The sequence below is a fragment of the Chachezhania antarctica genome, from assembly GCF_003646465.1.
Taxonomy (GTDB): Bacteria; Pseudomonadota; Alphaproteobacteria; order Rhodobacterales; family Rhodobacteraceae; genus Chachezhania; species Chachezhania antarctica.
In genome coordinates this window covers 111,209-192,225 of record NZ_QZEX01000008.1, presented here as the reverse complement: position 1 = coordinate 192,225, position 81,017 = coordinate 111,209, and the positions used below count along the sequence as shown (strand labels likewise).

Annotated in this window: 79 protein-coding genes (1 of these 79 cut by a window edge); 26 read left to right on the top strand and 53 right to left on the bottom strand. The window is 64.1% G+C overall.

The window, feature by feature from the left end:
- Positions 1-483 precede the first annotated feature (483 nt).
- The 5 genes from D4754_RS16890 to D4754_RS16870 all read right to left on the bottom strand — a co-directional run bounded on the left by D4754_RS16890 (position 484) and on the right by D4754_RS16870 (position 5,738).
- Positions 484-1,884, bottom strand: a complete 1,401-nt coding sequence (locus D4754_RS16890; protein WP_121065927.1) for a TRAP transporter large permease — start codon at positions 1,882-1,884, stop codon at positions 484-486.
- A gap of 4 nt (positions 1,885-1,888) precedes the next feature.
- A complete protein-coding gene (locus D4754_RS16885; RefSeq protein WP_121065924.1) occupies positions 1,889-2,518 on the bottom strand; it encodes a TRAP transporter small permease subunit in 630 nt (209 codons plus the stop codon).
- A gap of 92 nt (positions 2,519-2,610) precedes the next feature.
- On the bottom strand, positions 2,611-3,627 hold the full coding sequence (locus D4754_RS16880) for a C4-dicarboxylate TRAP transporter substrate-binding protein (protein ID WP_121065921.1): 1,017 nt from the start codon (positions 3,625-3,627) through the stop codon (positions 2,611-2,613).
- A gap of 183 nt (positions 3,628-3,810) precedes the next feature.
- Positions 3,811-4,533, bottom strand: coding sequence for a glutathione S-transferase family protein (locus D4754_RS16875; RefSeq protein ID WP_121065918.1), 723 nt, complete (start codon positions 4,531-4,533; stop codon positions 3,811-3,813).
- On the bottom strand, positions 4,530-5,738 hold the full coding sequence (locus D4754_RS16870; RefSeq protein WP_121065915.1) for a CaiB/BaiF CoA transferase family protein: 1,209 nt from the start codon (positions 5,736-5,738) through the stop codon (positions 4,530-4,532). The genes D4754_RS16875 and D4754_RS16870 overlap by 4 nt, the downstream gene beginning before the upstream one ends.
- A gap of 178 nt (positions 5,739-5,916) precedes the next feature.
- On the opposite strand from D4754_RS16870, the gene D4754_RS16865 reads away from it, so the two are divergent.
- Positions 5,917-6,480: a tetratricopeptide repeat protein gene (locus D4754_RS16865; RefSeq protein ID WP_121065912.1), complete on the top strand. Its 564-nt coding sequence runs from the start codon at positions 5,917-5,919 to the stop codon at positions 6,478-6,480.
- An 86-nt stretch (positions 6,481-6,566) separates the two neighbouring features.
- On the opposite strand, the gene D4754_RS16860 is transcribed toward D4754_RS16865, so the two are convergent.
- The 7 genes from D4754_RS16860 to D4754_RS16830 all read right to left on the bottom strand — a co-directional run bounded on the left by D4754_RS16860 (position 6,567) and on the right by D4754_RS16830 (position 14,421).
- Positions 6,567-7,265 (bottom strand): hypothetical protein, encoded by a 699-nt coding sequence (locus D4754_RS16860; protein WP_121065909.1) that lies wholly within the window; start codon positions 7,263-7,265, stop codon positions 6,567-6,569.
- Positions 7,262-8,095, bottom strand: coding sequence for an ABC transporter permease (locus D4754_RS16855; RefSeq protein ID WP_121065906.1), 834 nt, complete (start codon positions 8,093-8,095; stop codon positions 7,262-7,264). The genes D4754_RS16860 and D4754_RS16855 overlap by 4 nt, the downstream gene beginning before the upstream one ends.
- Positions 8,092-9,513: an ABC transporter permease gene (locus D4754_RS16850; RefSeq protein WP_121065903.1), complete on the bottom strand. Its 1,422-nt coding sequence runs from the start codon at positions 9,511-9,513 to the stop codon at positions 8,092-8,094. The genes D4754_RS16855 and D4754_RS16850 overlap by 4 nt, the downstream gene beginning before the upstream one ends.
- Entirely contained in the window at positions 9,510-10,622 is a 1,113-nt protein-coding gene (locus tag D4754_RS16845; RefSeq protein ID WP_121065962.1) for an ABC transporter ATP-binding protein, read from the bottom strand. Before D4754_RS16845 ends, D4754_RS16850 begins: the two co-directional genes overlap by 4 nt.
- Before the next feature lie 70 nt (positions 10,623-10,692).
- A complete protein-coding gene (locus D4754_RS16840; RefSeq protein WP_121065900.1) occupies positions 10,693-11,814 on the bottom strand; it encodes an extracellular solute-binding protein in 1,122 nt (373 codons plus the stop codon).
- Between the two features lie 302 nt (positions 11,815-12,116).
- Positions 12,117-13,214, bottom strand: a complete 1,098-nt coding sequence (gene ychF / locus D4754_RS16835; RefSeq protein ID WP_121065897.1) for a redox-regulated ATPase YchF — start codon at positions 13,212-13,214, stop codon at positions 12,117-12,119.
- Positions 13,215-13,410: 196 nt separating this feature from the next.
- On the bottom strand, positions 13,411-14,421 hold the full coding sequence (locus tag D4754_RS16830) for a methyltransferase (RefSeq protein ID WP_121065894.1): 1,011 nt from the start codon (positions 14,419-14,421) through the stop codon (positions 13,411-13,413).
- Positions 14,422-14,648: 227 nt separating this feature from the next.
- Between D4754_RS16830 and trpA the strand changes: the two genes are divergently transcribed.
- Positions 14,649-15,440 (top strand): tryptophan synthase subunit alpha, encoded by a 792-nt coding sequence (trpA, locus tag D4754_RS16825; RefSeq protein WP_121065891.1) that lies wholly within the window; start codon positions 14,649-14,651, stop codon positions 15,438-15,440.
- An 8-nt stretch (positions 15,441-15,448) separates the two neighbouring features.
- Here trpA and D4754_RS16820 read toward each other — a convergent pair whose 3' ends face one another.
- From D4754_RS16820 to ccrA, 4 genes are all read right to left on the bottom strand, one after another.
- Positions 15,449-16,987, bottom strand: coding sequence for an ATP-dependent DNA helicase (locus D4754_RS16820; protein WP_121065888.1), 1,539 nt, complete (start codon positions 16,985-16,987; stop codon positions 15,449-15,451).
- 45 nt (positions 16,988-17,032) lie between these two features.
- A complete protein-coding gene (locus tag D4754_RS16815; protein ID WP_121065885.1) occupies positions 17,033-17,671 on the bottom strand; it encodes an acyl-homoserine-lactone synthase in 639 nt (212 codons plus the stop codon).
- Between the two features lie 48 nt (positions 17,672-17,719).
- Positions 17,720-18,496 carry a helix-turn-helix transcriptional regulator gene (locus tag D4754_RS16810; RefSeq protein WP_121065882.1) on the bottom strand — a complete coding sequence of 259 codons (777 nt, stop codon included), beginning with the start codon at positions 18,494-18,496 and terminating at the stop codon, positions 17,720-17,722.
- A 375-nt stretch (positions 18,497-18,871) separates the two neighbouring features.
- Positions 18,872-20,158 carry a crotonyl-CoA carboxylase/reductase gene (gene ccrA, locus D4754_RS16800; protein ID WP_121065875.1) on the bottom strand — a complete coding sequence of 429 codons (1,287 nt, stop codon included), beginning with the start codon at positions 20,156-20,158 and terminating at the stop codon, positions 18,872-18,874.
- 455 nt (positions 20,159-20,613) lie between these two features.
- Here ccrA and D4754_RS16795 point away from each other — a divergent pair, with 455 nt between their 5' ends.
- The 3 genes from D4754_RS16795 (at position 20,614) to deoD (ending at position 23,762) form a co-directional block, all read left to right on the top strand.
- Positions 20,614-22,608, top strand: coding sequence for a protein meaA (locus D4754_RS16795; protein ID WP_276208633.1), 1,995 nt, complete (start codon positions 20,614-20,616; stop codon positions 22,606-22,608).
- A 107-nt stretch (positions 22,609-22,715) separates the two neighbouring features.
- Positions 22,716-23,036, top strand: coding sequence for an H-NS histone family protein (locus tag D4754_RS16790; RefSeq protein ID WP_121065870.1), 321 nt, complete (start codon positions 22,716-22,718; stop codon positions 23,034-23,036).
- Positions 23,037-23,057: 21 nt separating this feature from the next.
- Positions 23,058-23,762, top strand: a complete 705-nt coding sequence (deoD, locus tag D4754_RS16785; RefSeq protein WP_121065867.1) for a purine-nucleoside phosphorylase — start codon at positions 23,058-23,060, stop codon at positions 23,760-23,762.
- A 1-nt stretch (position 23,763) separates the two neighbouring features.
- Here deoD and D4754_RS16780 read toward each other — a convergent pair whose 3' ends face one another.
- The 12 genes from D4754_RS16780 to D4754_RS16725 all read right to left on the bottom strand — a co-directional run bounded on the left by D4754_RS16780 (position 23,764) and on the right by D4754_RS16725 (position 32,735).
- On the bottom strand, positions 23,764-24,609 hold the full coding sequence (locus D4754_RS16780) for an urea carboxylase-associated family protein (protein ID WP_121065864.1): 846 nt from the start codon (positions 24,607-24,609) through the stop codon (positions 23,764-23,766).
- Positions 24,610-24,801: 192 nt separating this feature from the next.
- Entirely contained in the window at positions 24,802-25,596 is a 795-nt protein-coding gene (locus tag D4754_RS16775; protein ID WP_121065861.1) for a succinate dehydrogenase iron-sulfur subunit, read from the bottom strand.
- Positions 25,597-25,743: 147 nt separating this feature from the next.
- Positions 25,744-26,022, bottom strand: a complete 279-nt coding sequence (locus D4754_RS16770) for a hypothetical protein (protein WP_121065857.1) — start codon at positions 26,020-26,022, stop codon at positions 25,744-25,746.
- Positions 26,022-27,827 (bottom strand): succinate dehydrogenase flavoprotein subunit, encoded by a 1,806-nt coding sequence (gene sdhA, locus D4754_RS16765; protein WP_121065854.1) that lies wholly within the window; start codon positions 27,825-27,827, stop codon positions 26,022-26,024. Before sdhA ends, D4754_RS16770 begins: the two co-directional genes overlap by 1 nt.
- A 19-nt stretch (positions 27,828-27,846) precedes the next feature.
- Positions 27,847-28,218, bottom strand: coding sequence for a succinate dehydrogenase, hydrophobic membrane anchor protein (gene sdhD, locus D4754_RS16760; RefSeq protein WP_121065851.1), 372 nt, complete (start codon positions 28,216-28,218; stop codon positions 27,847-27,849).
- Positions 28,219-28,229: 11 nt separating this feature from the next.
- Complete coding sequence (gene sdhC, locus D4754_RS16755; protein ID WP_121065848.1) at positions 28,230-28,613, bottom strand: succinate dehydrogenase, cytochrome b556 subunit; 384 nt, start codon at positions 28,611-28,613, stop codon at positions 28,230-28,232.
- Positions 28,614-28,826: 213 nt separating this feature from the next.
- Positions 28,827-29,036: a hypothetical protein gene (locus D4754_RS16750; protein WP_121065845.1), complete on the bottom strand. Its 210-nt coding sequence runs from the start codon at positions 29,034-29,036 to the stop codon at positions 28,827-28,829.
- A gap of 226 nt (positions 29,037-29,262) precedes the next feature.
- Positions 29,263-29,928, bottom strand: a complete 666-nt coding sequence (locus D4754_RS16745) for a DUF1194 domain-containing protein (RefSeq protein WP_121065842.1) — start codon at positions 29,926-29,928, stop codon at positions 29,263-29,265.
- Positions 29,929-30,067: 139 nt separating this feature from the next.
- Positions 30,068-31,099, bottom strand: coding sequence for a MaoC family dehydratase (locus tag D4754_RS16740; protein WP_121065833.1), 1,032 nt, complete (start codon positions 31,097-31,099; stop codon positions 30,068-30,070).
- Positions 31,100-31,306, bottom strand: a complete 207-nt coding sequence (locus D4754_RS16735) for a DUF1737 domain-containing protein (RefSeq protein WP_121065831.1) — start codon at positions 31,304-31,306, stop codon at positions 31,100-31,102.
- 9 nt (positions 31,307-31,315) lie between these two features.
- Positions 31,316-31,870: an NnrU family protein gene (locus D4754_RS16730; protein ID WP_121065829.1), complete on the bottom strand. Its 555-nt coding sequence runs from the start codon at positions 31,868-31,870 to the stop codon at positions 31,316-31,318.
- 7 nt (positions 31,871-31,877) lie between these two features.
- On the bottom strand, positions 31,878-32,735 hold the full coding sequence (locus D4754_RS16725; RefSeq protein WP_121065827.1) for an HpcH/HpaI aldolase/citrate lyase family protein: 858 nt from the start codon (positions 32,733-32,735) through the stop codon (positions 31,878-31,880).
- Between the two features lie 335 nt (positions 32,736-33,070).
- Here D4754_RS16725 and D4754_RS16720 point away from each other — a divergent pair, with 335 nt between their 5' ends.
- Complete coding sequence (locus D4754_RS16720; protein ID WP_121065825.1) at positions 33,071-33,397, top strand: hypothetical protein; 327 nt, start codon at positions 33,071-33,073, stop codon at positions 33,395-33,397.
- An 84-nt stretch (positions 33,398-33,481) separates the two neighbouring features.
- On the opposite strand, the gene D4754_RS16715 is transcribed toward D4754_RS16720, so the two are convergent.
- Positions 33,482-34,270 (bottom strand): sulfite exporter TauE/SafE family protein, encoded by a 789-nt coding sequence (locus D4754_RS16715; protein WP_121065823.1) that lies wholly within the window; start codon positions 34,268-34,270, stop codon positions 33,482-33,484.
- A gap of 132 nt (positions 34,271-34,402) precedes the next feature.
- On the opposite strand from D4754_RS16715, the gene mdh reads away from it, so the two are divergent.
- Positions 34,403-35,365, top strand: a complete 963-nt coding sequence (mdh, locus tag D4754_RS16710; RefSeq protein WP_121065822.1) for a malate dehydrogenase — start codon at positions 34,403-34,405, stop codon at positions 35,363-35,365.
- 56 nt (positions 35,366-35,421) lie between these two features.
- Here the strand turns inward: mdh and D4754_RS16705 are convergent, their stop codons facing one another.
- Entirely contained in the window at positions 35,422-36,540 is a 1,119-nt protein-coding gene (locus D4754_RS16705; protein WP_163025949.1) for a glycosyltransferase family 61 protein, read from the bottom strand.
- Positions 36,527-37,234, bottom strand: coding sequence for a class I SAM-dependent methyltransferase (locus tag D4754_RS16700; protein ID WP_240453921.1), 708 nt, complete (start codon positions 37,232-37,234; stop codon positions 36,527-36,529). The genes D4754_RS16705 and D4754_RS16700 overlap by 14 nt, the downstream gene beginning before the upstream one ends.
- Before the next feature lie 307 nt (positions 37,235-37,541).
- On the opposite strand from D4754_RS16700, the gene sucC reads away from it, so the two are divergent.
- The 9 genes from sucC (at position 37,542) to lpdA (ending at position 49,666) form a co-directional block, all read left to right on the top strand.
- The gene (sucC, locus tag D4754_RS16695; RefSeq protein ID WP_121065815.1) at positions 37,542-38,735 is read left to right on the top strand and encodes an ADP-forming succinate--CoA ligase subunit beta; all 1,194 of its coding nucleotides are present in this window, start codon (positions 37,542-37,544) and stop codon (positions 38,733-38,735) included.
- Positions 38,736-38,790: 55 nt separating this feature from the next.
- Complete coding sequence (locus D4754_RS16690; protein WP_121065813.1) at positions 38,791-39,624, top strand: hypothetical protein; 834 nt, start codon at positions 38,791-38,793, stop codon at positions 39,622-39,624.
- Between the two features lie 12 nt (positions 39,625-39,636).
- The gene (locus D4754_RS16685) at positions 39,637-39,996 is read left to right on the top strand and encodes a hypothetical protein (protein WP_163025948.1); all 360 of its coding nucleotides are present in this window, start codon (positions 39,637-39,639) and stop codon (positions 39,994-39,996) included.
- A 106-nt stretch (positions 39,997-40,102) separates the two neighbouring features.
- Positions 40,103-40,984 (top strand): succinate--CoA ligase subunit alpha, encoded by an 882-nt coding sequence (gene sucD, locus D4754_RS16680; protein WP_121065808.1) that lies wholly within the window; start codon positions 40,103-40,105, stop codon positions 40,982-40,984.
- A gap of 356 nt (positions 40,985-41,340) precedes the next feature.
- A complete protein-coding gene (locus D4754_RS16675) occupies positions 41,341-44,307 on the top strand; it encodes a 2-oxoglutarate dehydrogenase E1 component (protein WP_121065805.1) in 2,967 nt (988 codons plus the stop codon).
- A gap of 3 nt (positions 44,308-44,310) precedes the next feature.
- A complete protein-coding gene (odhB, locus tag D4754_RS16670; RefSeq protein ID WP_121065802.1) occupies positions 44,311-45,867 on the top strand; it encodes a 2-oxoglutarate dehydrogenase complex dihydrolipoyllysine-residue succinyltransferase in 1,557 nt (518 codons plus the stop codon).
- 10 nt (positions 45,868-45,877) lie between these two features.
- Complete coding sequence (locus tag D4754_RS16665) at positions 45,878-46,459, top strand: HXXEE domain-containing protein (protein WP_240453920.1); 582 nt, start codon at positions 45,878-45,880, stop codon at positions 46,457-46,459.
- A gap of 120 nt (positions 46,460-46,579) precedes the next feature.
- Positions 46,580-48,115 carry a phospholipase D family protein gene (locus D4754_RS16660; RefSeq protein ID WP_121065796.1) on the top strand — a complete coding sequence of 512 codons (1,536 nt, stop codon included), beginning with the start codon at positions 46,580-46,582 and terminating at the stop codon, positions 48,113-48,115.
- Between the two features lie 162 nt (positions 48,116-48,277).
- Positions 48,278-49,666, top strand: a complete 1,389-nt coding sequence (gene lpdA, locus D4754_RS16655; RefSeq protein ID WP_121065793.1) for a dihydrolipoyl dehydrogenase — start codon at positions 48,278-48,280, stop codon at positions 49,664-49,666.
- A 69-nt stretch (positions 49,667-49,735) separates the two neighbouring features.
- Here lpdA and D4754_RS16650 read toward each other — a convergent pair whose 3' ends face one another.
- From D4754_RS16650 to D4754_RS16635, 4 genes are read right to left on the bottom strand one after another with little or no spacing between them, the layout of a single operon-like run.
- Positions 49,736-50,341, bottom strand: a complete 606-nt coding sequence (locus D4754_RS16650) for a pyridoxamine 5'-phosphate oxidase family protein (protein ID WP_121065790.1) — start codon at positions 50,339-50,341, stop codon at positions 49,736-49,738.
- Positions 50,328-51,047, bottom strand: coding sequence for a lysophospholipid acyltransferase family protein (locus D4754_RS16645; protein WP_240453919.1), 720 nt, complete (start codon positions 51,045-51,047; stop codon positions 50,328-50,330). The genes D4754_RS16650 and D4754_RS16645 overlap by 14 nt, the downstream gene beginning before the upstream one ends.
- Entirely contained in the window at positions 51,044-51,943 is a 900-nt protein-coding gene (locus D4754_RS16640) for a cell division protein FtsX (RefSeq protein WP_121065787.1), read from the bottom strand. The genes D4754_RS16645 and D4754_RS16640 overlap by 4 nt, the downstream gene beginning before the upstream one ends.
- On the bottom strand, positions 51,940-52,620 hold the full coding sequence (locus tag D4754_RS16635) for a cell division ATP-binding protein FtsE (RefSeq protein ID WP_121065956.1): 681 nt from the start codon (positions 52,618-52,620) through the stop codon (positions 51,940-51,942). The genes D4754_RS16640 and D4754_RS16635 overlap by 4 nt, the downstream gene beginning before the upstream one ends.
- A gap of 176 nt (positions 52,621-52,796) precedes the next feature.
- Between D4754_RS16635 and D4754_RS16630 the strand changes: the two genes are divergently transcribed.
- Positions 52,797-53,510, top strand: coding sequence for a zinc-ribbon domain-containing protein (locus D4754_RS16630; RefSeq protein WP_121065782.1), 714 nt, complete (start codon positions 52,797-52,799; stop codon positions 53,508-53,510).
- A gap of 8 nt (positions 53,511-53,518) precedes the next feature.
- Here D4754_RS16630 and D4754_RS16625 read toward each other — a convergent pair whose 3' ends face one another.
- The 8 genes from D4754_RS16625 to D4754_RS16590 form a co-directional block, all read right to left on the bottom strand.
- Positions 53,519-53,869, bottom strand: coding sequence for an H-type lectin domain-containing protein (locus D4754_RS16625; protein WP_121065779.1), 351 nt, complete (start codon positions 53,867-53,869; stop codon positions 53,519-53,521).
- A 122-nt stretch (positions 53,870-53,991) separates the two neighbouring features.
- Complete coding sequence (locus D4754_RS16620) at positions 53,992-54,408, bottom strand: F0F1 ATP synthase subunit epsilon (RefSeq protein WP_121065776.1); 417 nt, start codon at positions 54,406-54,408, stop codon at positions 53,992-53,994.
- 12 nt (positions 54,409-54,420) lie between these two features.
- Positions 54,421-55,845, bottom strand: a complete 1,425-nt coding sequence (gene atpD / locus D4754_RS16615) for a F0F1 ATP synthase subunit beta (RefSeq protein ID WP_121065773.1) — start codon at positions 55,843-55,845, stop codon at positions 54,421-54,423.
- A 54-nt stretch (positions 55,846-55,899) separates the two neighbouring features.
- Positions 55,900-56,871, bottom strand: a complete 972-nt coding sequence (locus tag D4754_RS16610; RefSeq protein ID WP_163025947.1) for a phytanoyl-CoA dioxygenase family protein — start codon at positions 56,869-56,871, stop codon at positions 55,900-55,902.
- A gap of 32 nt (positions 56,872-56,903) precedes the next feature.
- Complete coding sequence (locus D4754_RS16605; RefSeq protein ID WP_121065767.1) at positions 56,904-57,782, bottom strand: F0F1 ATP synthase subunit gamma; 879 nt, start codon at positions 57,780-57,782, stop codon at positions 56,904-56,906.
- 13 nt (positions 57,783-57,795) lie between these two features.
- A complete protein-coding gene (gene atpA / locus D4754_RS16600) occupies positions 57,796-59,334 on the bottom strand; it encodes a F0F1 ATP synthase subunit alpha (RefSeq protein WP_121065764.1) in 1,539 nt (512 codons plus the stop codon).
- Positions 59,335-59,895, bottom strand: a complete 561-nt coding sequence (locus D4754_RS16595; protein WP_121065761.1) for a F0F1 ATP synthase subunit delta — start codon at positions 59,893-59,895, stop codon at positions 59,335-59,337. It lies immediately after the preceding gene.
- Positions 59,896-60,214: 319 nt separating this feature from the next.
- Complete coding sequence (locus D4754_RS16590; protein WP_121065758.1) at positions 60,215-60,994, bottom strand: methyltransferase domain-containing protein; 780 nt, start codon at positions 60,992-60,994, stop codon at positions 60,215-60,217.
- A 71-nt stretch (positions 60,995-61,065) separates the two neighbouring features.
- Between D4754_RS16590 and gloB the strand changes: the two genes are divergently transcribed.
- Both gloB and clpA read left to right on the top strand, forming a co-directional pair.
- Positions 61,066-61,836, top strand: a complete 771-nt coding sequence (gloB, locus tag D4754_RS16585) for a hydroxyacylglutathione hydrolase (protein ID WP_121065755.1) — start codon at positions 61,066-61,068, stop codon at positions 61,834-61,836.
- Between the two features lie 515 nt (positions 61,837-62,351).
- Entirely contained in the window at positions 62,352-64,679 is a 2,328-nt protein-coding gene (gene clpA / locus D4754_RS16580) for an ATP-dependent Clp protease ATP-binding subunit ClpA (RefSeq protein WP_121065752.1), read from the top strand.
- Positions 64,680-64,757: 78 nt separating this feature from the next.
- On the opposite strand, the gene D4754_RS16575 is transcribed toward clpA, so the two are convergent.
- The 3 genes from D4754_RS16575 to D4754_RS16565 are packed head-to-tail and all read right to left on the bottom strand — an operon-like array spanning position 64,758 to position 68,492.
- Positions 64,758-66,704 (bottom strand): peptidoglycan -binding protein, encoded by a 1,947-nt coding sequence (locus D4754_RS16575; RefSeq protein ID WP_121065749.1) that lies wholly within the window; start codon positions 66,702-66,704, stop codon positions 64,758-64,760.
- Between the two features lie 3 nt (positions 66,705-66,707).
- Complete coding sequence (locus tag D4754_RS16570) at positions 66,708-67,880, bottom strand: biopolymer transporter ExbB (protein WP_121065746.1); 1,173 nt, start codon at positions 67,878-67,880, stop codon at positions 66,708-66,710.
- A 48-nt stretch (positions 67,881-67,928) separates the two neighbouring features.
- Entirely contained in the window at positions 67,929-68,492 is a 564-nt protein-coding gene (locus D4754_RS16565) for a gamma-glutamylcyclotransferase (protein WP_121065743.1), read from the bottom strand.
- 66 nt (positions 68,493-68,558) lie between these two features.
- Here D4754_RS16565 and D4754_RS16560 point away from each other — a divergent pair, with 66 nt between their 5' ends.
- Positions 68,559-69,548 (top strand): DUF2125 domain-containing protein, encoded by a 990-nt coding sequence (locus tag D4754_RS16560; protein ID WP_121065740.1) that lies wholly within the window; start codon positions 68,559-68,561, stop codon positions 69,546-69,548.
- Here the strand turns inward: D4754_RS16560 and D4754_RS16555 are convergent.
- The 6 genes from D4754_RS16555 to D4754_RS16530 all read right to left on the bottom strand — a co-directional run bounded on the left by D4754_RS16555 (position 69,545) and on the right by D4754_RS16530 (position 75,593).
- Positions 69,545-70,363, bottom strand: a complete 819-nt coding sequence (locus D4754_RS16555) for an extensin-like domain-containing protein (RefSeq protein ID WP_121065737.1) — start codon at positions 70,361-70,363, stop codon at positions 69,545-69,547. The genes D4754_RS16560 and D4754_RS16555 overlap by 4 nt on opposite strands.
- On the bottom strand, positions 70,360-71,298 hold the full coding sequence (locus tag D4754_RS16550) for a prephenate/arogenate dehydrogenase family protein (protein ID WP_121065734.1): 939 nt from the start codon (positions 71,296-71,298) through the stop codon (positions 70,360-70,362). The genes D4754_RS16555 and D4754_RS16550 overlap by 4 nt, the downstream gene beginning before the upstream one ends.
- Positions 71,295-72,380 (bottom strand): histidinol-phosphate transaminase, encoded by a 1,086-nt coding sequence (gene hisC, locus D4754_RS16545; RefSeq protein ID WP_121065731.1) that lies wholly within the window; start codon positions 72,378-72,380, stop codon positions 71,295-71,297. The genes D4754_RS16550 and hisC overlap by 4 nt, the downstream gene beginning before the upstream one ends.
- A 137-nt stretch (positions 72,381-72,517) precedes the next feature.
- Positions 72,518-73,138, bottom strand: coding sequence for a 30S ribosomal protein S4 (gene rpsD / locus D4754_RS16540; RefSeq protein WP_121065729.1), 621 nt, complete (start codon positions 73,136-73,138; stop codon positions 72,518-72,520).
- A gap of 228 nt (positions 73,139-73,366) precedes the next feature.
- Entirely contained in the window at positions 73,367-74,440 is a 1,074-nt protein-coding gene (locus tag D4754_RS16535; protein WP_121065726.1) for a Hint domain-containing protein, read from the bottom strand.
- A 385-nt stretch (positions 74,441-74,825) separates the two neighbouring features.
- Complete coding sequence (locus D4754_RS16530) at positions 74,826-75,593, bottom strand: Fic family protein (RefSeq protein ID WP_121065723.1); 768 nt, start codon at positions 75,591-75,593, stop codon at positions 74,826-74,828.
- On the opposite strand from D4754_RS16530, the gene D4754_RS24060 reads away from it, so the two are divergent.
- The 3 genes from D4754_RS24060 (at position 75,580) to D4754_RS16520 (ending at position 77,474) form a co-directional block, all read left to right on the top strand.
- Positions 75,580-75,912, top strand: coding sequence for a hypothetical protein (locus tag D4754_RS24060; protein ID WP_205589652.1), 333 nt, complete (start codon positions 75,580-75,582; stop codon positions 75,910-75,912). The two genes, D4754_RS16530 and D4754_RS24060, sit on opposite strands and share 14 nt — an antisense overlap.
- A 3-nt stretch (positions 75,913-75,915) precedes the next feature.
- Positions 75,916-76,266 carry an ArsR/SmtB family transcription factor gene (locus tag D4754_RS16525; protein ID WP_121065720.1) on the top strand — a complete coding sequence of 117 codons (351 nt, stop codon included), beginning with the start codon at positions 75,916-75,918 and terminating at the stop codon, positions 76,264-76,266.
- Positions 76,267-76,379: 113 nt separating this feature from the next.
- Positions 76,380-77,474 (top strand): linear amide C-N hydrolase, encoded by a 1,095-nt coding sequence (locus tag D4754_RS16520; protein WP_121065717.1) that lies wholly within the window; start codon positions 76,380-76,382, stop codon positions 77,472-77,474.
- Here the strand turns inward: D4754_RS16520 and D4754_RS16515 are convergent, their stop codons facing one another.
- Positions 77,475-78,140, bottom strand: a complete 666-nt coding sequence (locus D4754_RS16515) for a DUF1028 domain-containing protein (protein WP_121065714.1) — start codon at positions 78,138-78,140, stop codon at positions 77,475-77,477.
- Between the two features lie 151 nt (positions 78,141-78,291).
- On the opposite strand from D4754_RS16515, the gene D4754_RS16510 reads away from it, so the two are divergent.
- The 3 genes from D4754_RS16510 to D4754_RS16500 all read left to right on the top strand — a co-directional run.
- A complete protein-coding gene (locus D4754_RS16510; protein ID WP_121065711.1) occupies positions 78,292-79,869 on the top strand; it encodes an ABC transporter substrate-binding protein in 1,578 nt (525 codons plus the stop codon).
- A 105-nt stretch (positions 79,870-79,974) separates the two neighbouring features.
- Positions 79,975-80,922 carry an ABC transporter permease gene (locus tag D4754_RS16505; RefSeq protein ID WP_121065708.1) on the top strand — a complete coding sequence of 316 codons (948 nt, stop codon included), beginning with the start codon at positions 79,975-79,977 and terminating at the stop codon, positions 80,920-80,922.
- On the top strand, positions 80,919-81,017 hold the start of the coding sequence (locus D4754_RS16500; RefSeq protein WP_121065705.1) for a dipeptide/oligopeptide/nickel ABC transporter permease/ATP-binding protein. The gene runs 1,767 nt beyond the window's last position; only the first 99 of its 1,866 coding nucleotides appear in the window; the start codon lies at positions 80,919-80,921; its stop codon lies beyond the right edge, outside the window. The genes D4754_RS16505 and D4754_RS16500 overlap by 4 nt, the downstream gene beginning before the upstream one ends.

The window sequence follows — 81,017 nt, the reverse complement described above, 5'->3', positions numbered from 1 at the left end:
CAGGACCGCAGCGACACATCCAAGCCAACATAATGTTCCATTCGAAGTCTCCCTTGCTCACAGATTTCCTGTGATCCTATCGGGAGCTCGACCTCAGTGCAGGGTCAGCCCAATTACGCATGCTAAGAGCCCTTCCAAGACATTTGTGGTCCACGCAGCATACTATGGGAAGACGGCGACGTGCCATGGCCTCTTTGATCTGATGAGAATATCACATGGCTTATGACCCCGAAGACAATCCTGACGAGAGGTTTCACTTTGAGATATGGAGTGGCCCAACCGAAGCTTTGAAGGCTACAAACCCCAGCGTCTCGTATTGCGAAAATCACAACGCCGACTTTGACTATGGATTGGCCGCATTGGACTTCAAGCTTTCGGCTCTGGCGCTGATGGCGCGACAGCGCGAGGACCCTCATTTGTCGAATTGGACAGCCCCAGTGCGAGGGCATCCTTTCTTGTAAGCAAGGGGATCTATGCCCCTGCTCACCCAGCCAGCGACGGCAGGTACAGAACGATCGCCGGGAAGGCCACGAGCAGCGCGATGGTGATGCCGTCGGCGATGAAGAACGGGGTCACGCCGCGGAAGACGTCCTGCACGCTCAGGTCGGGCTGGACGCCCGCCACGACGAAACAGTTCAGCCCGATGGGCGGCGTGATCAGGCAGAACTCGGCCATCTTTACCACCAGGATCCCGAACCAGATCGCGCACATCGTGCCCGACATGCCGAAGGCGCTGTCGGCGGCCGCGACGGCCTCGCCCCCGTTCAGCGCCATCACCGCCGGGTAGACGACGGGCAGGGTCAGGACCAGCATCCCGATGGCGTCCATGAACATGCCCAGCACGGCATAGGCCAAAAGGATACAGATCAGGATCAGCATCGGCGGCATGGTGAGCGAGGTGATCCAGTCGGAAAACGCGCCCGGCAGATCGGCGAAGCCCAGGAAGCGCACGTAGATCAGCACGCCCCAGATGATCGTGAAGATCATCGCCGTCAGCTTCGCCGTTTCGATCAGCGCCGATTTCATCTCGCCCCAGCGCATGCCGCGGGCAAGGGCCATCAGGAAGACGACGAAAGCACCCAGCGCGCCGCCTTCCGTTGGTGTGCCCCAGGCATCGCCGAAGGGGTTGTAGACGAAGAACACGATGATCACGACGACCGCCACGATGGGCAGCGCGGGCGGCAGCGCCACCAGCCGTTCGCGCCATGTAAAGCCCTTCACTGCCGGGCCCACGTTCTTGAAGACCATGGCGATACCAATGATCAGCGCCGCATAGACCACCGCCGAAAACGCGCCGGGGATGAAGCCCGCCAGCAGCAGCTTGCCCACGTCCTGTTCCACGATGATCGCGTAAATCACGAGGATGGCCGAGGGCGGGATCAGCGACGCGAGTGTCCCCCCCGCCGCGACCACACCGGCCGCGAAACGTTTGTTGTAGCCAATGGCGATCATCTCCGGGATCGCGATCCGGGCGAACACAGCCGCCGTCGCGACCGAGGCGCCGGACACCGCCGCAAAGCCTGCCGTGGCAAAGACGGTCGACACCGCCAGCCCGCCCGGCACCCACGCGATCCAGCGCTTGGCGGCCTCGAACAGGGCACGCGTCAGCCCGGCGTAATAGGCAAGGTAGCCGATCAGGATGAAGGTGGGGATCAGGCTCAGCGCCTGGCTCGAGACCTTGGAATGGGGCACCTGCCCCGCGGTCTTCACGGCCACGGTCACGGCCCAGCCAATGTCTTCGGGGTCGAAGCCCTTCTTCGACCAGAAGATCATGAACAGCCCGATCAGCCCGGCCAGACCGGCGGCAAAGGCCACCCGCATCCCCAGAACGACCAGCACGAGCATGCCTGCGGTGACCCACAGGCCGATGGTAATGGAATCCATGGCCTTACTCCCGCCCGTCGAGTTGTCGTGCCTCGGCCGCGGCCTGTTCGGCCACGTCCTGTATCATCGGCACCGCCACGGGGTTATCGAGCCCCAGCACCAGCGCCCGTCCGTATCCCCAAAGCTGCAGCACCAGCCGCACGCTCAGCACGCTGAACGCCACCGGCGCCAACAGTTTCGCAGGCCAGAGCGGGATGCCGATGTCGATGGAGCTGTCCCGGCTCCACATCGGTGCGGCCCAGTCGAAGCTGCGCTGGAAATGGGAATAGGTTCCCCAGACCAGCATCACCATCAGCACAAGGATCAGGAACACACCCAGGAACTCCACGGCCCAGAGCGCCCGCCCCCGGAACCGCGAGACGACGATATCCATCCGGATATGACCGCCCTCGCGCTGCACAAGCGAGATGCCCATGAAGGCGATCAGCGGCATCGCCTGTTCGATCCAGTCGACATAACCCGGCAGCGGCGCATTGAAGAGGTTCCGTCCACCGACCGAAATCGCCGCCATCGCGATCAGCGCGAACACCCCGATCCCGCTGAGAAGCGCAAGGAAGCTTTCCAGTTTCAGCAGGGTCCGGTCGAGTCTGCTTAACAGACTGTCGTCTTCAAGAACGGCAGCGGATCCGGCCATGGGAACCTCTCTGGGGTTGTGTTGAAGCGGCGTAGAGACAGGGCCGCACAAAGGCGGCCCTGTCCGAAATCATCGATTGGCGTCGGACGGGATCAGTTGCCCGCCCGCTGCTCCTGAAGGGTCGTCACGACAATGTCGTAGAGCTCCTGCGCCGGCAGGCCCTGTGCGCTCATGTCCGCGATCCACTGCTCGCGGATCGGGTCGGCGGCCTTGGCCCGGAACGCATCGAGCTGCTCGTCCGAGATCTCGACCTTCGTCACGCCTTTTTCTTCCAGCACGTCTTCCCAGCGCTTCAGCAGCTGGTTGTAGTTGTCCACGTAGTGCGCGATCGCCTCGTCAACCGAGCTGTCGAGCGCTTCCTTGTGTTCCGGGCTCAGCGCCTCGTAGGCGTCGACGTTCACCACCACGGGGCAGTTCACGGTGCCGGGGTTCAGGTTCGCGGTCCACCAGTCGGCGCGGTTGATGGTGCCAAAGCTCAGATGCGCGTGCGGGGCAAATGCAACTGTGTCGACGACGCCGGATTCCATCGCGTTGTAGGCCTCGGTTGCCGGAACCGATGTCGGCACGCCGCCCACGGTCTTGAACGCTTCGCCCAGTCCGCCGGTCGCGCGAACGCGCATGCCGTCGAATTCGGCCAGCTCGTCACGCGGATCACCGGTGCCGACGATATTGTACTGCGGCATGGGCGAGGTCATCAGCAGCTTGGCATTCCAGCGGCCCAGATCGTCGGCCACGGCCGGATGGTCATAGACGGCATGGCTGACGGCAACTTCCTCTTCCAGCGTGTTCACGCCCAGGAACGGCAGTTCCAGCACGGTGATCGAAGGGTTCTTGTCGGCATGGTAGCCCGCGCAGAACTGCGCCATCTCGAACGCGCCGATCTCGATCCCGTCGAGGTTTTCACGCGGTTTCGACAGGCCGCCATAGGACACGTTGATCGTGAACTCGCCATCTGTCTTTTCCGAGACCAGCTCGGCCAGCTTCTCGACATGTTCGGTGAAGGCCCGGCGCTTGCCCCAGACCGAGGCATTCCACTCGGTCGCCGATGCTTCGGCAACAAAGGCAACGGACAATGCCGCGACTGCGGCTCCGGTCAAAAACTTCTGCATTATGTTCTCCCTGTTCGCGGTTTGTAAGTTCTACCGCCTTTCCCGAAACTAACCTGACGCCACGTCTCTTGCCAAGACCTGCCGCCACGGGATGCCCGGTGCAGTGTACACATCGACGGGTCGTGAAGGCATGCATTCATGCACGTACGGCGGGCCAATCGTGCCTGAACGCACGGCCGAAGATCAACCCTTGCCCGGTCTCAGCGACGCCGAGGTCTGGCTGAACAGCACCTTGTTGTTGTCGACCCGGTGCTGCCCGCGGTTCTGGTTCGCCTTGTGCAGGTCGATGGCCCGCTGCACCGCCGGCCGCGCCTTGATCCGAGCGCGCCAGTCGGCCACGCGGGGGAATTCGTCCAGCGACGCGCCCAGCGGCTTGGCGATGAAGACCCACGGAAAGGCCAGCATGTCGGCAATGGAATAGGCGCCGCCGACCAGCCAATCGCCCTGCTCCAACCGGTTTTCGAGTACACCGAGGTTGCGGTCATATTCGCCCAGGTAACGTTTGAACCCGTAATCCTTGTCGTCCTCGGGCGCGTAGTTCTGGAAATGGCTCAGCTGCCCGCCCATCGGCCCCTGGTTGCCGACCTGCCAGAAGAGCCATTCCATCAGCTCCTTCCGCCCGCGCCTGTCGTCGGCCTTTGGCGCGAACTGCCCGGTCCTGTCGGCGAGGTACAGCATGATGGCCCCGCTCTCGAACACCGGCACCGGACCGTCCCAGCCATCGCCGGGATCATGGTCGACGATGGCGGGCATCTTCGCGTTTGGGCTGATGGCAAGGAACTCGGGCTTGAACTGGTCGCCATCCGACAGCCGGATCAGGTGCGTGGTGTACTCCAGCCCGCATTCCTCTAGCATGATCGCCACCTTCCAGCCATTGGGCGTGGGCGCGTAATGGAAATCGATCATTCTTCCCCCTCCTGCGGGCCGGTGGCGATGCCCTCGGCGATCAGCATCTTGATGTCGTCTGTCGTATAGCCCAGCTGCGCCAGCACCGCTTCGGTATCCGCGCCCAGCTGATGGGCCGGATCGGGTCGGTCCAGCGGCAGGGTCGAGAACCGCGCCGGGGACCGCGCCTGCCGGATGCGGCCGGCCTGCGGGTGGTCGGCCTCGAAAACGGCCTCGTTCGCGATGACCTGCGGATGGCGATACAGCTCGGCCCGTGTCAGGACCGGGGCGCAGGGCACGTCATGCGCCGTCAGCCGCTCCATCCAGTTGGCGGTGGTGTCGGCCAGCAGCGCCTCCTGCGTGATCTCCAGCCGCGCGGGTTTGTTGATCTCGCGCAGGGGGACGGTCAGGAACCTCGGGTCGGTCAGCCAGTCGGGGCGGTTCACCGCGGCGGCCAGCCCTTTCCACGTCACGTCCGTATGGGCCGACACGGCCATCCAGCCGTCGGCGGTTTCGTAGATCAGTTCGATGAAACTCTGCGCCTCGGTGCCGGTCGTCTCCGGATCCTCGTCGCCCACGAAGGTGTGGCCCGACATGTCCGAGCTCCACAGGAAATGCGCGACCGTATCCAGCATGGACAGCGTCAGCGCCGTGCCCTGCCCCGTGCGTTCGCGCGCGAACAGCGCGGCGGTTATTGCCTGCGATGCCTGTATCGCGGTCACCTTGTCAGGCAGGATCGTGCGCACCAGCCGGGGCCGCCCGCCCGCGCCCTGCACGCTGGCCAGCCCCGACAGCGCCTGGATCAGCGGATCGTAGACGGGCCGGCCCGCCCAATCGCCTTCGAACCCGAAGCCGGCGATCGAGGCATAGACGATGTCCGGCTTGACGGCTCGCACCGCGGCCTCGCCCAGCCCCAGCCTGTCGGCGGCCCCGGGACGGAAGTTCTGGATGAAGACATCGGCCGTTTCGCACAGCTTCAGCACGGCCTGAACACCGCGCGGGTCCTTCAGGTTCAGCGTGACGGATCGCTTGCCGCGGTTGTTGTTCAGGAACGACGCCGAAAAGCCCCCGCGCCGGCCCGCCACCTGACGGCTGTGATCGCCACCCTGCGGATGTTCGATCTTGATGACCTCGGCCCCCTGGTCGGCAAGAATCATCGTGGCCAGGGGCCCCGAGATCATCGTCGTCAGGTCGACAATGCGAATGCCCGAAAGCGGTCCTGCCATCTGCGCTCCTCCCGTGACCCCGGGCAGCATGGGGCCAAGCGGGCCGGGACGCAACGCACGACACCGCGTGACACGGACGCGGACGACGCTTCGGGGCTGAACACTGTATCGCTTTGCGGTATCAGCAAAGCATTGGCGTCCCGGTCCCGGGCGCCGCGACCGCAAGGGGAACCCGGCGATGCCCGGTCCAGACAAGCTGACCGCCGCGCTGATGGCGCGGGACTGGGGGCAGGCTGAAAAGCTGCTGCGCCGGGCTGCGTCGTCGAAGAAGGCGGACGGGGCGGTCTTGTATAACCTGGGCAAGGTACTGCTGGAACAGGACCGCCCCGGTGCCGCGCTGGTGCAGCTGCGCAAAGCGGTCGCGCGCAGGCCGGGCCATGCCGACAGCTGGTACGAACTGGGCCGGACAGCCTTGATGGAGAACGATTTCCCCCTTGCGCTGCATGCCTTCACCAGGGCCTGCGCGCTGGCGCCAGAGGACATGGACGCGCGGCGGTCACTGGGCCGGGTCGCGCTCCGGTCGGGCAATTACGAGGCGGCGAAGACCGCGTGGTCCCCGCTGGCCGGCGATGCAGAGGCCGACGAAGCGCTCTACCGTATCGCGGCCGAAACCGGCGATGAGCGGGCCGAGGATCTGCGGCAGGCGTTGCTGGCGCGCCCCGCGGGCCGCGAGGCGGCGTTGAAAACAATGATGCGGGTATCGAAGGGCCGGGTGCCCTTGCGGGTGCCAGGCCGGTCGTGAACCAGCCGGTCGTTCAATTGAATGAACATCGGCCGGCAAATCACTCTCAGCTTTGCGCCTTCAATGCCGCGCACGAACGCGCTTCGTCAGGACCGATGGCGATGCTCTTTCCGGTAGACGCCCCGGCGGGTTTGCAAGGCCTCCTGCACATCCCGATTTGCGGCAACCTGCGCCTCGGTCATCGGCAGGATAGTCAGGCCCTGCGCCTCCCGCGGAACCGCGACGACCTGGGCCACGGGCGTTCCGGCGGGCAGAACGCCCTGCCAGTCGGGATCGGGCCACAGCGCGGGGAAATGCACATAGCCGTCCCGGAAGCCGTCGCAATCGACCAGCCCCGCCAGCGTGCGGAACGGCAGATCGGGACGGTTCAGCGGATGGGTGAAGAGCAGCGAATAACCCTCTGGGACTTCGAAGGTCCAGAAGTTCAGGAACTTCACCACCATCCCGTCGGTCAACCCGAATGGCGCGCCTTTGGCCTGTTCGGGCACATGCATCCCGATGGGCGCCCGGGAGATGAGCGTTTCGGGCAGGACCGGGGGATCCCAGTCCCACGAGATCTCTCCATTCTCGACCGTCAGGTCCGTCGCAAGCGGGACAAGAACGCCCGCGCCCATTGCATCCAGGATCGGCGGGCAGTGCTTCAGCGTCCGCACAGCCTCCCCATCGAGCAGGTCGGCCGGGGCCTCCGACGGCATCTCCCGCAGCCAGTCGGGCAATGTCTTCGCGGCCGGAACGGGTGGCGGCAGGATCGGCAGCAGAGCGGGATGGCAGCGCGCGGTGATCATGCCTTGGCGCGCTCGCGCTTCAGCAGGAAGGTATGCGCCAGCGCGGCCAGAACCGTGATCGCGATGATGGCCGTGCCGACGGCGTTGATCACCGGCGGATGGCCGTTCGGGTTGCGCGCCATGGCCCCGATTTCCGTGGCAAAGGTGCACGAACCGCCCTTGGCGAACATCGTGGTGTTGTAGTTCTCCATCGATGCCATCAGGGCGATAACACCCGCCGAAATCAAGGCCGGCGCAAGGTAAGGCAATGTCAGGCGGCGGAAAACCCGGAAGGGCGTCGCGCCCAGATCCAGCGCCGCCTCCTCAAGCTCGATGGGCTGGCGTTGCAGGCGGGCCATTAGGATCAGCATCGGGTAGCCGGCGATGAAGGTCACCTGCGCCATGATGATGGTGAAGAGGCCTGCGTTGATCCCCACGCGCCCCCAGAAGACCAGCGCGCCCAAGCCCAGCACGATCCCCGGCGCCAGCATCGGCGACAAGAGCACCCACCACAGCACACCGTTCGCCCGGCTTCGCCAGCGGGTCAGCAGCACGGCGCCGGCCAGCCCCAGGATCAGCGACAGCGGCACGACCATGGACGCCACCACAAGCGAGTTGCCGAAGCACGACACGAACCGACCCCGGTCGAGCGAGCGCAGCACCGGATCGGCCGCCAACTGCGCGTCGGACATCCAGAAGAACGCGTACCACTTGCCCGTCAGCCCGTGAAATTCGGTGACGGATGGCGGGGAGGTATTGTTGAACGACGACAGGATCATCAACAGCAGCGGCGCGAACATGAAGATCAGGAACGCGGTCGTGTACAGGTTCAAAAGCCGATCGGATCTCATTGAACCCTCGCGAAATCTTTCAGGCGCGTTCGCATGATCATCATGAACAGAGCCACGATGGCGAAGCAGAGCATCGTGTAGAAGAACGAATAGGCCGCGCCGACGTTCGAGTTCTCGGATTCGAAGAACTTGTTGTAGATCGTCTGGCTGAACCAGTCGGCCTGAAGCCCGCGAGAGATGATCCGAGGCACGGAAAAGGCGCCGGCCGCCAGCATGAAGGTCGCGATGCAACCCACTGCGATTCCGGGCTTGGAATGCGGGATGACGATGCGGCGGTGAACGCGGGTCATCGAAGCGCCAAGGTCCCGCGCAGCCTCGATCTGGTTACGGTCCAGCGTCGACATGACGTTGAAGATCGGGAACACCATGAACAGCACGTAGGTGTAGACGATCACGAGGAAAACGGTGCCAGGCATCCGCTTGAACCGGATCGGTTCGGAGATGATCCCGATCTGGGTCAGCAGCCCGTTGATCAGCCCGTTCGTGTCGATGATCGTGGTCCAGGCATAGACGCGCATCAGCTCGACGATGGCGTAGGGAATCACCAGCCCCAGGAACAGCCAGACCGCGCGGTCCGGCGGCGTGGCCAGCGCCACCTTGTAGGCCACCGGGTAACACAGGACCAGCGCCAGCGCCGTGGCCATGACGGCGAAAGCCAGCGTGCGGAACAGCGTGACAAGGCCCAGCCGTTCGTACATCTGCCCGTCGCGTTCGAACCGGAGCCCGATCAGGCTGTAGAGGATCTTGGACGGCCGGGCGTTCTCGATCGCCTTCTGTTCGGCCGACATCGGGATCGCGCGCGCGGCGAATAGCTGCTCGAAATTGGTGCCGGAATAGGGAAAGGCCTTCGCCTCCTCGGCCTGCATCCGTTCATAAAGATCCTGCCCGATCGCCGCGATTTCGCCTGCGGTGGCGATCTGGTCCGGGATCGGGTCGGTGTCGTCGACCGACAGGTCCGGAATGTCGAACAGCGTATCGAGCCACGCCTCTTCCCCCGGACCGCGCACCATCTGGCGGTGGGTCGTGGCCCGGTCGCATTGCAGGATATAGGGCCGCGTCGCCTCGCCCGTACCCGCGCCGCCGTTGATCGACGGAATGCCCATGCCGGACGCGCTTGGAACCGCCATGGTCGAGGCCGAGGGCACCGCCATCCCGGACACGGACGGCACCGGCAGACCACCGGAAGATTGCTGGGCGGGTTCGGCGTTTTCGTACGTTTTCAACACGCTGATGCAGGTATTCGCGTCTCGCGACAGCTGCAGCGCGATGGAACTGTCAAGCTGCCGCGCCGGCGCCGTCAACGCGCGTTCCAGCATCGTCAGCTGCGGCAGGATAATCAGCACCAGCCCCCAGGCCACGACGGCCACGAAGAAGGCGATGGTCAGCCCGCGGCCGAATCCCTGCGCGAGCCCCTTCATTGTCCCGCCATTTCGCGGCCGGTGCGGGCCATCGCGCTTTCCGGCAGGACGACAGCATCGGTGGCATCAAAGCCCAGATCGACCGTATCGTTCAAAGGCACCACGTGGCTGCCCATGGCAGCGCCCGTATTCGTCTGGTGCATCGTCAGGCTGTGGCCTGCGACATCGAAGAAAAGGTTCACGAACGCCCCTTCCAGATCCCGCCGCACCAGCGTGCCGGTCAGCCGGTTCTGGCCCGCGCCCATGCGCAGCACCTCGGGCCGGAAGAACAGCATCGCCGGATCGCCGGGTTGCAACCCCGTCGGGTTGCGCCCCTGCATCGGGCCGATGTCCGTCTCCACCGCCGCCATACCGTCTGACACCTGCACGACCTTGCCCTGCAACATGTTGGTTTCGCCGACGAAAGACGCCGCGAAAGCGGTCCGTGGCCGGGAATAGATCTGGTCGCCAGAGCCCACCTGTTCGACCACGCCGTTGTTCATCACGGCGATTCGGTCAGACATGGTCAGTGCCTCGCCCTGGTCGTGGGTGATGTAGATGAAGGTCACGCCCGTCTTCTGCTGGATCGCCCTCAGTTCCGCCCGCATGTGCTGGCGCAGCTTCAGATCCAGCGCCGAGAGCGGCTCATCGAGCAGCAGCACCGCAGGCTCCACCGCCAGCGCCCGCGCGATGGCGACCCGCTGGCGTTGACCGCCCGACAGTTCCCCCGGCTTCTTGTCCCCCTGGTCGGGCAGGGCCACGAGGTCGAGCAGTTCCTGCGCCCTCTCGCGCCGGGCGCGGCGGCCCAGGCCGCGCGCCTCCAGCCCGAAGGCCACGTTCTCCCACACCGACATCAGCGGAAACAGGGCAAGGTTCTGGAAAATCAGCGCCGTGGGACGCGCATTGGGGCCGATTCCACGCTGGTCCTCGCCTCCGATCAGGACCCGACCGTCCGTGGGTTCGACAAAGCCCGAAACCGCGCGCAGGATCGTCGTCTTGCCGCATCCGGATGGGCCGAGAATGGAAAAGAACTCGCCGGCCTCGATCCTCAGATCGGTCGGCTGGACCGCCGTAAACCCGTTCGGATAGGTGATCGACACCCCGTCCAGCACCACGTCCTTGCCGCGCATCTTCTGCCCCTTGCACACCGCAAGGGAGCGGCCCCGCAAAGGGCCGCCCCCGGTTTCGACCAAGGCCCGATCAGGCGTTGGTGATGGTTTCGACGTATTCGTTGACGACCGGCGCGTAGAACGGCGTGTCGGCCTGCCACCACCACATGTTGCCCAGAACCTCGGGCGTGTAGACCTCGAGGAACTGCGCCTTGAACTCTTCCGATGCATACTCGGCAGCGCCGGTCACGGCCGAGTTGTAGCCGGTGTTGTTCGAGAACATGCCCCCCACTTCCGGCTGCAGCATGAAGTTCATGAACGCCACGGCCTGTTCGGTGTTCTCGGCGCCCTTCAGGATGCCGAAGCTGTCCAGCCAGGTGATGATGCCTTCCTTGGGCGCGCGGTAGACGTAATCGGCGTTTTCGCGGTTCAGCAGCAGGCCGGTCGTGTCCCAGGTCTGGCCGATGACACAGCCGGCTTCCTTGAAGGCGGCGGTCGCTTCGGTGGCGTTGTTCCAGAACGCGCCGAAGTTTTCCTTGTGCGCGATCATGAACTTGGCGACGGCATCGAACACGCGGCGCGCATCCTCTTCCGACTTGTAGACGTCCAGCATCCGGTTCGACGGCACTTCGCCCGTCGCATCCAGGTAGAGGCCCGCACCGATCAGCGCCGATTTCTGGCGGAACGCCGCCTTGCCCTTGGCTTCGGGGACCCAAAGATCGCCATAGCTCAGATCCGCGTCCGAAATGTCCATCGCGGCCCGGTTCAGCGTGATACCTTCGGTGCCCCAGTCGAAGGGCAGCACGACCTGCTCGCCCCCCTGCACGCCGCCCAGCGACGCGCTGTCGCGCAGGAAGGACGGGAAGATCGCGCCCGTGTTCACATCCGACGGGATCGGCGCGAAGAAGCTTTCGCCATTGTCGTCCATGTAGTTCGGCACGTTGGTGATCGACGGGAAGACGACGTCGAAGCCCTTGCCGCCATTGGCGCGGACGGTCGATTCCGCTTCGTCGTTCGATCCGAAGGTCGTCAGGTCCAGCGTGATGCCGGTGTCGGCTTCGAACTTCTCGGCGATGTTCGGCTGAATGTAATCCTGCCAGGCGAAGACCTTGACGCTGCCCGAGGAGGCAAGCGCGTCCGAGGCGCGCAGAAGTGCAGGAGCGGCGACGGCTGCGGCGGTGGCCTGCAGCGCTGTACGGCGTGTAATGGTCATCGGAGATATCCCAGGATTGTGAATGCGTATCCGGACGAACCGGCTACGGGCGCGCCTATCCCGGGAAGGAAACAGTTATGCGACAGTCGGGGGGAAACAGATGCCAATGCGTCCTTTTTTCGCTGCGGGCAAAGGCTGGGGGCGCTGCCCCCCGACCCCCGAGGCATTTGAAGACCAAAGAAGATGCGCAGGATGCCGATGGCCGGGCCGCAAAGCGCGGGCCCATTTCTTCTTTTCCCAAATACTCCCGCCGGAGGCAGACCGCCCCTCGACCGATCCCCGCGGCCCGGCTTCAGGGCGCCTCAGGTGTTGAACAGGAAGTGCATCACGTCGCCATCCTTGACGACATAGCTCTTGCCCTCGGCCCGCATCTTGCCGGCCTCCTTGGCGGCCTGTTCGCCGCCCAGCGACACGAAATCGTCATAGGCGATCGTCTCGGCCCGGATGAAGCCCTTCTCGAAATCGCCGTGGATCACGCCAGCCGCCTGCGGGGCCTGCGTGCCTTCCCGGATCGTCCAGGCCCGCGCTTCCTTGGGGCCGACAGTGAAATAGGTCTCGAGATGCAAAAGTTCGTAACCCGCGCGGATCAGCCGGTCGAGCCCGGGTTCTTCCAGCCCCATCTCGCCCAGGAATTCGGTCGCCTCGTCCGGTTCCAGCTGGCTGATCTCTTCCTCGATCTGCGCGCTGATGATCACGTGTGAATTGCCCTCGGCTGCGGCCATCGCGGCCACGGCGGCGGAATGGGCATTGCCCTCGGCCGCCTCTTCCTCGGAAACGTTGCAGACGTACAGAACCGGCTTGGTGGTCAGCAGCTGCAATCCCTTCCAGGCCTTCAGATCGTCTTCGGCCACCTCGACCATGCGCGCGGGCTTGCCTTCGTCCAGCATCGCCGCCGCTTCCTTCAGCAGACGCTCCTGCTGGACAGCCTCCTTGTCGCCGCCGCGGACCTTGCGCAGGAGGCCCTGCATGCGCTTCTCGATCGATTCCATGTCGGCGAGCATCAGCTCGGTCTCGATGGTCTCGGCATCGGCCACCGGATCGACACGACCTTCCACGTGGGTCACGTCGCCATCTTCGAAACAGCGCAGCACGTGGGCAATGGCATCCGTTTCGCGGATATTGGCCAGGAACTGGTTGCCCAGGCCCTCGCCTTTCGACGCGCCCTTCACCAGCCCCGCGATATCGACGAATGTCATGCGCGTGGGAATGATCTGCTTCGACCCGGCGATCCCGGCCAGTTTCTCCAGCCGCGCATCCGGCACGGCAACCTCACCGACATTCGGCTCGATCGTGCAGAACGGGAAGTTGGCAGCCTGCGCCGCCGCCGTGCGCGTCAGTGCGTTGAACAAGGTCGACTTGCCGACATTCGGCAAGCCCACGATCCCCATCCGAAACCCCATTGCCCGATCTCCTTGGCGCAGCTCATGTTGCGCCGTCTCTAGGCACGATGCCCCGCCAGTGCAAGGGACCCAAGCCGGGACCATCAATGGAAACGGAGCGCGGGCGCGGTGGCGAGGGCGGATCCCGCAAGGGGGCCGCCCGGGGGGAGGGTGGGTGGGCCGCCGCGCCCGCGCTCCGGGCACGGCGGCAGGATCGTCAGGGCTTGGTGCCCTGCGCCAGTTTCGTCATCCCCGGGATCAGCGGAGAGACGTCGACATTCGTGAACCCGGCCTTCTCCATCGCATTGGCAACCCAGTCATCCGACAGGGACCGCGCTTCCGGCGTGAAGGCGGTGTGCTGCAGCTGCCACAACGCCGTGTTCTTGGGCCCGGTCCGGTCTGCATCGACGATGAAATCGTGCAGCAGCAGACGGCCACCCGGCACGAGGTTGTCGAAGGCCCGCTTGATCAGGTCGTCATGGGTGTGATCCGGCACACCCGAGAACAGGTAGGACATCACGACGATATCGTGCCCTTCGGGCCATTCCGTCTCCAGCGCGTTGCCTTCGACGTAGGAAATCCGGTCGGACAGACCCGCCTCTTCGACGAATTCCTTGCCGATGGCCGCGACGTTCGGGAACTCAACCACCGTCGCCTTAAGCTGCGGATGCGCCTTGCACAACGTGATGTCGAAGGCCGCCGTACCGCCGCCCACGTCCAGAAGCGTCTTCGCCTCCGACAGGTCCACCCGCTTCAGCAGGCTGCGCGCCGGGCCGACAGAGCCTGCATGCTGGCTTTCGGAATACAGCCGCGCTTCGGTCGGATCGGAAAACCACTGCGCGTAGGAGGCCGTTTCTTCCGTCGAAAGCGTGCCCGCCAGCGCACCGTCGATCTGGTCCATCAGCGGATACATCTGCTTGCCCACCTGCAGCCGCAGGTAGTCGCCGAAATCGTATTTCGCACCTTTCACAAGGAAAGCGTCCGCGGCGGGCGAGTTCTCGATCCCGTTTTCCGTCCGCTGGACGACGCCCATGCCGGTCAGCGCCGTCACCAGCGTGCGCACGCGCTCCTCCGGCAGGCCGGTTTCCTTAGCCAGGCTCGCCTCGGTCGCAGGCCCCTTTGCCAGGCCGGTGAACAGCCCGACTTCGAGCGCGGCAAACAGGGCTTTCGAGCCCATGTAGGCAAATGCGATATCAGAAATTTCTTCCGCTTCGGTCAGTACGGCCATTCTCCACTTTCCGCAGTTCCCCAGTATCCCGGGCCACTGTCATCCGTTGCAATTGCGGCAGACCCTATGGTCCCCTCCCGGGACCTGCAACCGGAGCGCCGGAATGCGACGCTGAAATGTCGCAAACCGCCAATCAAACAGGCAACTGGCATTACCGATGCAGCAACCATTGATCTTGGCGTCGCTTTTCTGCAGGAGAGATCACAAAGAAAGCGACAGGACACATCATGACCCGGATCGACGCCAAGTTCAGTGCGCTCAAAACAGCCAACCGCAAGGCCTTCGTGGCCTACATGATGGCCGGCGATCCGGATCTGGAAACCTCTTTCGAGCTGATGAAGGGCCTGCCCGCCGCCGGTGTGGACGTGATCGAGCTGGGCGTTCCCTTCACCGATCCCATGGCCGACGGCCCCACGATCCAGGCAGCCGGCCAGCGCGCGCTGGCGTCCGGCACCACGCTTCAGGACGTGCTCGACATGGTCCGCCGCTTCCGGGCGGATGACGACACGACCCCCATCGTGCTGATGGGCTATTACAACCCGATCTACAGCCGCGGCGTCGACACCTTCCTGGCCGACGCGAACGAGGCCGGCGTCGACGGCCTGATCGTCGTCGACCTGCCGCCCGAGGAAGATGACGAACTGTGCGTTCCCGCGCAGAAGACCGGGCTGAACTTCATCCGCCTCGCCACGCCCACGACCGATAACAAGCGCCTGCCCAAGGTGCTCGAGAACACGTCGGGCTTTGTCTATTACGTCTCGATCACCGGCATCACAGGTGCTGCCGAGGCACAGGCCGATCATGTCGGGCCGGAAGTGGCGCGCATCAAATCGCAGACCGATCTGCCGGTCGTCGTGGGCTTCGGCATCCGCACCCCCGAGGCATCGCAGGCCATGGCCGGAGTCTCGGACGGTGCGGTCGTGGGATCGGCCATCGTGTCAAAGCTCGCCTCCGGCGCACCCGTGGCCGAGGTGCTGGACTTCGTCGCGTCGCTTGCCGATGGCGCGCATCGCGGCTGAGCTTCGGTTCAGCCGTCCTCAGACTGGACTTCCAGCGTCAGTTCTGCCGGCGCGATGCTGCGCAGATCGTCGATCTGCAACCCGTGGGACGGTTTCGACAGCCGGTTGCGCACGACCCAGATCAGGCGTTCCTGCGCCCGCGTGATCGCCACATAGGCCAGCCGTTTCCATAGCGGCTGCCCGGCTTCCACCCGCCCCATCCGCGCAGCCACGAACAGATCCGGCGCGAAAACCTGCACCGTATCCCATTGCGAGCCTTGGGCCTTGTGGATCGTGACCGCCGCGCCGTGCAGGAACGTGGCCCCCATGTTGGCCGCGAAGGGGATGAAGGGTTCTTCCTCGTCCGGCTTCTCGATCTTGACGATGGAGGCGGCGGAGACCTGAGGTTCTTCCGCGCCCATCACATGCAACCGTGAAAAGCCCGGGCGTCGTCCGGGGCCCAGGTAGATCACCTGCGCCCCCTTGATCAGCCCGCGCGCTTCCAGATCCAGCCGTTTCTTGCGGTGCTTCGCCGGCAGCTCGATCCCGTCGCAGATCAGGGGTTCGCCCTCCAGAAGCTCGTCTATCGGCGCGCCGTGGACGGTACGGAAGGCCTGGATCAGACGGATGCGCGTCGCGTTGCGCCAGACAAGCACCGGGCTCCGCGCCATCAGGTCGACCTCGACGCGCTGGCCCCAGACGATGCGTTCGTCCTTCTTCGACGCGTCCTCGACCATTCGTTCGAAATCCGCGAATTCCAGCTGCGGATCGGCCAGCGCATGGGCCAGATCGAGGATCGGGTTGTCCGCATCCTGCCGGTGCACGCGGCTCAGCTCCAGCTTGCGGGGGCCGTCCAGCCCGTCGAAGATCATCTGGCCCGACTGCCCGACTGGCGCCAGCTGCGCCGGGTCGCCGAACAGGACGAGGTTGGGGAAGATCTCCTGCAGATCCTCGAACTGCTTTTCGTCGAGCATCGAGGCTTCGTCGATAAAGCCGATATCCAAAGGATCTTCGCGCCGTTTCCATCCGGTGATGAAATCCGATCCGCGCAGGCCGGCCGTCATCAGAGCGCCGGGGATCGACGGGTTGCGGGCATAGAACGCGGCGGCGCGGTCCAGGGCCTCGTCGGTCAGGCCCTCGATCTCGGGCTTGTCGCCCTCGCCCGCCAGCCACTGGGCCACGCGTTCGTATTCCGGGTCATAGACCGGCGTGTAGAGGATCCGGTGAATCGTGGTCGCCGGCACGCCCCGAAAGCGCAGTACGCTGGCCGCTTTGTTCGTCGGCGCAAGGATCGCCAGCGTGCGCTTGTCCTTCTTGGTGCGGCTTTCCCAATCGCCGGAAACGATGTCCACACCGGCGGCGCGCAGGGCCTTGTAAAGCTCGGCCAGAAGCAATGTCTTGCCCGACCCGGCCTTGCCGATCACGGCCATCACGCCGGTGCCCTTGCCCTGTGGCGGGGCCAGCAGGCCATCGTCCATGTTGACCCCTGCCTTGCGCAGAAGGTCGGACACCTGATCGTAGGCATCGGCCTGATCGGCCGAGAACTGGACGGAAAGCTGGACACTCATGGCGCGACCATATCGCCGCGCCGCAGAAGGGACCAGCGGAACCCGTCAGGCAGACAGCGCCATTTCCCGCACCGGTGCACCACCGAAGCTGCATTCGAACCACCCGCGCGAGGTTTCGGGCGCGATCCCGGCGCGCGCGGCGACACGGGCGCGCGCCTCCTCCGAGAAATCCCAGAGCCCGACCGATATCCGGTCGCGCCCTTCGCCTTCCGAGCCCAGAACCTCGGGCGAGGACCCGATGGCGCGGTAGATGCGGACCATGCGCGCGTCGAAGACGCCCACGAAATGGCGAATGCCGAAGCCCGACATGATTTCCCCGCCGCCCAGCATCAGCGCGGCCGCGACATGCGATTTTGCATCGCGGGACAGGCAAAACCGTGTGCACTCCCAGATCAGCGGGCTGGTGACCGGTGCGCCGCCCGTCAGGTGGCCGAACACGTCGTTCACCATCACCGGCCCCGTCGTCGGCAGGAACCGCATCGACCCGCCATGGCTGCCATCCGCGTTCTCCCAGATCACGTAAAGCGGATCGTGGGTGTCGTAGCTGTCCCGCTCCTCGCCATTCTCATCGACCTGGACGTCCCAGCCCAGCCGATTGCGGAACTGGTCCGCCCGGTCTTTGAACATGGAATGCGCAAGGCGCGGATGGCGGTGAAGATCGTGTCCGTAGATATAGCGCAGCATGGATCGCTCCCCTTGGCCTGGCTGGCGAAAGGGATAGCGCCGCGATGGTTAACGCTGAGGAAGTCGTGCGGTCTGTGTGTTAACGGCTTTGCGTTCAGGCCCGTCATTCGACGCCACGAGGATCAGCCCCCGGCTCATCGCACGGGCCACCGCGTGGGTCGTGTTCAGCGCGCCCAGTTTGAACCGCGCGCTTTCGATGTAAACACGCAACGTGTGTTCCGAGATCGAAAGCGCATCCGCCACCTGCGCGCGATTATGGCCGACAGCCAGCAAAGTCATCGCCTCGATTTCCCGTGGAGAAAGGGCGCGCGATGCCTCGCCCTTCCTGTCGGGTTCGAATTCCAGCGCCTTGCGATTGAAAAAATGCCCAATGAGGATCAGGTCGCTGTTATGCGTCGCGGTGAACGCGGCCCAGGTATCGTCATTGCAGGTATGATTTACCGTGAAGAGCGCGAATTGCCCGTTGGGTCCGCGGATCGGGATCGAAAACCCCTGGTTTCCCACTCCGAACGTCAGTGCATCGGCAAGGAAATCCCGGGCGACCTTGCTGGACCAGTCGAGCGATTTCCAGTCCACGGGATGAAAGCTGTTGAAACAGCCCGCGACCACGGGATCGACGCGAAGATAGCCCTTTTCCAGATAATGATGCACCCAGGCGCGATCATATGTGCCGCAGCCATATTGTTCGCCCGTGCTGTCCACCCAGTGGTAGATCATGTGATCGACGCCAAAGGCGTCCCGAAGACGTTCTATGACGTCCTGAAGCCCCTCAAGCGCCTGTGTGTCGTCCAAGTCCGACAGTATGAGATCCAGCTCCCCGCGCATCACACCATACCCGCGCGCCCGCCTCCTTCCGTTGGGACGCAAGTTCCGCGGCCGCGACGAGGGTTGTTTCGTCGAGGCTTGCGGCAAGCGACCCCATTTCATTCGCTTTTGCGAAATCCTTGAGATCGGCCAATACGTCCAAGATCCATTCGTTCTTCATGGTCACAGTCGCTCCGCAAAAGTTAACGTTCGATTAACAACAAGCCTAGCACGGGGAAAAAGCATTAGGAATTCACTGATTTTCCCTCCCCAGAAATAGCGAGGGCCTGGTTTACAACTGGTTGATTTGCCGAGGGCGGCAAAAACAGCACCGCCCACGACCCTGAGAACGAATCGCGAGCGGTTAAATTGTTCACCAATTTCCCTAAAGGAGAATTAAGAGCGCGCGTCCAAAACTTCTTCCAATGTCCGAAGCCCGGTAACGGGCGACTGGATCAGCACAGACATGTTGCCGGGCTTGTGCTGGTTGCGCATCATCTTCATGTGGGCTTGCGGCAGATCTTCCCATGTGAAGACCTCGGACATGCACGGATCGAGCCTGCGTTCCAGCATCAGCTTGTTTGCCGCCGCCGCCTGTTTCAGGTGCGCGAAGTGGGAGCCCTGCACGCGCTTCTGGTGCATCCACAGGTAGCGCACGTCGAAGGTGCAGTTGAAGCCCGATGTACCCGCGCAGATCACGACCATGCCGCCCTTCTTCACGATGAAGGTCGACACGGGGAACGTCGCCTCGCCCGGATGTTCGAACACGATGTCGACATTGTTGCCCTTGCCGGTGATGTCCCAGATCGCCTTGCCGAACTTGCGGACTTCCTTGAACCATTCGCCGTATTCGGGCGAACCCACCTTCGGCAACTGGCCCCAGCAGTCGAAATCCTTCCGGTTGATCACGCCCTTGGCGCCCAGGCCCATCACGAACTCGCGCTTGTCCTCTTCCGAGATCACCCCGATGGCGTTCGCCCCGGCCGTGTTGATCAGCTGGATCGCATAGGACCCCAGACCGCCCGAGGCGCCCCAGACCAGAACGTTCATGCCGGGACGCAGCTCATGCGGCGGGTGGCCGAACAGCATCCGGTAGGCGGTGGCGAGCGTCAGCGTATAGCAGGCGCTTTCTTCCCAGGTCAGGTGCTTGGGCCGCGGCATCAGCTGCTGCGCCTGCACGCGGGTGAACTGTGCGAAGGATCCATCGGGGGTCTCGTAGCCCCAGATCCGCTGGCTGGACGAATACATCGGGTCGCCGCCATTGCATTCGATATCGTCGCCGTCGTCCTGGTTGCAGTGGATCACGACCTCGTCGCCCACTTTCCAGTTCTTCACCTTGTCGCCCACGGCCCACACGATGCCGGACGCATCGGAGCCGGCGACATGATAGTCGGCCTTGTGCCCGTCAAAGGGGCTGATCGGTTCGCCAAGGGCGGCCCAGACGCCGTTGTAGTTCACACCGGCCGCCATCACGAGCACCAGCACGTCGTGGCTGTCGAGCGGCGGGGTTTCCACCACCTCTTTCTGCATCGCGGTGTCGGGCTCGCCATGACGTTCGCGGCGGATCGCCCACGCGTACATCTGTTTCGGCACGAAGCCCAGGGGCGGCATTTCGCCGATTTCATAAAGGTCTTTTTCCGGGGCGTCGTAGGGTGCAATGCCCGTATCGGTGTCCAGAGCCATGGAAGTCTCCTGCAGCTGCATTGCCGCGTCGCAGAATCGCGCGGATCGGACCTTCGAATACCGACCGCCGCGCAACATTGCAATGCAGCTTGTCACGTTTTTGTAATTTTATGTCCCGAAGCATTCAGCCCAAGAACGCTGGCCCGGTGCAGGATAACGCTGCAACGGTGGGGCTTGCGATCTGTCACGGCAACTGGCTCGCATCGCGGGACAGGCGTTTGGCCCTTTATTTGGGGCAGTGTGCCCAACTTTGACCAATCTGGCGAGAGAAATGACGCAGCGCAGCATGACGTGGCGCCCCCGTCATGACCTGACGAAAATGCACGCACGGTCGACACTTGCCGCCTCCCGCTACGACACAAGGCGGAATTCTGGAGATCGGGGCGGTTTTGCGGCGCTGCAGCGAATTGACTTTTCCGAGAAATTTCGATTTCTAGGCACAACACGCAAGATAATTGCGCGCTCGATTCAGAAGGTGTCCCATGACCGAGAAGCAGAAAGATCGTCCCTGGCTGATCCGGACCTATGCCGGCCACTCCACCGCGAAAGCGTCGAATGCGCTGTATCGCGGCAACCTTGCCAAGGGCCAGACCGGGCTTTCGGTGGCCTTCGACCTGCCGACCCAGACCGGCTATGACAGCGATCACGAATTGTCGAAAGGCGAAGTTGGCAAGGTCGGCGTGCCGATCTCCCATATCGGCGACATGCGGGTGCTGTTCGACGATATTCCGCTGGAGAAGATGAACACCTCGATGACGATCAACGCGACGGCGCCGTGGCTTCTGGCGCTATACATCGCGGTGGCGGAAGAACAGGGCGCCGATGTCTCGAAATTGCAGGGCACCGTTCAGAACGATCTGATCAAGGAATACCTGTCGCGGGGGACATATATCTTCCCCCCTGCCCCCTCGATGCGCTTCATCGCCGACGTGGCCGAGTACTGCTATACCAATGTGCCGAAATGGAACCCGATGAACGTGTGTTCCTACCACCTGCAGGAAGCCGGCGCGACGCCGGAGCAGGAACTGTCCTTCGCGCTGGCCACGGCACAGGCGGTTCTGGATGCGTTGCAGCCCCGCGTGGATCCCGAAGATTTCCCAGCGCTCGTCGGGCGGATTTCCTTCTTCGTGAATGCCGGCATCCGTTTCGTGACCGAAATGTGCAAGATGCGCGCCTTCGTCGACCTGTGGGACGAGATCTGCGAAAAGCGCTATGGCGTGACCGATCCAAAATTCCGCCGGTTCCGGTATGGCGTTCAGGTGAACTCGCTGGGATTGACCGAGCAGCAACCCGAAAACAACGTTTACCGCATCCTGATCGAAATGCTGGCGGTGACCCTTTCGAAAAAGGCCCGCGCCCGCGCCGTGCAATTGCCCGCGTGGAACGAAGCCCTGGGGCTGCCCCGGCCGTGGGACCAGCAATGGTCGATGCGGATGCAGCAGATCCTGGCCTACGAGACCGATCTGCTGGAATACGATGACCTGTTCGAAGGCAACCCGGCCGTCGATGCCAAGGTCGAGGCACTGAAGGAAGGCGCCCGGGCCGAGCTGGCGAACATCGAAAGCATGGGCGGCGCCATCTCCGCGATCGAATACATGAAATCGCGGCTGGTCGATTCCAATGCCGACCGCCTGGGCCGGATCGAGGATGGCGAGACGGTGGTCGTTGGCGTGAACAAGTTTACCTCGTCCGAGCCATCGCCCCTGATGGGCGAAGACGGTGGCATCATGACCGTCGATCATGCGGTCGAGGCCGGCCAGATCGCCAGCCTGAACGCGTGGCGCGAGAGCCGTGACCCAGACGCCGTGGAGGCGGCGCTGACCGCCCTGCGCAAGGCAGCGCAGGAAGGTACGAACATCATGCCAGCGTCGATCGAGGCCGCAAAGGCCGGTGTCACCACCGGCGAATGGGCAGAAGAGATGCGCAAGCTTTATGGCACCTACCGCGCACCCACGGGCGTGTCGTCGGCCGTGTCGAACAAGACCGAAGGGCTGGACGATCTGCGGGCCGAGGTCGACGCCGTCAGCGACAAGCTGGGAAAACGCCTTAAATTCCTTGTCGGAAAGCCCGGGCTGGATGGCCATTCCAATGGCGCTGAACAAATTGCATTTCGTGCACGTGATTGCGGAATGGACATCAACTATGCCGGAATTCGCCTCACGCCCGAAGAAATCGTTAATTCCGCAAAGGAAGACGGCGCGCATGTCATCGGGTTGAGTATTCTGTCCGGAAGTCACATTCCTTTGGTTGAAGATGTCCTTTCCTTGATGAAAGACGCCGGTCTTGGGCATATCCCGGTTGTCGTTGGCGGCATTATTCCCGCCGAGGATGAATCAAGACTTCTGGAAATGGGGGCGGCAAAGATCTACACGCCCAAAGATTTCTCATTGAATGTCATCATGCGCGACGTTATCTCCCTCGCCGATCCCGGAGCGTTTGCAGCCGAATAGGCGAATTTTCTCCAATGATTCAGAAATCATGCTGAAGCGCGTCCGGGTTATGGTTATGTTGCAAAGTGATGTGAAATCGCATCACTTGCACTGGATAGGAGAACAAAATGGAGATCGACTTGCAGTCGCTTTCGCGCAAGGAGCTGTCCAAGCTGAAGGCGGACGTCGAAAAGGCGCTCGTGTCGGCTGAAGACAGGGAACGGCGCGAGGCTCTGAAAGCTGCACAACAGGCAGCAGCCGAGTACGGTTTCTCGCTCGACGATCTGTCCGATTCCCCAAAGGCATCGGGCAGCAAACGCGGCAAGGCACTACCGAAGTACCGCAACCCGTCCAACCCCGAGCAGACCTGGTCTGGCCTTGGACGCAAACCTCACTGGGTGCATGACGCGCTCGCCAGCGGTGCCGATATCACCGATCTGGAAATCTGAACTGGCGGGCGGGGCACCCAAATGTCTATACATATTGGTGCGGAAGTCGGCGATATTGCCGAAACCGTTTTGTTACCGGGTGACCCCTATCGCGCTAAATGGGCGGCCGAGACCTTTCTTGGCAATGTCCGCATGGTCAATGAAACCCGCGGAATGCTGGGATTCACTGGCACATGGAACGGCCATGACGTGACAATCCAGGGCAGCGGTATGGGAATGCCCTCGCTCTCGATCTACGTCAACGAACTGATCCGCGACTATGATGCGAAAACGCTGATCCGGATCGGATCGTGCGGATCGATGCAGGAGCATGTCGGGATTCGCGATATCGTTCTGGCCATGACGGCCAGTACCGTCGCCTCTCCATCTCACAGCATCTTCAAGGATGTCACTTTCGCCCCGTGCGCGGACTGGCCGCTATTGAAGGCCGCCGCGAAAGCCGCGGAAAGCAAGAATCGTCCGATCCATATCGGCGGTATCTATTCCTCGGACACGTTTTACGACGAACGCCCGGATCTGAATGAACAGATGGTCCGGCACGGCATTCTTGCCGTGGAGATGGAAACGGCCGAACTTTACACGCTGGCCCTGCGCCACAAGCGCCGGGCGATGTCCGTGCTCACCGTCTCCGACCACCTTCTGACGCACGAGGCGCTCCCCGCCGATCAGCGTGAACGCAGTTTCGGCGAAATGGTCGAAATCGCGCTGGAAGCCGCGTTCGCGTGATTTAGGCCCCGTGGCTTCGGTCATAGCTGCTGGGCTTTGGCGGTTGCCAGCCCTCCAGCGCGCCCTCGGCCGGTGTGAAGATATCGACCTGCAAGGGGTAGCAGGCGGCCGTGTCCGACGAATGCTCCTGGCTGCAATCGCCCCCGGGACAGGTGCTGAGCGCGCCCAGAAGGGGGATTTCCGCAAAGAACTCCATGTAGTCACCGGGCCGCACCGGGCTGGCCTTCATGAAGTACTGCCCGGTGTCCTTGGTGAAGCCGGTGCACATGAACACGTTCAGCACGTCGTGCACGTGGGGTTCGGCCTGGACCACCGGCACATCCAGATGGGCCGCCAGCGCGCGGGTCAGGTTGGAATGGCAGCAATGGTGGTAAGTCGTCCCTGACAGAAGCTGCCCCGTATAGGGATCGCAGCGCGTTCCGATCACGTCATGCACCCGCCCGCCGAAGGGATCGGTCCCGTACCAGTCGAGCGTGTCGGCCACCACCGTCGCCATCGGACGCAGGTAGGGGAAGCTCGACCACATGCGCTCACCGGTGGTCAGATGCGTGCCATGAAGCGCGCGGGTCTTGCCTGAATAGAACCGTTCCATCAGGTCGTCGGCACTCCACAGGTTCAGGTCGCCGACCTGCGGGCCTTCGACGCTGGTGATGCGGAAGAAGCTGCCCGCCGGGACAGTGAACGTTCTGGCATCGCGGGGAGGAACGGTGACCGTGCCCATCTGCGCTGCCGTCTTCCGAGCGCGCTGCAGCAGCGGCAGGTCGGGCCGCGGCAGTGTGTGGTTCGGATAGACGACGACAGCTGGAATGGCGCGCCGGGCGTCGGCATCGGAGGGAGCATCGGTCATGGGGATCTCCGCGGGAAAGCATGCAGAGCCTAGCCCCGGGGCGCCCTGCTCACAAGGTACGGAGGTCAGACGATGGCGATGGCGTCCGCCAGCACCGAACAGCCTGTTACCACCCCGTTGACAGCAGGACGGAACAAAAAGGCCCCGCGCTGCGATCAGCCGGGGCCTTTGGATCGTGTCGTGGTGTCGCGGTCAGACGGTGCGTTCCAGCATCATCTGCTTGATCTCGGAAATCGCCTTGGCCGGGTTAAGACCTTTCGGGCAAGTCTTGGCGCAGTTCATGATCGTGTGGCAGCGATACAGCTTGAACGGATCTTCCAGATCGTCCAGCCGTTCGCCCGTTGCCTCGTCCCGGCTGTCGATGATCCATCGATAGGCGTGCAGAAGTGCTGCGGGGCCAAGGTACCGATCGCCGTTCCACCAGTAGCTGGGGCACGCGGTCGAGCACGAGGCGCACATCACGCATTCATACAGGCCGTCGAGCTTCTTGCGATCTTCGATAGATTGGCGCCATTCCTTGGCGGGGCGGTTCGTCTTGGTTTCCAGCCACGGCATGATCGAGGCATGCTGGGCATAGAAATGGGTCAGGTCCGGGATAAGGTCCTTGACCACCGGCATGTGCGGCAGCGGGTAGATGGCGACGTCGCCCTTGACCTCGTCAATGCCGTGGATACAGGCCAGCGTGTTGATCCCGCCGCCTTTCTTGCTGCCGATGTTCATGGCGCAGGATCCGCAGATCCCTTCGCGGCAGGACCGGCGGAAGGTCAGCGTGGGGTCGATCTCGTTCTTGATCTTGATCAGCGCGTCCAGAAGCATCGGGCCGCAGGTGTCCAGATCGACGAAATAGGTATCCACCGACGGGTTCTTCCCGCTGTCGGGATCGTAGCGGTAGATGTGAAACGTCTTGAGGTTGGTCGCCCCTTCGGGCTTCGGCCATGTCTTGCCCGTGGTGATACGGGAATTCTTCGGCAGAGTCAGTTGGACCATGGATCAGGGCTCCCTACTCGGTGGCGCCGGGTACGCCGGAACGGCGCGCCCGGAAAGCTGGTCTACCGCATCGCGGTAAATTTGCCGGCCCGTGGGCCGACAAACCTGTCTGTGGATTTTGCCGGACGTCCCCGGCAAGGCAATCGCTTACTGCGCCATCTTCTCGTTGTAGCAGTGCAGCAGATTGTCTTTCTGTGCCGTGGTGATCATGTCCTCGGGACCCAGGTCGAAATCGTCGAATGTGATCGGCTCGACCGCGCCGGGCATGATGGTCGGGCTGATGCCTTCGACATTGGTCGTATCCAGGCAGAACGACATGGCTTCGGTCGGAGAAACCGTGCCGGCCGTCGTGTCGCAGGCCGAGATGACGACAGCTGCCGACAGCGCAGTGACGGCAATCGCGGATTTCTTGAACTTCGCAATCATTAGTAAACCCTCGCTTTTGGTGCAATTTTGGCGACATCGATGCCGCCATCCTCCTGAGCGGTCAGCGGATCGACATGAACGGGTCGATAGTCGAGCGTGACCTGATTCCCATCAATACGCGCCAAAGAGTGCTTTCGCCAATTCACATCGTCACGGTCAGGATAATCTTCGTGAGCATGTGCCCCGCGGCTTTCCTTCCGGGCTTCGGCGCCGTGGATGGTGGCCAGCGCGTTGGGCATGAGGTTCTCAAGCTCCAGCGTTTCCATCAGGTCCGAGTTCCAGATCAGAGACCGGTCGGTGACCTTGATGTCATCCAGCTTGGCCGCCACGGCATCCATCTTCTTGACGCCTTCACCCAGCGTCTTGTCGGTGCGGAACACGGCCGCATCCGCCTGCATCGCGCGCTGCATTTCCAGCCGCAGGTCCGCCGTGGGGAGCGAACCGTCGGCGTAGCGGACCTTGTCGAACCGATCCAGCGCCGCGTCGATCGAGGCCTTGTTGGGCTCCGGCGTCGCTTCGTTCGGGTCCACGACCTCGCCCGCGCGGATGGCGGCGGCGCGGCCGAAGACCACGAGGTCGATCAACGAGTTGGAGCCGAGGCGGTTCGCACCATGCACGGACGCACAGCCGGCCTCGCCCACGGCCATCAGGCCGGGCTGGATCCGATCGGGTTCGTCGTCGCTGGGGTTCAGCACTTCCGCCCAGTAGTTCGTGGGAATGCCGCCCATGTTATAATGCACCGTCGGCAGAACCGGGATCGGCTCCTTCGTCAGGTCGACACCGGCGAAGATCCGGGCGCTTTCCGAGATGCCCGGCAGGCGTTCGGCCAGCGTTTCCGGCGGCAGGTGATCGAGGTGCAGGAAGATGTGGTCCTTGTCAGGCCCCACGCCGCGGCCTTCGCGGATCTCCATAGTCATGCAGCGCGACACCACATCGCGCGAGGCAAGGTCCTTGTAGTGGGGCGCATAACGCTCCATGAACCGTTCGCCTTCAGAGTTGGTGAGGTACCCGCCCTCGCCCCGTGCGCCTTCGGTGATCAGGCAGCCCGAACCATAGATGCCGGTGGGGTGGAACTGCACGAACTCCATGTCTTGCAGCGCCATGCCGGCCCGCGCGGCCATGCCGCCCCCGTCACCGGTGCAGGTATGTGCAGACGTGGCCGAGAAATAAGCCCGGCCGTAGCCGCCCGTGGCCAGCACGGTCATCTTTGCGGAAAACACATGCATCGTGCCGTCGTCGAGCTTCCAGCACAGCACGCCCTGGCAGACGCCGTCTTCGCTCATGATCAGGTCGATGGCGAAATACTCGATGTAGAATTCCGCGTTGTTCTTCAGCGACTGGCCATAGAGCGTGTGCAGGATGGCGTGGCCGGTCCGGTCTGCCGCGGCACAGGTCCGCTGCACCGGGGGACCTTCGCCGAATTCCGTGGTGTGGCCGCCGAAGGGGCGCTGGTAGATCTTGCCCTCTTCCGTGCGGCTGAAGGGCACGCCGTAATGCTCAAGCTCGTACACGGCCTTGGGCGCGTGCCGGGCAAGGTATTCCATCGCGTCCGTGTCGCCCAGCCAGTCCGACCCCTTGATGGTGTCGTACAGGTGCCACTGCCAGTGGTCCGGCCCCATGTTCGACAGCGACGCGGCGATACCGCCCTGGGCAGCAACGGTGTGCGACCGTGTCGGGAACACCTTGGTCACGCAGGCAGTGCGCAGACCCTGTTCGGCCATGCCAAGCGTTGCCCGCAGGCCCGAGCCACCGGCGCCGACGACCACGACGTCATACTCGTGGGTTTCGTACTCATAAGCAGCCATGTTGTCTTTCTCCTCGGGCTCAGATCGCCAGGCGTGCGACGGCCAGAATGCCGACTGCGGCGGCGGCGTAGCAGAGGCAGGTCATGCCGATGATCAGCCATTGCTGGGCGGCACCGTGAACGTAGTCCTCGATCAGGACTCGGACACCGTCCTTGAAGTGCATGAAGCCCACCACGAAAGTCAGCGCCGCCACGATCGCCGGGAAGGGCTTCGCGAAATGGGCCACGACCACGTCGTAGGGCTGGCCCGTCATGGGCGCCACCGTGATCAGGAAAAGCGGGATCAGGATCAGAAGTGCCGCGGACGACACCTTCATCGCCCAGGCGTGTTCCGTCCCGGACTTGGCCGAGCCCCAGCCCACGGCGCGCTTGCGGTCTGTCAGATAACCCATGGCGGCCTCCGTTATACGATGATCAGGGTCAGAAGGGTCATGACGACCGATCCGGCAAGAATACCCCAGCCGAGCTTTTCGGCGGTTTCCACGTCCAGCATATGACCGCTGTCCCAGATCAGATGCCGCACACCGGCCAGCAGGTGGTACCAGAGGCCGAGCAGCGAAAAGAGCATGATGATGTCGCCAATGACGCTGGTCATGACCCAGTCGGCGGTGGCGAAGGCTCTTTCGGATGTGGAAGCGGCGAGGAACCACCACACGAACATCAGCGCGCCCAGCAGCAGCGCGTTCCCCGTGATCCGCGTCAGGATGGATGTGATCGAGGTAAGCTGGGGGCGGTAGACGGACATATGCGGCGAAAGCGGGCGATTGCCCCTGTTCACATCTGCCATGACGGTTCCTTTCCCTGTCAGTCGGTAAGGTGTGCGCCCGTTCTAACCCATTTCGCTGCCCTGTCACCGCTGCGTCGCAGCGTCTGCCGCGGTTTTTTGGCGCGAATTGTAGATTTAACGCAAATTTGTGATCACACGTCGCGGATGCGTGATCACAAATGTACGAGGCACACTTTTGTGGCGCCGAGTCGGCGTTCGAATGCCGTTAAGTCTTTACTCTGTCGGGAAACCCAGCCGTTGCAGCGCATCGATGGCCTTGCGGCGGACATGGGGTTCTCCGTTCTGCGCGTCGGCATTCAGCCGGCGCATGACCGAGCTGAACTCCCGCTTGCGGGTGCGTTCGGCGATATAGGCCGCCACGCTGTCGGTCTCGCTCAGGGCCAGGATCTGATCTGCGGGCGAACCGGTCTGGGCGCTGGTCATTGGTCAAACATCATGGATTGGGATCTTTCCAGCGATTCTTTGGACACGCATTCTATACGGAACATTTCAGATTCGTGACAGGCCTTTTCCGCAGCGCAGCGACGCCGGAAAGGGTCGGAAACGCCTTGTTTTGTAGCGGTATGCCCCTGACGTCGCGCCAATCTAGATGTCTATTTCCAGACAACCATTGCAGTCCCGTGAAACCATCCGACGGGCGCGGGTGGCCTCATTCCGCCGCGGCGGTGGCCCGGGCCACTTCGCGCAGAAGCTTGCGCCGGATCCGCGCCGGATAGTCCTCGAAGGTCAGGGCGGTGACGACAAAAGCCCCCTCCCCCATGATCACGTTCTCGAAGAAATAGGCGGTCAGCTCGGCGTCGCCTTCCTCGATGGCGATGGCATTGACGGTGATGCCACGGCGTCTCAGGTCCGGGTGGATCCCGGTCGGCGCGATACCTTCGTTCGACACCCCGTCGCCCGATACGTCGATGACCATCCGCCGGCAATGATCCACGCTGTCGAAACTTTGCATCGTGAAATCCAGCGCCTCGCCGATCGCGGTCGAGAAATTGCGCCACACACGCGGGGCGGTGGCGATTTCCGCGGTCAGGTCGTCCAGCGCCTCGTAACTGTCGATCCGGGTCCACGGCACCGACACCCGCTGGCGCGAGGAACCGGACCATTGCACAAGGCTCACCTCGGCCTCGGCCCGGACCAGCGCTTCGGAGACGACGTAATCCCGCAAGCCTTCGACCAGCCCGTCCATCTGCAACCGGTACTCGCCCGGATCGACGGAGCCGGAGACATCCACCGCCAGCGCCAGTGCCAGTTCGCAGGCCGCGACAGGCGGGGTGGCAAGACAGAATGACAGTATCAATGCGCGGGACCGGATCATGTGCCCAGTCTAGGGGACTCGTGCGTCACGCCAAGCACCCTTCGCCTCACTCGCCAAAAGGTGACGCCCAAAGCGTGAGGATCGCCTGCGGGCGGGTGGGCCGTCCGCAGGCGATCCGGACAGGACCGCCCGCAAAACTTCAGACAGGCACCAGAGCCCAGTAATCCAGATCCAGCAGGATCTCGGGCAGGTACTTGCCCGCGTCGTCCTTCAGCTTGAAATCGACGACGCCCTTGGTCGCCACCAGCCGCAGGCGAAGCGCACCGACACCGGGCGCCGCTGTTTCGGCCTTGTCCAGAACCTCGGTCCACGCTCGCACCGTATCGCCCGAAAAACACGGGTTCGCATGGGCGCCCCCGTTCAGGCCCACGATCATCTGCGCATTGGCCAGCCCGTTGAACGACAGCGCCCGCGCCATCGAAATCACGTGCCCGCCATAGATCAGCCGCTGCCCGTCGGGCCGGAAGGTCGCGTCGAAATGCACCTTGGCCGTGTTCTGCCACAGCCGCGTGGCCAGCATGTGCTCGGCTTCCTCGATGGTGACGCCGTCGACATGGTCGATCTTCTCGCCCACCTCGTAGTCGGCCCAGCGATAGGGCTCCCCCGCCAGCGTGAAGTCGTAGCCCGAGAAGTCCAGGCCCTCGGGCACCGCCAGCGTCTCCGGGTCCACCACCTTCGCCAGTTCCGGCACGACCGTCTCGGGCGCAGGTGCGTCCAGATCGTTCTTCCGGACCATCACCCAGCGGACATACTCCATCACGACCTCGTCGCGCTGGTTCAGCCCCTTGGTGCGGACATAGACGACCCCGGTCTTGCCGTTCGAATTCTGCTTCAGCCCGATCACCTCGGACGACGACCGCAGCGTATCGCCTGCATAGACCGGCTTCCGCCAGCGCCCGTCGGCATAGCCAAGGTTGGCGACCGCATTCAGCGACACGTCCGGGACCGACTTGCCGAAGACAACGTGAAACGCCACCAGGTCGTCCATAGGGCTTTCCGGCAGCCCGCTCGCCCGCGCGAATTCGTCCGAGGAATAGAGCGCATGCCGCGCGGGATAGAGCGCATGGTACAGCGCCCGCTCCCCGCCCGACACGGTCCGTGGCACGGCATGGTCCATGACCTGCCCGATGGAATAGTCCTCGAAGAACCGGCCCGGGTTGGTCTTGGCCATCTATTGCGCTCCCAGTTTCATGTCGGGCGTGTAGTCCGCGTCGATATCCTTCACCACGGCCTGCCCGCAGCGCATCACGCCGCGTGCAGCATCGAAGCCGTAGGTCGGCGCGCCGTGCAGGGACCAGCCGGCGGCAAGCGCCGCGCTGACCTTGTGGCAGAAGGCGGACGTGTCGTCCTCGGACAGGAAGCGATAGATCGTGGCCATGGGTCCCCCTTAATGACCGAACGGATAAAGGCCGAAGAACAGGTGGATGACGCCGATCAGGCCCACCACCACGGCCGAGGCGACAAGAAACATAGCGTCCATCGCCCACTTGCCCGGTGCGCGGCTCTCCCATGTCGGTTCGGCCTTGTTGATCGCCGCGATCTCGACCGGGACCCACAGCAGCAGGCCGCCGAACAACACGATACCGGCCAGATCGCCGTTCACCAGCAGGTGGGCGATCGCCCAGATGGCGAACCCCGTCAGCATAGGATGCCGCGCCCCGTTCAGAAGCCGCCCGCGCTTCGGCGCCGGGGTGAGAAGGAAGACCGCGACGATCATCAGCAGGTTGTTGAGATGCGTCAGCCCCCATGGCGGTGTCCACACATGGACGTAGGGGGCGCTTCGGAAGCCCACGACCATCAGCACGATGGAGACCAGCAGGCACAGGGCCACCAGCCCCTTGCCCTTGTCGCCCATCGCGGCGCGCCGTTCGGGCGCGACCCGCTTGAACAGGTGCGCCGCCCACCAGAGTGCGACCCCCGCAATCAACAAAATCCACGCCATGGCTCGCCTACCCCGCTTGCAGCGCTGCAATCGCCTCCGCTTTTGCCAGAAGGTCGCGGGCGGTGGCAACGTGAAGGTTCTCCACGATCTTGCCGTCGACCACCGCAACCCCCTGGCCAGAGGCCTCGGTCTCTTCAAACGCGGCTATCTGGCGCTTGGCAAGGTCGATCTCCTCCTCTGACGGGGCGAAGGCCTTGTTCGCGCCGTCCACCTGGGCGGGATGGATCAGCGTCTTGCCGTCGAACCCCATGTCGCGGCCCTGAACGCTTTCGTCCCACAGCCCGTCTTCATCGAGGTACTTGTTGTAGACGCCATCGACGATCACCAGCCCCTCGGCCCGCGCAGCCAGCAGGCACAGGCCAAGGCCCGTCATCATCGGCAAACGGTCGGCGCGGAAGCGGGTATCCAGTTCTTTCGCCAGGTCGTTCGTGCCCATGACCATGCCTTCCAGCTTCGGGTGGGTCGCGATCTGGGCCGCGTTCAGCATGCCGCGCGGCGTTTCCATCATCGCCCAAAGGGCCATGTCGCCGGTGATCGCGGCAAGTTCATCGAGCTGTGCGGGGCTTTCAACCTTGGGCAGAAGAATAGCATCGGCGTCCATCGCCGCAGCCGCCTTCGCGTCATCCGCGCCCCAGGGCGTGTCGAACCCGTTGATCCGGACGATCTTCGCGCGTTGACCATAACCGCCCCGTTTCAGCGCCTCGGCCAGCGTGCCGCGGGCGTTCTCCTTTTCGTCCGCCGACACGGCATCTTCCAGATCGAAGATGATCGCATCGACCGGCAGGCCGCGGGCCTTGTCCAGCGCGCGGGGCTTGGAGGCAGGGATATAAAGGACCGAACGGTAGGGACGGCTGCGCGGGTCCATGGCAAGCTCCTGTGCAATAATCTTTCGTGCGACAGGACATCAACGACAGGAAAGTTCAAGCCCCTCAGGCACGGTCGGGCGCATTCGTCTCGCATTTTCTGCACCTGCGCAATTGGGCGGGCGCTGCGTTAACCAGACTTTCGCACCTGTTAGGCACAGTTTGCAGTGTCGGACCGGTGTCAGAAGGCCGTCTCGGTAGAACGCCGAATCACGCTGGCACCGCACGGGCAGCAAGAAAGAGGTCCGGCAATCTTGCATCTGGGTCCGCCGGCCCGGTGTGTCGCATCGCGGCACGCCCATCCGGGACGTCGGGCTTCGCTGAAAGGGTAGAACCCATGTTGAAGGAATTCTTCGCGCACTCCATCCTGCCGGCTGCGGCGCTCGGCGTGTTCACGGTCACTGCCACGATGGCCTACGCACAAAGCCGCAATTGCGGCCCGCGGGAATCGGTCGTTGATCGTCTGGCGGAAGGTTACGGCGAGACCCGGCAAAGCATCGGGCTTGGCGCAAACAATCAAGTGGTAGAACAATTCGCGAACCCGGAAACCGGTTCGTGGACGATCACGGTTACCATGCCCAACGGCATGACCTGCCTCGTCGCCTCGGGCCAATCGTTCGAACGCCTGGCCGAACTCCTGCCGGCCGCAGGACACGACGCCTGAGGACCGGTATTTTCAGGTCCGCGCCACAACACCGGCGCTGGCCCTGCCTTGCGGGGTCGGCCAGCGCATCTTTCCAGCCGACCATCAGGTCAGCGCATCCCAGACCAGCTTGGCCCCTGTCAGGCTGAGAAACAGGTAAGCCAGCGCGAAGAACCAGCGCTCCGACACCGCGCGATGTGCGCGGACGCCCAGCCAGACCCCGAACAGGGCCACGGGCGCAAGCATCAGATCCGCCCACAGCAACGGGGCGGTGAACAGGCCCAGCATCGCATAAGGCACGACCTTTGAGATGTTGATCGCCCAGAAGACCAGCACCGTCGTCGCCTGGAAGCGCGTCTTGTCGATGGGGCGCGACAGCAGGTACATCGCGACCGGCGGACCGCCGGCATGGCTTACGAAGCTGGTAAAGCCGGCCGTCGCACCGGCCACCGTGGCGCCCGCCATGCGCCCGGCCGTCATCGGTGCATCGGCGTCTGACTTCCGGCCTGCGCCGGATTGCCGCGCCTGGATCCGGCCCTGCAGCAGCCGCCATGCGACGAAACCCAGGGCAATCGTACCTATCAGGAACCGGAAGACATCGGCGTCCACGATTGTGTAAAGCCACGCCCCCAGCGCAACGCCCGGCAATGCGGTCAGGATCAGCAGCGCCGCGTCCCGTCCGCTCCACTTCCGCCAGTAGGGACCAAGGGTCGCCGCGTCGATCAGCATCAGCAATGGCAGCATCAGCGCGATGGCCGTGCCCGGCTCCAGCACGATGGCCAGGAAGGCGGCCGACGCGAACGCCGCACCCGACCCGAACCCGGCCTTGGAAATTGCCGCGAACAGCACCGCGGGGGCCGCCACGGCCAGGAGATACCAATCGATTTCGGCCACGACTGCCCCTTTTTCTTTCCTGTCCAGCGCCCCTATTCCGGGCAATCCCCGTCCCCGCCCCGCCGGCAGGCTTGCGTGCTCGCCCAATAGGGCTTACGCAATCGGCAATTTACACAAGCCGGAGTAATTGCCATGGCCAGACCCAAGATCGCGCTGATCGGCGCGGGGCAGATCGGGGGCACGCTTGCCCATCTCGCCGCAATGAAGGAACTGGGCGACGTCGTCCTGTTCGATATCGCCGAGGGCATCCCCGAAGGCAAGGCGCTCGACATCGCCGAATCCGGCCCGGCCGAAGGTTTCGATGCCGCGCTGTCGGGCACCCAGTCCTACGAGTCGATCGCCGGTGCGGACGTCTGCATCGTGACCGCCGGCGTGCCGCGCAAGCCGGGCATGAGCCGCGACGACCTGCTGGGCATCAACCTGAAGGTCATGAAATCGGTCGGCGAAGGCATCAAGGCCCACGCCCCCGACGCGTTCGTCATCTGCATCACCAATCCGCTCGACGCGATGGTCTGGGCGCTGCAGAAGTTCTCGGGCCTGCCCGCGAACAAGGTCTGCGGCATGGCCGGCGTTCTTGACAGCGCCCGCTTCCGCCACTTCCTGAGCCTCGAATTCGGCGTGTCGATGAAGGACGTGACCGCCTTCGTTCTGGGCGGCCATGGCGACACGATGGTGCCGTTGGTGCGTTATTCGACCGTTGCCGGCATCCCGCTGCCCGATCTCGTGTCGATGGGCTGGACGACGCAGGAGAAGCTCGACAGCATCGTCCAGCGCACCCGCGATGGCGGCGCCGAGATCGTGGGCCTTCTGAAGACCGGTTCGGCCTTCTACGCGCCGGCGACGTCGGCCATCGAAATGGCCGAAGCCTACCTGAAGGACCAGAAGCGCGTCCTGCCCTGCGCGGCCTATGTCGAAAACGCCCTGGGCCTGAAGGGCATGTATGTCGGCGTGCCGACCGTGATCGGTGCCGGCGGCATCGAGAAGGTCGTCGACATCAAGATGACCAAGGACGAACAGGCAATGTTCGACAACTCGGTCAATGCCGTGAAAGGCCTGGTCGAAGCGTGCAAGGGCATCGATTCCAGCCTTGCGTAAGCGATCATCCAACCTGATCCTGAAGGCCCGGCCATACCAGCCGGGTCTTTTTCGTGTCAGGCGGTCTCGACCAGCTTGAAATCACCGGCGATCCGGCGCTCCTGCAGGTAAGCTAGGCCCCGGTCGCTTTCGGCATTGGGCCAGACCGGCCCGGGCGCGATGAAGCCCCCCTCGATCAGCCTGGCCTGGAGCGCCGGCATGTCGTGTTCGGCATAGGCCATCCCGCGATAGGCCTTGTTGCGGAAGGCGGGCACCCATTCCCGCGCCACCGTATCGACGACCAGCGGCGCCTTCCCGGTAAAGCCGGTGATGTGATCGATCGGGCCTTCGGTCCAGAACGACCGGCGCAGGATATAGGCCACGTCCTGATCGGCCCGCCCGACATAGGCATAGAGATGCCCGGCCGAGCCATCGGCAAAGACCAGTTTCCGCGCAGCCTTGTAGCGGGCGATCTGGGTGGCCAGATCGTGATCCTGAGGATGGAAGATTTCGTAACCTTCGGCGGCCAGATGTGCTTCGATATCGGCCTCGCCCACGATGGCGCCTGCCTCCATCCCCAGCCCGGTACGCGAGACATAAAGCCGCTCGGGCCCGTCCGGGGCGATATCGGTGCCGAAATGGGCGTGCACCGCATCGTGCATCACCGGCGCCCCCTGCGCCAGCGCGCCCAGCCCGAAGGCTTGCCCCGGCACCAGAAGGGTATCGACCCGCGCCGGGCGGTTCAGCAGTCGGACCGGCGCCGTTATGCCGAAGGCCTGCAGGACGTTTTCCTGATAGGGTTTCAGCCCGCCCGACCGGCCCCGGCGCTTGGGGATGAAGCAGATCCCGTCGAACCGCTCCCCCGCATGCGCCGCCCAGAGCCGCGACAGGCTTTCCACCAGGAAATGGCCGAAATGATCGAACAGGATCCCGCCCCAGATCCAGCGCCCCTCAAGATGGCCCTTCACCCGTTCCGGCATGTCGGGCGCCAGGGTCATGCGCTTGTCGAAACGCCATACGATCCCGTGATCGACGTAATCGCCCTGCGCATCCAGCACACCGGCCTTCTGCCGCCGATGGGAATTGTAGGCGGTGACGACCGTCGCGTCTTCGACCGCATCGATGCGCGAGATCCAATCGCTTCCTGTCGTCGGGAAACTTGGCATCGTCGATGCGGTGGCCTTACGGCGTGGCATACTCCGGCTTTCTGATCGTTTCCGGGCTTTTGCGAACGGCCGCGAACTGCGGAAAATCCGCCGCCATGTTCTGACCGGCATCGGTATATTCGAACCCGTCATAGAACCTGTCGGGGCCGTAGCCATCGATATGCACACCCGACCAGTCGGCGACGATGGCATCGTAGTTCGATTGCAGCACCCGGTTTTCGGGGTCGAGTCCGGTGACGAGAACAAGCCCGGTCGGCCGGCAATCCAGCACCGTGACCTGCAGATCGGACCGGTACTGCGCCAGGATCGGCAGCACCTTCCACACGTCTCCAGTCCAGGCGTCCTTCGGCAGATTGTCCAGATCGCGGGTCGTCATCCCGGAATCGAACGGGCAACAATCGTGCAGGGCGATTACCCCGCCCGGCGCCATTCTGGCCTCGGTGTTGATGATATCGCGCAAGAGGTATTCGAACAGATGCATCCCGTCCAGGAACGCGAAATCGAGCCGAATGCCCAGTTGCTGCAGCACGCCGCTGGCGAAGAAATCGTCACTCGTCTGCTGGAAGGCCAGCATTGCGGGCTTTTCGTTGATCACATTGCTTTCGATGCGGAAGTAGGGATCGACGGCGATTGTCTTGCTGCGCACCGGCGCAAAGCTCAGCCCGTTGCGGCAGCCGACTTCCAGATACCAGTCGAACACGGCCGAGGCGTGAAGCTGCCTCAAGTATCGGCGATAGCGAAGGCCGCTTGGCTTGCGAAACATGCACAGGATCCCGTTTCAAACTCTGGCAACCACATTGCCCGGCAAAACGTGGAAATTCCAGTACCCTCGGCCTCGACGTCCAAACGAATCGGTGTTCTGTGTTTCCCCTGCGGAGGGCCGCGGCGAAGGTTTGTGATCACAGCTTTCGAGCGTGTGATCACAAAAAGAGTGAAAGGTGCGAAAAATCGACCTCGAGGTGCGAAAGAGCTTAGCGCGGCCTTTTCCCTGTGCCACTACATGAGCAATTGCCGCTAGAAGGACTGTTTGGATGAACATTCACGAATACCAGGCCAAGGCGCTTCTGCGCTCGTACGGCGCGCCGGTCAGCGACGGCCGGGCCGTGCTGAACCCCGAAGATGCCAAGACCGCCGCGGGCGAGCTCGACGGCCCGCTCTGGGTGGTCAAGGCGCAGATCCATGCGGGCGGCCGCGGCAAGGGCAGCTTCAAGGAAGCGTCGGCAGGCGAAAAGGGCGGCGTGCGCCTGACGAAGTCGGTCGAGGAAGCCGCCGAGGAAGCGCGCAAGATGCTCGGCCGCACGCTGGTCACCAACCAGACCGGCGACGCAGGCAAGCAGGTCAACCGGATCTACATCGAAGACGGCGCCGGCATCGATCGCGAACTGTACCTTGCGCTGCTGATCGACCGCGTGACCAGCCGGGTGTCGTTCGTGTGTTCGACCGAAGGCGGCATGGACATCGAAGAGGTCGCGCATTCGACCCCCGACAAGATCCTGTCCTTCTCGGTCGATCCGGCCACTGGCTACCAGCCGTTCCACGGCCGCCGCATCGCCTTTTCGCTGGGGCTGGAAGGCGCGCAGGTCAAGCAGTGCGTCAAGCTGATGGGCATTCTCTACAAGGCCTTCCTCGAGAAGGACATGGAGATGCTGGAGATCAACCCGCTGATCGTCACCGACAAGGGCGAACTGAAGCTGCTCGACGCCAAGCTGGGCTTCGATGGCAACGCGATGTACCGCCAGCCCGACATTGCCGAGCTGCGCGACGAGACGGAAGAAGATCCGAAGGAACTGGAAGCCTCGAAGTACGACCTGAACTACATCGCGCTGGATGGCGAGATCGGGTGCATGGTCAACGGCGCGGGTCTTGCGATGGCCACGATGGACATCATCAAGCTCTACGGGGCGGAGCCTGCGAACTTCCTCGACGTGGGCGGCGGCGCCACGACCGAGAAGGTGACCGAAGCCTTCAAGATCATCACCTCGGACCCCAACGTGAAGGGCATCCTGGTGAACATCTTCGGCGGCATCATGCGCTGCGACGTGATCGCCGAAGGCGTGGTCGCGGCCGTGAAGGAAGTGGGCCTGAAGGTTCCGCTGGTCGTGCGTTTGGAGGGCACCAATGTCGATCAGGGCAAGGAGATCATCAACACCTCCGGCCTGAATGTCATTGCCGCCGACAACCTGTCGGACGGCGCCGAAAAGATCGTGAAAGCGGTCAAGGGCTAAGCCCCGTTCCGGGCGGGCCCTGCGCCTGCCCGGTGTCACAGGAAAGACGACACCGATGACCGACGAAGGTTCAGCATCAGACCGGACGGGACGCGCCCTGGCGCTTCCGGTTCTGGCGCTGTGCCTTGCATCGGTGGTGTTTGCCGGCTGCAGCCCCCGCCGGGTCGTCGTTGCAACGGTGTCGACCGCGGCCAATGCCACGGCGTCGGCGGCGGGCGCTGCCGTCAACACGGCCGGTGCCGCGGTGAACACGGTCGGGTCGGCCGCCGGTGGTGCGATCAACGCGGCGTCGGGTGCGGCACAAGGGGCTGCCCAGGGCGCAAGTGCTGGTGCCGGGGCCGCCGGGGCATCGACAGGAACCAGCGGCCAGGTCGCGGCGGCGGCCACGCTGGCGGGCTCGGCCGCGATCATCGGCACGCTCGACGAAAACATGGAAACGCTGCGCCAGCTGAACCCGTCGGCCCAAAGCCTGGCGCAGGGGATCGACACCTGCCTTGCGGGCCTGAACGCGGGCTACAACCCGGCGGCGACGCTGCGGTCTGCCGGCTGGCATGCCATCGACGAAACGCAGGCGCGCCTTGCCGGAACAAACGTTCAGGGCGAGATCGTGCAGAGAAACGGTGTCTACGGCTACATCTTTCCCGGAAACAGCTGCACCTTCCGCACCAAAAGCGTCGTGCTGTCCCAGGCGATCCTGATGACGGACGAAATCCTGACCGCGCGTTATCCCGGGCAGTACACGACCGGAACGCCTTCCGGCACCGCGGACACGTGCAGCGGCTTCACGGCCGACCTCGGCAATGTCCGGGCCTGGGCCCATTTCGCGGGAGAGTCCGGCAGCGCCTGTTCCGGGCCCGGCGCCAGCGCAACCATCCAACTGGTGCCGTAGGGGGTCCGTGTCATGACAAATGTCATCGTCCATATCGGGGTGCCGAAAACCGGGTCGAACATCGCTCGGGCCGTCCTGAACCCTCACCGGCCCGCGGTACATGAAGCAACAAGAATGGAGAACGTCATGCCCCAGGACGCCCCTTGCCGGACCGGCGCTGTCGGTTCGCGACTGCATGGACGCCGCGCTGCCGGCCTGACGGCGCTGATGGCCGGCTTGTTCGCGCTGACCGCCTGCGGGGATCGCTCGCGCGAGGTCGAGTTCGTCTATCCCAGCGGCATGCCGGACGGCACGTCGCCGATCTATACCGAGGATTCGGCCCGGGCTGGCGCACTGCCACCGGACGAACTGGAGGATGAAGACACGGAGTAACTTGCTCCCCGCCGCACGCAGCGGAACGGGCGGTTTTCGGCTTACTTAATTTCCCATGGCGCGGGTGCGCCGTGGAAAGACCATATTGGACTAAACGGAGGCCCTGATGGCTGTACTGATTGACGAAAATACCAAGGTGATCTGCCAAGGTCTGACGGGCTCGCAAGGCACGTTTCACACCGAACAGGCGATTGCCTATGGCACCAAGATGGTCGGCGGCGTGACACCCGGCAAGGGCGGGTCCGAGCATCTGGGCCTGCCGGTCTACAACTCGGTGCACGAAGCGAAGGCCGTGACCGGTGCGAACGCATCGGTGATCTACGTGCCGCCGCCGTTCGCCGCGGATTCGATCATGGAAGCCATCGATGCCGAGATGGAGGTCGTCGTCTGCATCACCGAAGGCATCCCGGTCCTGGACATGATGAAGGTCAAGCGCGCGCTGATGGACAGCAAGACGCGGCTGATCGGCCCCAACTGCCCCGGTGTCATCACCCCCGGCGCCTGCAAGATCGGCATCATGCCCGGCCACATCCACAAGCGTGGCTCGGTCGGCGTCGTGTCCCGTTCGGGCACGCTGACCTACGAGGCGGTCAAGCAGACCACGGATATCGGCCTGGGCCAGTCCACCGCCGTTGGCATTGGTGGCGACCCGATCAAGGGGACGGAGCACCTCGACGTGCTGGAATGGTTCCTTGCGGACGACGAGACCCAGTCGATCATCATGATCGGCGAAATTGGCGGCTCGGCCGAAGAGGAGGCCGCGGAGTTCCTGAAAGACGAGGCCAAGAAGGGTCGCAAGAAGCCGGTTGCCGGTTTCATCGCCGGCCGCACCGCGCCTCCGGGCCGCCGCATGGGCCACGCGGGCGCCATCGTCGCCGGCGGCAAGGGCGGTGCCGAGGACAAGATTGAAGCCATGCGTTCGGCCGGGATCGTCGTGGCCGACAGCCCGGCAGGACTGGGCGAAGCCGTGCTGGAAGCGATCGGCTGACCGAAACCGGCGGAAGGACGGTCTTAACCGCCCTTCCGCTACACCACCGGAATGCCTGACAGGATCGGGCACCCGAAACGCAGACGCCAAAGAGGAATGGCCGGGATGCAGACCGCAGGACTGATCGGAAAAGGTGACGCGATTCGTGCACGCGGCGTTGCCGCCCTGGCCGCCCGGCGTGACCCGGAACAGGCCATGCGCTCGCGTGCCGTCCGAAACTCCGCCGGTCGGCGGAGACACGCGTGGCGGGCTCTGGATCATGCCTTGCATACCCATTAGATGCACCGCTCAAGACCCACCGCGCCGGACCCGGCGCACCGACTGAACGTCCACATTCGCACTCCCGGGAGGCGACAATGACAGAACAAAGCCCCAACGCCGATTTCCAGGCAACGTCCTTCATGCAGGGCGCGAACGCGGCCTACCTGGAACAGCTCTACGCGCAGTACGCGGGCGACCCGAACGCGGTGGACGCCGCCTGGGCAGAGTTCTTCCGCGCCCTGGGCGACAGCGACATGGACGTGAAGAAGGAGGCTTCGGGGCCATCCTGGGCGCGCACCGACTGGCCGCCGATGCCCGACGACGATCTGACCTCGGCCATGACCGGCATGTGGGCGGAAGCCGCGCCCGAAGCGAAGGCTGCGGGCAAGAAGATCACCGACAAGGCGCAATCGGCCGGCGTGTTGCTGACCGACGAACAGGTCAAGCGCGCGGTTCTGGATTCCATCCGCGCGATCATGCTGATCCGCGCCTACCGGATCCGAGGCCACCTTGTGGCCGACATCGATCCGCTGGGCTCGCGCGATGACAGCTACCATGCGGAGCTTGAGCCGAAGAGCTATGGCTTCACCGATGCCGATATGGACCGGCCGATCTTCATCGACAACGTGCTGGGCCTGCAGGTCGCGTCGATCCGCCAGATCCTGGAACTGGTCAAGCGCACCTATTGCGGCACCTTCGCGCTGCAGTACATGCATATTTCCGATCCCGAACAGGCCAGTTGGCTGAAAGAACGGATCGAGGGCCTGGGCAAGGAGATCCAGTTCACCCGCGAAGGCCGCAAAGCCATCCTGAACAAGATGGTCGAGGCCGAGGGCTTCGAGAAGTTCCTGCAGGTGAAGTACATGGGGACCAAGCGGTTCGGTCTCGATGGCGGCGAAAGCCTGATCCCGGCGATGGAACAGATCGTCAAGCGCGGTGGCGCCCTGGGCGTGAAGGAAGTCGTGATCGGCATGCCGCACCGCGGCCGCCTGAACGTTCTGGCCAACGTGATGGCCAAGCCCTATCGCGCCATCTTCAACGAATTCCAGGGCGGCAGCTTCAAACCCGATGACGTGGACGGTTCGGGCGACGTGAAGTACCACCTTGGCGCCTCGTCCGACCGCGAATTCGACGGCAACAAGGTGCACCTGTCGCTGACGGCCAACCCGTCGCACCTGGAAGCCGTGAACCCTGTCGTCCTGGGCAAGTCCCGCGCCAAGCAGGACCAGTTGCACGATGAAGACCGGATAGCGGTCCTGCCGATCCTGCTGCACGGCGACGCGGCCTTTGCCGGCCAGGGCGTCGTGGCGGAATGTTTCGGCCTGTCGGGCCTGCGCGGGCACCGCACCGGTGGCACGATGCATATCGTGGTGAACAACCAGATCGGCTTTACCACCGCGCCGCATTTCAGCCGTTCGTCCCCCTACCCGACCGACATCGCGCTGATGGTCGAGGCGCCGATCTTCCACGTGAACGGCGACGATCCCGAAGCCGTGGTGCATGCCGCCAAGGTGGCAACGGAGTTCCGCCAGAAGTTCCACAAGGACGTCGTAATCGACATGTTCTGCTATCGCCGCTTCGGTCACAACGAAGGCGACGAGCCGATGTTCACCAACCCGCTCATGTACAAGGAGATCAAGGGCCACAAGACGACCCTGACCCTGTACAGCGACCTGCTGGTGAAGGACGGCCTGATCCCCGAGGGCGAGATCGAGGACATGAAGGCCGCGTTCCAAGCCAAGCTGAACGAGGAATTCGAGGCCGGCAAGAACTACAAGCCCAACAAGGCCGACTGGCTGGACGGGCGCTGGTCGGGCATCGATCCGCGCAAGGAAGACCAGTACCAGCGCGGCCAGACCGCGATCAGCACCGAAACGCTGGCCGATGTCGGCGCCGCGCTGACCCGCGCGCCCGATGGTTTCGCGCTGCACCGCACCGTGGGCCGGCTGCTGGACGCCAAGAAGGCGATGTTCGAAAGCGGCGAAGGCTTCGACTGGGCCACGGCCGAGGCGATGGCCTTCGGCTCTCTTCTCACCGAAGGCTATCCCGTCCGCCTGTCGGGGCAGGATTCGACACGCGGCACGTTCTCCCAGCGCCATTCCGGCCTCGTCGACCAGAACACCGAGGAACGCTACTACCCGATCAATCACATCCGGGAAGGTCAGGCGCGGTACGAGGTCATCGACTCGATGCTGTCGGAATACGCGGTGATGGGCTTCGAGTACGGCTATTCGCTGGCTGAACCCAACGCGCTGACGCTATGGGAAGCGCAATTCGGCGATTTCGCCAATGGCGCGCAGATCATGTTCGACCAGTTCGTGTCGTCCGGTGAAAGCAAATGGCTGCGCATGTCGGGCCTTGTCTGCCTTCTGCCCCACGGCTTCGAAGGACAGGGGCCGGAACACTCGTCGGCCCGTCTGGAACGGTTCCTGCAGATGTGCGGGTCCGACAACTGGATCGTGGCCAACTGCACGACGCCGGCGAACTACTTCCACATCCTGCGCCGGCAGCTGCACCGCACCTTCCGCAAACCGCTGATCCTGATGACGCCGAAATCGCTTCTGCGTCACAAGCTGGCGGTGTCGAAGGCGCACGAGTTCACCGAGGGCTCGTCCTTCCACCGCGTCCTGTGGGACGAGGCGGATCTTGAAAGCTGGCCCCACAAGCTGAAGGCCGACGACAAGATCAAGCGCGTCGTGATGTGTTCCGGCAAGGTCTACTACGACCTGCTGGAAGCCCGCGACGAACGCGGGATCGATGACGTCTACATCCTGCGGGTGGAACAGTTCTATCCGTTCCCGGCGCTCAGCCTCGTGAAGGAACTGGAACGGTTCCCGAACGCCGACGTGGTCTGGTGCCAGGAAGAGCCCAAGAATCAGGGCGCGTGGACCTTCATCGAACCCAATATCGAATGGGTGCTTGGCCGGATCGATGCCAAGCACAAGCGCCCGACCTATGTCGGCCGCGCTGCCTCGGCCTCGCCCGCGACGGGCCTGGCCAGCCAACACAAGGCGCAACAGGAAGCGCTGGTCAACGAAGCTCTGAGCATCGAAGGAAACTGACCGATGACAACCGAAATTCGCGTGCCAACGCTCGGCGAAAGCGTCACCGAAGCCACGATCGCGACCTGGTTCAAGAAACCCGGTGACAAGGTCGCCGTGGATGAAATGCTCTGCGAGCTGGAAACCGACAAGGTGACGGTCGAAGTGCCGTCACCCGCCGCCGGAACCCTGGGAGAGATCATCGCCGCGGAAGGCGAAACCGTGGGCGTCGATGCGCTTCTGGCCACGATCACCGAAGGCGAAGGCGCGGCCCCCGCACCCGCGGACGACAAATCCGAAGACAAGGCCGAAAAAGCCCCGGCGGAAGACAAGCCCGCCGCGTCGGACGGTGGCGAATCCGTCGACGTGAAGGTGCCCACGCTGGGCGAAAGCGTGTCCGAGGCGACCGTGAGCACGTGGTTCAAGGCCGTGGGCGACGCCGTCCAGCAGGACGAGATGCTCTGCGAGCTGGAGACCGACAAGGTCAGCGTCGAAGTGCCCTCACCCGCTTCGGGCGTACTCTCGGAAATCGTGGCCGAGGAAGGCAGCACCGTCGATGCGAGCACCAAGCTGGGCGTGATCACCACCGGCGAAGGCGCTGGCGCCAAGGCCGCCGCCCCTGCCGAAGCGCCTGCCAGCAAGACATCCGACGAAGCGTCGGGCTCGGAAGGCTCGGGCCGGTCGGACGTGTCGAACGCACCGTCCGCCAACAAGGCCATGGCCGAAGCCGGGCTGGACCCGTCGCAGGTCAAGGGTACGGGCCGCGACGGCCGGATCATGAAGGATGACGTGGCCCGCGCCGTGTCGAACCCCGCGCCCGCCGCCGCCCCGGCGCCCGAACCGGCCTCCGTGCCGCGGGCGCCGGTCACGGCCGAAGATGCCTCGCGCGAGGAACGGGTGCGGATGACGCGCCTGCGCCAGACCATTGCCCGCCGCCTGAAGGACGCGCAGAACACCGCCGCAATCCTGACCACCTATAACGAGGTGGACATGGGCCCGGTGATGGAGCTGCGGAAGACCTACCGCGACGAGTTCGAGAAGAAGCACGGCGTGCGCCTTGGCTTCATGTCGTTTTTCACCAAGGCCTGCTGCCACGCACTGAAGGAAGTGCCCGAGGTCAACGCCGAAATCGACGGCACCGACATCGTGTACAAGAACTTCGTCCACATGGGCGTCGCCGCGGGCACGCCGCAAGGCCTCGTGGTGCCGGTCATCCGCGACGTCGACACCATGTCCTTTGCCGATATCGAGAAATCGATCGCCGAAAAAGGCGCGCGCGCCCGGGACGGCAAGCTGTCGATGGCGGAAATGCAGGGCGGCACGTTCACGATCTCGAACGGCGGCGTCTACGGCTCGCTGATGTCCTCGCCCATCCTGAACCCGCCGCAGTCGGGGATCCTTGGCATGCACAAGATCCAGGACCGGCCGATGGTCGTGAACGGCGAGATCAAGATCCGCCCGATGATGTACCTTGCGCTCAGCTACGATCACCGCATCGTCGACGGCAAGGGCGCAGTCACCTTCCTTGTGCGCGTCAAGGAAGCGCTGGAAGATCCGCGCCGCCTGCTGATCGACCTCTGATCCTGAAAGGATGGCCGGGCCCCGCGCCCGGCCGCTTGACGTCATGTTCGAGCGTCTGTGTGCACACTGGGTCTATGGCGGGGCGCTTGCGGCGCTGGTGCTGCTGTCGCTGACGCCATTCCTGGCTTTTGGGCCGGTGCTGACGGCCGTGTACCTCGCGCTGCCGGTCTACATGATCCACCAGTACGAAGAACATGACGACGACCGCTTCCGCCGGTTCGTCAATACGCTTCTGGCCGGCCGGTCGCGGGGCCTGAGCCGCGCGGATGTCTTCTGGATCAACATCGCCGGGGTCTGGGCGCTGCTGGTGGCCACGCTCTGGGCGGCCGCCACGATCAATCCCGGCTGGGGCAGCGTCGCGACATGGCTTCTGGGGCTGAACGGGCTGATCCACGTGGCGCAAGCCGTGGCGCTGCGCCGTTACAACCCCGGGCTTGTCACGGCCCTGATCCTGTTCCTGCCGCTGGCCGCGTGGCTGTTCGTTCATGTACCCGCAAGCCTTGGCCAGCAGATCGCGGGATTTGGCATCGTACTGGTCCTTCATGGATTGATCCTTGTCCGTGCGCGCCAACCCGGCCCGGTTGCGTCATGATGCGGGCCGCCCATTCCCGTTCGTCGTGTGAATGCCACGTCAACGGAACCCTCACCGTCTTTCAAAGGTTACCCTTAGGGAGTTGGCTTTCCTCAACTCGGCATACCCTGGAGATGGCAGATGGAAATCGCGGTGCACGGGCACGCAACTGAAGGCGCCGCCGCAGAGGCGTGCGGGGCAAAAGCCCTGATCACCGCCGAGGAAGGCTTCCCCGCGCTTGAGCGGCTGGCCCTGGGCGCGAAGGAAGAACTGCTCCTGTCCTTCCGCATATTCGATCCCGAAACCCGCCTGCGGTCGGACGAAGCGCGCGCGCTTGGGCTGGACCGCTGGCGCGATCTGGTGGCCCATGTCAGCGACAGCGGTGTCGACGTGAAGCTCTTGCTGACGGATTTCGATCCGATCTTCGCGACCGATCTGCATATCGACGCATGGCACGCGGCCGAAGGCTTCAAGAAAGCCGCGCCGAAGATGCGGGTGCTGCTGCATCACCACCCCGCCCGGATCGGCCCCGTCTGGCGGCTGATGCTGGCGCCCAAGATCCGCAGCTGCATCCGTGCCATCCAGGAGGACGGCCGAACGGAAGCCACCCCCGCGATCAAGGGGTGCCTGACCGGCACCGCCCGGATCTACCCCGCGACGCTCCACCAGAAGCTGGCGGTGGCCGATGGCGATCACATGATCATCGGCGGGCTGGATGTGGATGAACGTCGCTATGACACACAGGATCACGATCAGCCGTCGGAAGAAACATGGCACGATTGTGCGGTGGATATCACAGGCGAAAGCGCCAAGGCCGGGCGGCGTCATTTCATCAAGACATGGAACGCGGCCATCGCGCTGCGCGACGATTTCGATCCGCTGCCCGACAATGTGACCCCGATGGATGTCCCGCCCCGGGTGCCGGAGACGGGACCGATCCGCGTTTTGCGCACCGTCTCGCAACCGGTTGCCGGCCCCGCGGCCTTCGGCCCCGTCAACGCCCATGCCGAGATCGAGGCCGCGCATCTTGAGCTGTTCGCGAAGGCCGAACGGTTCATCTACATCGAAACCCAGTTCTTCCGCCATTTCGGACTGGCCGAGGCCCTGGCCAAAGCCGCCGAACGCGCGCCCGACCTGCAATGCGTCATGGTCCTGCCCGTAGCGCCGGAACGGATCCTGTTCGACAAGAACCGCGGCGTCGATGCCCGGCATGCGCAGGGTCTCCAGATACGGTGCATCGACAGGATCCGGAAGGCCTTCGGCGACCGGCTCGCCGTTGTCGTGCCTGCACGGCCCGGCAACGGTAATGGCGACGTGCTCTACCGCGGGGCGGATATCGTCTATGTCCATGCCAAGGTGACGGTCGTGGACGATGCCCATGCGATCATCGGTTCGGCCAACCTGAACGGGCGGTCGATGCGCTGGGATACCGAAGCGTCGGTTCAGATCGACGACGCGCGCTTCGCCCGCAATCTGCGCGACCGGCTGATAGAACATTGGCTTGGCGATACGGATGCAGGCATCGATCCGTCCCGCGCGGCCATCTGGACAGACCGCGCAAAGGCCAATGCCGACCGGAAACCGGATGTCCGACAGGATTTCATCCTGCCCTACCCAACCGCCCGAACCCGCGCCTTTTCGCTTTACGCGCCTGTCCTTCCCGCCGAGATGTTCTGATGCATGGCCGACATGTCTGGCCGGGGGGGCGCACCCGGGTTTATCTGCCCAAGCCGATCCTCTATGCCTTGGGGGAATGCTCGGGGAAATCCAAGGGCCGCGCAGGGTGCGCGGCCTGACACCACCATTTTCGCCCTGCCCGCGATGTCAAAGGAGTAACCTATGTCCAGCTACGACGTTATCGTCATCGGTTCCGGCCCCGGCGGCTATGTCTGCGCGATCCGCTGCGCGCAACTGGGTCTGAAGACCGCTTGTGTCGAAGGGCGCGAGACGCTCGGCGGGACCTGCCTGAACATCGGCTGTATCCCGTCGAAGGCGCTGCTGCACTCCACCCACATGCTGCACGAGGCCGAGGCGAATTTCGAAACCATGGGCCTGATGGGCGGCAAGCCGAAGGTCGACTGGGCGAAGATGCTGGGCTTCAAGGATGACGTCGTCGAACAGAACACCAAGGGCATCGAGTTCCTGTTCAAGAAGAACAAGATCGACTGGCTGAAGGGCTGGGCCACGATCCCCGAGGCCGGCAAGGTCAAGGTGGGTGACGACGTCTACGAGGCCAAAAACATCATCATCGCATCGGGTTCGGAACCGGCATCGCTGCCGGGCGTCGAGGTGGACGAGAAGAAGGTCGTGACGTCGACCGGCGCGCTGGAACTGGGCAAGGTTCCGGGCAAGCTGGTCGTGATCGGCGCCGGCGTGATCGGGCTGGAACTGGGAAGCGTCTACAAGCGCCTGGGGTCGGAGGTGACGGTCATCGAGTACCTCGACGTCGTGACACCGGGCATGGATGGCGAAATTCAACGCACCTTCCAGCGGACGCTGAAGAAGCAGGGCATGGACTTCATCATGGGCGCCGCCGTCCAGAAGACCGAGGTTGGCAAGAAGGGCGTGACCGTCAGCTACAAGCTGAAGAAGGACGACAGCGAACACACGCTGGAGGCCGACACGGTGCTGGTGGCGACCGGGCGCAAACCCTACACCGACGGGCTGGGACTGGATGCGCTGGGTGTCGAGATGACGAAGCGCGGGCAGATCGCGGTGGGCAAGGACTGGCAGACCAACGTCAAGGGCATCTACGCGATCGGCGATTGCATCGAGGGCCCGATGCTGGCCCACAAGGCCGAGGACGAGGGCATGGCAGCCGCCGAACAGGTGGCCGGCAAGCACGGGCACGTGAATTACGGCGTGATCCCGGGCGTGATCTATACCTCGCCGGAAGTCGCCAACGTGGGCGAGACCGAGGAATCGCTGAAGGAAGCGGGCAAGGAATACAAGGTCGGCAAGTTCAACTTCATGGGCAACGGTCGCGCGAAGGCGATGCTGGCGGCGGAAGGGTTCGTGAAGATCCTCGTCGACAAGGAAACCGACCGTATCCTGGGCGCGCATATCCTTGGGCCCAACGCGGGCGAGCTGATCCACGAGATCTGCGTCGCCATGGAATTCGGCGCCGCCGCCGAGGACCTGGCCCTGACCTGCCACGCACACCCGACCCTGTCGGAAGCCGTGCGGGAAGCGGCGCTGGCCTGCGGTGACGGCCCGATCCACTCGTAGAATCCGGGCGCGGGAAGGCCTTTACGCAAAGGCCTTCCATGCCTCGCCCCGGTCAGGCGATCTATTGAATCACCACATCGACGTCGCGGCGCGTGCGGGCCAGGCCCTGTCATAGGCCTCGCCGCCTTCCGCGCCTTGGGTGGCGTCGGCCAGGATCTCTCCAGGCGTGGGCAGGCCTGCGCTCTGATCGTCCGTGGTCCACAGCTCGGATCGGATCAGCGCACGGGCGCATTGGGCATAGACCTCGGAAATCGCGATCACGATGACCGTGGCGGGCAGACGGCCCTTGTGCTCGAACCGCGCGCGCAGGGCCTCGTCGGTCGTCAGTTTCGCCGTGCCGTTCACCCGCACCGCCGTGGTCGAGCCGGCCACCATGAACATCAGCGACACGCGCCCGTCCCGGACGATGTTGCGCAGGCTGTCCATACGGTTGTTGCCGTGCCAGTCCGGCATGGCGAGCGTATAGGGATCAAGCTCTGTCACCACCGGGCCTTCGTCGCCGCGCGGGCTGCCGTCGGTGCCTTCGGGACCGACGGTCGACAACACGGAGAAGCGCGAGGCCATGATCCAGCGCCTGTACGTGTCGGTCAGGCAGGGCGTGACCTTGACCTGCGCCGCTTTGGGCACGGCGCCGTAGAGCGTCTCAAGCGTCTCGATATCCTCAACGAAGTCCATGTGGTTCCTCCATCAGCGCGTTTGACGCGGCTTCGACCCGGGTTTCGATCTCGGTCAGGATCTCACGCTTTTCCAGGCCCGGCGCGATCGGTTCAAGAAATTCGACAACCGCCCGGCCCGGGTAACGCGCAAGACCGCTGCGGGGCCAGACGAGGCCCGCATTCGTGGCCACGGGCACGCATGGTACGTCCATCGCTTCATACAGCACGGCGACGCCCGGCCGGTAGGACGCGGTGGCGCCCGGCGAGACGCGGGTGCCCTGGGGGTAGATGACCAGCTGTCCGCCGTCGTCTTCCAGCGCCTTCCTGACCATGCGGGCCATGCCGGCATTGCCGCGCTTGCGGTCAATGGCGATGCAGCCGATGCGCATGGCGTAGAAGCCGAAGACCGGGGTGCGGACCAGTTCCTTCTTCATCACGAAGCGCACGTTGGGCAGGACCGAGAACAGCATCATCACGTCAAGGAACGATTGGTGCTTGGCCGCGATCAGAACATCGCCGGTGGGCACCGGTCCGCGCCATTCGGTGCGGATTCCCAGCAGCCAGCGGGCGGTCAGGAACACCCAGCGGCAGAACAACATCGCCGCCAGTCGCGCAGCCCCCCGCGACAGCAGCGCCAGCGGCAGGAAGACCACGCCCAGAACGCCCATCGCGAGGAACATCTGCAGCGTGAAGACCACCGAGCGAAGCCAGCGGAGCACGGTCACGACAGGCTCCGCAATCGTGCGCGGGCCGCTGCCATGGTGGCAAACATCGCCACCGCAGCCGCCAGGATCGGGATCACCAGCAACCAGAGCCACCCTGCCCCGCTAAACCCCAGCCCAGACAGGACACTGTCCACCGGCCCGGCTGACGGCATCAAAAGCAGGACGCCCACGCCAAGCGCGGTGCCAAGGATGGCGCCGAACAACGCGCGCAGCGTGAAACGGCGGACAAAGGCGCCCGCGATATAGGTGTCCTGCGCACCGACCAGCCGCAGGACGGATATCACCTGCGCATTGGCGGACAGCGCGGCATAGGCTGCCAGCGTGATCATCGCGGCCATGGTCCCGCCGATCAGCAGCAGCGACAACATCCCCACCCGCCAGAGAGAGCCCGCAGCGGCCACCAGCGGCTCCCGCCAGCGGCCGTGGTCGTCGAGCACGGCATCCGGCACCTCGGCCTCCAGACGCAGGCGGAGGCCCGTCAGGTCATAGGGGGGATCGTCGGCAATGATCTCGACCAGCTGCGGCAGGGGCAGCGTTTCGACCGGAAGACCAGCACCGAACCACGGCGCGAGAAGGGCTGTCTGCTCCTCCTCGCTGAGGGCGCGGGCGCGGGCGATGCCGGGGGTCTGGGACAGGATCTCCAGCGCGCGGGCCGTCTGTTCGGCACGTGCGTCACCCTGCCCCGCGATGCGCAGGGTCGCGCTGCCGGCCAGTTCGGTGGCCCAGCGGTCCGACAGCCGGGTCGAGGCGACGGACAGCGCCAGTGCGAAGACCGCAAGGAACGCCATCGCGCCCGAGGCAAAGAGCGTCAGCAAAGCCGTGTGCCCGCTGGGCGGCACGATGCGGTCGGCCTGGGCGTCGCCCAGAACGATGCGAAGGAACCATGCGCGGATCACAGGGCTGCCCCCGCCAGTTGCAGGCGCCGCCCGGCGATGCGCAGGACGCGGGTCTGGATCTGGCTTTTCGCGGCGCGGATCAGGTTCAGATCGTGGGTGGCGATCAGGATGGTCTTGCCCATCTGGTTCAGTTGCACCAGCAGCGTCAGCAGGCGCTGCGACATCTCCCAGTCGACATTGCCGGTGGGTTCGTCCGCAAGGATCACGTCGGGCGACATGATCACCGCGCGCGCAAGGGCCGCCCGCTGGCGTTCCCCACCCGACAGTTCCGGCGGTCGCGCATTGGCCCGGTCGGTCAGCCCGCACCACGCCATCAGTTCCTGCAGATCCTGCCCGTGCTGCGCTTCGCGCCCACGGCCGGCGACGGTCAGCGGCAGGGCGATGTTCTCGGCCACGCTCAGGTGATCGAGAAACCGGCAATCCTGGTGCACGATTCCGATCCGGCGCCGGATCAGGGCCATGTCGTCACGGTCGAGCGCCGCGAAATCCGCGCCGAAGGCCCGCGCCCGCCCGGACGTCGGCGAGAGGATGCCGGTGCACAGGTTCAGGATCGTCGTCTTTCCGGCGCCCGACGGCCCCGTCAGGAAGTGGAACGACCCCGGCGCAAGGACGACGGACACGTCGGCCAACAGTTCCCCGTCGCCATAGCTGTAGGCCACATTTTCCAGTTCGATCACGACGTCCCTTTCCGATCCCGCCACCGGGCCGGTTCTGCCTGAGTGCCTTTCGGGTTTCAATGGGGCCACACATGGCCGCGGCTTGCGATTGCCCCTTTCTTGCCGACGGCGGAGTTTCTATCCTATTGCTTCGGAGCCGGCAGCGGGTCCGGAGGTATCGATAAGCGGGGGGCCTCATGCGCCTGACATGTCCGAATTGCGGCGCACAGTACGAGATCCCCGATGATGTCATTCCGGCCGAAGGGCGGGATGTGCAGTGTTCGAACTGCGAGGAAACGTGGTTCCAGGCTCATCCCGACAGCGGTCCGACCGCCCCGGCGGTCGATCTGGAAAGCGATGACGAGGCCTCCGAAGGGTCGCCGCTCGAGGAAGGCGACTGGACGCAGGTGCGGGGCGACGCCGGCGCGCGGGACCTTGACCCGGCGATCACCGAGATCCTTCAGGAAGAAGCCCGGCGCGAAGCACGGCTGAGAGCAGCCGAAGCGCGCGCGCCGGTCGAAAGCCAGCCCGAACTGGCACTGGACAGCACACATGCCGGACAGCGGCGCACGTCCGCGCCCCGTTCGCGCCGTGACCTGCTGCCCGAGATCGGTGACGGGACGACGACACGCAAGGATCTGCCGCCGGTCACCCCGACCGCGCCCGCGCAGGAGGGCTCGAGCTTTGCGCGCGGCATGGCGCTGGCGGTGCTGATCGCGGTCGGGCTGGTGTTGCTTTACGCGAATGCCGACAGCATCACGGACAGACTGCCCTGGGCCGAGCCGGCGCTTGACGGTTATGTCGGCGGCGTGGATGCCGTTCGGGGGCTGCTGGGCCAATGGTATCTGGCCATCGAACCGACACTGGAGGCCGCGGTCAGGTCTGTCAGGGATTTCCTGGGCATCGACTGATCCGAAGGTCAGTAAAGCTCCCAATTGTCCGCGTGCGGGAGTTCACCGATGGACATCCACGCACCGCGCGCGCGGGCGACACGGGTGTCGGACCATGTGCGGAACACCAGGTCGAAACCGGTTTCGGTGATGTTCTCGGCCCTGATATCGGCCCGGACCGACGATTTCGTGTCGATGTCCCAAAGCGAGATCGACACATGCACCACCGGTGGATGGCGGTAGCGCGCAGAGAATCTGACCGGAACGATGCGCGCACGCGCGCCCGTCCCGCGCCACATCGGCCCGTCATCTTCGAAATCTGAAAAGAGCTGAACGTCGCCCTGATCGACACCCATCAGATGGTTGCTGAAACGCTGCATGCGCACTGCCCGTCATTCGTACAAGATCCCCCGCCCCTGCTTCGCGGGTCGGGAACAAAACAAACCGGCCCCGCAAAGGGGCCGGTTTTCACTGGTGTTGCATAACCGCCTTGAACGCTGGCTTAAAGGCGCATGTGGTCGCCAAGGGCTTCCATGTCGGCGAGAAGCTTGGCCGCGTCGTCAACCAGCCCGTGATGGGCATCGGGCGAGGCCTTGGCCGCTTCCAGCTTGGCGCGCGCGTCGGCGACCAGTTCATCGATATGCGAACGGTTCACTTCGTCCACCGGCGTGGCCTGCTCGGCCAGCACCGACATCGCATCTTCGTTGATCTCGGCGAAGCCGCCGGTGATCAGGTATTCCAGCGTGCCTTCCGGCCCTTCGACCTTCACAAGGCCGGGGCGGAGAGTGGTGATGAGCGGCATGTGATTGGGCATTGCCGTCATCCGCCCCTCGGTCGCCGGAAGCTCGACCATCGTGGCCTTGAGCGACGCGAGGCGCCGCTCGGGGCTGACGAGATCGAATTGCATCGTGTCTGCCATCAGGCCTGCTCCTTATGCCGCTGCTGCGGCCATGCGCTCGGCTTTCGCGATCACGTCGTCGATGCCGCCAACCATCAGGAAGGCCGCTTCGGGAAGGTGATCGTATTCGCCGGCCACAACCGCCTTGAAGGACGCGATCGTGACATCGAGCGGCACCTGCACACCGGGCGAACCGGTGAAGACTTCGGCAACGTCGAAGGGCTGCGACAGGAAGCGTTCGATCTTCCGGGCACGTGCCACGGTCAGTTTGTCTTCTTCCGACAGTTCGTCCATCCCGAGGATCGCGATGATGTCCTGCAGCGACTTGTAGCGCTGAAGGATCTGCTGAACGTCGGTGGCCACCTTGTAGTGCTCTTCGCCGACAACGCCGGGATCGAGCAGACGCGAGGAGGAATCGAGCGGGTCAACGGCCGGGTAGATACCCTTTTCCGAGATCGCCCGGTTGAGAACCGTCGTGGCGTCGAGGTGGGCAAACGAGGTTGCCGGTGCCGGGTCGGTAAGGTCGTCCGCGGGAACGTAGATGGCCTGAACCGAGGTGATCGAGCCTTTCTTGGTCGAGGTGATCCGCTCCTGCAGCTGGCCCATGTCGGTGGCCAGCGTCGGCTGATAGCCCACGGCCGAAGGGATACGACCCAGAAGGGCGGACACTTCCGAACCCGCCTGCGTGAAGCGGAAGATGTTGTCGACGAAGAACAGAACGTCGGAGCCGGACTGGTCGCGGAACTGCTCGGCCAGGGTCAGGCCGGTCAGGGCGACACGGGCACGGGCGCCCGGCGGCTCGTTCATCTGGCCGTAGACCAGGGCCACCTTGGATTCTTCCAGGTTGTCGATGTTGATGACGCCGGATTCGATGAATTCGAAGTACAGGTCGTTCCCTTCACGGGTCCGTTCCCCCACACCCGCGAACACCGAGTAGCCCGAGTGCACCTTGGCGATGTTGTTGATCAGTTCCTGGATGAGAACCGTCTTGCCCACGCCGGCGCCGCCGAACAGGCCGATCTTGCCGCCCTTGGCGTAGGGCGCCAGCAGGTCGACGACCTTGATGCCGGTCACCAGCACCACGGACTCGGTCGACTGGTCTTCGAATTCCGGTGCGGGCTGGTGGATCGCGCGGGTCTCGGTGGCTTCCACCGGGCCCTTTTCGTCGATGGGCTCGCCCACCACGTTCATGATCCGGCCCAGGGTCGCGTTGCCCACGGGCACCGAGATCGCCGTGCCGCTGTCGGTCACTTCCTGGCCGCGAACCAGACCTTCGGTCGAGTCCATGGCGATGGTGCGAACGGTGTTTTCGCCCAGATGCTGCGCCACTTCCAGAACAAGGCGGTTGCCCTGGTTCTTGGTTTCGAGCGCGTTCAGGATCTGGGGCAGGTCGCCTTCGAACTGCACGTCCACGACAGCGCCGATCACCTGTGTGATTTTGCCTTTTTGTCCACTCATCGAGTTCTTCCTTTCAACCTTCGGGCGGCAGCCCTGCCGAGTTGGGTTTGCGGTTTACGACGCCAAAGTGCGGGCGAACTTCTTCACTTTGCGGCGCCGAAAATAGGTTTCGATCTGGTAGCTGATGGCCCCGCCGACCGTCGGTGCGGGCGGCAGCTCATCCGTTGCGGGATGGCCGAAATACTTGTTCTCGATAACCTCGCCTGTCGAGATGTCGGTCACGCCTTCACGAATGAACATCCTGTTCATGCGCGGGTTCGACCGCATCGGAACGACGTAGCAGCAATCGTCGAAATAGTAGTGCGTGACCTGCGACCAGCGGGTCTTCGTGTGGTCGTTATGGGTGATACCGCCGTGCAGAAGGTTCGCCGCCCAGATCAGCGCCTGCCCCTTCTTGGCATGGAAGTACTCCGGCTCCACCCCGTTGGCTTCCACGTAGGCCGTCCAGGCGTCGTGGTAGAACTCCTGCGCCGGACGGCTGCGCTTGTGGCCCAGGCCGATGCCAAGCTGGTCGAAATACAGGATCGGCCACTTGTGCGACCCGGGATAGTAGACAAGCGGCCCCTGGTCCGGGCCGATATCTTCCAGCGCAACCCAGACACCGCACATGAACCGTTCCGGCACGGACGAGAAATGCACGCTGTCGGAATGGTAATGCTGCTGGGTACCCATCGCGAAGTTCAGCGTCTGGAATGGGAACGCACGACGGCCGTAGAGCTTCGACAGCAGGTCCAGAACCTTCTGGTTGCAGGCGATCTCGCGGACATGGGCGTTTTCGGTATAGTTCCCGATCCGGCCGCCCGGCTCTGCCGGGCTGTCCGGGCCGATCTTTGCCACGTCCGCGAACTGCTTCTTGGTCTTCAGGTCGGCAAGCAGCTCGTCCGCCATGGAATCGAAATCATCGACGGGAAAGTCGATGACGGCGAAGCCCTTCACGTTCAGATCGCGGGCGATCCGTTCCTCGTCCGGCGTCAGCCCAGCCGTCGAAAGCCACCTCTCGAAGAGAGGTGACTCGACATGTGGCATGCCGGGAAGAGGGTTGTTGCCCGCGTCCAGCATCAGAGCGCCTCGGCCCCCGAGATGATCTCGATCAGCTCGTTGGTGATGACGGCCTGACGCGACCGGTTGTATTCGATCGTCAGCTTTTCGATCATCTCGCCCGCGTTCCGGGTTGCGTTGTCCATGGCGGACATGCGCGCACCTTGTTCGGACGCCCCGTTTTCCAGCAGAGCGGCGAAGATCTGCGTGGCGATACCGCGCGGCAGCAGGTCAGCCAGGATCGCTTCTTCCGTGGGCTCGTAATCATAGAGCGCGGTCGAGGCTTCCTCACCTTCCGGCATGTCGTAGGCGGCCGGAATGATCTGCTGTTCGGTCGGGATCTGGGTCACGACGTTGACGAACTGAGAATAGAACATCGTTGCGACGTCGAATTCTTCCGCGTCGAAACGCGAAAGGATGTCCTGGGCGACCTCCTGCGCGTTGACATACGCCACGCGCTTGACCTCGCTCAGGTCGACATGGCCCACGAAGTACTTGCCGTAATCCCGGCGCAGCGCATCGCGGCCCTTCTTGCCGACGGTCAGGATCTTCACTGTCTTGCCTTCGGCAACCAGCTTGTTGATCGTCAGACGCGCCATGCGGGCGATGTTCGAGTTGAAGCCGCCGCACAGGCCACGCTCGGCCGTGAGGACGACCAGCAGGTGTGTCTGGTCGCTCCCCGTGCCGCGCAGAAGCCTGGGCGCGCTGTCGCTATCGCCGACCGAGGCCGCCAGGCCCGCCATCACCGCGTTGAAACGCTCCGTGTAAGGGCGCGAATCTTCTGCCGCTTCCTGGGCACGACGGAGCTTGGCCGCCGCGACCATCTGCATGGCCTTGGTGATCTTGCGGGTCGACTTGACCGACTCGATCCGCATTTTCAGGTCCTTGAGACTGGGCATTGCCGTCTCCTTTTTATCCGAAGGTCGACGCGAATTCTTGGATGGCGTCCTTCAGCTTGTCGGCTGCATCACCCTTGATCTTCGGATCGTCCTTGGTGATCCACTCAAGAATGTCCTTCCGCTTGCCGCGCAGGTGCGCCAGCAGACCGGCTTCGAACTTGCCGACCTGGTTGACAGGCAGCTTGTCGAGGAAGCCGTTGGTGCCGGCGAAGATCACGCAGACGATTTCGGCGTTGGTCAGCGGCGAATACTGCGGCTGCTTCATCAGTTCCGTCAGGCGCGAGCCGCGGTTCAGAAGCTGCTGGGTCGACGCGTCGAGGTCGGACCCGAACTGGGCGAAGGCCGCCATTTCGCGGTACTGCGCCAGTTCCAGTTTCACCGGGCCGGCCACCGATTTCATCGAGTCGGTCTGGGCCGAGGAGCCCACACGCGACACCGACAGACCGGTGTTCACGGCCGGGCGGATACCCTGGAAGAACAGGTCGGTTTCAAGGAAGATCTGGCCGTCAGTGATCGAGATCACGTTGGTCGGGATGAACGCCGAAACGTCGCCGCCCTGGGTTTCGATGACCGGCAGGGCCGTCAGCGAACCTGCGCCGAAATCTTCGTTCATCTTCGCCGAACGCTCCAGCAGGCGGGAGTGCAGGTAGAAAACGTCACCCGGATAGGCTTCACGCCCCGGCGGACGGCGCAGCAGCAGCGACATCTGACGATAGGCAACGGCCTGCTTGGACAGGTCATCGTAGATCATCAGGCCGTGGCGGCCGTTGTCGCGGAAGAATTCGCCCATCGCGGTGGCGGTGTAGGGCGCCAGGTACTGCATCGGCGCCGGTTCGGACGCCGTTGCAGCGACGACGATGGAATAGGCCATCGCGCCGGTTTCTTCCAACTTCTTGACCAGCTGGGCAACGGTCGAACGCTTCTGACCCACGGCAACGTAGATGCAGTAGAGCTTCTTCGATTCATCGTCGCCCGCGGCGTCGTTGTAGCTTTTCTGGTTCAGGATCGTGTCGAGCGCCAGGGCGGTCTTGCCGGTCTGACGGTCGCCGATGATCAGTTCCCGCTGGCCGCGGCCGATCGGGATCATGGCGTCGACCGATTTCAGGCCCGTCGCCATCGGCTCGTGCACCGATTTACGCGGGATGATGCCCGGCGCCTTGACGTCGGCCACGCCGGTCGCCTTGGCATTGATCGGGCCCTTGCCGTCGATCGGGTTGCCCAGGGCGTCGACGACGCGGCCCAGGAGTTCCTCGCCGATCGGCACGCTCACGATCGAGTTCGTGCGCTTGACCGTATCGCCTTCGCCGATGTCGCGGTCGGACCCGAAGATCACGACGCCGACGTTGTCGGCTTCAAGGTTCAGTGCCATCCCCATGATGCCACCGGGAAATTCGACCATCTCGCCGGCCTGGACATTGTCGAGGCCATAGACCCGGGCAATCCCGTCACCGACGCTCAGCACGTGGCCGACTTCAGCGACCTCGGCTTCCTGGCCAAAATTCTTGATTTGGTCTTTCAGGATCGCAGAAATCTCTGCTGCTTGGATACCCATTTATCCGACCTCTTTCATTGCATTCTGTAGGGCGCCCAGACGCGAGCGGATCGACGTGTCGATCATCTTCGAGCCCACCGTCACAATAAGACCGCCGATGATATCCGCATCGACGGCCGTGTTCAGTTTAACAGTCTTACCAACCTGCTTCGCCAGCGTCTCGCTTAGCTTTGCAGTCTGTTCCTTGGTCAGCGGCTTGGCCGTAACCACGTCCGCCGTCACTTCGCCGCGCTCGTCGGCCAGGCGGTTGCGCAGCTGCTGGATCAATGCCGGCAGCACGAAGAGACGCCGCTTGTCGGCCATCAGGGCCAGCGTGTTCTTCAACATGGGCTCGACACCCATCTTTTCGGCCACGGCTGTGACGCCGGTCCGCTGTTCCGCACGCGAGAACACGGGCGAGGACACCAGCTTGGCCAGATCCGGGCTTTCGGCAAGCGCCGTCGAAAGATCGTCGATGCTGGTCTCCAGCGCTTTCAGGCTTCCGCCCTCTTTCGCGATCTCGAAAACTGCGGTGGCATAGCGCTCGGCAATGCCAGCGGAAATGGAGGCTGATTCGGACACGTCCACCCTTCCGATTGATTGACCCGGGCGGCGGGAGTGCGAATGCCCGGGTATGTGAAACGGCCCGGATAAGTCATCCGGGTGCGAAAATCAGCGTGGATGTAGCAGAGCGTTAACCCCCTAGCAACATGCGATAGGCCTAAACCGAAAGGGCAATTGGCCTGAAATAAATGGAGAAATCCAAAGGTGCGACCCTTTGCGCAGGGCAGCGCACAATTGTTAGCGTACAGCATCCGTGTTGACAGGTTTCCGGTGCCTTGCCGGGCGGCCCGGTACGCCCTGCCCGGACCGCTCGGATTCGGCGCCGAACATCAACGCGCTAGCCTTCGTCGCGGTCCGGGCCCTGCATCTGCTGACCCATCGGCAAGGCGGGTTCGCCCAGCCCCTCGACGGGCTTTGGCGCCGTGCGCTGCGCGCGTTTCACGCGTGTCCCGTCGGTGGGCTGCACACGCTTCTTCGCCTCGACAAGAAAGACTCCGCCGGCCAGCATTGCGGGCAGCCTGCCGGCCAGGCGTTCGACGATCCGGCCCGATTTCAGCCAGAACCGCCGCTCCGACGGGGGTTGGAACAGCGCCGCTGCATGCCGTTCGGGTTCGAATCCATGGGCGCGAATCTGCGTTTCCAGCTGGCTCAGCGTGTAGGGCCGCCCGTAGCCGAAGGGCGTCCGGTCGTTCCGCGACCACAACCCGGCCCGGTTCGGCACCACGAACAGCGCCTTGCCCCCCGGCCCCAGCACCCGGGCGCATTCGTCCAGCAGCCGCGCCGGCCGTTCCGAGGTCTCCAGCCCGTGCAGCAGGATCAGCTTGTCGACCCGGCCCGTCTCGATCGGCCAGAGCGTTTCCTCGATCAGTACCGATACGTTCGGCCCATCTTTGGGCCAGGCCATGACGCCTTGCGGCCCCGGCATCAGTGCGATGACCCGGCGGGCATCGGGCAGGTAGGGGCGCAACAGCGGCACGGCAAAACCGAATCCCACGACCGTCTGCCCCTTCGCCTCGGGCCAGAGCCGCTGCACCTGTCCGCGCACGCTGGCCTGCGCCGCGCGGCCAAGCGCACGTCGGTAATAGAATTTGCGGATGTCATCGACGTCGAGATGCATTGCGGGCGCCCGTCCGATCCGCCAAGTTGGGGGAGGTTCCATGTACTCTATCAACGAAAGGTCAAAAGGCCATGCCTCTCGACGTCGTGACTGTGCCCTGCCTGCAGGACAACTATGCCTACCTCGCCCATGATCCCGAAACCGGGGAAACCGCGGTGATCGATCTACCCGAAGCAGCACCCCTTCTGGCGGCAGCGAAGGAGAAGGGGTGGAGCATCGACAAGATCCTCATCACCCATCACCACGACGACCATATCCAGGGTCTGGACGGCGTGAAGGAGGCGTTCCCGGACGCCATGGTCTTCGGTCACGCCAAGGATTCGGAACGCCTGCCCCCGCTCGACGTGGCGCTGAAGGACGGCGATACAGTGTCTATCGGCGGTGAAGAAGGCACGGTGATGGACGTCTCCGGCCACACCATCGGCCATATCGCCTTCTATTTCCCGGGCTCGAAGGTGGCGTTCACGGCGGACAGCCTGATGGCGCTTGGCTGCGGCCGGGTGTTCGAAGGCACGTTCCCGATGATGTTCGAAAGCCTTTCGAAGCTGCGGTCCCTGCCCGACGACACGGTGATCTGCTCGGGCCACGAATACACGCAGGCGAACGCGAAATTCGCGCTGTCGGTCGAGCCCGATAACGCCGCGCTTCAGGCCCGCGCCAGGGAGATCGACGCGGCCCGCGCGTCCGGTACGCCCACGGTCCCGTCCCTTCTGAGCCTTGAGAAGGCCACGAACCCCTTCCTGCGCGCGGGCACGCCGGAACTGGCCGCGGCCATCGGCATGGAGAACGCCAACCCCGTCGACATCTTCGCCGAGGTCCGCACCCGCAAGGACAACTTCTGACGCGGTTCCCGCCCGGCACCGTCGGGCGGGAATTGGCCGGACGCGTTTCGCCGCGGCTGACGCCGCGCCGACCCGGCCGCGGGGGAGGGCCCCCGCACCCCCCCCTCCGCAGCGGCGGGTTCATCTTTCGGGGTTTTCGCACCCTTCGGACGGCTCCGGTTTCGCCGCGGCACTGCCGCGTCGACCGGGCGCGGGGGAGGGCCCCCGCCCCCCCTCCGCAACCGGAGGCCTGTATTTGGCAACCCTTTGTCAACCTTCGCGCCGGTACAGTATCCCTTGAATCGCGGACGCTTCGATCCGATATCAGGCGAGTCGTGCCGAAGGTGAGGGCAAAACCCACGTCAAGCCCATCACAAATGACCGCCTATTGAGCATTTGTGAGACGATCTAACAAGAAAAGCCTTGAAGCCGGCGAGTGATCAACCAAACTCTAAGGGGAACGTGGCAGGATCGCATTGGGGGCGCCTGGCCATGTCGGCACCCCCGCGCGACCTCAGGCAAGAAGGAGCACTCCCGTGCCTTCATTCTCGAGCACTCTTGAACAATCCATTCATGCCTCGTTGGCGCAGGCCAACGAACGCCGGCATGAGTTCGCAACGCTGGAGCATCTGCTTCTGGCGCTGATCGACGAACCCGACGCCGCCCGCGTTATGAAGGCCTGCAGTGTCGATCTGGACGAATTGCGTACCACGCTGGTGGAATTCATCGAAGAAGACCTGTCGAACCTGATCACCGACGTGGAAGGATCCGAAGCGGTCCCCACCGCTGCCTTCCAGCGGGTGATCCAGCGCGCGGCGATCCATGTCCAGTCCTCCGGCCGGACGGAGGTGACGGGCGCCAACGTTCTGGTCGCCATCTTCGCCGAACGCGAATCGAACGCAGCCTACTTCCTGCAGCTGCAGGACATGACCCGCTACGACGCGGTAAACTTCATCGCCCATGGCGTGGCGAAGGATCCGGCCTACGGCGAAAGCCGCCCCGTCCAGGGCTCGGACGAGGCGGAGGAAGAAACCCATACCTCTCAGGCACCTGACGCGGATCAGAAGGAAAGCGCGCTTTCAAAGTATTGCGTCGATTTGAACGCGAAATCCCGCCACGGCGATATCGACCCGCTGATCGGCCGCGAATCCGAAGTGGAACGTTGCATCCAGGTGCTGTGCCGCCGGCGGAAGAACAACCCTCTGCTGGTAGGCGACCCGGGCGTCGGCAAGACGGCCATCGCCGAAGGTCTGGCCCGCAAGATCGTATCTGGCGAGACGCCGGAAGTTCTGCGGAACACCACGATCTACTCGCTCGACATGGGCGCGCTTCTGGCCGGCACCCGCTACCGCGGCGATTTCGAGGAGCGGCTGAAAGCGGTCGTCAACGAACTGGAAGAGCATCCCGATGCGATCCTGTTCATCGACGAGATCCATACCGTGATCGGCGCCGGCGCAACGTCGGGCGGCGCGATGGACGCGTCGAACCTCCTGAAGCCCGCGCTTCAGGGCGGCAAGCTGCGGACGATGGGATCGACCACCTACAAGGAATTCCGCCAGCACTTCGAAAAGGACCGCGCGCTGTCGCGCCGTTTCCAGAAGATCGACGTGAACGAACCGACGGTCGATGACAGCATCAAGATCCTCAAGGGCCTGAAACCCTATTTCGAGGAGCATCACGGCGTGAAATACACGGCCGAGGCAGTCAAGACGGCCGTCGATCTGTCGGCGCGCTACATCAACGACCGCAAGCTGCCCGACAAGGCGATCGACGTGATCGACGAAGCGGGCGCGGCGCAGCACCTGCTGGCGGCCTCCAAGCGACGCAAGACCATCGGCGTGAAGGAAATCGAAGCCGTCGTGGCCAAGATCGCCCGCATCCCGCCCAAGAACGTCACCAAGGACGATGCCGAACTGCTGAAGGATCTCGAGGTCTCGCTGAAGCGCGTGGTCTTCGGCCAGAACAACGCCATCGACGCGCTGTCGAGCGCCATCAAGCTGGCCCGCGCCGGCCTGCGGGAACCCGAGAAGCCCATCGGCAACTACCTGTTCGCGGGTCCCACCGGCGTCGGCAAGACGGAAGTGGCCAAGCAGCTGGCGGATATCCTTGGCGTGGAACTTCTGCGCTTCGACATGTCGGAATACATGGAGAAACACGCTGTCTCCCGCCTGATCGGTGCGCCTCCGGGCTATGTCGGGTTCGACCAGGGCGGGCTGCTGACCGATGGCGTCGACCAGCATCCGCATTGTGTGCTGCTTCTGGACGAGATCGAGAAAGCGCACCCGGATGTCTACAACATCCTGCTGCAAGTGATGGACCATGGCGAGCTGACCGACCACAACGGCCGGACGGTGAACTTCCGCAACGTGGTGCTGATCATGACGTCCAACGCCGGCGCCGCGGAACAGGCGAAGGCCGCCATCGGCTTCGGCCGTGACCGGCGGGAGGGCGAGGATACCGCCGCCATCGAACGCACGTTCAGCCCGGAATTCCGCAACCGTCTGGACGCGGTTATCTCCTTCGGCCCGCTGCCGAAAGAGGTCATCATGCAGGTGGTCGAGAAGTTCGTGCTGCAGCTTGAAGCCCAGCTGATGGACCGCAACGTCTCGATCGAGCTGACGCCGGAAGCCGCCGCTTGGCTGTCGGACAAGGGCTATGACGACAAGATGGGCGCGCGTCCGCTGGGCCGCGTGATCCAGGAACACATCAAGAAGCCGCTGGCCGAAGAACTGCTCTTCGGCAAGCTGTCGAAGGGAGGACTGGTGCGCGTCGCCGTGAAAGACGGTGCGCTGGATCTGCAGATCGAAGGGCCCGGAAAGCCGCGGCTTTCCGGCAACAAGCCACCGCTGCTGACCGCCGACTGACGTCGCGCCACCCGCAAGAGTGCCAAAGCCCGCCGGTGATTCCGGCGGGCTTTTTCCATCCCTGACAGGGCACCGGCCCTATCTTTCGGTCAGTTTCAGTTCGATCCGGCGGTTCTGGGCATAGGCTTCGGGCGTCTGCGCGGGGTTGAGCGGCTGGTATTCCCCGAACCCGTTCGCGGCAAGATGATCGGGGTCGATGCCCAGATCTTCCGACAAGTAGCGCACCACCGAAAGCGCACGGGCCTGGCTAAGCTCCCAGTTGTCGGCGAATTCCGAGTTCGGCCCCAGCGGCGTGCTGTCGGTGTGTCCATCCACGCGGATCACCCAGTTGATTTCGGGCGGAATGTCATCGGCGATCCGCTGGAGAAGCTGCGCGACCTTGGCAACCTCGGCCTTGCCGGCATCCGAAAGTTCAGCCTGCGCCGGGGGGAACAGCACCTCGGACGAGAACACGAACCGGTCGCCTTCGATCCGGATGTCTTTCTCGTCATCCAGCACCTCGCGCAGGCGGCCGAAGAAGTCCGAACGGTACTTCTCCAGGTTGGCCTTCTCGGCCTCCAGCCTCTGACGCTCGGCCTCTTCCAGCGCGCGGTTTTCTTCCGAGATCGCCAGTTTTTCCTCGGCCAGTTGCTTGCTGCGCCGTTCTTCCGCGGCCACGCGGGCCAGCGCGGCGTTCAGATCGGTGCCAAGGTTCTGCAACTGCACCCGCTGGGCACTGTCGCGTTCCTCGTAATCGTCCAGCAGCGCCTGAAGGTTGCCAAGCTGCGTCCGCAACGCGCCCACCTGCTGGTTCAGAAGCACCGTCTGCTCCTGCGCACGGGTCGAAATCGCTTCCTGCTCGCTCAACGATTCGCGGGCGCGGGCCAGCAGGACTTCGCGTTGTTCGGCAAGGCTGAGCTTCTCGGCCGCGTCTTCCTCGGCCTCTTCCTGGGCCGCCAGCGCCGCGATCAGGCGGCGGCGCAGGTCGTCTTTCTCTACCGCCTGATCCTGAACCGATGCCAGCTGTGCCTGCAAATCATCCCGTTCGGCCCGGATGGCGGCCAGGGCCGCAGTCAGTTCCTCGCGCGAGGCGTCGGCTTCGGCCAGTTCGGTGCCCAGCTCTGCCCGCGCGGCCTCGGCCTCGCGCTTCTGCTGGAGGGCCAGCAACAGCTTTTCGTCAAGGCTCGCCTGCGCTGCCTCGGCTGCGGCCAGCAGGGTCAGCGTTTCCTCGGCCGTGCGGCGCTGTTCTTCCAGCGCGAGCGTCATCGCCGTGAGCTCCGCATCCGCATTCTGCAACCGTTCGCGCAGCGCTTCGGCGGCGGCGGCTTCGGCAAGGCGGGCCTTTTCTTCTTCGCTCAGCTCGGATTCCAGCGCGATCACGCGGGATTGCAGCGCCTCGGCCGCCGATTCACTTTCGGCCCCGCGGGCGCGCAGATCCTCGACCAAGGCCGTCAGCGCCTCCCGCCGGGCCGCGGCCAGCCGGGCGGCTTCGGTCTGTTCGTCGACCTCGTCCCGGGCCTGCGCCAGCGCAAGGTTCAGCGCCTCCTGCTCCGACATCAGCTCGGCCCGGTCGGTTTCCAGATCGGCGATCTGGGTTTCGGCGTCGCGGGCATTGGCCAGAAGCGTGGCGACCTGATCTTCGAAACTGGCGATCCGGATCTGCGCGGCATCGAGCGCCTGCGCCTGCTGGTTCCGTTCCGCTGTCAGCGACGCGATCACGGCCGACTGGCTGTTCAGTTGCGCCTGCGCCGTGCTCAGTTCGTCCTGCGTTTCATCGAGCATCGAGCTCAGCTCGCCCATCTGCGCGGTCAGCTGGGTGTTGCGCCGCTCCTCCAGCCCCAGCGCGCTGGCCAGTGCCTGCACCTCGGACCCCAGCGCATCCAGTTCGCTTTCCTGCCCGGAGATGGTTTCCCGCAGCACGAACTGTACCACCATGAAAATCGTCAGCACGAACATCAGGACCAGCAGCAGGCCCGTCATCGCGTCCACGAACCCGGGCCAGATCGATCCCTGAAATCGGTTCCCGCTGCGGCGCGACAGGGCCATCGGTTACTCCGTACCGGCCGGTTTGCCGCGGCCCGTCCGGCCCATCGCGCGGGCCAGCGTGTCGATATCGCGGCGGATCTCGGCCATGCTTTCCTGCCGGCCGGCGGAGATTTCTTCGAGAATGCGCAGCATCTGCACGTCGATCGAGCGCAGCCGCATCCGGCTCTCCGCGTCGATCCCTTCACCGGGGCCGTAATCGCGGATCAGCCCGGCCAGTTCCGTCTGGCCTTCGGCCACCCGTTCCAGCGCCGAGACGACGGTCTGGTTCTCGGATTGGCGTTCGTTCATCTCGGTGATCGCCGTCACAAGCTGCTGCAGCCCGGCATCGACCTGCGCGCGGCTGGCATCGGTTTCAAGGAAGACCTCCCGCAGGTTGTCCATCTGGTCGGCCATCTGTTCGACAAGGCCCGCCACCAGATCGTGGCTGGCGCCGCCATCCTCCCCCGCCGCGAACCCAAGGCGGGTGATCGAGGACAGCCAGTCCTCAAGCTCGCGGTAGAACCGGTTCTGGCCGTGGCCCGCGAAGATTTCGAGCAGGCCCACGACAAGCGATCCCGCAAGCCCCAGGAGGGAGGAGCCAAACGCCACGCCCATGCCGCCCAGCTGCGATTCCAGCCCCGTCATCAGCCGGTTGAAGACGTCGATGCCTTCGTCGCCCGCCTGCGGCGCAAGGCTGCGGATCGTGTCGACAACCGCCGGGACAGTCGTGGCAAGGCCGAAGAACGTGCCCAGAAGGCCAAGGAAAATCAGCAGGTTGACGATATAGCGCGTGACCTCGCGCTGTTCGTCGATGCGGGTGGAGACGGAATCGAGGATGCTTTGCGTCGACGACGAGTTCAGCTGCATCCGCGTCCCGCGCGACCGCAGCAGCGACGCGAGCGAGGCCAGAAGCTTTGGCGGCTTGTTGTCGGCGCTGATCTCGCCATTGGCGAAACGCTCGATCCACCGGACCGAGCCGAACAGCTGCATCACCTGCCAGAAGCAGGCAAAGACCCCCACGAAGAACACGGTGCCGATGATCCCGTTCAGGATCGGGCTGGCCTCGAAGATCGGCAGGACCTTCGGCAGCGCCAGGAATGCGCCGAACCCCGCAAGGATCAGCACGACGCACATCGTCAGGATCTGACGCACAGGATGCGAGAACTGCGGGGTCGGTTCCCGATCTGATGGCGCCATTTTGGTTGAGTCCCGACGTTCTAGGCAAAAAAATTTGTCGAAATGACCCTATCCGGCCCCATCGGGCGCGCCAAGTCCTTGCGGTGCAAGGATTGCAACGCGGTCGGCCAGCCATTGCAGATCTGCATCTGCCAGCCCGATCTCGTCCAGATGTCTTGCCGTATTGAACAGATATTCGGCGTTATGCCCCATGCCGCCGACGGCGCGGGCAATGATCCGGGCCTGTTCGTCCAGCGGAAGGCCGCCGCAATACTGCACGTGGTCGGCATCGATCACGTAAGCCACCGCTTCCACGCTTTTGCCCTGCCCGGCCAGTTCCAGCGAAACCGTCTTTTCCAGGTAGGCCGAGGAGACGAGTTCGCGTTCGCGCAAGTAGGCCAGCGTCGTATCCTCGTGCCCGGTTTCGACCCTCAAGGCCAGCCCGGTGCAGCTAGCACCCGCCATCGCGTCCAGCGCCAGAACAAGGCCCGGATCCTCGGGCGTGCCACGGTGATGGATCGAGCGCATGCAGAACGACCGGTGATACCCGTCGAGCCGGGCCACCGCCCGTTCGGCCACCGGGAAGCCCGGGTTCCACAAAAGCGAGCCGTATCCGAAGACCCACATCGTCATGTCACAGTTCCCCTTGCACGGGTGCGGACTAAACACCAAACCGGGGACAGGTGAAAGAGGTGGCCCATGCGACGATTGATCGGACTTCTGGTGATTGCGGCGGCCCTGTGGTCGGGCTGGTGGTTCGCGGTGTCCTATGGCGTGCGCCAAGGCATCGAAGCGGCGATCGTCCAGCAGGAGCGCCGCGGCTGGGACGTGGCGACCGGCGCGGTCGAAACGCGGGGCTTTCCCCTGACGCACACGACCCGGATCGACGGCCTGCAATTCATCCGCGGCAACGACGGCTGGCAGACGGCCTGGGCCGAACTTCAAAGCCCCGCGATCTGGCCCGGCGACCAGACGCTGCGGCTGGCGCCCGAACAGGTGGTGCAGCTTGGCGCGGCCGTGTACGTGCTTTCGGCCGACGATCTTCTGGCGCATCTGCGGTTCCAGCCGGGGCTCGCCCTCACGGTGGACGCCATCAATACGCGGTCCGGCCCATGGACAGCGGTGCAGAACGGCGCGACCGTCCTGTCGGGCGATGGCGTGGATCTGGCGTTCTCTGCAACTCAAACTCCTGCCCGCTACGACGTGGCGCTGGATCTGCCGGGGCTGGCGCCCGGCGACGGCATCCGGCAGATGATCCGCGCCCCGGAAGGGTTGCCGCGAACGTTGGGCGTGGCAGGTGGCGCGGGGGAGATCCTGTTCGACCGTCCGCTCGATCGCCATTCGCTGAACGGCCCGCCGCCTCAGCCGCGCGAGATCGTGGTCGAGGCAGCCCAGCTGACATGGGGAGACCTGGGGCTGGGTGTCACCGGCAGCTTGCAGATGGACGCGCGGGGCGTGCCCGAAGGGGTGCTGCAGATCACCGTGCGGAACTGGAAGCAGGTGGTGGCCATGGTGCGCGATGCGCAGACGCTGCCGCCGGGGCTGCTCAATACCGTGGAGCGCGCGCTGACCATGCTCTCGATGCTGGGCGGACAGGCCGGAGAGCTGACGCTGCAACTGAATTTCCGCGAGGGCGGGATGGCGCTTGGCCCCCTGCCCCTTGGTCCCGCGCCGCTGATACGGTTCTAGCGGCAGTAGGTGCCCGACCGGTAGCGCGCAGTGTCCATGTGGAAATGGTCGCGGTGATAGCGGTCGGCCCGTGGCCCCAGCACGGTACCGAAGGGCCCGCAGGCCGCTTTCCAGGCCGACTTCAGCGCCCGGCCGCGGCGGCCGCGGCCCCAGCCTTTCAGCACCGTGACACTGTCGCCATCGTCGAAATTGAACGCGGAGATGTCGATGGCATTCCCCTTGCCGTGTTCGGATATCTTGGCGCCCGGACGGTTGTTCCGCGTGCGGCAGGAGTAGTGCGCCGCGACCCGGAGCGAGACCACCGTGTCCCGCCTGCCGAAGGCGGGCTTCACGCCGTTTTCCACCCAGTCGCGAATGGCCTTCGCCGTCGGGCAGTTGACCATCGCGGGGGGCGACAGCAGCACACCGGCGGCACTTTCGACCAGCACCGCCTCGTCTATCCCGCAGCCGCGGATCCGGCCCGGCACGCGGCCGATCACCTTGCCCGTCAGGTCGGGAATGCCGCAGATCGCGTTGCCGGCGACCTTGTTGTTCTTCTTGCTGAAGATCCCGCCCAGAAAGCCCTTGTTCGACGTCTCGTCCGGCGGCGGAACGGCGCCCGCCGACGCGGCAGGTTCACCAGCCCTGTTGCTATAATTTCTTTCCCTAGGCCGAACGACGTTGCCCGCCGGATCGGCCTGCGCTTCTTCGATCGGCTCGGGCGCTTGCGGGCGGGCCTGCGGGCGCAGCGATTGGCCGGGCGCTTCGGCAAGGACCGGGACGACGGTCAAGATGGCGCACACCAGCACCACGGCAATGCGCACGAGCCCCGTCATGATCGCGACGAGCCCCGACCGAAATCGGGCGCGTCGGTGTCTTGGCCTGCCTCGACAATGCCACGGCGGATGGCGCGGGTACGGGTGAAATAGTCGAACAGAAGGTCCCCGTCCCCGGTGCGGATCGCGCGTTGCAGGGAGAAGAGCTCCTCCGTGAAGCGGCCGAGGATTTCGAGCGTCGCGTCCTTGTTCGTCAGGAACACGTCGCGCCACATCGTCGGGTCACTGGCCGCGATCCGGGTGAAATCGCGGAAACCGGCTGCGGAATACTTCACCACTTCACTGTCCGTCACTCGCCTTAAGTCATCGGCCACGCCGACCATCGTGTAGGCGATAAGGTGCGGCGTGTGGCTGGTGACCGCAAGCACAAGATCGTGGTGATCGGCCGTCATCACGTCGACATTGGCGCCAAGCGCCTGCCAGAATTCCCCCAGCCGCAGTTCGGCCGGGCTGGTCGGCGTGTCGGCGTCGTCGGTGATCAGCAGGCACCAGCGGTTGTCAAAAAGCGTCGCAAAGCCGCTTTCGGGGCCCGAATGTTCCGTGCCCGCCAGCGGATGGCCCGGCACGAAATCGACGCCTTCGGGCAGAAGCGGCGTGACCGTTTCGATGACGGATTTCTTGACCGAGCCCACATCCGTGACCGTCGCACCCTTCTTCAGATGCGGGGCGATTTCTTCCATCACCGCGCCCATTGCACCCACCGGCACGCACAGAACCACCAGGTCGGCGCCCTCCACGGCTTGGGCCGCGCTGTCGCAGACCTTGTCGCACAGGCCGATACGCCGGGCGGTGGCGCGGGTGGCTTCGGTCCGGGCAAAGCCCGTGACCTCGCCCACCAGCGGGTCCTTCGCGTTGGCCCGGCGGATTGCCCAGAACATCGACGATGCGATCAGGCCAAGACCGATCAGCGCGACGCGGTTGTAGACGACGCTCATGCCCGATCCGCCTTGAAGGCGGCGATGGCCTCGGCCACGCGGGTGCAATCGGCCTTCGTGCCGATGGTGATGCGCAGGCAATAGCCCAGGTTGTAGCTGCCCATCGCCCGCACGATGATGCCGTTCTGCTTCAGGTACTCGTCGCAGGCCGCCGCTTCGGCCTCATCCGCGAACCGCGCAAGGATGAAGTTCGCGTGGCTGGGATCGGACGGCACGCCGACCTTGGCCAGTTCGGCCGCCAGCCAGTCACGGTTGCGGACGTTTTCCGCCAGGGTTTCTTCCACCCAGTCGACATCATCCAGTGCGGCCTCGGCCGCGGCCAGCGCCGGTGCCGACATATTGAAGGGCTGCCGGATCCGGTTCAGCACGCCGATCACATCGGCCGGGCCATAGCCCCAGCCGACCCGAAGCCCGCCCAGCCCGAATAGCTTTGAAAAGGTGCGGGTCATCACGACGTTCTGGTGCTTTTCCACGAAAGCCGCGCCACCATCGAAGCCTTCGACGAACTCGGCATAGGCGCCATCCAGCACCAGCAGCACGTCTCCCGGCAGCCCGGCGATCAGGCGCGCGATTTCAGGATCGCTGACCATCGTGCCGGTCGGGTTGTTGGGGTTGGCCAGGAACACGATCTTCGTGCGCGACGTCACGGCCGCAAGGATCGCATCGACGTCCGCCACGCGGTCCTGCTCCTTCACCGCGACGGGCTGCGCGCCCTGCGCCAGGGCGCAGATCGGGTAAAGCGAGAAGCCGTGTTCGGTGTGGATCACCTCGTCCCCCGGCCCGGCATAGGCCTGGCAGAGCAGCATCAGAACTTCGTCCGACCCCACGCCGCAGAAGATCCGATCGGCGTCCAGCCCGTACCGCGCGCCAAGCGCGTTTCTCAGGCCGGCATGGTCCGTCGACGGATAGCGATGCATGTCCTCGGCCGCGGCTTTCAGAGCGGCCACCGCGCGCGGGCTGGGCCCGGCCGGGTTCTCGTTCGACGACAGCTTCAGCACGTTCTCGACGCCGGCCACCTTTGAGGCACCGCCGACATAGGGCGTGATTTCCAGGATTCCGGGCTGCGGGCGGGGTGCGGACATGGGGTGCTAACCCTCCTTCGGATGGCGCTACTCCTTAGCCGCGCGCGGGCACGGTGAAAAGGGCGCCGGACATAAGAAAAGGGGCCGTGCTGTAAGCGCGGCCCCCGTTTCGTTTCGCCTTGTTGCCCGGAAAGGGCTTAGTTCTTGGCGTAGAATTCGACGACCAGGTTCGGTTCCATCATGACCGCATACGGCACATCGCCCAGCTGGGGGGTGCGCACGAAGGTTGCGGTCATCTTCGAATGGTCGGCGTCGATGTAATCCGGCACGTCGCGTTCAGCCAGCTGGGTGGCTTCCAGCAGGACGGCGAGTTGCTTGGAACGGTCGCGGACCTCGATCACGTCGCCTTCCTTCACGCGGTAGGACGGGATGTTGACGTTCTGGCCGTTCACCTTGACGTGGCCGTGGTTCACGAACTGGCGCGCGGCGAACATGGTGGGCACGAACTTGGCGCGGTAGACGACGGCGTCGAGACGGCGCTCCAGCAGGCCGATGAGGTTTTCACCGGTGTCGCCCTTCACCCGCTCGGCTTCCGAGTAGATGCGGCGGAATTGCTTTTCGGTCAGGTCGCCGTAATAGCCCTTCAGCTTCTGCTTGGCGCGCAGCTGCAGGCCGAAGTCGGAAATCTTGCCCTTGCGGCGCTGGCCATGCTGGCCGGGGCCGTATTCGCGGCGGTTGACCGGGGATTTCGGACGGCCCCAGATGTTTTCACCCATCCGGCGGTCGATTTTGTACTTGGCAGACGTGCGTTTGGTCACGGCTGGTCTCCTTCAGTTGGATCGCCGGTCCGGGACCGGCCATGAAGGGCGTTGTCCTTTCCCGCTTGCGCGGGCGACAGGCATCCCCTTGCGGGGGCCACCAACACCAATGAAGCGGCGCTTATAGAGGCGCGTGGCCCCGAGTCAAGCGCGGAATACCGGCCTGACCCGGCGGCAGGGAATCATGATTAATGTTTCGTGTTCTCCCCCGAACACCCGGGATGGCGATCAGGCGGCCTCGGTGCGCAAGATTGCCATCTCGGTCCGGGTGAGCATGCGGCGGGCCGGGGCGCCGTAGCGTCTCGGATCGGTCTCGATTTCGGGGCAGAGATCGAAAAGCTCGTCGCGGTCTTCGGTGCCGAGCGATTCCAGCGCGGCGCTGGCGGGATGGAAGCTTTCGGTTTCCACGCCGTTGGCCCAGATGATCTGGTGGCTGGGCAGCATGAGATGGACGTAAGTCACCTCGCGAATGCGGGGTTCGATCATCACGGAGGTGCCATCGACCAGGCCAGACGCCTGGGCCAGCACTTCGTCGGTGCCGAACAGATGGCGGGCGGCCTTGCCCCGGACCAGGATCCGGTGATCGGGCGAGACGAGCAGCCCGCTGTGCGGACGTTCGATCCCCAGCGCGCCGGGGCGGATCAGGACGGGGCGCAGATGCGGCATGGCATGCAGCCGCGCGCCGGTCATGCGGCAGTGTCCGGTCCACAGGATTTCCTGCGTGCCGCTGTCACGGGTGCGCACCTTATCGCCGGGCTTCAGGGTTTCCACGGCGCGCGCGCCCGACGGCGTGTCGATCTGCGTGCCGCCGGCAAAACAGATGACGCCGGTCTCGTCCGGCTTGGTATCCGCGGCGCTGCCCAGTTCGGTGCGGACGACCCACAGTTCGGAATTCGCGGGCGGGATGGACTGGTGAAACATCAGGAGAGGCGGTGCGCCCGGCCCGACGGGAATGATCGTGATCGTGAAGATCTGGGCGCCGTTCGAAACCACGAAGAAGCTGTCGGGCAGCCCGCCTGAATCGCTGGTCGCGCCCGTATCGCCACCCGCTGACATGACGGCCGGACCCCCGACCAGACGGTGGACGACCTCGGCCGCGGCGCGGCGCGACGATCCGGCATCGGACGTGGACGCCGAGCCGTAAAGGGTGCGGATTTCGTTCGGGACCGAGATGGGGATCGAAAGCCCCTGCCAGGACCATGCGGCCCCCTCGCGGAGCGCGTCGATCGGACAGTCGGGCAGGCCGTCCAGTTCGGTCTGCGACCAACTGACGACAAACGTGCGATCTGAGCCCGTCACCATCTACCCGTCCATCTCTACGCCTATGAGCTACAAAAAACCAATTAACAGAATATGTTCCCAATTCACAGTAGCACATTTCAAAAAACCGGTTGAAACCCGTAAAACTGACGCGAGGTCAACATGAGTCGTGCGATCATGCCTGTCGCCGATTGAACTCTACTATATGCACAACCTAGGGTATATCTCAAAGAGATATTATCGCGTTATGTGGAGAAAATCGAGTTTATGTTGCATTTGAAGAAATGAGTTTTGCCTGGCGGAACAAAATTCCGCTGCGATGCAGCGGGGAGAGCGGCCTCTGAACCGCCGCCATGCGCATTGGTCGGCATCTTCCATATTTGAAAATACCAAATATACTGACCTATTTTTGCCAGACTTCTGTGCATTAGCGACGTAGAGTCAACCTGTCGGGTTTGTTTGGCGCCTGGAGGCTCTCCCCATACGGGAAAGACCGCTGAGGTTGGAGGCGCAGGGCCGGATCGGTCATGAACCGGCGCATATACATGTCCAGCGGACGGGCCGACACCGGAAGCGCCTGAATCGCTGCGAAGAGGCCGGGACCGTAGCCGCGCGACCCGATGGTCCAGCGGCTGTTCAGCGACAAGTCGAGCTGCCGCGCCAGCCCCGATACAAGGATTCGGGCGATTCGCCCGTTGCCGCCCTGGTAGGGATGGATCAGCAGAAAGCGCGCCAGCACCTGCCCCAGCCCGCCAAGCCGCGTGCCGGCATCGCCAGGCTTGTCCAGCAGGCCGGCGATCATGTCGGTCAGTGCCTCCATCTCCCGCGTGACCATGGCACCGGGCACGAAATGCAGTTCATCGCCCAGGTCGCCGAAGATCTGCAGAGCTTCCAGTTCCTGGCCGGCGACGCGGTATTCCCCCGCCCGCCCGGCCGGGGCCGCGGGACCGGACCGCCGGGCCAGTTCCACATGCAGGGGCCGCGTATCCAGAAGCAGCGCGCGCTGGTCGTCCATGGATCGCGTCGCAAGAGACTGCGCGACCTCTTCCGCGCTGCGAAAGCGCATCGTGCGGATCGCCCTGTCCATGCGCCAGGTCCTGGGCGCGCGACCGGTATCGTAAGACACCGCGCCCTGCCCCGGCCCGTATCCCGGCCGCGCGCCGCCGGTCGTGCCCTGCCCCTTGTTCCAGCTCATCCCGTGCGACACCTTTTTGCCCGTGTCAAAAATTCATCCGGGCGGAGCCGAGGGCATTCCTCCCGTTCGACACAGTATGACCCGCGAACTTTGCCAAAGACTTAAGATTGCCCGCGACCCGACGCAGTTTCGCCACAAAGCGACCGGAAATAAAATGCTGATCGCGGGCCATGGACTTGTCATCATGCAGAAAATTGCCTTATTTATCGACACCGGCGACATTCCTGTGCCGGATCTGGGAATGAATGATCGGAACGGCCTGTGGCGGGATCTGGGACCTCCCGTTCCGGACAGAGCCGGTCTCAATCAGGGGCGGTGAAACATGGGACTACCCGACATGGCCGACGACATCTCTGCCGAAGAGATGGACGGCATGGTCGAGAACGCGAAGGAAGCCGCGGCGTTTCTCAAGGCGATCAGCCATGAGAACCGGCTGATGATCCTTTGCCATCTCGTTTCGGGCGAAAAGTCGGTGACCGAGCTTGAACAGCTTCTGTCCGCCCGGCAGGCGGCGGTGTCGCAGCAATTGTCGCGGCTCCGGCTGGAAGGCCTCGTCACCCCGCGCCGCGACGGCAAGACGATCTATTACAGCCTGGCCGACGACCGCCCCAAGCAGATCCTTGAGGTCGTGTACGAGCTTTTCTGCAAGCAGAAGGACGCCGCCGCCACCTGACAGGTGGAACGGCAGCCGGTCGCTTCGGTCAAACTTGCGACAACGACTCGTTGCGGGCCGGCCCTGCGAGGCCTATGCCGTGGGCACAACGTCGACGACCAGGAGCACTTCCCATGCCATTGATTCCCATTCTGAAACGCGTGGCCGCGACCACCGCGGCGCTGGCCATTGCCACGCAATCCGCGCTGGCCTGCACCGGCATCATCCTTCAGACCGAGGACGGCGCGACCGTGTTCGGGCGCACGATGGAATTCGGCTACGCGCTCGATTCCGAACTCTACGCGGTTCCCGCCGGCACCAAGATCGAGACGCTGGCCCTGAACCCCGACGAGTCCGGGTTCGGCTACACCACCAAGTACGGCATCGTGGGTCTGAACGGACTGAAGAAGCCGATCATCGTCGACGGCATGAACACCGAAGGCCTGCATTTCGGCGCGTTCTATTTCGCGGGCGAGGCATGGTTCCCGGCCGTCACCGCCGAGACGCAGGACACGGCCCTGTCGGCCGAGGAAGTCGGCAACTGGGTGCTGGGCAATTTCGCGACCGTGGCCGAACTGCGCGAGGCGCTGCCGTCCGTGACGCTGGTCGGCACCCCCATCGAAGGCATCGGGGACTTCGCGCCGCTGCACTTTTCGGTCGTCGATGCGACGGGCGCGTCGATCGTGATCGAGCAGACGAAAAGCGGGCTGACGGTGCATGACAATACCGTCAACGCCATCACCAACAACCCGACCTTCGACTGGCACCTGACCAACCTGCGCGCCTATATCGGCCTGACCGAATGGAACCGCGGCGCGGTGAAAGTGGGCGAACAGACGCTGGAACCCTACGGGCAGGGCACCGGGTTCGCCGGTCTGCCGGGCGACGGGTCCTCTCCGTCGCGCTTCGTGCGGGCCGTGGCCTACGCCAACAGCGCCGAGCCAATGAAGGACACGGACGAGGCGATCTTCCGCACCTTCCACATCCTGAACAACTTCGACATCCCCGTCGGATCGGTGCGCGAGAAGGACAACGGCAAGGTGGAGATGGAGTATTCGCTCTGGACCACGGCGGCCGACACGAAGAACGTGGTCTTCTACTACAAGACCTACGAGGCGCAGCAGGTCGTGAAGATCGACGTGAAGAAGGCGCTGGACGGTCTTTCGGCCCCGGCCAAGAAGCCGCTGGACACCACGTTCAGCGTCGTCGACCGCACCGACGGCTTCTGATCAGCGATCGAGGATCCGGCAGGGATCGGTCATGACCGGAACCTGCCGGGCCCAGTCCGCGTAGTCGCCCGAGGTGGCGCGCGCATGCAGCGCTTCCATCGCTCCGATCGGGTCGGTCTCGTGATGATCGACCCTCAGCGTCAGCGGCGGGCGGTCCGGATGCAGGACCAGCAGCGCCGCCGATAGCAGGCCCCGGCTGTCGCCGCCCGCGGCCTCGGCCCCGCGCAGTGCCGCCAGCAGGCGCTTGTCCAGAGGGCCGCCGCCGGTAACCGGTTCCACCAGCCCTTCCAGCACACCCGGCCCGGTCAGCATGTTGCCGGTGGCGATGCCGCCGTCGAAGGCCAGTGCGCCTTTCCAGTCGGTGTTGTCGTCGCCGGTGAAGGCCCCGGTGCCGCCGGTCAAGTCCAGCGCCGCCAGTTGCCGGTCGCCGCGCCCGGGATCGGTGTCGGTGATCGCCGCCACTGCGTCCGCCGCCGGCTGACCGTCCTGCATCGCCTGCAACACATCCTCGCCCCAGAAGGTCGAAGGTGCTGCGCCCTGGCTGGCGGACAGGCCGGCCTTCAGATGCCCGCGCAGGACCCAGCCGCCGACGCAGAGAGACCCTGTCGCCGCCGCCGCGCCCAGCGCGCCGCTGTTCTCGTCCCGCACAAGAATCGAGAATGTCATGGTGCCTCCCTGCCCGGATTTTCGGCATTTATCATGAGAAATGACCTGTGCTATTTATCGTGATAGATTTCAACCTATCAATTATCACGATAAATCGGCACTGTCGTGAGAGACAACCGCCACGGACGCAATAACCACAGGGAGACGCATCATGACCTTCATAACCTGGACCCGCCGCGGTCTGATCGCCGGGGCTGCGGCCTTGCTGGCCCTGCCGGCCTTCGCGCCGAGCGCCGACGCGCAAACGCCGCCTGGCGTGCTGATCGTGGGCCAGATCGCCGAGCCCAAGTCGCTGGACCCGGCTGCCGTCACCGCGGTGAACGACTTCCGCATCCTCGTGAACCTGTACGAGGGCCTGACCCAGTACAAATCCGGCACGCTGGAGGTGGAACCGGCGCTGGCGGAAAGCTGGACGATCAACGACGACGGCACCGAATACACGTTCAAGCTGCGCGAAGGGGTGACCTTCCACGACGGCACGCCCTTCAACGCCGAAGCGGTCAAGTTCAACTTCGACCGCATGCTGGACGAAAACCACCCCTACCACGACACGGGCCCCTTCCCGCTGGCGTTCTTCTTCGGCTCGGTCGAGACGACCGAAGTGGTCGACCCCTACACCGTCAAGTTCACGCTGTCCGCGCCGTACGCGCCGTTCCTGTCGAACCTGGCCTATCCCACCGGCCTGATGGTCTCGCCCGAGGCGGTGAAGGCCGGCGGCAAGGATTTCGGCCGCTCCCCCGTGGGCACCGGACCGTTCAAGTTCGTCGAATGGAAGTCGAACGAGCGTGTCGTCGTCGACAAGTATGAAGACTACTGGGGCGATCCCGCGGGCCTTCAGGCGGTCGTCTTCCGTCCGATCACCGATCCCAACACCCGCGTGGCGGAGATGCTGGCCGGTGGCATCGACATGATGGTCGAAGTGCCGCCCACCTCGATGAGCGAGTTCGAAGACGATGCCTACAAGGTCGTCGAAAAGGCCGGCCCCCATGTCTGGTTCCTGATCCTGAACGCCAAGGAAGGCCCGTTTGCCGACAAGAAGGTCCGGCAGGCCGCGAACTACGCGATCAACAAGCAGGCCATCGTGAACGACGTGCTGGAAGGCACGGCCACCGTCGCCGCCGGCCCCACGCCCCCGGCCTTCGCCTGGGCCTATAACGACAGCCTCGAGCCCTATCCCTATGACCCCGAGAAAGCCAAGGCGCTGCTGAAGGAGGCGGGCGCCGAAGGTGCCAAGCTGACCTTCTTCGTCACCGAAGGCGGGTCGGGGATGCTCGACCCGATCCCGATGGGCACCGCGATCCAGGCCGATCTGGAAGCGGCGGGCTTCGACGTGGAGATCCAGACCTACGAATGGAACACCTTCCTGGGAGAGGTGAACCCGGGCCTCGAAGGCAAGGCCGACATGGCGGAAATGGCATGGATGACCAACGATCCCGACACCCTGCCCTACCTTGCGCTCAGGACCGAAGCGTGGCCCGACAAGGGCGGCTTCAACTCGGGCTACTATTCCAACCCCGAGGTCGACAAGCTGCTGGACGCCGCGCGGACGGAAACCGATCAGGCCAAGCGTGCGGAACTGTACCAACAGATGCAGAGCATCGTGCATGACGATGCGCCGTGGGTCTTCGTCGCCAACTGGAAGCAGAACGCCGTCACCACCGACCGGGTCGAAGGCTTCGAACTGCAGCCGTCGTTCCTTCTGGAACTGAAAGACGTCACCAAGAACTGACGCCTTTCACCGGGGCCGGTCTTTCCCCTCCTGTGACCGGCCCCGACATCGCCTGAGCGTTCAGGCGCAAAGCCCCCCACACCCAACCCGAAAGGCGGACGGCACATGGGCAGCTACATCCTGAAACGGCTTCTGTCGGCGATCCCGGTGATCCTTGGCATCACGGTGATCGTGTTCCTGATCATGTCGCTGATCCCCGGCGACCCCGCCACCGCGATCCTCGGCTCCTACGCCACGCCGGAAAACGTGGCCAAGATCAACAAGGATCTGGGCCTCGATAAGCCCATGGTCGCGCGGTATTTCATCTGGCTGGGCAACATGCTGACGGGGGATTTCGGGCGCTCGTTCTCCTTGAACCGTCCCGTGATCGACGAGGTGCTGGAACGCTTCAACGCCACGCTGATCCTTGCCGGCACGTCCTTTGTCCTGTGCGCCATCCTTGGGATCCTCGCCGGAACGATCTCCGCCGCGCGGCAGTACGGCTTCGCCGACAAGGCCATCACCTTCACCGTGCTGATCGGGATTTCCGTGCCGTCGTTCTTCCTTGGCATGATGATGATCCTCGTCTTCGCCGTCGATCTGCGCTGGCTTCCCGTATCGGGCATGTACGCGATCTATGGCGGGGGGGACCTGCCTGACCTGATCCGCCACCTGATCATGCCCGCAACGGCTCTGGCCGCCGTCGCCACCGGCGTCGTCGCCCGCCTGTCCCGCGCCGCGATGCTGGAAGTACTGCGGCAGGATTACATCCGCACGGCGCGCGCCAAGGGCGTGCCCGAACGCCGGGTGATCATGGGCCATGCGCTGCGGGCCGCGATGGTGTCGATCATCCCCGTGCTGGGCCTTCAGGCCGGCTTCGTCCTGTCGGGTGCTGTCTATATCGAGATCGTGTTCCAGTGGCCCGGCATCGGCCGGATGCTGGTCGATGCGATCCTGCAGCGTGACATCCTGCTGGTGCAGGGCGGCGTCGTCTTCGTGGCGGCCTGCTATGTCCTCTTCAACATCGCCGTCGATGTCGCGCAAAGCCTTCTGGACCCGAGGATCAAGACATGAACCGGTTCCTGAAGCTTCTGTTCCGCAATCGTCTGGCCGCGATGGGGTTCGTGGTGCTGGGCCTGATCCTGCTCGCCGTGATCCTGACCCCGATC

Excerpts from the sequence above, each read along its gene's own strand:
- D4754_RS16890 (WP_121065927.1), bottom strand. The coding sequence starts at position 1,884 with ATGGATTCCATTACCATCGGCCTGTGGGTCACCGCAGGCATGCTCGTG.
- D4754_RS16885 (WP_121065924.1), bottom strand. The coding sequence starts at position 2,518 with ATGGCCGGATCCGCTGCCGTTCTTGAAGACGACAGTCTGTTAAGCAGA.
- D4754_RS16880 (WP_121065921.1), bottom strand. The coding sequence starts at position 3,627 with ATGCAGAAGTTTTTGACCGGAGCCGCAGTCGCGGCATTGTCCGTTGCC.
- D4754_RS16875 (WP_121065918.1), bottom strand. The coding sequence starts at position 4,533 with ATGATCGATTTCCATTACGCGCCCACGCCCAATGGCTGGAAGGTGGCG.
- D4754_RS16870 (WP_121065915.1), bottom strand. The coding sequence starts at position 5,738 with ATGGCAGGACCGCTTTCGGGCATTCGCATTGTCGACCTGACGACGATG.
- D4754_RS16865 (WP_121065912.1), top strand. The coding sequence starts at position 5,917 with ATGCCCGGTCCAGACAAGCTGACCGCCGCGCTGATGGCGCGGGACTGG.
- D4754_RS16860 (WP_121065909.1), bottom strand. The coding sequence starts at position 7,265 with ATGATCACCGCGCGCTGCCATCCCGCTCTGCTGCCGATCCTGCCGCCA.
- D4754_RS16855 (WP_121065906.1), bottom strand. The coding sequence starts at position 8,095 with ATGAGATCCGATCGGCTTTTGAACCTGTACACGACCGCGTTCCTGATC.
- D4754_RS16850 (WP_121065903.1), bottom strand. The coding sequence starts at position 9,513 with ATGAAGGGGCTCGCGCAGGGATTCGGCCGCGGGCTGACCATCGCCTTC.
- D4754_RS16845 (WP_121065962.1), bottom strand. The coding sequence starts at position 10,622 with ATGCGCGGCAAGGACGTGGTGCTGGACGGGGTGTCGATCACCTATCCG.
- D4754_RS16840 (WP_121065900.1), bottom strand. The coding sequence starts at position 11,814 with ATGACCATTACACGCCGTACAGCGCTGCAGGCCACCGCCGCAGCCGTC.
- ychF (WP_121065897.1), bottom strand. The coding sequence starts at position 13,214 with ATGGGGTTTCGGATGGGGATCGTGGGCTTGCCGAATGTCGGCAAGTCG.
- D4754_RS16830 (WP_121065894.1), bottom strand. The coding sequence starts at position 14,421 with ATGGCCGTACTGACCGAAGCGGAAGAAATTTCTGATATCGCATTTGCC.
- trpA (WP_121065891.1), top strand. The coding sequence starts at position 14,649 with ATGACCCGGATCGACGCCAAGTTCAGTGCGCTCAAAACAGCCAACCGC.
- D4754_RS16820 (WP_121065888.1), bottom strand. The coding sequence starts at position 16,987 with ATGAGTGTCCAGCTTTCCGTCCAGTTCTCGGCCGATCAGGCCGATGCC.
- D4754_RS16815 (WP_121065885.1), bottom strand. The coding sequence starts at position 17,671 with ATGCTGCGCTATATCTACGGACACGATCTTCACCGCCATCCGCGCCTT.
- D4754_RS16810 (WP_121065882.1), bottom strand. The coding sequence starts at position 18,496 with ATGCGCGGGGAGCTGGATCTCATACTGTCGGACTTGGACGACACACAG.
- ccrA (WP_121065875.1), bottom strand. The coding sequence starts at position 20,158 with ATGGCTCTGGACACCGATACGGGCATTGCACCCTACGACGCCCCGGAA.
- D4754_RS16790 (WP_121065870.1), top strand. The coding sequence starts at position 22,716 with ATGGAGATCGACTTGCAGTCGCTTTCGCGCAAGGAGCTGTCCAAGCTG.
- deoD (WP_121065867.1), top strand. The coding sequence starts at position 23,058 with ATGTCTATACATATTGGTGCGGAAGTCGGCGATATTGCCGAAACCGTT.
- D4754_RS16780 (WP_121065864.1), bottom strand. The coding sequence starts at position 24,609 with ATGACCGATGCTCCCTCCGATGCCGACGCCCGGCGCGCCATTCCAGCT.
- D4754_RS16775 (WP_121065861.1), bottom strand. The coding sequence starts at position 25,596 with ATGGTCCAACTGACTCTGCCGAAGAATTCCCGTATCACCACGGGCAAG.
- D4754_RS16770 (WP_121065857.1), bottom strand. The coding sequence starts at position 26,022 with ATGATTGCGAAGTTCAAGAAATCCGCGATTGCCGTCACTGCGCTGTCG.
- sdhA (WP_121065854.1), bottom strand. The coding sequence starts at position 27,827 with ATGGCTGCTTATGAGTACGAAACCCACGAGTATGACGTCGTGGTCGTC.
- sdhD (WP_121065851.1), bottom strand. The coding sequence starts at position 28,218 with ATGGGTTATCTGACAGACCGCAAGCGCGCCGTGGGCTGGGGCTCGGCC.
- sdhC (WP_121065848.1), bottom strand. The coding sequence starts at position 28,613 with ATGGCAGATGTGAACAGGGGCAATCGCCCGCTTTCGCCGCATATGTCC.
- D4754_RS16750 (WP_121065845.1), bottom strand. The coding sequence starts at position 29,036 with ATGACCAGCGCCCAGACCGGTTCGCCCGCAGATCAGATCCTGGCCCTG.
- D4754_RS16745 (WP_121065842.1), bottom strand. The coding sequence starts at position 29,928 with ATGATCCGGTCCCGCGCATTGATACTGTCATTCTGTCTTGCCACCCCG.
- D4754_RS16740 (WP_121065833.1), bottom strand. The coding sequence starts at position 31,099 with ATGGCCAAGACCAACCCGGGCCGGTTCTTCGAGGACTATTCCATCGGG.
- D4754_RS16735 (WP_121065831.1), bottom strand. The coding sequence starts at position 31,306 with ATGGCCACGATCTATCGCTTCCTGTCCGAGGACGACACGTCCGCCTTC.
- D4754_RS16730 (WP_121065829.1), bottom strand. The coding sequence starts at position 31,870 with ATGGCGTGGATTTTGTTGATTGCGGGGGTCGCACTCTGGTGGGCGGCG.
- D4754_RS16725 (WP_121065827.1), bottom strand. The coding sequence starts at position 32,735 with ATGGACCCGCGCAGCCGTCCCTACCGTTCGGTCCTTTATATCCCTGCC.
- D4754_RS16720 (WP_121065825.1), top strand. The coding sequence starts at position 33,071 with ATGTTGAAGGAATTCTTCGCGCACTCCATCCTGCCGGCTGCGGCGCTC.
- mdh (WP_121065822.1), top strand. The coding sequence starts at position 34,403 with ATGGCCAGACCCAAGATCGCGCTGATCGGCGCGGGGCAGATCGGGGGC.
- D4754_RS16705 (WP_163025949.1), bottom strand. The coding sequence starts at position 36,540 with ATGCCACGCCGTAAGGCCACCGCATCGACGATGCCAAGTTTCCCGACG.
- sucC (WP_121065815.1), top strand. The coding sequence starts at position 37,542 with ATGAACATTCACGAATACCAGGCCAAGGCGCTTCTGCGCTCGTACGGC.
- D4754_RS16690 (WP_121065813.1), top strand. The coding sequence starts at position 38,791 with ATGACCGACGAAGGTTCAGCATCAGACCGGACGGGACGCGCCCTGGCG.
- D4754_RS16685 (WP_163025948.1), top strand. The coding sequence starts at position 39,637 with ATGACAAATGTCATCGTCCATATCGGGGTGCCGAAAACCGGGTCGAAC.
- sucD (WP_121065808.1), top strand. The coding sequence starts at position 40,103 with ATGGCTGTACTGATTGACGAAAATACCAAGGTGATCTGCCAAGGTCTG.
- D4754_RS16675 (WP_121065805.1), top strand. The coding sequence starts at position 41,341 with ATGACAGAACAAAGCCCCAACGCCGATTTCCAGGCAACGTCCTTCATG.
- odhB (WP_121065802.1), top strand. The coding sequence starts at position 44,311 with ATGACAACCGAAATTCGCGTGCCAACGCTCGGCGAAAGCGTCACCGAA.
- D4754_RS16665 (WP_240453920.1), top strand. The coding sequence starts at position 45,878 with ATGGCCGGGCCCCGCGCCCGGCCGCTTGACGTCATGTTCGAGCGTCTG.
- D4754_RS16660 (WP_121065796.1), top strand. The coding sequence starts at position 46,580 with ATGGAAATCGCGGTGCACGGGCACGCAACTGAAGGCGCCGCCGCAGAG.
- lpdA (WP_121065793.1), top strand. The coding sequence starts at position 48,278 with ATGTCCAGCTACGACGTTATCGTCATCGGTTCCGGCCCCGGCGGCTAT.
- D4754_RS16650 (WP_121065790.1), bottom strand. The coding sequence starts at position 50,341 with ATGGACTTCGTTGAGGATATCGAGACGCTTGAGACGCTCTACGGCGCC.
- D4754_RS16630 (WP_121065782.1), top strand. The coding sequence starts at position 52,797 with ATGCGCCTGACATGTCCGAATTGCGGCGCACAGTACGAGATCCCCGAT.
- D4754_RS16625 (WP_121065779.1), bottom strand. The coding sequence starts at position 53,869 with ATGCAGCGTTTCAGCAACCATCTGATGGGTGTCGATCAGGGCGACGTT.
- D4754_RS16620 (WP_121065776.1), bottom strand. The coding sequence starts at position 54,408 with ATGGCAGACACGATGCAATTCGATCTCGTCAGCCCCGAGCGGCGCCTC.
- atpD (WP_121065773.1), bottom strand. The coding sequence starts at position 55,845 with ATGAGTGGACAAAAAGGCAAAATCACACAGGTGATCGGCGCTGTCGTG.
- D4754_RS16610 (WP_163025947.1), bottom strand. The coding sequence starts at position 56,871 with ATGCCACATGTCGAGTCACCTCTCTTCGAGAGGTGGCTTTCGACGGCT.
- D4754_RS16605 (WP_121065767.1), bottom strand. The coding sequence starts at position 57,782 with ATGCCCAGTCTCAAGGACCTGAAAATGCGGATCGAGTCGGTCAAGTCG.
- atpA (WP_121065764.1), bottom strand. The coding sequence starts at position 59,334 with ATGGGTATCCAAGCAGCAGAGATTTCTGCGATCCTGAAAGACCAAATC.
- D4754_RS16590 (WP_121065758.1), bottom strand. The coding sequence starts at position 60,994 with ATGCATCTCGACGTCGATGACATCCGCAAATTCTATTACCGACGTGCG.
- gloB (WP_121065755.1), top strand. The coding sequence starts at position 61,066 with ATGCCTCTCGACGTCGTGACTGTGCCCTGCCTGCAGGACAACTATGCC.
- D4754_RS16575 (WP_121065749.1), bottom strand. The coding sequence starts at position 66,704 with ATGGCCCTGTCGCGCCGCAGCGGGAACCGATTTCAGGGATCGATCTGG.
- D4754_RS16570 (WP_121065746.1), bottom strand. The coding sequence starts at position 67,880 with ATGGCGCCATCAGATCGGGAACCGACCCCGCAGTTCTCGCATCCTGTG.
- D4754_RS16565 (WP_121065743.1), bottom strand. The coding sequence starts at position 68,492 with ATGACGATGTGGGTCTTCGGATACGGCTCGCTTTTGTGGAACCCGGGC.
- D4754_RS16560 (WP_121065740.1), top strand. The coding sequence starts at position 68,559 with ATGCGACGATTGATCGGACTTCTGGTGATTGCGGCGGCCCTGTGGTCG.
- D4754_RS16555 (WP_121065737.1), bottom strand. The coding sequence starts at position 70,363 with ATGACGGGGCTCGTGCGCATTGCCGTGGTGCTGGTGTGCGCCATCTTG.
- D4754_RS16550 (WP_121065734.1), bottom strand. The coding sequence starts at position 71,298 with ATGAGCGTCGTCTACAACCGCGTCGCGCTGATCGGTCTTGGCCTGATC.
- hisC (WP_121065731.1), bottom strand. The coding sequence starts at position 72,380 with ATGTCCGCACCCCGCCCGCAGCCCGGAATCCTGGAAATCACGCCCTAT.
- D4754_RS16535 (WP_121065726.1), bottom strand. The coding sequence starts at position 74,440 with ATGGTGACGGGCTCAGATCGCACGTTTGTCGTCAGTTGGTCGCAGACC.
- D4754_RS16530 (WP_121065723.1), bottom strand. The coding sequence starts at position 75,593 with ATGAGCTGGAACAAGGGGCAGGGCACGACCGGCGGCGCGCGGCCGGGA.
- D4754_RS16525 (WP_121065720.1), top strand. The coding sequence starts at position 75,916 with ATGGGACTACCCGACATGGCCGACGACATCTCTGCCGAAGAGATGGAC.
- D4754_RS16520 (WP_121065717.1), top strand. The coding sequence starts at position 76,380 with ATGCCATTGATTCCCATTCTGAAACGCGTGGCCGCGACCACCGCGGCG.
- D4754_RS16515 (WP_121065714.1), bottom strand. The coding sequence starts at position 78,140 with ATGACATTCTCGATTCTTGTGCGGGACGAGAACAGCGGCGCGCTGGGC.
- D4754_RS16510 (WP_121065711.1), top strand. The coding sequence starts at position 78,292 with ATGACCTTCATAACCTGGACCCGCCGCGGTCTGATCGCCGGGGCTGCG.
- D4754_RS16505 (WP_121065708.1), top strand. The coding sequence starts at position 79,975 with ATGGGCAGCTACATCCTGAAACGGCTTCTGTCGGCGATCCCGGTGATC.